Annotated in this window: 103 protein-coding genes and 1 pseudogene (1 of these 104 running past the window's edge); 63 read left to right on the forward strand and 41 right to left on the reverse strand. The window is 51.4% G+C overall.

Going from position 1 to position 115,343, the window contains the following annotated elements:
• Nucleotides 1–975: pseudogene (locus tag D9736_RS13530) on the reverse strand (autotransporter outer membrane beta-barrel domain-containing protein); the annotation flags it as partial.
• Between the two features lie 582 nt (nt 976–1,557).
• On the opposite strand from D9736_RS13530, the gene yahO reads away from it, so the two are divergent.
• The gene (gene yahO, locus D9736_RS13535) at nt 1,558–1,833 is read left to right on the forward strand and encodes a DUF1471 family periplasmic protein YahO (protein WP_130206111.1); all 276 of its coding nucleotides are present in this window, start codon (nt 1,558–1,560) and stop codon (nt 1,831–1,833) included.
• Between the two features lie 110 nt (nt 1,834–1,943).
• On the opposite strand, the gene prpR is transcribed toward yahO, so the two are convergent.
• Nucleotides 1,944–3,530: a propionate catabolism operon regulatory protein PrpR gene (gene prpR, locus D9736_RS13540; protein WP_130219656.1), complete on the reverse strand. Its 1,587-nt coding sequence runs from the start codon at nt 3,528–3,530 to the stop codon at nt 1,944–1,946.
• A gap of 238 nt (nt 3,531–3,768) precedes the next feature.
• Here prpR and prpB point away from each other — a divergent pair, with 238 nt between their 5' ends.
• The 6 genes from prpB (at nt 3,769) to codA (ending at nt 12,261) form a co-directional block, all read left to right on the forward strand.
• The gene (prpB, locus tag D9736_RS13545) at nt 3,769–4,659 is read left to right on the forward strand and encodes a methylisocitrate lyase (protein ID WP_000052185.1); all 891 of its coding nucleotides are present in this window, start codon (nt 3,769–3,771) and stop codon (nt 4,657–4,659) included.
• 160 nt (nt 4,660–4,819) lie between these two features.
• On the forward strand, nt 4,820–5,989 hold the full coding sequence (prpC, locus tag D9736_RS13550) for a 2-methylcitrate synthase (protein ID WP_130258505.1): 1,170 nt from the start codon (nt 4,820–4,822) through the stop codon (nt 5,987–5,989).
• Between the two features lie 33 nt (nt 5,990–6,022).
• Nucleotides 6,023–7,474 carry a 2-methylcitrate dehydratase gene (prpD, locus tag D9736_RS13555; RefSeq protein WP_130258506.1) on the forward strand — a complete coding sequence of 484 codons (1,452 nt, stop codon included), beginning with the start codon at nt 6,023–6,025 and terminating at the stop codon, nt 7,472–7,474.
• A gap of 39 nt (nt 7,475–7,513) precedes the next feature.
• Entirely contained in the window at nt 7,514–9,400 is a 1,887-nt protein-coding gene (gene prpE, locus D9736_RS13560) for a propionate--CoA ligase (RefSeq protein ID WP_130258507.1), read from the forward strand.
• Nucleotides 9,401–9,728: 328 nt separating this feature from the next.
• Nucleotides 9,729–10,988, forward strand: a complete 1,260-nt coding sequence (gene codB / locus D9736_RS13565) for a cytosine permease (protein ID WP_000076233.1) — start codon at nt 9,729–9,731, stop codon at nt 10,986–10,988.
• A complete protein-coding gene (gene codA / locus D9736_RS13570) occupies nt 10,978–12,261 on the forward strand; it encodes a cytosine/isoguanine deaminase (protein WP_032224688.1) in 1,284 nt (427 codons plus the stop codon). Before codB ends, codA begins: the two co-directional genes overlap by 11 nt.
• Before the next feature lie 320 nt (nt 12,262–12,581).
• On the opposite strand, the gene cynR is transcribed toward codA, so the two are convergent.
• Nucleotides 12,582–13,481, reverse strand: a complete 900-nt coding sequence (gene cynR / locus D9736_RS13575; protein WP_130258508.1) for a transcriptional regulator CynR — start codon at nt 13,479–13,481, stop codon at nt 12,582–12,584.
• 109 nt (nt 13,482–13,590) lie between these two features.
• On the opposite strand from cynR, the gene cynT reads away from it, so the two are divergent.
• From cynT to cynX, 3 genes are read left to right on the forward strand one after another with little or no spacing between them, the layout of a single operon-like run.
• Nucleotides 13,591–14,250, forward strand: coding sequence for a carbonic anhydrase CynT (cynT, locus tag D9736_RS13580; RefSeq protein WP_130206123.1), 660 nt, complete (start codon nt 13,591–13,593; stop codon nt 14,248–14,250).
• 30 nt (nt 14,251–14,280) lie between these two features.
• Nucleotides 14,281–14,751, forward strand: coding sequence for a cyanase (cynS, locus tag D9736_RS13585; protein WP_000616241.1), 471 nt, complete (start codon nt 14,281–14,283; stop codon nt 14,749–14,751).
• Between the two features lie 5 nt (nt 14,752–14,756).
• The gene (gene cynX, locus D9736_RS13590; protein WP_130258509.1) at nt 14,757–15,938 is read left to right on the forward strand and encodes a cyanate transporter CynX; all 1,182 of its coding nucleotides are present in this window, start codon (nt 14,757–14,759) and stop codon (nt 15,936–15,938) included.
• Between the two features lie 102 nt (nt 15,939–16,040).
• On the opposite strand, the gene lacA is transcribed toward cynX, so the two are convergent.
• The 5 genes from lacA to D9736_RS13615 form a co-directional block, all read right to left on the reverse strand.
• Nucleotides 16,041–16,652 (reverse strand): galactoside O-acetyltransferase, encoded by a 612-nt coding sequence (gene lacA, locus D9736_RS13595; RefSeq protein ID WP_130258510.1) that lies wholly within the window; start codon nt 16,650–16,652, stop codon nt 16,041–16,043.
• Between the two features lie 65 nt (nt 16,653–16,717).
• Nucleotides 16,718–17,971 (reverse strand): lactose permease, encoded by a 1,254-nt coding sequence (gene lacY / locus D9736_RS13600; RefSeq protein WP_130258511.1) that lies wholly within the window; start codon nt 17,969–17,971, stop codon nt 16,718–16,720.
• Nucleotides 17,972–18,022: 51 nt separating this feature from the next.
• On the reverse strand, nt 18,023–21,097 hold the full coding sequence (gene lacZ / locus D9736_RS13605) for a beta-galactosidase (protein WP_130258512.1): 3,075 nt from the start codon (nt 21,095–21,097) through the stop codon (nt 18,023–18,025).
• A gap of 122 nt (nt 21,098–21,219) precedes the next feature.
• Nucleotides 21,220–22,302: a DNA-binding transcriptional repressor LacI gene (gene lacI / locus D9736_RS13610; RefSeq protein WP_130258513.1), complete on the reverse strand. Its 1,083-nt coding sequence runs from the start codon at nt 22,300–22,302 to the stop codon at nt 21,220–21,222.
• 76 nt (nt 22,303–22,378) lie between these two features.
• The gene (locus D9736_RS13615; protein ID WP_240779344.1) at nt 22,379–23,212 is read right to left on the reverse strand and encodes a DNA-binding transcriptional regulator; all 834 of its coding nucleotides are present in this window, start codon (nt 23,210–23,212) and stop codon (nt 22,379–22,381) included.
• A gap of 190 nt (nt 23,213–23,402) precedes the next feature.
• Between D9736_RS13615 and D9736_RS13620 the strand changes: the two genes are divergently transcribed.
• The 8 genes from D9736_RS13620 (at nt 23,403) to D9736_RS13655 (ending at nt 32,040) form a co-directional block, all read left to right on the forward strand.
• Complete coding sequence (locus tag D9736_RS13620) at nt 23,403–25,067, forward strand: bifunctional 3-(3-hydroxy-phenyl)propionate/3-hydroxycinnamic acid hydroxylase (protein ID WP_130258515.1); 1,665 nt, start codon at nt 23,403–23,405, stop codon at nt 25,065–25,067.
• A gap of 1 nt (nt 25,068) precedes the next feature.
• Nucleotides 25,069–26,013, forward strand: a complete 945-nt coding sequence (gene mhpB, locus D9736_RS13625) for a 2,3-dihydroxyphenylpropionate/2,3-dihydroxicinnamic acid 1,2-dioxygenase (protein ID WP_130215362.1) — start codon at nt 25,069–25,071, stop codon at nt 26,011–26,013.
• Nucleotides 26,014–26,030: 17 nt separating this feature from the next.
• Complete coding sequence (mhpC, locus tag D9736_RS13630; RefSeq protein WP_130215607.1) at nt 26,031–26,897, forward strand: 2-hydroxy-6-oxonona-2,4-dienedioate hydrolase; 867 nt, start codon at nt 26,031–26,033, stop codon at nt 26,895–26,897.
• 9 nt (nt 26,898–26,906) lie between these two features.
• Complete coding sequence (mhpD, locus tag D9736_RS13635; RefSeq protein WP_130258516.1) at nt 26,907–27,716, forward strand: 2-keto-4-pentenoate hydratase; 810 nt, start codon at nt 26,907–26,909, stop codon at nt 27,714–27,716.
• On the forward strand, nt 27,713–28,663 hold the full coding sequence (mhpF, locus tag D9736_RS13640; protein WP_000044308.1) for an acetaldehyde dehydrogenase: 951 nt from the start codon (nt 27,713–27,715) through the stop codon (nt 28,661–28,663). The genes mhpD and mhpF overlap by 4 nt, the downstream gene beginning before the upstream one ends.
• Nucleotides 28,660–29,673, forward strand: coding sequence for a 4-hydroxy-2-oxovalerate aldolase (gene mhpE / locus D9736_RS13645; protein ID WP_001013507.1), 1,014 nt, complete (start codon nt 28,660–28,662; stop codon nt 29,671–29,673). The genes mhpF and mhpE overlap by 4 nt, the downstream gene beginning before the upstream one ends.
• Nucleotides 29,674–30,187: 514 nt before the next feature.
• Nucleotides 30,188–31,399, forward strand: a complete 1,212-nt coding sequence (gene mhpT / locus D9736_RS13650; RefSeq protein ID WP_130258517.1) for a 3-(3-hydroxy-phenyl)propionate transporter MhpT — start codon at nt 30,188–30,190, stop codon at nt 31,397–31,399.
• Nucleotides 31,400–31,500: 101 nt separating this feature from the next.
• A complete protein-coding gene (locus tag D9736_RS13655) occupies nt 31,501–32,040 on the forward strand; it encodes a DUF2058 domain-containing protein (protein WP_130206149.1) in 540 nt (179 codons plus the stop codon).
• A 227-nt stretch (nt 32,041–32,267) separates the two neighbouring features.
• On the opposite strand, the gene fghA is transcribed toward D9736_RS13655, so the two are convergent.
• The 7 genes from fghA to D9736_RS13690 form a co-directional block, all read right to left on the reverse strand.
• The gene (fghA, locus tag D9736_RS13660) at nt 32,268–33,101 is read right to left on the reverse strand and encodes an S-formylglutathione hydrolase (protein WP_130258518.1); all 834 of its coding nucleotides are present in this window, start codon (nt 33,099–33,101) and stop codon (nt 32,268–32,270) included.
• Nucleotides 33,102–33,193: 92 nt separating this feature from the next.
• Nucleotides 33,194–34,303 carry an S-(hydroxymethyl)glutathione dehydrogenase gene (frmA, locus tag D9736_RS13665; RefSeq protein ID WP_130258519.1) on the reverse strand — a complete coding sequence of 370 codons (1,110 nt, stop codon included), beginning with the start codon at nt 34,301–34,303 and terminating at the stop codon, nt 33,194–33,196.
• Between the two features lie 34 nt (nt 34,304–34,337).
• Nucleotides 34,338–34,613: a formaldehyde-responsive transcriptional repressor FrmR gene (gene frmR, locus D9736_RS13670; protein ID WP_001141271.1), complete on the reverse strand. Its 276-nt coding sequence runs from the start codon at nt 34,611–34,613 to the stop codon at nt 34,338–34,340.
• A 188-nt stretch (nt 34,614–34,801) separates the two neighbouring features.
• Nucleotides 34,802–35,575 carry a YaiO family outer membrane beta-barrel protein gene (locus D9736_RS13675; protein WP_130258520.1) on the reverse strand — a complete coding sequence of 258 codons (774 nt, stop codon included), beginning with the start codon at nt 35,573–35,575 and terminating at the stop codon, nt 34,802–34,804.
• A gap of 1 nt (nt 35,576) precedes the next feature.
• Nucleotides 35,577–36,170, reverse strand: coding sequence for an acetyltransferase (locus D9736_RS13680; RefSeq protein ID WP_240731131.1), 594 nt, complete (start codon nt 36,168–36,170; stop codon nt 35,577–35,579).
• Nucleotides 36,136–37,332 carry a glycosyltransferase family 2 protein gene (locus D9736_RS13685; protein ID WP_130258521.1) on the reverse strand — a complete coding sequence of 399 codons (1,197 nt, stop codon included), beginning with the start codon at nt 37,330–37,332 and terminating at the stop codon, nt 36,136–36,138. Before D9736_RS13685 ends, D9736_RS13680 begins: the two co-directional genes overlap by 35 nt.
• A 9-nt stretch (nt 37,333–37,341) precedes the next feature.
• Entirely contained in the window at nt 37,342–38,013 is a 672-nt protein-coding gene (locus tag D9736_RS13690; RefSeq protein WP_130258522.1) for a PIG-L deacetylase family protein, read from the reverse strand.
• Nucleotides 38,014–38,635: 622 nt separating this feature from the next.
• Between D9736_RS13690 and tauA the strand changes: the two genes are divergently transcribed.
• From tauA to tauD, 4 genes are read left to right on the forward strand one after another with little or no spacing between them, the layout of a single operon-like run.
• Nucleotides 38,636–39,598, forward strand: coding sequence for a taurine ABC transporter substrate-binding protein (gene tauA / locus D9736_RS13695; protein ID WP_001018415.1), 963 nt, complete (start codon nt 38,636–38,638; stop codon nt 39,596–39,598).
• A gap of 12 nt (nt 39,599–39,610) precedes the next feature.
• Nucleotides 39,611–40,378 (forward strand): taurine ABC transporter ATP-binding subunit, encoded by a 768-nt coding sequence (tauB, locus tag D9736_RS13700; protein ID WP_130258523.1) that lies wholly within the window; start codon nt 39,611–39,613, stop codon nt 40,376–40,378.
• On the forward strand, nt 40,375–41,202 hold the full coding sequence (gene tauC, locus D9736_RS13705; RefSeq protein ID WP_130258524.1) for a taurine ABC transporter permease TauC: 828 nt from the start codon (nt 40,375–40,377) through the stop codon (nt 41,200–41,202). Before tauB ends, tauC begins: the two co-directional genes overlap by 4 nt.
• Nucleotides 41,199–42,050 carry a taurine dioxygenase gene (gene tauD / locus D9736_RS13710; RefSeq protein WP_130258525.1) on the forward strand — a complete coding sequence of 284 codons (852 nt, stop codon included), beginning with the start codon at nt 41,199–41,201 and terminating at the stop codon, nt 42,048–42,050. Before tauC ends, tauD begins: the two co-directional genes overlap by 4 nt.
• 40 nt (nt 42,051–42,090) lie before the next feature.
• Here the strand turns inward: tauD and hemB are convergent, their stop codons facing one another.
• Nucleotides 42,091–43,065, reverse strand: a complete 975-nt coding sequence (gene hemB, locus D9736_RS13715; protein ID WP_130206167.1) for a porphobilinogen synthase — start codon at nt 43,063–43,065, stop codon at nt 42,091–42,093.
• 525 nt (nt 43,066–43,590) lie between these two features.
• On the opposite strand from hemB, the gene ehaB reads away from it, so the two are divergent.
• Both ehaB and iprA read left to right on the forward strand, forming a co-directional pair.
• Nucleotides 43,591–46,539 (forward strand): autotransporter adhesin EhaB, encoded by a 2,949-nt coding sequence (ehaB, locus tag D9736_RS13720; RefSeq protein ID WP_130258526.1) that lies wholly within the window; start codon nt 43,591–43,593, stop codon nt 46,537–46,539.
• 87 nt (nt 46,540–46,626) lie between these two features.
• Nucleotides 46,627–47,250: a hydrogen peroxide resistance inhibitor IprA gene (gene iprA / locus D9736_RS13725; protein WP_130206171.1), complete on the forward strand. Its 624-nt coding sequence runs from the start codon at nt 46,627–46,629 to the stop codon at nt 47,248–47,250.
• Here the strand turns inward: iprA and ampH are convergent, their stop codons facing one another.
• Nucleotides 47,251–48,408, reverse strand: coding sequence for a D-alanyl-D-alanine-carboxypeptidase/endopeptidase AmpH (ampH, locus tag D9736_RS13730; protein WP_130258527.1), 1,158 nt, complete (start codon nt 48,406–48,408; stop codon nt 47,251–47,253).
• A 351-nt stretch (nt 48,409–48,759) separates the two neighbouring features.
• On the opposite strand from ampH, the gene sbmA reads away from it, so the two are divergent.
• Together sbmA and yaiW are read left to right on the forward strand one after the other, a co-directional pair.
• Nucleotides 48,760–49,980, forward strand: a complete 1,221-nt coding sequence (sbmA, locus tag D9736_RS13735; RefSeq protein ID WP_130215390.1) for a peptide antibiotic transporter SbmA — start codon at nt 48,760–48,762, stop codon at nt 49,978–49,980.
• Between the two features lie 12 nt (nt 49,981–49,992).
• Nucleotides 49,993–51,087: a surface-exposed outer membrane lipoprotein YaiW gene (gene yaiW / locus D9736_RS13740; RefSeq protein ID WP_130215392.1), complete on the forward strand. Its 1,095-nt coding sequence runs from the start codon at nt 49,993–49,995 to the stop codon at nt 51,085–51,087.
• Nucleotides 51,088–51,139: 52 nt separating this feature from the next.
• On the opposite strand, the gene D9736_RS13745 is transcribed toward yaiW, so the two are convergent.
• Nucleotides 51,140–51,448, reverse strand: a complete 309-nt coding sequence (locus D9736_RS13745; protein ID WP_064527077.1) for a YaiY family protein — start codon at nt 51,446–51,448, stop codon at nt 51,140–51,142.
• 260 nt (nt 51,449–51,708) lie between these two features.
• On the opposite strand from D9736_RS13745, the gene D9736_RS13750 reads away from it, so the two are divergent.
• The gene (locus D9736_RS13750) at nt 51,709–51,921 is read left to right on the forward strand and encodes a DUF2754 domain-containing protein (protein ID WP_130206179.1); all 213 of its coding nucleotides are present in this window, start codon (nt 51,709–51,711) and stop codon (nt 51,919–51,921) included.
• Nucleotides 51,922–52,135: 214 nt separating this feature from the next.
• Here D9736_RS13750 and ddlA read toward each other — a convergent pair whose 3' ends face one another.
• A complete protein-coding gene (gene ddlA, locus D9736_RS13755; RefSeq protein ID WP_130258528.1) occupies nt 52,136–53,230 on the reverse strand; it encodes a D-alanine--D-alanine ligase in 1,095 nt (364 codons plus the stop codon).
• A 462-nt stretch (nt 53,231–53,692) separates the two neighbouring features.
• On the opposite strand from ddlA, the gene iraP reads away from it, so the two are divergent.
• From iraP to adrA, 4 genes are all read left to right on the forward strand, one after another.
• Nucleotides 53,693–53,953 carry an anti-adapter protein IraP gene (gene iraP, locus D9736_RS13760; protein ID WP_064527081.1) on the forward strand — a complete coding sequence of 87 codons (261 nt, stop codon included), beginning with the start codon at nt 53,693–53,695 and terminating at the stop codon, nt 53,951–53,953.
• Between the two features lie 100 nt (nt 53,954–54,053).
• A complete protein-coding gene (gene phoA / locus D9736_RS13765) occupies nt 54,054–55,469 on the forward strand; it encodes an alkaline phosphatase (RefSeq protein WP_130215400.1) in 1,416 nt (471 codons plus the stop codon).
• 118 nt (nt 55,470–55,587) lie between these two features.
• Nucleotides 55,588–55,908 carry a phosphate starvation-inducible protein PsiF gene (gene psiF / locus D9736_RS13770; RefSeq protein WP_130206185.1) on the forward strand — a complete coding sequence of 107 codons (321 nt, stop codon included), beginning with the start codon at nt 55,588–55,590 and terminating at the stop codon, nt 55,906–55,908.
• A gap of 100 nt (nt 55,909–56,008) precedes the next feature.
• Nucleotides 56,009–57,124, forward strand: coding sequence for a diguanylate cyclase AdrA (gene adrA / locus D9736_RS13775; RefSeq protein ID WP_130258529.1), 1,116 nt, complete (start codon nt 56,009–56,011; stop codon nt 57,122–57,124).
• A 16-nt stretch (nt 57,125–57,140) separates the two neighbouring features.
• On the opposite strand, the gene proC is transcribed toward adrA, so the two are convergent.
• Nucleotides 57,141–57,950 (reverse strand): pyrroline-5-carboxylate reductase, encoded by an 810-nt coding sequence (proC, locus tag D9736_RS13780; protein ID WP_130258530.1) that lies wholly within the window; start codon nt 57,948–57,950, stop codon nt 57,141–57,143.
• Nucleotides 57,951–58,069: 119 nt separating this feature from the next.
• Here proC and D9736_RS13785 point away from each other — a divergent pair, with 119 nt between their 5' ends.
• The 6 genes from D9736_RS13785 to D9736_RS13810 all read left to right on the forward strand — a co-directional run bounded on the left by D9736_RS13785 (nt 58,070) and on the right by D9736_RS13810 (nt 63,187).
• Nucleotides 58,070–58,528 carry a YaiI/YqxD family protein gene (locus D9736_RS13785; protein ID WP_130215406.1) on the forward strand — a complete coding sequence of 153 codons (459 nt, stop codon included), beginning with the start codon at nt 58,070–58,072 and terminating at the stop codon, nt 58,526–58,528.
• A gap of 182 nt (nt 58,529–58,710) precedes the next feature.
• On the forward strand, nt 58,711–59,256 hold the full coding sequence (gene aroL, locus D9736_RS13790; protein WP_130223263.1) for a shikimate kinase AroL: 546 nt from the start codon (nt 58,711–58,713) through the stop codon (nt 59,254–59,256).
• Between the two features lie 28 nt (nt 59,257–59,284).
• Nucleotides 59,285–59,476: a protein YaiA gene (yaiA, locus tag D9736_RS13795; RefSeq protein WP_130206195.1), complete on the forward strand. Its 192-nt coding sequence runs from the start codon at nt 59,285–59,287 to the stop codon at nt 59,474–59,476.
• A gap of 253 nt (nt 59,477–59,729) precedes the next feature.
• The gene (locus D9736_RS13800; protein WP_130206197.1) at nt 59,730–60,407 is read left to right on the forward strand and encodes an AroM family protein; all 678 of its coding nucleotides are present in this window, start codon (nt 59,730–59,732) and stop codon (nt 60,405–60,407) included.
• A gap of 71 nt (nt 60,408–60,478) precedes the next feature.
• Entirely contained in the window at nt 60,479–60,763 is a 285-nt protein-coding gene (gene ppnP, locus D9736_RS13805) for a pyrimidine/purine nucleoside phosphorylase (RefSeq protein ID WP_064527100.1), read from the forward strand.
• A gap of 144 nt (nt 60,764–60,907) precedes the next feature.
• Nucleotides 60,908–63,187, forward strand: a complete 2,280-nt coding sequence (locus tag D9736_RS13810; protein WP_130258531.1) for a DUF2773 domain-containing protein — start codon at nt 60,908–60,910, stop codon at nt 63,185–63,187.
• A gap of 144 nt (nt 63,188–63,331) precedes the next feature.
• Here D9736_RS13810 and rdgC read toward each other — a convergent pair whose 3' ends face one another.
• The gene (gene rdgC / locus D9736_RS13820; protein ID WP_130206205.1) at nt 63,332–64,243 is read right to left on the reverse strand and encodes a recombination-associated protein RdgC; all 912 of its coding nucleotides are present in this window, start codon (nt 64,241–64,243) and stop codon (nt 63,332–63,334) included.
• A gap of 124 nt (nt 64,244–64,367) precedes the next feature.
• On the opposite strand from rdgC, the gene mak reads away from it, so the two are divergent.
• Nucleotides 64,368–65,276, forward strand: coding sequence for a fructokinase (gene mak, locus D9736_RS13825; RefSeq protein ID WP_130258532.1), 909 nt, complete (start codon nt 64,368–64,370; stop codon nt 65,274–65,276).
• A 429-nt stretch (nt 65,277–65,705) separates the two neighbouring features.
• On the opposite strand, the gene araJ is transcribed toward mak, so the two are convergent.
• From araJ to sbcD, 3 genes are all read right to left on the reverse strand, one after another.
• Complete coding sequence (araJ, locus tag D9736_RS13830; protein ID WP_130206209.1) at nt 65,706–66,890, reverse strand: MFS transporter AraJ; 1,185 nt, start codon at nt 66,888–66,890, stop codon at nt 65,706–65,708.
• 125 nt (nt 66,891–67,015) lie between these two features.
• Nucleotides 67,016–70,159: an exonuclease subunit SbcC gene (gene sbcC / locus D9736_RS13835; protein WP_130258533.1), complete on the reverse strand. Its 3,144-nt coding sequence runs from the start codon at nt 70,157–70,159 to the stop codon at nt 67,016–67,018.
• The gene (sbcD, locus tag D9736_RS13840) at nt 70,156–71,358 is read right to left on the reverse strand and encodes an exonuclease subunit SbcD (protein WP_130258534.1); all 1,203 of its coding nucleotides are present in this window, start codon (nt 71,356–71,358) and stop codon (nt 70,156–70,158) included. Before sbcD ends, sbcC begins: the two co-directional genes overlap by 4 nt.
• A 189-nt stretch (nt 71,359–71,547) precedes the next feature.
• Here sbcD and phoB point away from each other — a divergent pair, with 189 nt between their 5' ends.
• The 5 genes from phoB (at nt 71,548) to malZ (ending at nt 78,736) form a co-directional block, all read left to right on the forward strand.
• Nucleotides 71,548–72,237: a phosphate response regulator transcription factor PhoB gene (phoB, locus tag D9736_RS13845; RefSeq protein WP_000113933.1), complete on the forward strand. Its 690-nt coding sequence runs from the start codon at nt 71,548–71,550 to the stop codon at nt 72,235–72,237.
• A 57-nt stretch (nt 72,238–72,294) separates the two neighbouring features.
• Nucleotides 72,295–73,590 carry a phosphate regulon sensor histidine kinase PhoR gene (gene phoR / locus D9736_RS13850; RefSeq protein ID WP_130206215.1) on the forward strand — a complete coding sequence of 432 codons (1,296 nt, stop codon included), beginning with the start codon at nt 72,295–72,297 and terminating at the stop codon, nt 73,588–73,590.
• Between the two features lie 405 nt (nt 73,591–73,995).
• Complete coding sequence (gene brnQ / locus D9736_RS13855) at nt 73,996–75,315, forward strand: branched-chain amino acid transporter carrier protein BrnQ (protein ID WP_130206217.1); 1,320 nt, start codon at nt 73,996–73,998, stop codon at nt 75,313–75,315.
• Between the two features lie 75 nt (nt 75,316–75,390).
• Nucleotides 75,391–76,764 (forward strand): proline-specific permease ProY, encoded by a 1,374-nt coding sequence (gene proY / locus D9736_RS13860; protein WP_130223251.1) that lies wholly within the window; start codon nt 75,391–75,393, stop codon nt 76,762–76,764.
• A gap of 154 nt (nt 76,765–76,918) precedes the next feature.
• Nucleotides 76,919–78,736, forward strand: coding sequence for a maltodextrin glucosidase (malZ, locus tag D9736_RS13865; RefSeq protein WP_130258535.1), 1,818 nt, complete (start codon nt 76,919–76,921; stop codon nt 78,734–78,736).
• A 4-nt stretch (nt 78,737–78,740) separates the two neighbouring features.
• Here the strand turns inward: malZ and acpH are convergent, their stop codons facing one another.
• Nucleotides 78,741–79,322: an ACP phosphodiesterase gene (gene acpH, locus D9736_RS13870; RefSeq protein WP_130223247.1), complete on the reverse strand. Its 582-nt coding sequence runs from the start codon at nt 79,320–79,322 to the stop codon at nt 78,741–78,743.
• Between the two features lie 92 nt (nt 79,323–79,414).
• Here acpH and queA point away from each other — a divergent pair, with 92 nt between their 5' ends.
• The 6 genes from queA to yajD all read left to right on the forward strand — a co-directional run bounded on the left by queA (nt 79,415) and on the right by yajD (nt 85,355).
• Nucleotides 79,415–80,485 (forward strand): tRNA preQ1(34) S-adenosylmethionine ribosyltransferase-isomerase QueA, encoded by a 1,071-nt coding sequence (queA, locus tag D9736_RS13875; RefSeq protein ID WP_130223245.1) that lies wholly within the window; start codon nt 79,415–79,417, stop codon nt 80,483–80,485.
• A gap of 54 nt (nt 80,486–80,539) precedes the next feature.
• The gene (tgt, locus tag D9736_RS13880; protein ID WP_000667317.1) at nt 80,540–81,667 is read left to right on the forward strand and encodes a tRNA guanosine(34) transglycosylase Tgt; all 1,128 of its coding nucleotides are present in this window, start codon (nt 80,540–80,542) and stop codon (nt 81,665–81,667) included.
• A 22-nt stretch (nt 81,668–81,689) separates the two neighbouring features.
• Nucleotides 81,690–82,022, forward strand: coding sequence for a preprotein translocase subunit YajC (yajC, locus tag D9736_RS13885; RefSeq protein ID WP_000007629.1), 333 nt, complete (start codon nt 81,690–81,692; stop codon nt 82,020–82,022).
• Nucleotides 82,023–82,049: 27 nt separating this feature from the next.
• Nucleotides 82,050–83,897 carry a protein translocase subunit SecD gene (gene secD / locus D9736_RS13890; protein WP_130215424.1) on the forward strand — a complete coding sequence of 616 codons (1,848 nt, stop codon included), beginning with the start codon at nt 82,050–82,052 and terminating at the stop codon, nt 83,895–83,897.
• 10 nt (nt 83,898–83,907) lie between these two features.
• Nucleotides 83,908–84,879 (forward strand): protein translocase subunit SecF, encoded by a 972-nt coding sequence (gene secF, locus D9736_RS13895; protein WP_130206230.1) that lies wholly within the window; start codon nt 83,908–83,910, stop codon nt 84,877–84,879.
• A 128-nt stretch (nt 84,880–85,007) separates the two neighbouring features.
• Nucleotides 85,008–85,355 carry an HNH nuclease YajD gene (gene yajD / locus D9736_RS13900; RefSeq protein WP_000974823.1) on the forward strand — a complete coding sequence of 116 codons (348 nt, stop codon included), beginning with the start codon at nt 85,008–85,010 and terminating at the stop codon, nt 85,353–85,355.
• A 216-nt stretch (nt 85,356–85,571) separates the two neighbouring features.
• On the opposite strand, the gene tsx is transcribed toward yajD, so the two are convergent.
• Both tsx and D9736_RS13910 read right to left on the reverse strand, forming a co-directional pair.
• Nucleotides 85,572–86,456 carry a nucleoside-specific channel-forming protein Tsx gene (gene tsx / locus D9736_RS13905; RefSeq protein WP_116836751.1) on the reverse strand — a complete coding sequence of 295 codons (885 nt, stop codon included), beginning with the start codon at nt 86,454–86,456 and terminating at the stop codon, nt 85,572–85,574.
• 297 nt (nt 86,457–86,753) lie between these two features.
• The gene (locus D9736_RS13910) at nt 86,754–87,296 is read right to left on the reverse strand and encodes a DUF3251 domain-containing protein (protein ID WP_130223243.1); all 543 of its coding nucleotides are present in this window, start codon (nt 87,294–87,296) and stop codon (nt 86,754–86,756) included.
• A gap of 150 nt (nt 87,297–87,446) precedes the next feature.
• Between D9736_RS13910 and nrdR the strand changes: the two genes are divergently transcribed.
• From nrdR to pgpA, 6 genes are all read left to right on the forward strand, one after another.
• On the forward strand, nt 87,447–87,896 hold the full coding sequence (gene nrdR, locus D9736_RS13915) for a transcriptional regulator NrdR (RefSeq protein WP_064527125.1): 450 nt from the start codon (nt 87,447–87,449) through the stop codon (nt 87,894–87,896).
• A 3-nt stretch (nt 87,897–87,899) separates the two neighbouring features.
• On the forward strand, nt 87,900–89,003 hold the full coding sequence (gene ribD, locus D9736_RS13920; protein ID WP_130258536.1) for a bifunctional diaminohydroxyphosphoribosylaminopyrimidine deaminase/5-amino-6-(5-phosphoribosylamino)uracil reductase RibD: 1,104 nt from the start codon (nt 87,900–87,902) through the stop codon (nt 89,001–89,003).
• 88 nt (nt 89,004–89,091) lie between these two features.
• A complete protein-coding gene (ribE, locus tag D9736_RS13925) occupies nt 89,092–89,562 on the forward strand; it encodes a 6,7-dimethyl-8-ribityllumazine synthase (protein WP_001021161.1) in 471 nt (156 codons plus the stop codon).
• A gap of 19 nt (nt 89,563–89,581) precedes the next feature.
• Nucleotides 89,582–90,001: a transcription antitermination factor NusB gene (nusB, locus tag D9736_RS13930; protein WP_000801125.1), complete on the forward strand. Its 420-nt coding sequence runs from the start codon at nt 89,582–89,584 to the stop codon at nt 89,999–90,001.
• Between the two features lie 78 nt (nt 90,002–90,079).
• The gene (gene thiL / locus D9736_RS13935; protein ID WP_130215430.1) at nt 90,080–91,057 is read left to right on the forward strand and encodes a thiamine-phosphate kinase; all 978 of its coding nucleotides are present in this window, start codon (nt 90,080–90,082) and stop codon (nt 91,055–91,057) included.
• Complete coding sequence (pgpA, locus tag D9736_RS13940; protein ID WP_053883271.1) at nt 91,035–91,550, forward strand: phosphatidylglycerophosphatase A; 516 nt, start codon at nt 91,035–91,037, stop codon at nt 91,548–91,550. Before thiL ends, pgpA begins: the two co-directional genes overlap by 23 nt.
• Nucleotides 91,551–91,619: 69 nt before the next feature.
• On the opposite strand, the gene yajO is transcribed toward pgpA, so the two are convergent.
• Genes yajO through xseB form a run of 4 tightly spaced genes read right to left on the reverse strand, consistent with a single transcriptional unit; the run spans nt 91,620 to nt 95,677 of the window.
• The gene (gene yajO, locus D9736_RS13945; RefSeq protein WP_130258537.1) at nt 91,620–92,594 is read right to left on the reverse strand and encodes a 1-deoxyxylulose-5-phosphate synthase YajO; all 975 of its coding nucleotides are present in this window, start codon (nt 92,592–92,594) and stop codon (nt 91,620–91,622) included.
• Nucleotides 92,595–92,648: 54 nt separating this feature from the next.
• Complete coding sequence (gene dxs, locus D9736_RS13950; protein ID WP_000006815.1) at nt 92,649–94,511, reverse strand: 1-deoxy-D-xylulose-5-phosphate synthase; 1,863 nt, start codon at nt 94,509–94,511, stop codon at nt 92,649–92,651.
• A 24-nt stretch (nt 94,512–94,535) separates the two neighbouring features.
• Nucleotides 94,536–95,435, reverse strand: a complete 900-nt coding sequence (gene ispA, locus D9736_RS13955) for a (2E,6E)-farnesyl diphosphate synthase (RefSeq protein ID WP_130215435.1) — start codon at nt 95,433–95,435, stop codon at nt 94,536–94,538.
• Entirely contained in the window at nt 95,435–95,677 is a 243-nt protein-coding gene (xseB, locus tag D9736_RS13960) for an exodeoxyribonuclease VII small subunit (protein ID WP_001124935.1), read from the reverse strand. Before xseB ends, ispA begins: the two co-directional genes overlap by 1 nt.
• Nucleotides 95,678–95,882: 205 nt before the next feature.
• Between xseB and thiI the strand changes: the two genes are divergently transcribed.
• Entirely contained in the window at nt 95,883–97,331 is a 1,449-nt protein-coding gene (gene thiI, locus D9736_RS13965; RefSeq protein WP_000668682.1) for a tRNA uracil 4-sulfurtransferase ThiI, read from the forward strand.
• A gap of 53 nt (nt 97,332–97,384) precedes the next feature.
• On the opposite strand, the gene yajL is transcribed toward thiI, so the two are convergent.
• Together yajL and panE are read right to left on the reverse strand one after the other, a co-directional pair.
• A complete protein-coding gene (gene yajL, locus D9736_RS13970) occupies nt 97,385–97,975 on the reverse strand; it encodes a protein deglycase YajL (RefSeq protein WP_001276309.1) in 591 nt (196 codons plus the stop codon).
• On the reverse strand, nt 97,938–98,849 hold the full coding sequence (gene panE / locus D9736_RS13975) for a 2-dehydropantoate 2-reductase (protein ID WP_130206244.1): 912 nt from the start codon (nt 98,847–98,849) through the stop codon (nt 97,938–97,940). Before panE ends, yajL begins: the two co-directional genes overlap by 38 nt.
• 167 nt (nt 98,850–99,016) lie before the next feature.
• Here panE and yajQ point away from each other — a divergent pair, with 167 nt between their 5' ends.
• Nucleotides 99,017–99,508, forward strand: coding sequence for a nucleotide binding protein YajQ (gene yajQ / locus D9736_RS13980; RefSeq protein WP_001138904.1), 492 nt, complete (start codon nt 99,017–99,019; stop codon nt 99,506–99,508).
• A 127-nt stretch (nt 99,509–99,635) separates the two neighbouring features.
• On the opposite strand, the gene D9736_RS13985 is transcribed toward yajQ, so the two are convergent.
• Nucleotides 99,636–101,000 (reverse strand): MFS transporter, encoded by a 1,365-nt coding sequence (locus tag D9736_RS13985; protein WP_130258538.1) that lies wholly within the window; start codon nt 100,998–101,000, stop codon nt 99,636–99,638.
• A gap of 393 nt (nt 101,001–101,393) precedes the next feature.
• Here D9736_RS13985 and D9736_RS13990 point away from each other — a divergent pair, with 393 nt between their 5' ends.
• Nucleotides 101,394–102,893, forward strand: coding sequence for an SEL1-like repeat protein (locus D9736_RS13990; RefSeq protein ID WP_130258539.1), 1,500 nt, complete (start codon nt 101,394–101,396; stop codon nt 102,891–102,893).
• A gap of 10 nt (nt 102,894–102,903) precedes the next feature.
• On the forward strand, nt 102,904–103,842 hold the full coding sequence (locus tag D9736_RS13995) for a tetratricopeptide repeat protein (protein WP_130258540.1): 939 nt from the start codon (nt 102,904–102,906) through the stop codon (nt 103,840–103,842).
• A 25-nt stretch (nt 103,843–103,867) separates the two neighbouring features.
• On the opposite strand, the gene cyoE is transcribed toward D9736_RS13995, so the two are convergent.
• The 7 genes from cyoE to D9736_RS14030 all read right to left on the reverse strand — a co-directional run bounded on the left by cyoE (nt 103,868) and on the right by D9736_RS14030 (nt 111,221).
• Nucleotides 103,868–104,758: a heme o synthase gene (gene cyoE, locus D9736_RS14000; protein ID WP_130258541.1), complete on the reverse strand. Its 891-nt coding sequence runs from the start codon at nt 104,756–104,758 to the stop codon at nt 103,868–103,870.
• 11 nt (nt 104,759–104,769) lie between these two features.
• A complete protein-coding gene (locus tag D9736_RS14005) occupies nt 104,770–105,099 on the reverse strand; it encodes a cytochrome o ubiquinol oxidase subunit IV (protein ID WP_130206254.1) in 330 nt (109 codons plus the stop codon).
• Nucleotides 105,099–105,713: a cytochrome o ubiquinol oxidase subunit III gene (locus D9736_RS14010; RefSeq protein WP_000179819.1), complete on the reverse strand. Its 615-nt coding sequence runs from the start codon at nt 105,711–105,713 to the stop codon at nt 105,099–105,101. The genes D9736_RS14005 and D9736_RS14010 overlap by 1 nt, the downstream gene beginning before the upstream one ends.
• On the reverse strand, nt 105,703–107,694 hold the full coding sequence (cyoB, locus tag D9736_RS14015; RefSeq protein ID WP_130258542.1) for a cytochrome o ubiquinol oxidase subunit I: 1,992 nt from the start codon (nt 107,692–107,694) through the stop codon (nt 105,703–105,705). The genes D9736_RS14010 and cyoB overlap by 11 nt, the downstream gene beginning before the upstream one ends.
• 21 nt (nt 107,695–107,715) lie before the next feature.
• Nucleotides 107,716–108,663 (reverse strand): cytochrome o ubiquinol oxidase subunit II, encoded by a 948-nt coding sequence (cyoA, locus tag D9736_RS14020; protein WP_001239440.1) that lies wholly within the window; start codon nt 108,661–108,663, stop codon nt 107,716–107,718.
• Nucleotides 108,664–109,123: 460 nt separating this feature from the next.
• Nucleotides 109,124–110,599: a muropeptide MFS transporter AmpG gene (ampG, locus tag D9736_RS14025; RefSeq protein ID WP_130258543.1), complete on the reverse strand. Its 1,476-nt coding sequence runs from the start codon at nt 110,597–110,599 to the stop codon at nt 109,124–109,126.
• A gap of 43 nt (nt 110,600–110,642) precedes the next feature.
• Entirely contained in the window at nt 110,643–111,221 is a 579-nt protein-coding gene (locus tag D9736_RS14030) for a lipoprotein (protein WP_130206262.1), read from the reverse strand.
• 304 nt (nt 111,222–111,525) lie between these two features.
• Between D9736_RS14030 and bolA the strand changes: the two genes are divergently transcribed.
• The 4 genes from bolA to clpX all read left to right on the forward strand — a co-directional run.
• Nucleotides 111,526–111,843, forward strand: a complete 318-nt coding sequence (bolA, locus tag D9736_RS14035; RefSeq protein ID WP_130215453.1) for a transcriptional regulator BolA — start codon at nt 111,526–111,528, stop codon at nt 111,841–111,843.
• A gap of 343 nt (nt 111,844–112,186) precedes the next feature.
• Nucleotides 112,187–113,485, forward strand: a complete 1,299-nt coding sequence (gene tig, locus D9736_RS14040; protein WP_001198386.1) for a trigger factor — start codon at nt 112,187–112,189, stop codon at nt 113,483–113,485.
• 245 nt (nt 113,486–113,730) lie between these two features.
• Complete coding sequence (gene clpP, locus D9736_RS14045) at nt 113,731–114,354, forward strand: ATP-dependent Clp endopeptidase proteolytic subunit ClpP (RefSeq protein WP_000122253.1); 624 nt, start codon at nt 113,731–113,733, stop codon at nt 114,352–114,354.
• A 125-nt stretch (nt 114,355–114,479) separates the two neighbouring features.
• Nucleotides 114,480–115,343 carry the 5' portion of an ATP-dependent protease ATP-binding subunit ClpX gene (gene clpX, locus D9736_RS14050; RefSeq protein WP_000130305.1) on the forward strand. The gene runs 411 nt beyond the window's last position, so 864 of the gene's 1,275 nt are visible here — the first part of the coding sequence; its start codon is at nt 114,480–114,482; the stop codon falls past the right edge of the window.

The raw sequence follows: 115,343 nt of genomic DNA on the forward strand, positions 1-115,343 counted from the left end.
ACCTACCTGGTTAACCTGGCCTTTACCGTCTATGTATGAGGTCAGAACAAAATCAGCGTTGGTGTGATTAAAGTTTAATATTGAAGTGGTTGACGCATTTGTCCCCCCTAAATAAATTCGGGGAGTATTAATTGAACCAGCAGGTTGCGCAGACTCACCTTGCGCACCTCCAATATTTAATATTCCTGTTCCGTTAGAGGAGACACCAACCCAGATATATGAATTCGCATTGATTACACCATCGTTGCTGACAGTGAGAACTCCGGTAGTATCAGAAGTAGAAGATGTGTTATATCCGCCAATAAGTATATTTGGGGCATTCACTGTTGAATTTTTATCGGCAACCTGAACTTCTCCATAACTACTCTGGTTAGCTGACAGAGGAGAATGGGCGTCAACATACCCAATATTCAGTTGAGTCAGGGAAGTGAGTGTACCGCCGTTAGTAACAGATACTTTCCCTGTTCCCTGATCGCCAACAATAGCAATGTTAGAGGTGACTGATGAGCTTTCCCCATCAATAACCAACGTCCCCCTGGCGTCACCATAAAACTCACCAACTCTTATTGATTGCAGGCCACTTATCTTACTACCTTCTAACACGTATAACGTACCGGAGCCTTCGTTAGTGCCTAAAAAAATATTGGAGGTAGGGGTGTCGAACTGCCAGTTGGTATGGTTTGTTAAAGTGACGGAGCCTTCAGCATTATTACCAATGCTGGCTGCTGAAGTGGTAAGTGAAAGATTATCAATGAGTAATGAACCATTAGAGTCTTCACCTACTTTCAATGAGTTAAAATGCTCCCATCCGGGATCGTAGCCTTCTGACGCAATGAGTTTTATCTCTTCATTATTATTAATGATAACATTACTATCTGAATTTGTAGGTGGGGTGATAGCCAAGGATACTGGCGTAAATAATATGGTAGAAATGGCTATCGCCCGTGTCGATAAGCTTTTTTTTGCTGATTTCATATCACTCACTTTTATCCTTAAAAATTAAATGGCAAGATGCTTTTTATTGCACTGTTTTTCTTCCTGAAGCCTTGTAAGGCACAAACATGCAAGTTACTAAATAAGAATATCTGTAATATTAGATGTAATAAATTTATTAAAGTGTTAGTTGTTCATTGCATTGATTGGTTTTAGTGGTTTGTAAGTGGAGTTAATGCGGTTTTTTTTATGTCGTTTAGAAAAAATACATCTAATAATCCTAAACTGCATGTAAGTGAAATAAAGAAAAGGTATGGAAATCATATCAATATATAGTTGGTGGTTTGTTGTTCAGAAAAGTAATACGGCTCATGTGAATTTTATATTGGATTTTAGCGGAAGAAGGAATTTAAGATTTTTATGAAAATTAATTTAAGGAACACCTGCGATAATTGTAGTGAGCGTTATTAAACAACTGGGGGAATGTGGCTATCGTTGAGAAAAATACAAATATATTCTCTTTTCCTATAGATTTTTCCTAACCGCTGAACTACTTATTAATCAACCCTGATGATGACTGTTAGCTTCAGGGCATTGGCCAATCACACATTATGGAGTTCATCGATGAAAACTGGAACTAAGCTCTTAGTTGGTGCGTTAGCTTTTGTTGTCACAAATGTCTATGCCGCTGAATTGATGACCAAAGCGGAATTTGAAAAAGTTGAATCGCAATATGAAAAAATAGGTGATATTTCAACCAGTAATGAAATGTCGACCGCAGATGCAAAAGAAGATCTGATCAAAAAAGCGGATGAAAAAGGTGCGGATGTGTTGGTTCTGACCTCCGGTCAGACTGACAATAAGATCCACGGCACGGCAGATCTTTATAAGAAGAAGTAATTCTGAAGCTCATGTAAACAAGCCCGATGCGCACGTCTATCGGTGAACGCAATATATTGAAATTCATGTTTTTGTCGGCCGGATAAGGCGTTAACGCTGCATCCGGCATTTTAATTTTTTAGCCGCCGCCAGAACGTCGTCCGGCTGATGCCTAAATAATTCGCTGCTGCTGTTTTATCACCATTAAATTTGTCCAGTGCCTGTAGTGGTGTCAGCAAGGATGGGGCGGGAATTTTCGCCGACTCGCGCGCCAGTTCCGGCAGTAGCAGCTGCAAAAATTGCGGCGTTAAATCCGGAGTCGGTTCCACACTTAAAAACAGCGCCAGTCGCTCCATCATATTGCGCAGTTCTCGAATATTGCCCGGCCAGTCGTAGTGCACCAGCACGGTTTCGCTTGCCTGTAATCCCTGGCGTAATGCGGCAGAAAACGGGGCGGAGAGCGCCGCCAGAGACACTTTCAAAAAGCTTTCCGCCAGCGGCAGAATATCCGCCACCCGCTCGCGCAGTGGTGGCAATTGCAGACGCAAAATACTCAGCCGATAAAACAGATCACGGCGAAACTGCCCTTGCCGCATATCTTCTTCCAGATTGCAGTGAGTGGCGCTAATAACCCGTACATCCACCGGAACAGGCTGATGCCCGCCGACGCGGGTGACCTCTTTTTCTTCCAGCACTCGTAACAGGCGAGTCTGCAATGGCAGAGGCATTTCGCCTATCTCGTCAAGAAACAGCGTGCCGCCGTGGGCGATTTCAAACAGCCCGGCGCGTCCTCCGCGTCGCGAGCCGGTAAACGCCCCTTCCTCATAGCCAAACAGCTCCGCTTCCAGCAGCGATTCGGCAATCGCCCCACAGTTAACGGCAACAAACGGATGCGACTTTTTGCCCTGTCGCGCATCGTGGCGGGCAAAATATTCCCGATGAATCGCCTGGGCCGCCAGCTCTTTGCCCGTCCCCGTTTCCCCCTCAATCAACACCGCCGCACTGGAGCGGGCATAGAGCAAAATAGTCTGCCGTACCTGTTCCATCTGTGGTGATTGACCGAGCATATCGCCCAGCACGTAACGAGTTCGCAGGGCGTTGCGGGTGGCATCGTGAGTGTTATGGCGTAACGACATGCGCGTCATATCCAGCGCATCGCTGAACGCCTGGCGCACGGTGGCGGCGGAATAGATAAAAATTCCGGTCATTCCGGCTTCTTCTGCCAGATCGGTAATCAGCCCCGCGCCGACCACCGCTTCGGTGCCGTTAGCTTTTAGCTCGTTAATCTGCCCGCGCGCGTCTTCTTCCGTGATGTAGCTACGTTGATCGAGGCGCAAATTAAAGGTTTTTTGAAACGCCACCAGCGCCGGAATAGTTTCCTGATAAGTGACAACGCCGATAGAAGAGGTGAGCTTTCCGGCTTTTGCCAGTGCCTGTAACACATCGTAGCCGCTCGGTTTAATCAAAATAACTGGCACTGACAGGCGGCTTTTCAGGTACGCGCCGTTAGAGCCAGCAGCGATGATGGCGTCGCAGCGTTCGTTTGCCAGTTTCTTGCGGATGTAGGTCACCGCTTTTTCAAAGCCAAGCTGGATAGGGGTAATGTTCGCCAGGTGATCAAACTCGAGGCTGATATCGCGAAACAGCTCGAACAGGCGCGTTACAGATACCGTCCAGATAACTGGTTTGTCGTCATTCAGCCGTGGTGGATGTGCCATAGCGCACCGCAAAGTTAAGAAACCGAATATTGGGTTTAGTCTTGTTTCATAATTGTTGCAATGAAACGCGGTGAAACATTGCCTGAAACGTTAACTGAAACGCATATTTGCGGATTACTTCATGACTTTATATTTAAAAGATTGAAATTAAACATTTAATTTTATTAAGGCAATTGTGGCACACCCCTTGCTTTGTGTTTATCAACGAAAATAACAAGTTGATAACAAAGGATGGGATATGTCTCTACACTCTCCAGGTAAAGCGTTTCGTGCTGCACTAAGCAAAGAAACCCCGTTGCAAATTGTCGGCACCATCAACGCTAACCATGCGCTGCTGGCACAGCGTGCCGGATATCAGGCGATTTATCTCTCCGGTGGTGGCGTGGCGGCAGGTTCGCTGGGGCTGCCCGATCTCGGTATTTCTACCCTTGATGATGTGCTGACCGATATTCGTCGTATTACCGACGTTTGTTCGCTGCCGTTGCTGGTGGATGCAGACATCGGTTTTGGCTCTTCGGCTTTTAACGTCGCCCGCACCGTGAAATCGATGATTAAAGCCGGCGCGGCAGGATTGCATATTGAAGATCAGGTTGGTGCGAAACGCTGCGGCCATCGTCCGAACAAAGCGATCGTCTCGAAAGAGGAGATGGTGGATCGGATCCGCGCGGCGGTGGATGCGAAAACAGATCCTGATTTTGTGATCATGGCGCGCACTGATGCGCTGGCGGTAGAGGGGCTGGATGCGGCGATTGAGCGCGCGCAGGCCTACGTTGAAGCGGGTGCCGAGATGTTGTTCCCGGAGGCGATTACCGAACTCGCCATGTACCGCCAGTTTGCCGATGCGGTGCAGGTGCCGATCCTCGCCAACATTACCGAATTTGGTGCCACGCCGCTGTTTACCACCGACGAATTACGCAGCGCCCATGTTGCAATGGCGCTGTACCCACTTTCAGCGTTTCGCGCCATGAACCGCGCCGCTGAACATGTCTACAACGTCCTGCGTCAGGAAGGCACGCAGAAAAGCGTCATCGACACCATGCAGACCCGCAACGAGCTGTACGAAAGCATCAACTACTACCAGTACGAAGAGAAGCTCGACGACCTGTTTGCCCGTAACCAGGCGAAATAAAAAACGCCCGTTGATTGTATTCGACAGCCGATGCCTGATGCGCCGCTGACGCGACTTATCAGGCCTACGGGGTGAACTGAAGTGTAGGTCGGATAAGACGCATGGCGTCGCATCCGACAACAATCCCGACCCTACAAATGATAACAATGACGAGGACAACATGAGCGACACAACGATCCTGCAAAACAGTACCCATGTCATTAAACCGAAAAAATCTGTGGCACTTTCCGGCGTTCCGGCGGGCAATACGGCGCTCTGCACCGTGGGTAAAAGCGGCAACGACCTGCATTACCGCGGCTACGATATTCTTGATCTGGCGGAACATTGCGAATTTGAAGAAGTGGCTCATCTGCTGATCCACGGCAAACTGCCGACCCGTGACGAACTCGCCGCTTACAAAACGAAACTGAAAGCCCTGCGCGGTTTACCGGCTAATGTGCGTACCGTGCTGGAAGCCTTACCGGCGGCGTCGCACCCGATGGATGTTATGCGCACCGGGGTTTCCGCGCTCGGCTGCACGCTGCCGGAAAAAGAGGGGCACACTGTCTCTGGCGCGCGGGATATTGCCGACAAACTGTTGGCGTCACTTAGCTCGATTCTTCTCTACTGGTATCACTACAGCCACAACGGCGAACGCATCCAGCCGGAAACCGATGACGACTCCATCGGCGGTCACTTCCTGCATCTGCTGCACGGCGAAAAGCCGTCGCAAAGCTGGGAAAAGGCGATGCATATTTCGCTGGTGCTGTACGCCGAACACGAGTTTAACGCCTCCACCTTTACCAGTCGTGTGGTTGCGGGCACCGGCTCTGATATGTACTCAGCCATTATTGGCGCGATTGGTGCACTGCGCGGGCCGAAACACGGCGGGGCGAATGAAGTGTCGCTGGAGATCCAGCAACGCTACGAAACGCCGGACGAAGCCGAAGCCGATATCCGTAAGCGGGTGGAAAACAAAGAAGTGGTGATTGGTTTTGGGCATCCGGTTTATACCATCGCTGACCCGCGTCATCAGGTGATCAAACGCGTGGCGAAGCAGCTCTCGCAGGAAGGCGGTTCGCTGAAGATGTATAACATCGCCGATCGCCTGGAAACGGTGATGTGGGAGAGCAAAAAGATGTTCCCCAATCTCGACTGGTTCTCCGCTGTTTCCTACAACATGATGGGCGTTCCCACCGAGATGTTCACACCACTGTTTGTTATCGCCCGCGTCACCGGCTGGGTGGCGCACATTATCGAACAACGTCAGGACAACAAAATTATCCGTCCTTCCGCCAATTATGTTGGACCGGAAGACCGCCCGTTTGTCGCGCTGGATAAGCGCCAGTAAACCTCTACGCATAACAATAAGGAAACGTACCCAATGTCAGCTCAAATCAACAACATTCGCCCGGAATTTGATCGTGAAATCGTTGATATCGTCGATTACGTGATGAACTACGAAATCAGCTCCAAAGTAGCCTACGACACAGCACATTACTGCCTGCTCGACACGCTCGGCTGCGGTCTGGAAGCTCTCGAATACCCGGCCTGTAAAAAACTGCTGGGGCCAATTGTTCCGGGCACCGTCGTACCCAACGGCGTGCGCGTCCCCGGAACTCAGTTCCAGCTCGACCCCGTCCAGGCGGCATTTAACATCGGCGCGATGATCCGCTGGCTCGATTTCAACGATACCTGGCTTGCGGCGGAGTGGGGCCATCCTTCCGACAACCTCGGCGGCATTCTGGCAACGGCGGACTGGCTTTCGCGCAACGCGGTCGCCAGCGGCAAAGCGCCGTTGACCATGAAACAAGTGCTGACCGGAATGATCAAAGCCCATGAAATTCAGGGCTGCATCGCGCTGGAAAACTCCTTTAACCGCGTCGGTCTCGACCACGTTCTGTTAGTGAAAGTGGCTTCCACCGCCGTGGTTGCCGAAATGCTCGGCCTGACCCGCGAGGAAATTCTCAACGCCGTTTCGCTGGCGTGGGTAGATGGTCAGTCGCTGCGCACTTATCGCCATGCGCCGAACACCGGCACGCGTAAATCCTGGGCGGCGGGCGATGCCACTTCCCGCGCGGTACGTCTGGCACTGATGGCGAAAACGGGCGAAATGGGTTACCCGTCAGCCCTGACTGCGCCTGTGTGGGGCTTCTACGACGTCTCCTTTAAAGGTGAATCGTTCCGCTTCCAGCGCCCGTACGGTTCTTACGTCATGGAAAATGTGCTGTTCAAAATCTCCTTCCCGGCGGAGTTCCACTCCCAGACGGCCGTTGAAGCAGCGATGACGCTCTATGAACAGATGCAGGCAGCAGGCAAAACGGCGGCGGATATCGAAAAAGTGACCATTCGCACCCACGAAGCCTGTATTCGCATCATCGACAAAAAAGGGCCGCTCAATAACCCGGCAGACCGCGATCACTGCATTCAGTACATGGTGGCGATCCCACTGCTGTTCGGGCGCTTAACGGCGGCGGATTACGAAGACAAGGTTGCGCAAGATAAACGCATTGACGCCCTGCGCGAGAAGATCAATTGCTTTGAAGATCCGGCATTTACCGCTGACTACCACGACCCGGAAAAACGCGCCATCGCCAATGCCATTACCCTTGAGTTCACCGACGGCACACGATTTGAAGAAGTGGTGGTGGAGTACCCAATTGGTCATGCTCGCCGCCGTCAGGATGGCATTCCGAAGCTGGTCGATAAATTCAAAATCAATCTCGCGCGCCAGTTCCCGACTCGCCAACAGCAGCGCATTCTGGAGGTTTCTCTCGACAGAACTCGCCTGGAACAGATGCCGGTCAATGAGTATCTCGACCTGTACGTCATTTAAGCAAACAGCGGTAAGGCGTAAGTTCAACAGGAGAGCATTATGTCTTTTAGCGAATTTTATCAGCGTTCGATTAACGAACCGGAGCAGTTCTGGGCCGAGCAGGCCCGGCGTATTGACTGGCAGACGCCCTTTACGCAAACGCTCGATCACAGCAATCCGCCGTTTGCCCGTTGGTTTTGTGAAGGCCGAACCAACTTGTGCCACAACGCCATCGACCGCTGGCTGGAGAAACAGCCAGAGGCGCTGGCGCTGATTGCCGTCTCTTCGGAAACAGAAGAAGAGCGCACCTTTACCTTTCGCCAGCTGCATGACGAAGTGAACGCGGTGGCCTCAATGCTGCGCTCGCTGGGTGTGCAGCGTGGCGATCGGGTGCTGGTGTATATGCCGATGATTGCCGAAGCGCATATTACTCTGCTGGCCTGCGCGCGCATTGGCGCTATTCACTCGGTGGTGTTTGGTGGATTTGCCTCGCACAGCGTGGCGGCGCGAATTGATGATGCTAAACCGGTGCTGATTGTCTCGGCTGATGCCGGAGCGCGCGGTGGCAAAATCATTCCCTATAAAAAATTACTCGACGATGCGATAAGTCAGGCGCAGCATCAGCCGCGCCACGTTTTACTGGTGGATCGCGGGCTGGCGAAAATGGCGCGCGTCAGCGGGCGGGATGTCGATTTCGCGTCGTTGCGCCATCAACACATCGGCGCGCGGGTGCCAGTGGCGTGGCTGGAATCCAACGAAACCTCCTGCATTCTCTACACTTCCGGCACGACCGGCAAACCTAAAGGCGTGCAGCGTGACGTCGGCGGATATGCGGTGGCGCTGGCGACCTCGATGGACACCATTTTTGGCGGCAAAGCGGGCGGTGTGTTCTTTTGTGCTTCGGATATCGGCTGGGTGGTGGGGCATTCGTATATCGTCTACGCGCCGCTGCTGGCGGGGATGGCGACTATCGTTTACGAAGGATTGCCGACCTGGCCGGACTGCGGCGTGTGGTGGAAAATCGTCGAGAAATATCAGGTTAGCCGGATGTTCTCAGCGCCGACCGCCATTCGCGTGCTGAAAAAATTCCCTACCGCTGAAATTCGCAAACACGATCTCTCGTCGCTGGAAGTGCTCTATCTGGCTGGAGAACCGCTGGACGAGCCGACCGCCAGTTGGGTGAGCAATACGCTGGATGTGCCGGTCATCGACAACTACTGGCAGACCGAATCCGGCTGGCCGATTATGGCGATTGCTCGCGGTCTGGACGACAGGCCGACGCGTCTGGGAAGCCCCGGCGTGCCGATGTATGGCTATAACGTGCAGTTGCTCAATGAAGTCACCGGCGAACCGTGTGGCGTCAATGAGAAAGGGATGCTGGTGGTGGAAGGGCCATTGCCGCCGGGGTGTATTCAGACTATCTGGGGCGACGACGACCGCTTTGTGAAGACTTACTGGTCGCTGTTTTCCCGTCCGGTGTACGCCACCTTTGACTGGGGCATCCGCGATGCTGACGGTTATCACTTTATTCTCGGGCGCACTGACGATGTGATTAACGTTGCCGGACATCGGCTGGGTACGCGTGAGATTGAAGAGAGTATCTCCAGTCATCCGGGTGTTGCCGAAGTGGCGGTGGTTGGGGTGAAAGATGCGCTGAAAGGGCAGGTGGCGGTGGCGTTTGTCATTCCGAAAGAGAGCGACAGTCTGAAAGATCGCGAGGTGGCGCACTCGCAAGAGAAGGCGATTATGGCGCTGGTAGACAGCCAGATTGGCAACTTTGGCCGCCCGGCGCACGTCTGGTTTGTCTCGCAATTGCCGAAAACGCGATCCGGAAAAATGCTGCGCCGCACGATCCAGGCGATTTGTGAAGGACGCGATCCGGGGGATCTGACGACCATTGATGATCCGGCGTCGTTGGATCAGATCCGCCAGGCGATGGAAGAGTAAGGTATTGTCGGATAAGGCGCGTGGCGCATCCGACACCGTGCGCAGACGCCAGATGCGACGCAGGCGCGTCTTATCATGCCTACAGGCCTGAACCGTAGGTCGGATAAGGCGCTCGCGCCGCATCCGACACTGTGCACCGTTGCCTGATGCGACACAGGCGCGTCTTATCATGTCTACCCACTGTTTTTACACCGATAATTTTTCCCCCACCTTTTTGCACTCATTCATACTAAAAATACATTTCCCCACGAAAACGATTGCTTTTTATCTTCAGATGAATAGAATGCGGCGGATTTTTTGGGTTTCAAACAGCAAACGGAGGAATTTCGTGTCGCAAGATAACAACTTTAGCCAGGGGCCAGTCCCGCAGTCGGCGCGGAAAGGGGTATTGGCATTGACGTTCGTCATGCTGGGATTAACCTTCTTTTCCGCCAGTATGTGGACCGGCGGCACTCTCGGAACCGGTCTTAGCTATCATGATTTCTTCCTCGCAGTTCTCATCGGTAATCTTCTCCTCGGTATTTACACTTCATTTCTTGGTTACATTGGCGCAAAAACCGGCCTGACCACTCATCTTCTTGCTCGTTTCTCGTTTGGTGTTAAAGGCTCATGGCTGCCTTCACTGCTGCTGGGAGGCACCCAGGTTGGCTGGTTTGGCGTTGGCGTGGCGATGTTTGCCATTCCGGTGGGCAAGGCAACCGGGCTGGATATTAATTTGCTGATTGCCGTCTCCGGTTTACTGATGACCGTCACCGTCTTCTTTGGCATTTCGGCGCTGACGGTTCTTTCGGTGATTGCGGTTCCGGCTATCGCCTGCCTTGGCGGTTATTCCGTGTGGCTGGCCGTTAACGGCATGGGCGGCCTGGACGCCTTAAAAGCGGTCGTTCCCGCACAACCGTTAGATTTCAATGTCGCGCTGGCGCTGGTTGTGGGGTCATTTATCAGCGCGGGTACGCTCACCGCTGACTTTGTCCGGTTTGGTCGCAATGCCAAACTGGCGGTGCTGGTGGCGATGGTGGCCTTTTTCCTCGGCAATTCGTTGATGTTTATTTTCGGTGCAGCGGGCGCTGCGGCACTGGGGATGGCGGATATCTCTGATGTGATGATTGCTCAGGGCCTGCTGCTGCCTGCGATTGTGGTGCTGGGGCTGAATATCTGGACCACCAACGATAACGCGCTCTATGCGTCGGGTTTAGGTTTCGCCAACATTACCGGGATGTCGAGCAAAACGCTTTCGGTGATCAACGGTATTATCGGTACGGTCTGCGCATTATGGCTGTATAACAATTTTGTTGGCTGGCTGACCTTCCTTTCGGCAGCTATTCCTCCGGTAGGGGGCGTGATCATCGCCGACTATCTGATGAACCGTCGCCGCTATGAGCACTTTGCGACCACGCGTATGATGAGTGTCAATTGGGTGGCGATTCTGGCGGTCGCGCTGGGGATTGCCGCAGGCCACTGGTTACCGGGGATTGTTCCGGTCAACGCGGTATTAGGTGGCGCGCTGAGCTATCTGATCCTTAACCCGATTTTGAATCGCAAAACGACAGCAGCAATGACGCATGTGGAGGCTAACAGTGTCGAATAACGCTTTACAAACAATTATTAACGCCCGGTTACCCGGCAAAGAGGGGCTGTGGCAGATTCATCTTCACGACGGAAAAATCAGCGCTATTGATGCGCAATCCGGCGTGATGCCCGTAACTGAAAACAGCCTTGATGCCGAACAAGGTTTAGTTATACCGCCGTTTGTGGAGCCGCATATTCACCTGGACACCACGCAAACCGCCGGACAACCGAACTGGAATCAGTCCGGCACGCTGTTTGAAGGCATTGAACGCTGGGCCGAGCGCAAAGCGTTATTAACCCATGACGATGTGAAACAACGCGCCTGGCAAACGCTGAAATGGCAGATTGCCAACGGCATTCAGCATGTGCGTACCCATGTCGATGTTTCGGATGCAACGCTGACTGCGCTGAAAGCAATGCTGGAAGTGAAGCAGGAAGTCGCGCCGTGGATTGATCTACAAATCGTCGCCTTCCCGCAGGAAGGGATTTTGTCGTATCCCAACGGTGAAGCGTTACTGGAAGAGGCGTTACGCTTAGGGGCGGACGTAGTGGGGGCGATTCCGCATTTTGAATTTACCCGTGAATACGGCGTGGAGTCGCTGCATAAAACCTTCGCCCTGGCGCAAAAATACGACCGTCTCATCGACGTTCACTGTGATGAGATCGATGATGAACAGTCACGCTTTGTCGAAACCGTTGCTGCCCTGGCGCACCGTGAAGGCATGGGCGCGCGAGTCACCGCCAGCCACACCACGGCAATGCACTCCTATAATGGGGCGTATACCTCACGCCTGTTCCGCTTGCTGAAAATGTCCGGTATTAACTTTGTCGCCAACCCGCTGGTCAATATTCATCTGCAAGGACGTTTCGATACGTATCCAAAACGTCGCGGCATCACGCGCGTTAAAGAGATGCTGGAGTCTGGCATTAACGTCTGCTTTGGTCACGATGATGTCTTCGATCCGTGGTATCCGCTGGGAACGGCGAATATGCTGCAAGTGCTGCATATGGGGCTGCATGTTTGCCAGCTGATGGGCTATGGGCAGATTAACGATGGCCTGAATTTAATCACCCACCACAGCGCCAGGACGTTGAATTTGCAGGATTACGGCATTGCCGCCGGAAACAGCGCCAACCTGATTATCCTGCCGGCTGAAAATGGATTTGATGCGCTGCGCCGTCAGGTTCCGGTACGTTATTCGGTACGTGGCGGTAAAGTGATTGCCAGCACACAACCGGCACAAACAACGGTGTATCTGGAGCAGCCAGAAGCCATCGATTACAAACGTTGATCGGCTGGGTTACAGCGAGCGTAGTTTATGCCGGATGCGGCGTGAACGCCTTATCCGGCCTACGTAGAGCACTGAACTCGTAGGCCTGATAAGCGTAGCGCATCAGGCAATTCCAGCCGCTGATCTGTGTCAGCGGCTACCGCGATTCATTCCCGCCAACATCCGCGCATTCTTCCAATGCCATGTGCAAAAATGCCTTCGCGGCGGCTGTCTGCCAGCTGTAGTTTATGCCGGATGCGGCGTGAACGCCTTGCACTGAACTCGTAGGCCTGATAAGCGTAGCGCATCAGGCAATTCCAGCCGCTGACCTGTGTCAGTGGCTACCGTGATTCATTCCCGCCAACATCCGCACATTCTTCCAACGCCATGTGCAAAAATGCCTTCGCGGCGGCTGTCTGCCAGCTATTTTTCCGCCGCAACAAAACCGCCGTTCTCTCCAGTAGTGGCGGGGCAAGAGAAATCGCTTTAAGCCCATCATGTTGTGTGGCAATCGCTGCTGGTAACAATGTGGAAAGGGAAGCGCGGCGAATCAGCTCCAGAACCGCGCTAATTGAGTTCGCCTCTATCACCACCTGTGGATGCAGCCCCGCTTTCTCGCAGTAGTGGTCAATTTGCTCTCTGGTGGCAAATTCCGCGCTGAGCAGGACCAGTTTTTCATCATGCAAGCGACTCAATGCCACCTGTTCCTGGTCAGCCAGCGGATGATGTTTCGCCACCACCAACGCTAAACTTTCTGTCAGTAAAGGAATTGCCTCCAGCTCCGGCGAATGCACAGGCGCGAAGGCAATCCCAACGTCCAGCTCGTCGCGACAAAGCAGATCTTCGATTTTCTCCTGCGACATTTCCTGTAGCTGGAGCGTGATGCCGGGGTAGCGCGCATAGAAATCCGCCATTAAGGGGCCGATAAAGTAGCTTGTAAAGGTGGGGGTGACGGCGATACGCAGCGATCCTCGCGTCAGATCGGCAACATCATGAATCGCCCGTTTACCCGCTCCCAGTTCCTGTAACGCCCGGCTGGCGTACTGTCGCCAGACTTCTCCTGCATCAGTGAGACGAATCGTTCGCCCGCTACGGTCAAACAGCGGCACGCCCAAACTTTCCTCTAACTGGCGAATCTGCTGGGAAAGCGCAGGCTGGGAGACGTGCAACGCACTGGCGGCACGGGTGAAGCTGCCATGTTCAGCCACGGCAAGAAAGTAATTGATATGTCGAGAGAGCATTCGCCAACCTATAAGTAAATCCAATAGAACTTATCATAAATGAGTCTTTTACCTTATGACAATCGGCGAGTAGTCTGCCTCTCATTCCAGAGACAGACAGAGGTTAACGGTGAAAGAGATTATTGATGGATTCCTTAAATTCCAGCGCGAGGCATTTCCTGAGCGGGAAGCCTTGTTTAAACAGCTGGCGACACAGCAAAGCCCGCGCACACTTTTTATCTCATGCTCCGATAGCCGTCTGGTCCCTGAGCTGGTGACGCAACGTGAGCCTGGCGATCTGTTCGTTATTCGCAACGCGGGCAATATCGTCCCTTCCTACGGGCCGGAACCCGGTGGCGTTTCTGCTTCGGTGGAGTATGCCGTCGCTGCGCTTCGGGTATCTGACATTGTGATTTGTGGTCATTCCAACTGTGGGGCGATGACTGCCATTGCCAGCTGTCAGTGCATGGACCATATGCCTGCCGTCTCCCACTGGCTGCGTTATGCCGATTCAGCCCGCGTCGTTAATGAGGCGCGCCCGCATCCCGATTTACCGTCAAAAGCTGCGGCGATGGTACGTGAAAACGTCATTGCTCAGTTGGCTAATTTGCAAACTCATCCATCGGTGCGCCTGGCGCTCGAAGAGGGGCGGATCGCCCTGCACGGCTGGGTCTACGACATTGAAAGCGGCAGCATCGCAGCTTTTGACGGCGCAACCCGCCAGTTTGTGCCACTGGCAGCGAATCCTCGCGTTTGTGCCATACCGCTACGCCAACCGACCGCAGCGTAACCTTATTTTTAAACCATCAGGAGATCCACCATGATTCAGTCGCAAATTAACCGCAATATTCGTCTTGATCTTGCCGATGCCATTTTGCTCAGCAAAGCTAAAAAAGATCTCTCATTTGCCGAGATTGCCGACGGTACCGGTCTGGCAGAAGCCTTCGTAACCGCGGCTTTGCTGGGGCAGCAGGCGCTTCCTGCCGACGCCGCCCGCCTGGTCGGGGCGAAACTGGATCTCGACGAAGACGCCATTCTACTGTTGCAGATGATTCCACTGCGTGGCTGCATTGATGACCGTATTCCAACCGACCCAACGATGTATCGTTTCTATGAAATGTTGCAGGTGTACGGCACAACCCTGAAAGCGTTGGTTCATGAGAAGTTTGGCGATGGCATTATCAGCGCGATTAACTTCAAACTCGACGTTAAGAAAGTGGCGGACCCGGAAGGTGGCGAACGTGCGGTCATCACCTTAGATGGTAAATATCTGCCGACCAAACCGTTCTGACAGCCATGCGCGACCATCAAAAGACGTTCACGATGCTGCTGGTTCTGGTGCTGATTGGTCTTAATATGCGACCACTGCTCACCTCCGTCGGGCCACTGCTACCGCAATTGCGCCAGGCAAGCGGAATGAGCTTTAGCGTGGCTGCCCTGTTGACGGCTCTGCCGGTGGTCACCATGGGCGGGCTGGCGCTGGCCGGAAGCTGGCTTCATCAGCATGTCAGCGAACGTCGCAGCGTCGCCATCAGCCTGTTGCTGATTGCCGTCGGTGCATTGATGCGTGAGCTTTACCCCCAAAGTGCGCTGCTGCTTAGCAGCGCACTGCTTGGTGGGGTGGGGATCGGCATCATTCAGGCGGTGATGCCTTCGGTGATTAAACGGCGGTTTCAGCAGCGCACGCCACTGGTGATGGGGCTGTGGTCCGCGGCTCTGATGGGCGGCGGTGGACTTGGTGCCGCCGTGACGCCCTGGTTAATTCAACATAGCGAAACCTGGTATCAAACACTCGCCTGGTGGGCGCTGCCTGCCGTTGTTGCGCTCTTTGCCTGGTGGTGGCAAAGCACCCGCGAGGTCGCCTCTTCCCACAAGACAACAACCACTCCGGTTCGCGTGGTTTTCACTCCTCGCGCGTGGACGCTGGGTGTTTACTTCGGTCTGATTAACGGCGGTTACGCTAGCCTGATTGCCTGGTTACCCGCTTTCTATATTGAGATTGGTGCCAGCGCGCAGTACAGCGGTTCCTTGCTGGCATTGATGACGCTTGGGCAAGCCACAGGGGCATTGCTAATGCCTGCTATGGCTCGCCATCAGGACCGACGCAAACTGTTAATGCTGGCGCTGGTGTTACAACTGGTGGGTTTCTGCGGCTTTATCTGGCTGCCGCTGCAATTGCCGGTCTTGTGGGCGATGGTGTGTGGGTTAGGTCTGGGCGGCGCATTTCCGCTCTGTTTGCTGCTGGCGCTCGACCACTCTCCGCAACCGACTATTGCTGGCAAGTTAGTGGCGTTTATGCAGGGGATTGGTTTTGTCATTGCCGGGCTTGCCCCCTGGTTTTCTGGCGTGCTGCGTAGTATCAGTGGCAATTACCTAATGGACTGGGCGTTTCATGCGCTATGCGTCGTTGGGCTGATGATCATAACCCTGCGCTTTGCACCAGCACGTTTTCCGCAGCTGTGGGTCAAAGAGGCATGATGAGACGCTTGTTCCTGCGCTTTGTTCATGCCGGATGCGGCCTACGTAGATAACTGAATTTGTAGGCCTGATAAGCGAAGCGCATCAGGCAATTTTTATAATTTAAAGTGACGATTCAACTTTGTAATCTTTGTAATAATATTGCTTATCCCGGTCGTTTATTTCGCGAATAACCCGACAAGGAACGCCAGCAGCCACGACGTTTGGTGGAATGTCTTTTGTGACGACACTACCCGCGCCAATAACAGAATTATCCCCGATGGTGACGCCTGGATTAATGACCACATGACTCCCGATCCAGACATTATTGCCAATCGTTATCGGAAAAGAGTACATCTCTCCGTTTTTTCTCAATTTATGGTGTACAGGGTGTCCCGTAACGGAAAGAGTAACGTTGGGTGCAATCAGTACGTTATCACCGATTGTTACCGTGTAGTCATCGACAATGGTTAAATTGAAATTTGCGTAAAAATTGCGGCCTATATGGATGTTGGAACCGTAAGAGAAATAGACAGGTGGTTCTATCCAGGCATTTTCCCCTACTGTGGCAAACATTTCTTTAATCAGGCTTTCCCTTTTTTCAACTTCTGATGGATGCGAGTGATTAAACTCATACATTAACGTTTTCCCACGAAGTCTTTTTTCAGGTAAGCCTTCGCACATATCGGTAAATAGCTTGCCTGCTTTTATTCTTTCGGTCATTGGCATGTTCATTGCGATCATTCCGTCCTGATATGTTGGTCGGATAAGGCGCTCGCGCCCCATCCGACATTAATTGCTTAAGCGACTTCATTCACCTGGCGACGCAGTAGAGAAAGCGGGCCGGGGCCGCTAAGTGTGAACACGGAAATCAAGGTGAAGCCCAGCGCCACCAGACCCAGCACCAGATAAGCACCCTGGAAACCGATGCTTTCATACATATTGCCCGCCAGTACAGACATAAAAATCATCGCCAGCTGCTTAAAGAAGCAGAAACAGACCAGATAAATCGTCGCTGAAAAACGCACTTCAAACTGGCTGGTAATATATTTAAAGCAGCCCACCAGCAGGAACGGTACTTCAAACATATGCAGCGTTTTCAGAATAACCACTTCCAGCGCTGAGGTGGCGAACGATGAGCCAATAATGCGTACAGACATAATAGTGCCAGCCAGCAGCAGGGCGTTTTTCCCACCGATGCGATTAATAATCAGCGGCGCAAAGAACATAATCGAGGCGTTAAGTAATTCGCCCATTGTCGTTACGTAGCCAAATACCCGCGTACCCTGTTCACTGGAGGTAAAAAACGAAGTAAAGAAATTAGCAAACTGTTGGTCAAAAACATCGTAGGTACAGGAAACGCCAATAACATAGAGCGACAAAAACCACAGTTTGGGCTGTCTGAACAATTCCAGCGCCAGCTTAAGGCTAAAAGCCGAATGGTTGGCGCCTACGGCATTGGCAACCGTGGCGGAAGAAGGCGCATCCGTTTTGGCGAAAAAGAGTAAAACGGCGAGGATGAGTGCACAGCCAGAACCCAGCCAGAAAACAAACTGATTATTGATGGTGAACATGATGCCGACAATCGAGGCACACAGCGCCCAGCCAACACAGCCAAACATCCGCGCGCGACCAAATTCGAAATTACTGCGACGGCTGACTTTCTCGATAAATGCCTCTACTGCTGGCGCACCGGCGTTAAAACAAAAGCCAAGATAAATACCACCAACAATCGATCCTACTAAAATGTTGTATTGTAACAGTGGCCCGAAGATAAAAATAAAGAACGGCGCAAACATCACTAACATGCCGGTAATAATCCACAGCAGGTATTTACGCAGCCCGAGTTTGTCAGAAAGCAGACCAAACAGCGGTTGGAATAATAGCGAGAACAGAGAAATAGCGGCAAAAATAATACCCGTATCACTTTTGCTGATATGGTTGATGTCATGTAGCCAAATCGGGAAAAACGGGAAGTAGGCTCCCATGATAAAAAAGTAAAAGAAAAAGAATAAGCCGAACATCCAAAAGTTTGTGTTTTTTAAATAGAACATAATGGATTTCCTTACGCGAAATACGGGCAGGCATAGCCTGCCCGGTTATTATTATTTTTGGCACCAGATCAACTGGTAATGATAGCGACCTGCGCTCAGTTGAAATTCTGCCGACACTGACGGGCTCCAGGAGTCGTCGCCACCAATCCCCATATGGAAACCGTCGATATTCAGCCATGTGCCTTCTTCCGCGTGCAGCAGATGGCGATGGCTGGTTTCCATCAGTTGTTGTTGGCTGTAGCGGCTGATGTTGAACTGGAAGTCGCCGCGCCACTGGTGTGGGCCATAATTCAATTCGCGCGTCCCGCAGCGCAGACCGTTTTCGCTCGGGAAGACGTACGGGGTATACATGTCTGACAATGGCAGATCCCAGCGGTCAAAACAGGCCGCAGTAAGGCGGTCGGGATAGTTTTCTTGCGGCCCTAATCCGAGCCAGTTTACCCGCCCTGCGACCTGCGCCAGCTGGCAGGTCAGGCCAATCCGCGCCGGATGAGGTGTATCGCTCGCTACTTCAACATCCACACTGACGACCATCTCACCGTGTCCATCGATACGGTAGGTTTTCCGGCTGATAAATAAGGTTTTCCCCTGATGCTGCCAGGCGTGGACAGTGGTAATCAGCACCGCGTCGGCAAGTGTATCTGCCGTGCACTGCAACAACGCCGCTTCGGCCTGGTAATGGCCCGCCGCCTTCCAGCGTTCGACCCAGGCGTTAGGGTCAATGCGGGTCGCTTCACTTACGCCAATGTCGTTATCCAGCGGTGCACGGGTGAACTGATCGCGCAGCGGCGTCAGCAGTTGTTTTTCATCGCCAATCCACATCTGTGAAAGAAAGCCTGACTGGCGGTTAAATTGCCAACGCTTATTACCCAGCTCGATGCAAAAATCCGTTTCGCTGGTGGTCAGTTGCGGGATGGCGTGGGACGCGTAGGGGAGTGTCACGCTGAGGTTTTCCGCCAGTCGCCACTGTTGCCAGGCGCTGATGTGTCCGGCTTCTGACCATGCGGTCGCGTTCGGTTGTACTACGCGTACTGTGAGCCAGAGTTGCCCGGCGCTCTCCGGCTGCGGTAGTTCAGGCAGTTCAATCACCTGTTTACCTTGTGGAGCGACATCCAGAGGCACTTCACCGCTTGCCAGCGGCTTGCCATCCAGCGCCACCATCCAGTGCAGGAGCTCGTTATCGCTATGACGGAACAGGTATTCGCTGGTCACTTCGATGGTTCGCCCGGATAAACGGAACTGGAAAAACTGCTGCTGGTGTTTTGCTTCTGTCAGCGCCGGATGCGGCGTGCGGTCGGCAAAGACCAGACCGTTCATGCAGAACTGGCGATCGTTTGGCGTATCGCCAAAATCACCGCCGTAAGCCGACCACGGATTACCGTTTTCATCATATTTAATCAGCGACTGATCCACCCAGTCCCAGACGAAGCCGCCCTGTAAACGGGGGTACTGACGAAACGCCTGCCAGTATTTAGCGAAGCCGCCAAGACTGTTACCCATCGCGTGGGCGTATTCGCAAAGGATCAGTGGGCGCGTCTCTCCAGGCAGCGAAAGCCATTTTTTGATGGACCATTTCGGCACAGCCGGGAAGGGCTGGTCTTCATCCACGCGCGCGTACATCGGGCAAATAATATCGGTGGCCATGGTGTCGGCTCCGCCGCCTTCATACTGTACCGGGCGGGAAGGATCGACAGATTTTATCCAGCGATAGAGTGCGTCGTGATTAGCGCCGCGGCCTGATTCATTCCCCAGCGACCAGATGATCACACTCGGGTGATTACGATCGCGCTGCACCATTCGCGTTACGCGTTCGCTCATCGCGGGTAACCAGCGCGGATCATCAGTCAGACGATTCATTGGTACCATGCCGTGGGTTTCAATGTTGGCTTCATCCACCACATACAGGCCGTAGCGGTCGCACAGCGTGTACCACAGTGGATGGTTCGGATAATGCGAACAGCGCACGGCGTTAAAGTTGTTCTGCTTCATCAGCAGGATATCCTGCATCATCGTCTGCTCATCCATGACCTGACCATGCAGAGGATGATGCTCGTGACGGTTAACGCCGCGAATCAGCAACGGCTTGCCGTTCAGCAGCAGCAGGCCATTTTCAATCCGCACCTCGCGGAAACCGACATCGCAGGCTTCTGCTTCAATCAGCGTGCCGTCGGCGGTGTGCAGTTCAACCACCGCACGATAGAGATTCGGGATTTCGGCGCTCCACAGCGCCGGGTTTTCGACGTTCAGACGTAGGGTGACGCGATCGGCATAACCACCACGTTCATCGATAATTTCACCGCCGAAAGGCGCGGTGCCGCTGGCGACCTGCGTTTCACCCTGCCACAAAGAAACCGTCACCCGTAGCTCATCGCGCAACTCGCCGCACATCTGAACTTCAGCCTCCAGTACAGCGCGGCTGAAATCATCATTAAAGCGAGTGGCAACATGGAAATCGCTGATTTGTGTGGTCGGTTTATGCAGCAACGAGACGTCACGGAAAATGCCGCTCATCCGCCACATATCCTGATCTTCCAGATAACTGCCGTCGCTCCAGCGCAGCACCATAACGGCGAGGCGGTTTTCTCCGGCGTGTAAAAAGGCGCTCAGGTCAAATTCAGACGGCAAACGGCTGTCCTGGCCGTAACCGACCCAGCGACCGTTGCACCACAGATGAAACGCCGAGTTAACGCCATCAAAAATAATTCGCGTCTGGCCTTCCTGTAGCCAGCTTTCATCAACATTAAATGTGAGCGAGTAACAGCCTGTCGGATTCTCCGTGGGAACAAATGGCGGATTGACCACAATGGGATAGGTCACGTTGGTGTAGATGGGCGCGTCGTAACCGTGCATCTGCCAGTTTGAGGGGACGACGACAGTATCGGCGTCAGGAAGATCGCACTCCAGCCAGCTTTCCGGCACCGCTTCTGGTGCCGGAAACCAGACAAATTGCCACTCACCATTCAGGCTGCGCAACTGCGGGGAAGGGCGATCGGTGCGGGCTTCTTCGCTATTACGCCAGCTGGCGAAAGGGGGATGTGCCGCAAGGCGATTAAGTTGTGTAACGCCAGGGTTTTCCCAGTCACGACGTTGTAATACGACGGCCAGTGAATCCGTAATCATGGTCATAGCTGTATCCTGTGTGAAATTGTTATCCGCTCACAATTTCATACAACATACGAGCCTGACGCATAGAGTGTAAAGCCTGGGGAACCTAATGAGTGAGCTGACTCACATTAATTGCGTTGCGCTCACTGTCCGCTTTCCAGACGGGAAATTTGCCTTGCCAGCTGCATTAATGAATCGGCCAACGCGCGGGGAGAGGCGGTTTGCGTATTGGGTGGCAGGGTGGTTTTTCTTTTCACCAGTGAGACGGGCAGTAGCTGATTTCCCTTCACCGCCTGCCCCTGAGAAAGTTGCAGCAAGCGGTCTACGCTGGTTTTCCCCAGCAGACGAAAATCCTGTTTGATGGTGGTTAACGGCGGGATATAACATGAGCTGTCTTCGGTATCGTCGTATCCCACTACCGAGATATCCGCGCCGACGCGCAGCCCGAACTCGGTAATGGCGCGCATTGCGCCCAACGCCATCTGATCGTTGGCAACCAGCATCGCGGTGGGAATGATCCCCTCATTCAGCATCTGCATGGTTTGTTGAAAACCGGACATGGCGCTCCAGTCGCCTTCCCGTTCTGCTATCGGCTGAATTTGATGGTGTTTGAGATATTTGTGCCAGCCCGCCAGACGCAGACGCGCCGAGACAGAACTTAATGGGCCCGCTAATAGCGCGATTTGCTGGTGACCTAATGCGATCAAATGCTCCACGCCAAGCCGCGTACCGTCTTCATGGGAAAAAATAATACTGTTGATGGGGACCTGGTCGGAGACATCAAGGAATAACGCTGGCACGTTACCACAGGCGGCTTTCACAGCAATGGCATCCTGTTCATCTAGCGGATAGTTGATGATCAGACCGCTGACACGTTGCGCGAGAAGATTGTGTACCGCCGCTTTACAGGCATCGACGCCGCTTCGTTCTACCATCGACACCACCACGCTGGCACCCAGTTGGTCGGCGCGGGATTTAATCGCCGCGACAATTTGTGACGGTGCGTGCAGGGCCAGGCTGGAGGTGGCAACGCCAATCAGCAACGACTGTTTGCCCGCCAGTTGTTGTGCCACGCGGTTGGGAATGTAATTCAGCTCCGCCATTGCCGCTTCCACTTTTTCCCGCGTTTTCGCAGAAACGTGGCTGGCCTGATTCACCACGCGGGAAACGGTCTGATAAGAGACTCCGGCATACTCTGCGACATCGTATAGCGTTACTGGTTTCACATTCACCACCCTGAATTCACTTTCTTCCGAGTGCTATCATGCCATACCACGGAAGGTTTTTCGCCATTCGGCGGCGTTAACGCAAATGCACGCCGCTTCGTCTTCCGGCCACCAGAATAGCCTGCGATTCAACCCCTTCTTCAATCTGTTTTGCTACCCGTTGCAGCGCCGGAAGATGTTTTTCTGCCGCCTGTTCGATGGTCATCGCACTGGCCATATACACCAGATTCAGGCAGCCAATCACCCGTTGTTCACTGCGCAGCGGTACGGCAATGGAGGCGATCTTTTCTTCTTGATCCCAGCCGCGGTAGTTCTGCCCGTACCCCTCTTTGCGTGCGCGCGCCAGAATGGCTTCCAGCTTTAACGGTTCCCGTGCCAGTTGATAGTCATCACCGGGGCGGGCGGCTAACATTTCGATTAACGCCTGGCGTTCTTTTTCCGGGCAAAAGGCCAGCCAGGTCAGGCCCGAGGCGGTTTTCAGGAGCGGTAAACGCCGCCCGACCATTGCCCGGTGAAAGGATAAGCGACTGAAACGGTGGGTGGTTTCGCGTACCACCATTGCGTCAACATCCAGCGTGGACACATCTGTCGGCCATACCACTTCGCGCAACAGATCGCCCAGCAGCGGGGCCGCCAGTGCAGAAATCCACTGTTCGTCACGAAACCCTTCACTTAATTGCCGCACTTTGATGGTCAGACGAAAACTGTCATCGGAGGTACTGCGCCGGACATATCCCTCTTCCAGTAACGTCTCCAGCAGTCGCCGCACAGTGGTGCGATGCAGACCGCTGAGTTCCGCCAGCAGCCCGACGCTGGCACCGCCGTCAAGTTTATTTAACATATTTAATAACATTAGACCGCGGGTTAATCCGCGCACGGTTTTGTATTCCGTCTGCTCATTGTTCTGCATATTAATTGACATTTCTATAGTTAAAACAACGTTGTGCACCTGGTGCACATTCGGGCATGTTTTGATTGTAGCCGAAAACACCCTTCCTATACTGAGCGAACAATAAAAAACCATTTACATGTTTTTAACAAAATAAGTTGCGCTGTACTGTGCGCGCAACGGCATTTTGTCCGAGTCGTGAGGTACTGAAATGGCAATACAACACCCTGACATCCAGCCTGCTGTTAACCATAGCGTTCAGGTGGCGATCGCAGGTGCCGGTCCGGTCGGGCTGATGATGGCGAACTATCTCGGTCAGATGGGCATTGACGTGCTGGTGGTGGAGAAACTCGATAAGTTGATCGACTACCCGCGTGCGATTGGTATTGATGACGAGGCGCTGCGCACCATGCAGTCGGTTGGCCTGGTCGAGAATGTTCTGCCGCACACTACGCCGTGGCACGCGATGCGTTTTCTCACCCCAAAAGGCCGCTGTTTTGCTGATATTCAGCCAATGACCGATGAATTTGGCTGGCCGCGCCGTAACGCCTTTATTCAGCCGCAGGTCGATGCGGTGATGCTGGAAGGGTTGTCGCGTTTTCCGAATGTACGCTGCCTGTTTTCCCGCGAACTGGAGGCTTTCAGCCAGCAAGATGACGAAGTGACCTTGCACCTGAAAACGGCAAAAGGGCAGCGGGAAACGGTCAAAGCCCAATGGCTGGTGGCCTGTGATGGTGGGGCAAGTTTTGTCCGTCGCACCCTGAATGTGCCGTTTGAAGGTAAAACCGCGCCAAATCAGTGGATTGTGGTGGATATCGCCAACGATCCGTTAAGTACGCCGCACATCTATTTGTGTTGCGATCCGGTGCGCCCGTATGTTTCTGCCGCGCTACCTCATGCGGTACGTCGCTTTGAATTTATGGTGATGCCGGGAGAAACCGAAGAACAGCTGCGTGAGCCGCAAAATATGCGCAAGCTGTTAAGCAAAGTGCTGCCTAATCCGGACAATGTTGAATTGGTTCGCCAGCGTGTCTACACCCACAACGCGCGACTGGCGCAACGTTTTCGTATCGATCGCGTACTGCTGGCGGGCGATGCCGCGCACATCATGCCGGTGTGGCAGGGGCAGGGCTATAACAGCGGTATGCGCGACGCCTTTAACCTCGCCTGGAAACTGGCGTTGGTTATCCAGGGGAAAGCCCGTGATGCGCTGCTCGATACCTATCAACAAGAACGTCGCGATCACGCCAAAGCGATGATTGACCTGTCCGTGACGGCGGGCAACGTGCTGGCTCCGCCGAAACGCTGGCAGGGTACGTTACGTGATGGCGTTTCCTGGCTACTGAATTATCTGCCGCCAGTAAAACGCTACTTCCTCGAAATGCGCTTCAAGCCGATGCCGCAATATTACGGCGGTGCGCTGGTGCGTGAGGGCGAAGCGAAGCACTCTCCGGTCGGCAAGATGTTTATTCAGCCGAAAGTCACGCTGGAAAACGGCGACGTGACGCTGCTCGATAACGCGATCGGCGCGAACTTCGCGGTAATTGGCTGGGGATGCAATCCACTGTGGGGGATGAGCGACGAGCAAATCCAGCAGTGGCGCGCGTTGGGCACACGCTTCATTCAGGTGGTGCCGGAAGTGCAAATACATACCGCACAGGATAACCACGACGGCGTGCTACGCGTGGGCGATACGCAAGGTCGCCTGCGTAGCTGGTTCGCACAACACAATGCTTCGCTGGTGGTGATGCGCCCGGATCGCTTTGTTGCCGCCACCGCCATTCCGCAAACTCTGGGCAATACGCTGAATAAACTGGCGTCGGTGATGACGCTGACTCGCCCTGATGCCGACGTTTCTGTCGAAAAGGTAGCCTGATATGCACGCTTATCTTCACTGTCTTTCCCATTCGCCGCTGGTGGGGTATGTCGACCCGGCGCAAGAGGTACTCGATGAGGTCAATGGCGTGATTGCCAGCGCCCGCGAGCGTATTGCGGCTTTCTCCCCTGAACTGGTGGTGCTGTTTGCACCAGATCACTACAACGGTTTTTTCTATGACGTGATGCCGCCGTTCTGTTTAGGCGTTGGGGCGACGGCAATTGGTGATTTCGGCAGTGCAGCAGGAGAGCTGCCCGTGCCTGTGGAGCTGGCGGAGGCCTGTGCGCATGCCGTCATGAAGAGCGGGATCGATCTTGCCGTTTCTTACTGTATGCAGGTAGACCACGGGTTCGCCCAGCCGCTGGAGTTCCTGCTCGGCGGGCTGGATAAGGTGCCAGTTCTGCCTGTTTTCATCAACGGCGTCGCCACGCCTTTGCCTGGTTTCCAGCGTACCCGTTTGTTGGGTGAAGCCATTGGACGTTTCACCAGCACTCTCAATAAACGCGTGCTGTTCCTTGGGTCCGGTGGGCTTTCCCATCAGCCGCCGGTGCCAGAACTGGCGAAAGCCGATGCCCATATGCGCGACCGTTTGTTGGGGAGCGGGAAAGATTTACCCGCCAGTGAGCGTGAATTGCGTCAGCAACGGGTGATCAGCGCCGCTGAGAAGTTTGTTGAGGATCAGAGAACTCTGCATCCGCTCAACCCGATTTGGGATAACCAGTTCATGACTTTGCTGGAGCAGGGTCGCATACAGGAACTGGATGCCGTCAGTAACGAAGAGCTTTCCGCCATTGCCGGAAAGTCGACACATGAAATCAAAACCTGGGTCGCCGCTTTTGCCGCTATTTCTGCGTTTGGCAACTGGCGTAGCGAAGGGCGTTATTACCGCCCAATCCCGGAGTGGATTGCCGGATTTGGCTCGTTAAGCGCCAGAACAGAGAACTGAATATGCAGGAGAAGATGATGAGTTATCAGCCACAAACCGAAGCCGCCACCAGCCGTTTTCTGAATGTAGAAGAAGCGGGTAAAACGCTGCGCATCCATTTTAATGACTGCGGACAAGGCGACGAAACTGTTGTCCTGCTGCATGGTTCCGGCCCCGGTGCTACTGGCTGGGCGAACTTCAGCCGCAATATCGATCCGCTGGTAGAGGCGGGCTATCGGGTGATCCTGTTGGATTGTCCGGGCTGGGGTAAGAGCGATGCGATCGTTAATAGTGGTTCGCGATCGGATCTTAATGCACGAATCCTGAAAAGCGTGGTGGATCAACTGGATATCGCCAAAATCCACTTGCTGGGCAACTCGATGGGCGGCCACAGTTCTGTGGCGTTCACTCTTAACTGGCCGGAGCGCGTCGGCAAACTGGTGCTGATGGGCGGCGGTACGGGCGGCATGAGTTTGTTTACGCCGATGCCAACCGAAGGTATTAAGCGACTGAATCAGCTTTATTGCCAGCCTACTATCGAAAACCTGAAGCTGATGATGGATATCTTCGTTTTTGATACCAGCGATTTGACCGACGCCCTGTTTGAAGCGCGCCTGAATAATATGCTGTCGCGTCGCGATCACCTGGAAAACTTCGTTAAGAGCCTGGAAGCCAATCCGAAACAGTTCCCGGATTTTGGCCCACGTCTGGCGGAAATCAAAGCACAAACCCTGATTGTCTGGGGGCGCAACGACCGTTTTGTGCCGATGGATGCGGGTCTGCGTCTGCTGTCCGGCATTGCCGGTTCTGAACTGCATATCTTCCGCGACTGTGGTCACTGGGCGCAGTGGGAACATGCCGACGCTTTCAATCAACTGGTGCTGAATTTCCTCGCACGCCCTTAAGGAATGGTCATGACGAAGCATACTCTTGAGCAACTGGCGGCGGATTTACGCCGCGCCGCAGAGCAGGGCGAAGCGATTGCGCCGCTGCGCGATCTGATTGGTATTGAAAACGCGAAAGCTGCCTACGCCATTCAGCGCATCAATGTGCAACATGACGTCGCTCAGGGGCGGCGAGTGGTGGGGCGCAAAGTGGGACTGACGCATCCGAAAGTGCAACAACAGCTGGGCGTTGATCAACCGGATTTTGGGACGTTATTTGCCGACATGTGTTATGGCGATAATGAAACCATTCCTTTTTCCCGCGTCTTGCAACCCCGCATTGAAGCGGAGATCGCACTGGTTTTGAACCGCGATTTGCCTGCGACCGATACCACGTTTAACGAACTGTATAACGCCATTGAATGGGTACTTCCGGCGCTGGAAGTGGTGGGTAGCCGCATCCGCGACTGGTCGATTCAGTTTGTCGATACCGTGGCAGATAACGCCTCCTGCGGGGTGTATGTCATCGGCGGTCCGGCGCAACGTCTGGCGGGGTTAGATCTGAAAAACTGCGCCATGAAGATGACGCGTAATAACGAAGAGGTTTCCAGCGGGCGCGGCAGCGAATGCCTGGGGCATCCGCTTAATGCCGCTGTCTGGCTGGCACGCAAAATGGCCAGCCTGGGTCAACCGCTGCGCGCTGGAGATATCATTCTTACCGGGGCATTAGGTCCGATGGTGGCGGTAAATGCGGGCGATCGTTTTGAAGCCCATATTGAAGGTATAGGGTCAGTTGCTGCGACATTTTCAAGCGCAGCCCCAAAAGGAAGTCTGTCATGAGTAAGCGTAAAGTCGCCATTATCGGTTCTGGCAATATTGGCACCGATCTGATGATTAAAATTTTGCGTCACGGCCAGCATCTGGAGATGGCGGTGATGGTTGGCATTGATCCTCAGTCCGACGGTCTGGCGCGTGCCAGACGTATGGGCGTCGCCACCACCCATGAAGGGGTTATCGGGCTGATGAACATGCCTGAATTTGCTGATATCGATATTGTGTTTGATGCGACCAGCGCCGGTGCGCATGTGAAAAACGATGCCGCTTTGCGCGAAGCGAAACCGGATATTCGCTTAATCGACCTGACGCCTGCTGCCATCGGCCCTTACTGTGTGCCGGTGGTTAACCTTGATGCGAATGTCGAACAACTGAACGTCAACATGGTCACCTGCGGCGGCCAGGCCACCATTCCAATGGTGGCGGCAGTTTCACGTGTGGCGCGTGTTCATTACGCCGAAATTATCGCTTCTATCGCCAGTAAATCTGCCGGACCTGGCACGCGTGCCAATATCGATGAATTTACGGAAACCACGTCGCGCGCCATTGAAGTGGTGGGCGGCGCGGCAAAAGGGAAGGCGATTATCGTGCTTAACCCAGCAGAGCCACCGTTGATGATGCGTGACACGGTGTATGTATTGAGCGACGAAGCTTCACAAGATGATATCGAAGCCTCAATCAATGAAATGGCTGAGGCGGTGCAGGCTTACGTACCGGGATATCGCCTGAAACAGCGCGTGCAGTTTGAAGTTATCCCGCAGGATAAACCGGTTAATTTGCCGGGCGTGGGGCAGTTCTCCGGGCTGAAAACGGCGGTCTGGCTGGAAGTCGAAGGCGCAGCGCATTATCTGCCTGCCTATGCGGGCAACCTCGACATTATGACTTCCAGTGCGCTGGCGACAGCGGAAAAAATGGCCCAGTCACTGGCGCGCAAGGCAGGAGAAGCGGCATGAACGGTAAAAAACTTTATATTTCGGACGTCACGTTGCGTGACGGTATGCACGCCATTCGTCATCAGTATTCGCTGGAAAACGTTCGGCAGATTGCCAAAGCACTGGATGATGCTCGCGTGGATTCGATTGAAGTGGCCCATGGCGACGGTTTGCAGGGTTCCAGCTTTAACTATGGTTTCGGCGCACATAGCGACCTTGAATGGATTGAAGCGGCGGCGGATGTGGTGAAGCACGCCAAAATCGCGACGTTGTTGCTGCCAGGCATCGGCACTATTCACGATCTGAAAAATGCCTGGCAGGCTGGCGCGCGGGTGGTTCGTGTGGCTACGCACTGTACCGAAGCTGATGTTTCCGCCCAGCATATTCAGTATGCCCGCGAGCTCGGAATGGACACCGTTGGTTTTCTGATGATGAGCCATATGACCACGCCGGAAAATCTCGCGAAGCAGGCAAAGCTGATGGAAGGCTACGGTGCGACCTGTATTTATGTGGTGGATTCTGGCGGTGCGATGAACATGAGCGATATCCGTGACCGTTTCCGCGCCCTGAAAGCAGTGCTGAAACCAGAAACGCAAACCGGCATGCACGCTCACCATAACCTGAGTCTTGGCGTGGCGAACTCTATCGCGGCGGTGGAAGAGGGCTGTGACCGAATCGACGCCAGCCTCGCGGGAATGGGAGCGGGCGCAGGTAACGCGCCGCTGGAAGTGTTTATTGCCGCCGCGGATAAACTGGGCTGGCAGCATGGGACCGATCTCTATGCGTTAATGGATGCCGCTGACGACCTGGTGCGTCCGTTGCAGGATCGTCCGGTACGAGTTGATCGCGAAACGCTGGCGCTGGGATACGCTGGCGTTTACTCCAGCTTCCTGCGTCACTGCGAAACGGCGGCGGCGCGTTATGGCTTAAGCGCGGTGGATATTCTCGTTGAGCTGGGCAAACGCCGGATGGTTGGCGGCCAGGAGGATATGATCGTCGACGTGGCGCTTGATCTGCGCAACAACAAATAATGATGACTGCCGAGAACGTGCATTTTGTATGTCCATCCCAGGCATGATAAGACGCGCAAGCGTCGCATCAGGCATCTGCACACGACTGCCGGATGCGGCGTAAACGCCTTATCCGGCCTACGGATGGCGCGGGAATTTGTAGGCCTGATAAGACGCGTTAGCGTCGCATCAGGCATGGTGCACGACTGCCGGATGCGGCGTGAACGCCTTATCCGGCCTACGGATGGCGCGAGAATTTGTAGGCCTGATAAGACGCGTCAGCGTCGCATCAGGTATGGTGCACGACTGCCGGATGCGGCGCAAACGCCTTATCCGGCCTACGGATGGCGCGAGAATTTGTAGGCCTGATAAGACGCGTTAGCGTCGCATCAGGCATGGTGCACGACTGCCGGATGCGGCGTGAACGCCTTATCCGGCCTACATTTCGCCCGTAGGCAGTCATTAAATGGTTCTGATTACGCGGCTGGCAATGTATCAGCCGCGATTCACCTGCACTCACAACGAGGTTCATCTTATGTCGACTCGTACCCCTTCATCATCTTCATCCCGCCTGATGCTGACCATCGGGCTTTGTTTTTTGGTTGCCCTGATGGAAGGGCTGGATCTTCAGGCGGCTGGCATTGCGGCGGGTGGCATCGCACAGGCTTTCGCACTCGATAAAATGCAAATGGGCTGGATATTCAGCGCCGGAATACTCGGTTTGCTACCCGGCGCGCTGGTTGGCGGAATGCTGGCGGACCGTTATGGTCGTAAGCGTATTTTGATTAGCTCAGTTGCGCTGTTTGGTTTGTTCTCGCTGGCAACGGCTATTGCCTGGGATTTCCCATCACTGGTCTTTGCACGGCTGATGACCGGTGTCGGGCTGGGGGCGGCGTTGCCGAATCTGATCGCCCTGACGTCTGAAGCCGCGGGGCCACGTTTTCGTGGGACGGCAGTGAGCCTGATGTATTGCGGTGTCCCCATTGGCGCGGCGCTGGCGGCGACACTGGGTTTCGCGGGGGCAAACTTAGCATGGCAAACGGTGTTTTGGGTAGGTGGTGTGGTGCCGTTGATTCTGGTGCCGCTATTAATGCGCTGGCTGCCAGAGTCGGCGGTTTTCGCTGGCGAAAAACAGGCCGCGCCTCCACTGCGTGCGTTATTTGCGCCAGAAACGGCAACCGCGACGCTGCTGCTGTGGTTGTGTTATTTCTTCACTCTGCTGGTGGTCTACATGTTGATCAACTGGCTACCGCTGCTTTTGGTGGAGCAAGGATTCCAGCCATCGCAGGCGGCAGGGGTGATGTTTGCACTGCAAATGGGTGCGGCAAGCGGGACGTTAATGTTGGGTGCATTGATGGATAAGCTGCGTCCAGTAACCATGTCGCTACTGATTTATAGCGGCATGTTAGCTTCGCTGTTGGCGCTGGGAACGGTGTCGTCATTTAACGGTATGTTGCTGGCGGGATTTGTCGCGGGGTTGTTTGCGACAGGTGGGCAAAGCGTTTTGTATGCCCTGGCACCGTTGTTTTACAGCTCGCAGATCCGCGCAACAGGTGTGGGAACAGCCGTGGCGGTAGGGCGTCTGGGGGCCATGAGCGGCCCATTGCTGGCCGGGAAAATGCTGGCATTAGGCACTGGCACGGTTGGGGTAATGGCCGCTTCTGCGCCGGGTATTCTTGTTGCTGGGTTGGCGGTGTTTATTTTGATGAGTCGGAAATCAAGAATGCAGGCGTGCGCCGATGCCTGACGCGCCTTATTAAGCAGGGGCGAAAGGGACTTGCCCTCAATACACCTACGGCGTTTACAGGTATACTCGCTAAAAATTATTCAGCGGGTTTGGAAACAAAGATGGCAAAACTTACCTTACAAGAGCAGTTGCTCAAAGCAGGATTAGTCACCAGCAAAAAAGCGGCGAAGGTCGAGAGAACGGCGAAAAAATCGCGCGTTCAGGCGCGTGAAGCTCGGGCGGCGGTAGAAGAAAATAAAAAGGCACAGCTTGAGCGTGATAAACAGCTTAGCGAGCAACAAAAACAAGCGGCGTTGGCGAAAGAATATAAAGCCCAGGTGAAGCAGCTTATTGAAATGAACCGAATCACCATTGCCAATGGCGATATTGGTTTTAACTTTACCGATGGTAATCTGATTAAGAAGATTTTTGTTGATAAGCTCACACAGGCGCAGTTGATTAATGGTCGTCTGGCGATTGCCCGCTTGTTGGCCGATAACAATAGCGAAGGTGAATACGCCATTATTCCCGCCAGCGTTGCCGATAAAATTGCTCAGCGCGATGCCAGCAGTATTGTGTTGCATAGTGCACTCAGCGCCGAAGAGCAGAATGAAGATGATCCGTATGCCGACTTCAAAGTGCCTGATGATTTGATGTGGTAAACATAGATAAGCCGTGCGCAGATGCCTGATGCGACGCTTTGCGCGTCTTATCAGGCCTACGGTTTACGAGCGAAATGTGGGCCGGATAAGGCGTTTACGCCGCATCCGACAGTCGTGCGCAGATGCCTGATGCGACGCTTTTCGCGTCTTATCAGGCCTACGGTTTATGGGCGAAATGTAGGCCGGATAAGGCGTTCACGCCGCATCCGGCAGTCGTGCGCAAATGCTCAACGCATATTCAATTTATTGGCGTGGTAGGCAATATGCTCGCCAATAAAACTGGAGACAAAATAATAGCTGTGGTCGTAACCTTCGTGATAACGGATTAACGCCTTGATATTCATCTCCTGACAGACCTTTTCAAGATTTTGAGTCCGCAACTGTTCCGCGTAAAAATCATCACTCAACCCCTGATCAACCATGATTTCCGCAACGCGTTGACCTTGTGAAATAAGGCTCACCGGATCGTAATCCAACCAGGTTTCTTTATTTTCACCAAGATATGTGGCAAAGGCTTGCTGGCCCCACGGTACTTGCGAAGGGGAAACAATGGGCGAAAACGCCGAGACGCTGACATATTCATCTGGATTACGTAACGCCAGTACCAGCGCGCCCAGCCCGCCCATAGAATGACCTGAAATAGACTTTCTGGCCGTTGCCGGAAAATGTTGCATCACTAAATCCGGCAGCTCGCTGCGGATATAGTCATACATTTTGTAATGCTCTTTCCACGGCGCTTGCGTCGCGTTCAGGTAAAACCCAGCACCTTGCCCGAGATCGTAACGGTCGGCATCTGCGACATGACTGCCTCGCGGACTGGTGTCCGGCACAACAACAATAATGTTGTGTTCAGCCGCGTAACGCTGCATTCCCGATTTGGTAATGAAATTCTGCTCGTTGCAGGTCAGGCCCGAAAGCCAGTACAGCACCGGCAATTTTTCATTCGCGGCTTTTGGTGGGAGATAGACGCCGACATTCATTTCACATTTCAGTGATTGGGAATAATGCCGATACACATTTTGCCAGCCGCCAAAGCTGGCATGTTTTTCAATGAGTTCCATCAGTCATTATCTCACGGTTAATTCCCCGGACGGCTGCCCGGGGACGGTATTAAGAACCTCGTCTGAACTGGACGGGGTAAACCTGCGGGAAATTAGTAACGAATTACGGTTCGAATGGATTTGCCTTCATGCATCAGATCAAAGGCGTCATTAATTTCATCCAGGCTCATGGTATGCGTAACAAACGGTTCCAGGTCGATATCACCTTTCATCGCATCTTCAACCATACCCGGTAACTGGGAACGACCTTTCACGCCACCAAACGCGGAACCTTTCCATACGCGACCGGTGACCAACTGGAATGGGCGCGTTGAAATTTCCTGACCGGAACCTGCTACCCCGATGATCACCGACTGACCCCAGCCGCGGTGCGCACTTTCCAGCGCCGCACGCATCACATTGACGTTACCGATGCACTCGAAGGTATGGTCGATACCCCATTTGTTGATATCCAGCAGGACATCTTTAATCGGTTTGTCGTAGTCATTCGGGTTAATGCAGTCGGTGGCACCGAAGCGACGCGCCAGATCGAATTTCTTCGGGTTCGTATCAATAGCGATAATCCGTCCCGCTTTCGCCTGACGAGCGCCCTGAACCACTGCCAGACCAATCGCGCCAAGACCAAACACGGCAACAGAATCACCTGGCTGGACTTTAGCAGTATTATGCACCGCGCCAATGCCGGTGGTCACGCCACAGCCCAGCAGGCAGACGTGTTCATGGTTTGCTTCTGGATTAATTTTGGCCAGAGACACTTCCGCAACCACGGTGTATTCACTGAATGTGGAACAGCCCATGTAGTGATAAAGCGGCTGCCCGTTGTAAGAAAAACGGGTGGTGCCGTCTGGCATCAGGCCTTTGCCCTGGGTTTCGCGAACCGCGACACAGAGGTTGGTTTTGCCGGAACGACAGAACTCACACTCGCCGCACTCTGCGGTATAAAGTGGAATCACATGGTCGCCAGGTTTGACGCTGGTTACGCCTTCACCGACTTCAACCACAACGCCAGCCCCTTCGTGACCAAGAACGACCGGGAATACACCTTCCGGGTCATAGCCGGAGAGGGTAAATGCGTCGGTATGGCAAACGCCGGTATGGGTAACTTTGATCAGCACTTCACCTTTTTTCGGTGGTGCAACGTCAATTTCAACGATTTCCAGCGGTTTACCGGGAGCAAATGCAACGGCAGCACGTGATTTCATCTTTCGCTCTTCCTCAATATGGTAATAGATTCAGCTATTTAAGATAGGCTCGAACCAGTTCAATAGTGTCGTCAACGGATTGGCTGACTTCACGGCTGTAGCAGTCATTTCGGTCAAACGTTTCCCGGATATGGCTTTCAAGCACTTCTGCCATCAGCCCGTTAGCCGCGCCCCGAACGGCGGCTATCTGTTGGAGTATGGCACGGCATTCGGCATCACCCTCCAGCGACCGTTCCAGAGCATCAATCTGCCCCCGAATACGACGAACTCGAGTAAGGACCTTTTTCTTCTCTTCCGGAGTACTGGGCATTTCGCACCTCATCATCTGCACGCAATATACTATAGGGGGGTATGCTATATGCCAATGCATACCCCCCTATAGTATATAACACTGGAGAATAAAATTTATCCGGTGAATGTGGGCGGAAAACGAAAAGGAAAGTGTTTGGGCGCTAATCGGCAGGGAAGGCCGCCCTGGATAGCGGGCGGCAGAAGGAATCAAAATTTCCAGGTCAGATGGGCTGCGAGTTGCAAGCCGTCATAATCATCGGTTGGGGTGTCGTACCACACTTTACCTGCCGTCAGCCCCAAATTAAGTTGCTCTGTTAAAGGCTGAATACGCTGTAAACTGACGCTCTTCATACTGCCGTGTCGTGTCTCTGGCGACCAGTCATAAGTGTAAGCTCCGGTCCCGCGAGTTAGCCAAAGCTGGGTATAACCACCGCCGCGCGTATCGTTCAGGCGCAGGGAAATCATATTGCTGTAACTGCCGCCCGCATCGCTTGAGTCATAATGGGTATAGCGATAGCTGGTGATCACCGGGCCGGTATAAAGCGAAACGCCACCCTGCCAGGCATTAACGTCAACGTCATCGTAATATTTGGTGTAGCGATAACCGGTCGTAAACGCCGTTTTTGGCAGCAGGGCCAGGTTAATATCCTGACGAAAATCCTGGCGGGCAAAGACCGGCGTATTATCCGCAAATGCAATACCCGTTCGGGTCGTCAGCCAGTTATTCCATTTATACCAGACAGCACCCTGGCCGCGTGTGGCATTGAAACTTTCAGTCTCGTAATCTCGACGTCCCTGGGAAAGATTGAAAAGCAGTGTTGCGTTTTCAACCTTTGCGATCAGTTCGGCATACGCTAAATTACGGTTACCATGATCGCCAGAATAATCGGTAAAATCGTAGCCTGCGGTAATAGATGTTAACCCGGCATAAGCGGGCAATGCGCTAAAGACTGCTGCCGCTAATAACGTCCGTTTTATCATTTTAATCTCCTGTACGGATAAGTTCTTGCCGGAGTGAGTAATTTCCGGTAGGTAAATTACGTTCTACAATAACGCGTGGACCAAGCTGTGTATTCGGAGAAATAATTCGCCCCGGTAAAATAATAACCTGCACACCAAGTCGTGAACGCCGACCAATATAACAACCTAATTTATCGCATCCGGTAGCGATAGTACCTTCCGCGGTGCGAACCGATACTGGCTGTTCATCCAGACGATGATTACTGGTACGCACCAGCGCGCCTAAATATGCCCCGCTTGCTACCACCGAGTCGGCAATAAAACATTGCGGACCAATCGTTGCTTCCGCTTCAATAACCGCATTTTTTATTTCTGTGGCAAAACCAATTTTTACACCATTGCTGATTACCGTGTTGGGGCGAATAAAAGCATAATTGCCAATCAGGCAATTTGCGCCAATCACTACCGGTCCTTGAATCACTGCACCGTGGCAAATACGGGTATTGGTGCCAATAATAACTTCACCAGCACTCTCATCAATAATTACCTGGTCTGCAATCTGAATATTTTTCTCTTTAACATTAAGCTTCAGATAGCTTTTCAGTTCCTGCGACAGAAGAGTTGGAATAAGCGGTTGGCGCTTCCACCAGTGCGGTATAACGAGTGGGTTTGTCGCGCTGAGGTTCGCGTCCAGTAAAAAAGGCAATAAGTCCATAAATAATCCAGATGGCATAAGCTAATAATACATACACAACGGAAAAAGGCGCTAAAGGCACCAATAACCAGCAACGATGAAACCAGGCGCTAAAAGCACCAATAACACAAACTACGCCGACCCAGATAAGTGGAAACATTGCCAATATTACGCCATGTGGCCCGGTGGCGATGAATTCATTAAACCAGGTAGTGAGATAAATCCCAACGCCATAAAGCACAACCAGCAGCATGGGGAAAATACTGAATATGCCAAAGCGGCTAAATAAAAGTTTTTTATGTAGGCGCATACATACCGCGTAGCCCACAATCCAGCGCCGCCAGCGTCGCCATTCATCAAGCGGACTATTGCATTCCTGCGGATAAACGATGCAGCGATTCGCTTGACGAACACGGTAGCCATTAGCCACCAACGTCCAGGTAAGGTCGAGGTCTTCGACTTTGGTACGATCAGAGAAACCAAATTTACGCAGCACATCGGTGCGAAACATCCCGCAGGCTCCGCTGACAATAAACGGCGCACCACCCAATAGTTGCTGTAGCGTGCGCTTCATAACGATCATTGGCAACTTCACCGTCGCGCGGATGTGCGGCAGCAGGCCAGCGCCTTTTAACGCGGTGGAGGGAATGCCGCCTACGGCGTCAGCGCCGCGCTCAATTTCCGCCAACATATAGCCCATGCCGTTTTTATCGGGCGGGACGTAAGTATCGGCATCGCTTAAAAAAACCTGGTCGCAGGTGGCGTAGTTGAGGCCATTCATTAGCGCACCACCTTTACCGGTATTTTTTTGCGTGACGGCAACAAAGCGGTCGCCCCATTTACGTTTTACTTCTGCCATGACTGCTTCGGTATTATCAGTGGAGCCGTCGTTAACGCAAATTACCTGGCAAAAATAAGGGTTGTGTAGCAGATTTTCCAGCGACTGAGCCAGACAAGGGCCTTCGTTATAGGCAGGAATAATTGCGTCAATACAGCCTTTTTTTTGGCTGGGCTTACGCCTTAACGTACTCAGGAACCATAGTAATATTGCTACGGCCATACATATAAAGATCCAGGTTTTCATGCAATCTGCTCAAAGAATCATTTTATGAATAACAAAGCCTTCACCCAGGTCGCTATTGACCTGTTGTCCGCGAAATTGTGCGACAGCACGCAAACGTTCCGGGCGCATATAATCACGCAGACTCTGACTTTTATGTTTTTGTAACGCGTTTAGTTTTATAGAAAAATATTTCTCTTCCACGGATTCAAAAACCTGGGGCATAAATGAAAGCCAGGTACTTGGCGTTTCGTAGCCGAGAATTTGAGGAATTGCCCGACAGGCCACCATTGACGCCTGATAAACGGCCAGATGATCCTGATGGCGGTCGGCATCATGCATGGTATAGACACGAATGATTTCAACATCAGACGGAATTTGAGACTTAATGATATTTTCCAGGGCGGTAATCATATCATTGAGATGTAAATGAGCACGGGTATCAGCAAAATTAAGATGAATAGTCTGCTGGCATCCTAATATCTTTAGGGCTTCGCGTGACTCTGCGTGGCGATCGATTATTCCATCGGTACCAGAATTGCCGGTAGTCATAACTACGGCAGCAATATAAATTCCTTTTTGCGCAAGACGAGCGAGCGATGCGCCGCAGCCTAATTCTATATCGTCAGGGTGTGCGCCAATAGCAAGAATACCTTTCTTTTTATTTTTTGAAGAAAGGAGAGCAGAATTTAAAACCTTATCCACTTAATGACACTCCATTTTAATTATTATACTGCAAGCGCAGCGATACGCGCAGAGACGTAATCTCTGGCGCAAGCAGACGTTAAAATTTATACGTAATGAAAGTTGCTAATAACTTAGTGCCAGGATGCTATGAGGGGCTGAAAATCGACAGGGTAAAGTTTTTTTTACGTAGTTCATATGTTAGGTTTTTGTGTGTTTGCTATGTATAGTTATTTTCTTTTGCGCATTGTATTTAGATGTGAATTAGTTTGTCAATTAATTGCATTTAAAAAATATGTTCAATGAACGGATATTGTTTATATAAATGTTGTGAATGTAATATGCAGTGGGCGAAAAACAATACAGTAGTATATTTAATGCGAATATAATAACTTTATCATATATTTTGGTTTTAATAAAAATAAGAAGATAGTAAATCTCGTAATCTGACTTTTTATGCATCAATAAAATGCAGTGCAGCAATTTCCCCGAGTTGTGAGATGATGCCAATTGCATAATTAACCTTTCCTTTGCTGTTTTTTTGCTAAGAATAAAATCATCTGTACCATAACGACTAATTCTTTTATCAAATGTCTTTGTCCGCGAATACTGCTCCCATAACAAGACAGGGGAGCAGACAATCATGGCAATTTCATCGCGTAACACACTTCTTGCCGCACTGGCATTCATCGCTTTTCAGGCGCAGGCGGTGAACGTCACTGTGGCCTATCAAACCTCCGCCGAACCAGCGAAAGTCGCACAGGCTGATAACACCTTTGCCAAAGAGAGCGGGGCGACGGTGGACTGGCGTAAGTTTGACAGCGGGGCCAGCATCGTGCGGGCCTTGGCCTCGGGCGATGTGCAAATCGGTAATCTTGGTTCCAGCCCATTGGCGGTAGCTGCCAGCCAACAGGTGCCGATTGAAGTCTTCTTGCTGGCGTCAAAACTGGGCAACTCCGAGGCGTTGGTGGTAAAGAAAACCATCAGCAAACCGGAAGACTTGATTGGTAAACGTATCGCCGTGCCGTTTATCTCCACGACACACTACAGCCTGCTGGCGGCGCTGAAACACTGGGGCATTAAACCTGGGCAAGTGGAGATAGTGAACCTGCAGCCGCCCGCGATTATCGCCGCCTGGCAACGGGGAGATATCGATGGCGCTTATGTCTGGGCGCCTGCGGTTAACGCCCTGGAAAAAGACGGCAAGGTGCTGACCGATTCTGAACAGGTCGGGCAGTGGGGCGCGCCGACGCTGGACGTCTGGGTAGTGCGGAAAGATTTTGCCGAGAAACATCCTGAGGTCGTGAAAGCGTTCGCTAAAAGCGCCATCGATGCTCAGCAACCATACATTGCTAACCCAGACGCGTGGCTGAAACAGCCGGAAAACATCAGCAAACTGGCGCGCTTAAGCGGCGTGCCGGAAGGTGACGTACCGGGGCTGGTGAAGGGAAACACCTATCTGACGCCGCAGCAGCAAACGGCAGAACTGACCGGACCGGTGAACAAAGCGATCATCGACACTGCCCAGTTTTTGAAAGATCAGGGTAAAGTCCCCGCCGTGGCGAATGATTACAGCCAGTACGTTACCTCTCGCTTCGTGCAATAAAAGGAGGCGCAGATGCTGCAAATCTCTCATCTTGACGCCGATTATGGCGGCAAACCAGCACTGGAAGATATCAACCTGACGCTGGAAAGCCGCGAACTGCTGGTAGTGCTGGGACCGTCCGGCTGTGGCAAAACCACGTTGCTGAATTTAATTGCTGGTTTTGTGCCTTATCAGCACGGCAGCATTCAACTGGCGGGCAAACACATTCAGGGACCGGGAGCAGAACGCGGCGTGGTTTTTCAGAATGAAGGATTGCTACCGTGGCGCAATGTGCAGGATAACGTGGCGTTCGGTCTGCAACTGGCGGGGATGGAGAAAATGCAGCGTCTGGAAATTGCTCTCCAGATGCTGAAAAAAGTAGGTCTGGAAGGCGCAGAAAAACGCTTCATTTGGCAGCTTTCTGGAGGCCAGCGTCAGCGAGTGGGGATTGCCCGCGCGCTGGCGGCAAATCCCCAACTGTTATTACTCGACGAGCCGTTTGGCGCGCTGGACGCCTTTACCCGCGACCAGATGCAAACCTTGTTGCTGAAACTCTGGCAGGAGACGGGCAAGCAGGTACTGTTGATTACTCACGATATAGAGGAAGCGGTGTTTATGGCGACCGAGCTGGTTCTGCTTTCGCCAGGGCCAGGGCGTGTGCTGGAGCGTCTTCCGCTCGACTTCGCTCGCCGCTTTGTTGCGGGAGAATCGAGTCGCAGCATCAAGTCCGATCCACAGTTTATTGCCATGCGCGAATATGTTTTAAGCCGCGTATTTGAGCAACGGGAGGCGTTCTCATGAGTGTGCTCATTAACGAAAAACTGCATTCGAGTCGGTTGAAATGGCGCTGGCCGCTCTCGCGGCAAGTGACCTTAAGCATTGGTACGTTAGCGGTTTTACTCACCGTATGGTGGACGGTGGCGACGCTGCAACTGATTAGCCCGCTGTTTTTGCCGCCGCCGCAACAGGTACTGGAAAAACTGCTCACCATTGCCGGACCGCAAGGCTTTATGGACGCCACGCTGTGGCAGCATCTGGCTGCCAGCCTGACGCGCATTATGCTGGCGCTATTTGCAGCGGTGTTGATCGGTATTCCGGTCGGGATCGCGATGGGACTTAGCCCTACGGTACGCGGCATTCTGGATCCGGTAATCGAGCTTTATCGTCCGGTGCCGCCGCTGGCCTATTTGCCGCTGATGGTGATCTGGTTTGGTATTGGCGAGACGTCGAAGATCTTACTGATCTATTTAGCGATTTTTGCACCGGTGGCGATGTCGGCGCTGGCGGGGGTGAAAAGCGTGCAGCAGGTTCGCATTCGTGCCGCCCAGTCGCTGGGGGCCAGCCGTATACAGGTGCTGTGGTTTGTCATTTTGCCTGGCGCGCTGCCGGAAATCCTCACCGGATTACGCATTGGTCTGGGTGTGGGTTGGTCTACGTTGGTGGCGGCGGAGCTGATTGCCGCAACGCGAGGCTTAGGTTTTATGGTCCAGTCAGCAGGTGAATTCCTCGCGACTGACGTGGTGCTGGCGGGGATCGCGGTGATTGCGATTATCGCCTTTCTTTTAGAACTGGGTCTGCGTGCGTTACAACGCCGCCTGACGCCCTGGCATGGAGAAGTACAATGAGTGAACGTCTGAGCATTACCCCGCTGGGGCCGTATATTGGCGCACAAATTTCGGGTGCCGACCTGACGCGCCCGTTAAGCGATAATCAATTTGAACAGCTTTACCATGCGGTGCTGCGTCATCAGGTGGTTTTTCTGCGTGAACAGGCGATAACGCCACAGCAGCAACGTGCGCTGGCTCAGCGTTTTGGCGAACTGCATATTCACCCTGTTTATCCTCATGCCGAAGGGGTTGACGAGATCATCGTACTGGACACCCATAACGATAATCCGCCTGATAACGACAACTGGCACACCGATGTGACATTTATTGAGACGCCGCCAGCAGGGGCGATTCTCGCAGCGAAAGAGTTGCCATCGACCGGTGGCGATACGCTCTGGACCAGCGGTATTGCCGCCTATGAGGCGCTCTCTGTTCCCTTCCGCCAGCTTTTGAGCGGGCTGCGCGCGGAGCATGATTTCCGTAAATCGTTCCCGGAATACAAGTACCGCAAAACCGAAGAGGAACATCAACGTTGGCGCGAGGCGGCCGCGAAGAATCCGCCGTTGTTACATCCAGTGGTGCGTACTCATCCGGTGAGCGGCAAACAGGCGCTGTTTGTGAATGAAGGCTTTACTACGCGAATTGTCGATGTCAGCGAGAAAGAGAGCGAAGCCTTGTTAGGCTTTTTGTTTGCCCATATCACCAAACCGGAGTTTCAGGTGCGTTGGCGCTGGCAACCGAATGATATTGCGATTTGGGATAACCGCGTGACTCAGCACTATGCTAATGCCGATTATTTGCCACAGCGGCGGATTATGCATCGCGCGACGATTCTCGGGGATAAACCATTTTATCGGGCGGGGTGAAGGGGAAATGCCGGGTTGGGATAACCCGGCATAATGATCATTAACGCAGAATCTTCTTCTCAGCCAGATCCAGCGCAAAGTAGCTGAAAATCAGATCCGCACCCGCACGCTTAATCGAACCTAAGCTTTCGAGCACCACTTTCTCTTCATCTATAGCACCTGCCAGTGCGGCGAATTTAATCATCGCGTACTCACCGCTCACCTGATACGCGCCAATCGGCAATTCAGTACGTTCACGCAGCTCACGCACGATGTCGAGGTACGCACCAGCTGGTTTAACCATCAGGCAGTCTGCGCCCTGGGCTTCATCCAGCAGTGACTCACGAATCGCCTCACGACGGTTCATTGGGTTCATCTGATAGCTTTTGCGATCGCCTTTTAATGCGCTTCCGGCCGCTTCACGGAACGGACCATAAAAGGAGGAGGCGAACTTGGTCGAATACGACATGATCGCGGTGTCGGTAAAGCCCGCAGCGTCCAGCGCCTGGCGAATCGCCTGCACCTGACCGTCCATTGCAGCGGAAGGGGCGATGAAGTCAGCACCGGCAGCAGCTGCAACCACCGCTTGTTTGCCTAAATTCACCAGGGTTGCGTCGTTGTCGACACCGTGATCGCACAACACGCCGCAGTGTCCGTGAGAAGTGTATTCACAGAAACAGGTGTCTGACATGACGATCATTTCAGGCACGGTCTGCTTGCAGATGCGCGACATACGCGCCACCAGACCATCTTCCCGCCAGGCATCACTGCCGGTTTCATCAGTATGGTGAGAGATGCCGAAAGTCATCACCGAACGAATACCGGCGTTGGCGATGCGTTCGATTTCACGCGCCAGATGTTTCTCTGGAATGCGCATCACGCCGGGCATAGCTTCAACGGCTTTGTAGTCGTCAATTTCTTCTTCAACAAAGATCGGCAACACCAGGTCGTTAAGGCTAAGTGTTGTCTCTTCAAACATAGCGCGCAGCGCAGGAGATTTGCGCAGGCGACGAGGGCGTTGGATTAAGTCTGTCATGGTCTGCCTGATGTTTGTGGAATTAAGGTGCACAGTATACCTGATGCTGGGCGGGAGTGTTTTACGAAAGTTGTCGCGATGTTGATAAGAAGAGAACGAAAGAGAGGTCAGGACATCTTTGTAATAGAAATAGCAATGATTTTATATTCACTGCAAATATTTTTAATTTTTATTTATAATCTTCAATTATTGTTTTTGTTGATTTGGTTGAGCTGTCAAAAATTGAATGGCTTAAAGTTCATTGTTTATTGATAAATTATTTATCTGATTTGTTGGTTTGATATTTTTAGAAGCTATAATTCAAAATTAACGCTTTCATTAACGTGTTGAAAAACTGTGTTTTTGTCAGTTTTTTCTTTGCGTGTGTAGATGTTTTTTATATATGTCCACATTCGGACTTAGGGGAAAGAATAATTGAACCATTCGTCTGTAACGCAGCATAATCGTTAGCGCGAAACATAATATGTTTTCTATGCATTGATAATTGATGGATCAACTTATTACGTCCCTGAGGAGGGATGACAAATGCACTCCTGGAAAAAGAAACTTGTAGTATCACAATTAGCATTGGCTTGCACTCTGGCTATCACCTCTCAGGCTAATGCAGCGACCAACGATATTTCTGGTCAAACTTACAATACTTTTCATCACTACAACGACACCACTTATGCTGATGACGTTTACTATGATGGTTATGTAGGCTGGAACAACTATGCCGCTGATAGCTATTACAACGGCGATATCTACCCGGTCATTAATAACGCTACCGTTAACGGCGTAATTTCTACCTACTATCTGGACGACGGTATTTCTACTAATACCAACGCCAATAGTCTGACAATCAAAAACAGCACTATTCACGGTATGATTTATTCCGAGTGCATGACAACTGATTGTGCTGATCGTGCGGATGATTACTACCATGACCGTCTGGCGCTGACCGTTGATAACTCAACGATCGACGACAACTACGAACACTATACATATAACGGCACCTACAATAATGCCGCTGATACTCATGTTGTAAACGTATTTAACATTGGTACGGCTATCACTCTGGATCAGGAAGTTGATCTGTCCATCTCTAATAACTCTCACGTAGCAGGTATTACGCTGACTCAGGGTTATGAGTGGGAAGATATCGACGACAACACTGTCAGCACTGGTGTAAACAGCAGCGAAGTATTTAATAATACCATCACTGTTAAAGATTCTACCGTGACCTCTGGTTCATGGACTGATGAAGGTACTACTGGTTGGTTTGGTAATACCGGTAATGCCAGTGATTACAATGGTAATGGCTGGAATGCTGATGATATCGCATTAGCCGTTATTGCACATCCTGATGCTGATAACGCTATGCAGACCACTGCAACATTCGATAATTCCACACTGATGGGTGATGTATTCTTCTCAAGTAACTTTGATGAGAACTTCTTCCCACATGGTCGTGATAGCTATCGTGATGCTGACGGTGATGTAGATACTAACGGTTGGGATGGTACCGATCGCTTGGATCTGACCCTGAACAATGGTAGCAAGTGGGTTGGTGCGGCAATGTCTGCACATCAGGTTGGTGTTGATATTGATGGCGATGGTGTAAATGAATCTTATACCTATGATATCAATACCGAAGCCACTGCCACTCTGATCGACATCGCAGCTAACAGCCTGTGGCCTTTATCAACAGTGGGCGTGGAAAACAGCGACTCTTCATACAGCGAATTTGATCACATCATCGGTAACGAAGTTTACCAGAGCGGTCTGTTCAATGTGACCTTGAACACCGGTTCACAGTGGGATACCACCAAAACTTCTCTGATCGACACTCTGAGCATCAACAGTGGTTCAACTGTTAATGTTGCTGATTCAATGCTGATTTCTGACTCTATCTCTCTGACAGGTCTTTCTGCGCTGAACATCAACGAAGATGGTCACGTTGCAACTGATTCACTGACTATCGACAACAGTACCGTAACCATCTCTGATGAAGTTTCTGCTGGTTGGGCTGTAGGTGATGCAGCTCTGTATGCGAACAACATCAAAGTGACTAACGACGGTATTCTGGATGTAGGTAACACAGCAGCGAATGCTCTTCAGGTTGATACTCTGAACCTGACCAGCACCACTGATACCAGTGGTAACATTCACGCTGGTGTATTCAACATCGAAAGCAACCGCTTCGTACTTGATGCAGACCTGACCAACGACCGTACCAACGACACTACCAAGTCAAACTACGGTTATGGCTTAATCGCAATGAACTCTGATGGTCACCTGACTATTAACGGTAACGGCGATAACGATAACACTGCTTCTATCGAAGCTGGTCAGAACGAAGTTGATAACAATGGTGACCATGTTGCAGCTGCAACCGGTAACTACAAAGTTCGTATCGACAACGCTACTGGTGCTGGTTCTATCGCTGACTACAACGGCAACGAGCTGATCTACGTTAACGACAAAAACAGCGACGCTACCTTCTCTGCTGCTAACAAAGCTGACCTGGGTGCATACACCTACGAAGCTCGTCAGGAAGGTAACACCGTTGTTCTGCATCAGACCGAGTTGACTGACTACGCTAACATGGCGCTGAGCATCCCATCTGCAAACACCAATATCTGGAACCTGGAACAAGACACCGTTGGTACTCGTTTGACCAACTCTCGTCATGGTCTGGCTGATAACGGCGGCGCATGGGTAAGCTACTTCGGTGGTAACTTCAACGGCAACAACGGTACCATTGACTACGATCAGGATGTTAACGGCATCATGGTCGGTGTTGATACCAAAATTGATGGTAACAACGCTAAGTGGATCGTCGGTGCAGCTGCAGGCTTCGGTAAAGGCGACATGAATGACCGTTCTGGTCAGGTGGATCAAGACAGCCAGTCTGCCTACATCTACTCTTCTGCTCGCTTCGCGAACAACATCTTTGTTGATGGTAGCTTGAGCTACTCTCACTTCAACAACGATCTGTCTGCAACCATGAGCAACGGTACTTACGTTGACGGTAGCACCAACTCTGACGCATGGGGCTTCGGTTTGAAAGCCGGTTACGACTTCAAACTGGGTGATGCTGGTTACGTAACTCCTTACGGCAGCATTTCTGGTCTGTTCCAGTCTGGTGATGACTACCAGCTGAGCAATGACATGAAAGTTGACGGTCAGTCTTACGACAGCATGCGTTATGAACTGGGTGTAGATGCAGGTTATACCTTCACTTACAGCGAAGACCAGGCTCTGACTCCGTACTTCAAACTGGCTTACGTCTACGACGACTCTAACAACGATAACGATGTGAACGGCGATTCCATCGATAACGGTACTGAAGGGTCTGCGGTACGTGTTGGTCTGGGTACTCAGTTCAGCTTCACCAAGAACTTCAGCGCCTATACCGATGCTAGCTACCTCGGTGGTGGTGACGTAGATCAAGATTGGTCCGCGAACGTGGGTGTTAAATATACCTGGTAATATTCTTCACTCTGAAGAAATACTGGTAATTTAATCTAAATAATGCCCGTCAAGGATTTGACGGGCATTACTGCAAAGGACGCGCAAATGTTATCTGTAGTTAAACCTCTTCAGGAATTTGGTAAGCTCGATAAATGTTTGTCCAGATACGGCACGCGCTTCGAGTTTAATAATGAAAAACAAGTCATATTCTCCAGTGATGTAAACAGCGAAGACACATTCGTTATTTTAGAAGGTGTTATCTCTCTCCGTAGAGAAGAAAACGTACTTATCGGTATTACGCAGGCCCCCTATATTATGGGACTGACTGATGGTTTAATGAAAAACGATATACCATACAAATTAATATCAGAAGGAAACTGTACGGGATATCATCTACCAGCCAAACAAACCATTACTCTTATTGAACAAAATCAACTCTGGCGCGACGCTTTTTACTGGTTAGCCTGGCAAAATAAAATTCTGGAATTACGCGACGTTCAGCTCATTGGGCATAATTCCTACGAGCAAATCCGTGCGACGTTATTATCAATGATTGATTGGAATGATGAATTACGATCGCGTATTGGTGTAATGAATTATATCCATCAACGTACACGCATATCACGTTCCGTTGTGGCAGAAGTTCTTGCGGCTTTACGCAAGGGCGGTTATATCGAAATGAATAAAGGCAAACTGGTCGCAATCAACCGTTTGCCTTCAGAGTATTAATCAGGAAGCGGGAATGACCATCGGTTTATTCCCGCTAAGTTCGGTCACCAAATCATTGATGCCATCGCTCATATTTTTAAACCGTGTTAATGGTGAGCGGGTCACGACCACAAACGCACCGATATTTTTTTGCGGGATCATCGCCATATAGGTAATGAAGCCACCGCCACCACCGGTCTTCTGAATAATACCCGGACGTCCATCTTTCGGTGCCATATACACCCAGCCTAAACCGAGTGCATCCGCTCTGCCTGGCACATCCATGCCAATCACTTTCGTAAACTGTGCACGCTGATAAATCAGCGTCTGCATGCGATCCGCCTGGTGACTGCGCTGATAAAAATCAGAAGACAAATATTGCTGCATCCAGCGCATCATATCGCCAGGTGTGGAATAAACGCCGCCGCTGCCAATGGCCGCCAGCGTATTGTTACACGGACTGGCACCGCGCTCGGCAACCATCAAACGGCGGCACTGGTCCGGTGATGGTGTGTAGGTGGTGTCTTTCATCCCCAGCGGACGGGTAATCTGCTCTTCAAACAATTGGGTATAAGGCTTACCGGACGCATTCGCCAGCGCATCCGCCAGCAGGTCGAACGCAAGGTTGGAGTACGCGGCCTGGCTGCCTGGCGCGGCTTTTAGCTTCGCCGTAGAAAGATATTTCCAGCGTTGCTCTCGCGTCGGCCAGACAAACACCGGGCGATTTGCCGCACCGCCGGGCTGTTCACGGGGCAGGGCGCTGGTGTGGGTTGCCAGATTCACCAACGTGATGGGGGCTCCGTTGTAAGTTGGCACGCGTGCGCCTGGCGGGGCATATTTACTCAGTGGATCGTTTAACTTCACTGTCCCCTGGTCCAGCAATTTCACCAGCATCTCACTGGTCATCAACTTGGTGAGCGAAGCAATACGTACTACCGAATCCAACTGCGGGCGAACGTTATTACCAGGGCGAGTTTCACCATAACTGCGAAAGACACGCTGATTACCGTCGATAACGACCAGCGCCATCCCGGTGGCACCGCTGCCGTAAAAAATATGATCGGCATAGCGATCAACAATATCAGAGGCGAATTCAGGTTCGGCGATAGGTTGCGCCGCGTGGACAGAGGTCAATGACGCCGCACACAGCACGGCAGAAAAAAGCAGACTACGTTTCAACGGTGGTGTCCATAAATTAAATGAAGGTAACTGAGCGTATTTATACTACTCGTTGATGGATTGCAAAGCGCAAATTAGTGCAATAATAGTGTTAAAAACGTAACGGCGCGTAAACACGTTCTTTTTCCTGCTCACCAATGTCTGCATTTGTGATCCTGTACGTGTTAATGCGCTTATGTAAACAATCCTTTGTTTGTGAAATCCGTCGAAACAATTCTTCCGGTCAGGAAGACGAACTAAGCGCTCCGCGGTTGGTCACAATGGGCGGTTTCATTTGGCTGACTCTTTGAAGCGGCCATGCGGTTAATACACAGCAGTTGCTAAAACGATAAGAAGCTAGCAGGAGAGCATATGTTTAAGTCTTTTTTCCCAAAACCGGGAGCCTTTTTTCTCTCGGCCTTTGTTTGGGCATTGATTGCCGTCATCTTCTGGCAAGCGGGAGGCGGTGACTGGGTTGCCCACATCACCGGGGCTTCCGGGCAGATACCGATTAGCGCTGCCCGTTTCTGGTCGTTAGACTTCCTGGTTTTTTACGCTTATTACATTGTTTGCGTAGGACTTTTTGCGCTGTTCTGGTTTATCTACAGCCCACATCGTTGGCAATACTGGTCAATACTCGGCACTGCGCTAATTATCTTCGTGACCTGGTTTCTGGTGGAAGTTGGGGTTGCAGTCAACGCCTGGTATGCACCGTTTTATGACCTGATTCAAACCGCGCTCAGTTCGCCGCATAAAGTGACCATCGAACAGTTTTATCGCGAGGTGGGCGTCTTTCTGGGGATAGCACTGATCGCGGTGGTTATCAGTGTGTTGAACAATTTCTTTGTCAGCCACTACGTGTTTCGCTGGCGTACGGCGATGAACGAATACTACATGGCGAACTGGCAGCAACTGCGCCATATCGAAGGGGCCGCGCAGCGTGTGCAGGAAGACACCATGCGTTTTGCTTCAACGCTTGAGAATATGGGCGTCAGCTTTATTAATGCCATCATGACGCTGATCGCCTTCTTGCCGGTGTTGGTGACGCTCTCCGCACACGTGCCAGAGTTGCCGATTGTGGGGCACATTCCGTATGGTTTGGTGATTGCCGCGATTATCTGGTCGCTGATGGGGACCGGATTACTGGCGGTTGTGGGGATCAAACTTCCGGGACTTGAGTTTAAAAACCAGCGAGTAGAGGCAGCTTACCGTAAAGAGCTGGTCTATGGTGAAGACGACGCCACGCGTGCGACACCGCCAACGGTGCGCGAGTTGTTCAGCGCGGTACGGAAGAACTATTTCCGCCTCTATTTTCACTATATGTATTTCAACATCGCCCGCATTCTCTACCTGCAGGTCGATAACGTTTTCGGTTTGTTCTTGCTGTTTCCGTCGATTGTTGCCGGTACGATTACGCTCGGCCTGATGACCCAAATAACCAACGTTTTTGGTCAGGTTCGCGGCGCTTTCCAGTATCTGATTAACTCATGGACCACGCTGGTCGAGTTGATGTCGATCTACAAACGTCTGCGCAGCTTTGAACATGAACTGGATAATGACAAAATTCAGGAAGTAACCCATACATTGAGTTAAAAAGGAGAGGTAATGTCGCGAGTCAATCATCTGTCTTCGCTTTCATTGTTGGCGGTTCTGGTTTTAGCGGGGTGTAGCAGTCAGGCGCCACAGCCGTTGAAAAAGGGCGAAAAAGCGATAGATGTGGCGAGCGTGGTGCGGCAGAAGTTACCCGCCAGCGTAAAAGACCGCGATGCCTGGGCGAAAGATCTTGCCACCACTTTTGAAAGCCAGGGGCTGGCACCGACACTGGAAAATGTCTGCTCGGTGCTGGCGGTGGCGCAGCAGGAGTCAAATTATCAGGCAGATCCGGTCGTTCCTGGATTAAGTAAAATCGCCTGGCAAGAGATTGATCGCCGCGCCGAACGAATGCACATTCCTGCTTTTCTGGTTCATACCGCGCTAAAAATCAAATCGCCAAATGGTAAAAGCTACAGCGAACGGTTAGATTCCGTGCGCACGGAAAAGCAGCTGAGTGCAATTTTTGACGATCTGATCAGCATGGTGCCGATGGGGCAGACGCTGTTTGGTTCGCTTAACCCGGTGCGCACCGGTGGGCCGATGCAGGTTAGCATTGCTTTTGCCGAACAGCATACCAGGGGGTATCCGTGGAAAATGGACGGTACGGTACGTCAGGAGGTCTTCAGTCGTCGCGGCGGATTATGGTTCGGGACTTACCATTTACTCAATTATCCTGCCAGCTATAGCGCGCCGATTTTCCGTTTCGCCGATTTTAATGCCGGTTGGTACGCCAGTCGTAATGCCGCGTTTCAGAATGCGGTCAGCAAAGCCAGCGGCGTGAAGCTGGCGCTGGATGGTGATTTGATTCGTTATGACAGTAAAGAGCCGGGTAAAACAGAACTGGCGACGCGTAAGCTGGCGGGCAAACTGGGAATGAGCGACAGCGAAATTCGTCGTCAGCTCGAGAAAGGGGATAGTTTCTCTTTTGAAGAGACGGCGTTGTATAAGAAGGTTTATCAACTCGCCGAAGCGAAAACGGGTAAATCGCTACCGCGTGAAATGTTGCCCGGTATTCAACTGGAAAGCCCGAAAATCACCCGTAACCTTACTACCGCATGGTTTGCGAAGCGCGTCGATGAAAGACGAGCGCGTTGTATGAAGCCGTGACCAATAGGTAATCGTAGGCCAGATGTTTACGTCGCATCTGGCAAAATAAATCTTACTGGCGGCGATGTCGCCAGTGCAGCCACACCGCAACCACCGCAAAGATGAAGCAGCCAACCAAAAACGGGATCAGCCCGAAAATGGTGCCGACTCCCAGACCAATTTCCACCCGTGGGCGGCCTGTCTCCTGGACCTGCATTAAACGCTCATAGACACCTGGCGCATGCACCAACAAATTCAGCAATTGCGCCCCAGCCCAAAAGCAAAACAGCACAAACAATGCATAGGCAATGTTGCCAGGCGTTGAAGAGGCATCGCGATATTTTCCGCTAAACAGCGATTTTGACAGGGTGAAATCAGCCATAAAAACCTCCGGAAGTCATCTGCTTCTCTTCTGGTGTGATACCAGCGGCTTATGGCAAGTCTGACAGGTCATTGGGATTGTCAATATCAGAATCATGGTAAATTGATGTTGGGAATATTCCCGAAGCGAGAATATTCGTCATGAGTCACAAAATTGCAACCTTAAGTTAAATTTTTTTAACGGTTCTGGAAATGCTGTCTACACAACAGACGGATGTTGCAGAATATGCAAGGATGTTGTTTTTCGTTAACGGAGCTGCCATGAATCTGCCTGTAAAAATCCGCCGCGACTGGCATTACTATGCGTTCGCCATTGGCCTTATATTCATTCTTAATGGCGTGGTGGGGTTGCTGGGGTTTGAAGCTAAAGGTTGGCAGACCTATGCCGTCGGTCTGGTGACGTGGGTGATGAGTTTCTGGCTGGCGGGGCTGATTATTCGTCGTCGCGATGACGATACTGAAAACGCCCAATAACAGAAGATTGGGCGTTCTGGAGTGCAGGCAAAGTGCTCGTTGTTTATGCCGGATGCGGCGTAAACGCCTTGTCCTGTCTACAAAATCGTGCAAAATCAGTATATTGCAATTATCTGGTAGGCCTGGTAAGCCTGGTAAGCGAAGCGCATCAGGCAATCTTACGTTTGCCATCAGCCTGAAATGCCCAACAAAATAGTTATTGGGCATCCAAAAATTACATGGTGGTTTTCAATGCGTTATCCGCTGCGTGACGCTCCAGCGCCAGCTCAATCAAACGCGTGATCAGGTCGGTGTAGCCCAGACCACTGGCTTGCCACAGCTTCGGATACATACTGATGTTGGTAAAGCCTGGCAGCGTGTTGATCTCGTTGATCACCACCTCGTTTTCCGGCGTTAAAAAGACGTCTACACGCGCCATGCCAGCACATCCCAACGCCTGGTAAGCCTGAACGGCAATCGCCCGAATCTTATCGTTGATTTCCGGCGCAATGTCCGCAGGAACCACCACTTTCGCGCCATCTTCGTCAATGTACTTGGTGTCGTAGGCGTAGAAATCGCTGGTCAGTACGATCTCGCCACAGGTACTGGCTTGCGGATTGTCATTACCCAGAACCGCACATTCGATCTCACGACCTTTGATCCCTTGCTCAACGATCACCTTGTGATCGAATTCGAACGCCAGATCGACAGCAAGGGCATACTGCTCTTCGCTGGTCACTTTGCTAACGCCAACAGAGGAACCCTGATTAGCTGGTTTTACAAACAGCGGCAACCCAAGTTTAGACTTCACTTCGGCGAAGCTGATTTTGTGGCGATTGGTGCGCGTCAGGGTAATAAATGGCGCGATGTTCAATCCAGCGTCACGCAGCAGACGTTTGGTGACGTCTTTATCCATGCATGCAGCAGAAGCCAGAACATCGGAACCGACAAACGGTAGATTGGCGACCCGCAGCATTCCCTGCAAGGAACCATCTTCACCCAACGTACCGTGGACAATTGGCAAAATGACATCCACCGTCGGCAACGGCTGGCCGTTCTGCGCATCAATAAGTTGCTGTTCATGTTTACCCGGCACCTGCGCGAGACTGGTGGCCGAAGGGCGCAGCGCAATATGGGCAGGATCGTCTGCGTTCAGCAAATAATTGCTGGCATCGCTGACGTGCCATTGCCCTTGTTTATCAATGCCCAGCAGCACAACGTCAAAGCGACTTTTATCAATGGCATCGACAATGTTTTTTGCCGATTGCAGAGACACTTCATGTTCTGCTGACTTTCCACCAAAAACGATTCCTACCCGCAGTTTTTCCATCTTAAAAACCTATCCCGTAGAACACAAAGAGCATACATTACCACGACAAAACGGGGGATTCGCGGCCTTCTGACAGTTTGTTGCAATCTTCTGCTGATAAACCGTGCAGCTTGCGGGGTAAGATTCATCGCTGACTAAATTATGTGCGTAAGATCACAAAAATGATGAACGGGAAACTAATTTATTCCTGGTGTGAATTGCTGCCCGGATGGTTATTATACGTAATAATAAGTTAACCAAGAGGATATATTCCATAACTTTTTATTATAAAAAACATTAATAATTGTATACCTATATTTTATGTGTGGAATTATTTAAAAATAGAGAAACGTTTCGCTGATAAATGTGAAAAAAATATTTGCTAAAATTATTTCCTCTGTCATAAAAATACTACATCAAGACTCTATGCAGTTGTGAAACATAATGTTAACTTCTCCATACTTTGGATAAGGAAATACAGATATGAAAAATCTCATTGCTGAGTTGTTATTTAAGCTTGCCCAAAAGGAAGAGGAGTCGAAAGAATTGTGCGCGCAGGTCGAAGCACTAGAGATTATCGTTACTGCGATGCTTCGCAATATGGCGCAAAATGACCAACAGCGGTTGATTGATCAGGTTGAAGGGGCGCTATACTCGGTAAAGCCCGATGCCAGCATTCCTGATGACGATACGGAGCTGCTGCGCGATTACGTAAAGAAGTTATTGAGGCATCCTCGTCAGTAAAAAGTTAAGCCCTCCAACCGTTGTCATAATGCTGTCATGCCAGAGACTTATAGTCGCTTTGTTTTTATTTTTTAATGTATTTGTACATGGAGAAAATAAAGTGAAACAAAGCACTATTGCACTGGCTCTCTTGCCGTTACTGTTTACCCCTGTTACTAAAGCCCGGACCCCAGAGATGCCAATTCTGGAAAACCGGGCGGCACAGGGGGATATTACCGCGCCTGGCGGCGCTCGCCGATTAACGAGCGATCAGACCGCTGCCTTACGCGATTCTCTTAGCGATAAACCCGCGAAAAATATTATTTTATTGATTGGTGATGGGATGGGGGATTCGGAAATCACTGCCGCACGCAATTATGCTGAAGGCGCGGGCGGTTTTTTTAAAGGGATCGATGCCTTGCCGCTTACCGGACAATACACCCATTATGCGCTGGATAAAAAAACCGGAAAACCAGACTACGTGACCGACTCCGCAGCGTCAGCAACGGCCTGGTCAACTGGCGTCAAAACGTATAACGGCGCGCTGGGTGTCGATATTCATGAAAAAGATCATCCAACGATTCTGGAATTGGCAAAAGCCGCAGGGCTGGCGACCGGCAACGTTTCAACGGCTGAAATACAGGATGCCACTCCCGCCGCGCTAGTGGCGCATGTGACCTCGCGCAAATGCTATGGCCCGAGCGTTACCAGCGAAAAATGCCCGAGCAACGCGCTGGAAAAAGGTGGAAAAGGATCGATTACTGAACAACTGCTTAACGCCCGTGCCGATGTTACGCTTGGCGGCGGCGCAAAAACCTTTGCTGAAACGGCAACCGCCGGTGAATGGCAGGGAAAAACGCTGCGTGAACAGGCACAGGCGCGTGGTTATCAGTTAGTCAGCGATACCGCATCGCTGAATGCGGTGACGGAAGCGAACCAGCAAAAACCCCTGCTTGGACTGTTTGCTGACGGCAATATGCCAGTGCGCTGGCAAGGACCGAAAGCAACGTACCACGGTAATATCGATAAGCCCGCAGTCACCTGTACCCCGAATCCGCAACGCAATGACAGTGTGCCTACGCTGGCGCAGATGACCGATAAAGCCATTGAACTACTGAGCAAAAATGAGAAAGGATTCTTCCTGCAAGTTGAAGGTGCGTCGATCGATAAACAGGATCACGCCGCGAATCCTTGTGGCCAAATTGGCGAGACGGTCGATCTCGATGAAGCCGTACAGCGGGCGCTGGAATTTGCCAAAAAGGATGGCAACACACTGGTGGTGGTCACCGCTGACCACGCCCACGCCAGCCAGATTGTCGCGCCAGATACCAAAGCACCGGGTCTGACTCAGGCGTTAAACACCAAAGATGGCGCAGTGATGGTGATGAGTTACGGGAATTCCGAAGAGGATTCACAAGAGCATACCGGTAGCCAGTTGCGTATTGCTGCATATGGTCCGCAGGCTGCGAATGTGGTTGGTTTGACCGATCAGACCGATCTCTTCTACACCATGAAAGCTGCACTGGGGCTGAAATAACACCGAACCCGGCGGCTAATTTTGGCTGTCGGGTGGTTTTTTTGCTGTTAGCAACCAGACTTAAAAGCAGATCAAGGGCGCAAACGCTCCTGGTTAAAATGTGAAGAGGGATGGTGCTATGAAAATAACATTACTGGTTACCCTGCTATTCGGCCTGGTTTTTTTAACCACTGTCGGCGCTGCCGAGAGAACGTTAACCCCACAACAACAGCGTATGACCTCCTGTAATCAACAGGCGACAGCGCAGGCGTTGAAAGGGGATGCCCGTAAGACATACATGAGTGATTGCCTGAAGAACAGCAAATCTGCGCCCGGTGAAAAGAGTTTGACACCGCAGCAGCAGAAGATGCGCGAATGTAATAGTCAGGCGACGCAGCAATCTCTGAAAGGTGATGATCGTAATAAGTTTATGAGTACCTGCCTCAAGAAAGCCGCGTAATACCTATAGTGCTAACGGGTGAGTTAAGAAAATGGCTCACCCGAAATATCATACTCCCGCCTTTCGCCCCATCTCTATAATTTGGGAAAATTGTTTCTGAATGTTCCCAAAAATAATGAATGATGAAAATTTTTTCAAAAAAGCGGCGGCACACGGGGAGATACCACCATTAGCTCCTCAAAACGAACATCAGCGATCCGGGCTGCGCTTCGCCCGTCGCGTCAGACTACCGCGGGCGGTGGGACTGGCTGGGATGTTCTTACCAATCGCCTCGACGTTGGTTTCGCACCCGCTGTCAGGCTGGTGGTGGCTGGTGTTGGTTGGCTGGGCATTTGTCTGGCCACATTTAGCCTGGCAGTTGGCGAGCAGGGCCGTTGATCCGCTTGGCCGGGAAATATACAACTTAAAAACTGATGCAGTGTTAGCCGGTATGTGGGTAGGCGTGATGGGCGTAAACGTGCTGCCTTCGATCGCAATGCTGATGATTATGTGCCTGAATTTGATGGGGGCAGGCGGCCCCCGTCTGTTTGTCGCCGGTTTGGTGTTGATGGTCGTTTCCTGCCTTGTCACACTCGAACTCACGGGGATCACGGTGTCGCTCAAGAGTGCGCCGCTGGAATGGTGGCTCTCCCTTCCCATTATCGTCATTTATCCTCTGCTGTTTGGCTGGGTCAGCTACCAGACAGCGACCAAACTGGCTGAACATAAACGACGATTGCAGGTCATGAGTACCCGCGACGGCATGACGGGCGTTTACAACCGGCGTCACTGGGAAATCATGCTACGTAATGAGTTTGATAACTGTCGCCGACACAATCGCGATGCGACGCTATTGATTATTGATATCGACCATTTTAAGAGTATCAACGATACATGGGGTCACGATGTGGGTGATGAAGCCATCGTTGCCCTTACCCGACAGTTACAAATTACCCTGCGTGGCAGCGATGTGATTGGTCGTTTTGGTGGTGATGAATTTGCGGTAATTATGTCAGGTACGCCAGCCGAAAACGCCATTACCGCCATGTTACGTGTGCATGAAGGATTAAATGCATTACGCCTGCCAAATACGCCGCAGGTGATATTACGGATAAGTGTCGGTATCGCGCCGCTGAAACCGCAAATGAGTCACTACCGTGAGTGGCTGAAATCGGCCGATATGGCGCTCTATAAAGCAAAGAAAGCCGGACGTAACCGCACCGAAGTGGCGGCCTGACGTCCGGCGAGAGTCATCAGGACTTGCTGAGTTTTTCTGATTTTTCCATACACTTCGTCATCGCTTCGATCACCGCGGCACGGAATCCTTTCTCTTCCAGAACGCGTACCGCTTCAATGGTTGTGCCTCCTGGTGAGCAGACCATATCTTTCAAGGCGCCCGGATGTTCGCCGGTTTCCAGCACCATTTTCGCGGAGCCCATTACCGCCTGGGCGGCAAACTTATAAGCTTGCGCGCGTGGCATCCCGCCCAGCACGGCGGCGTCGGCCATCGCTTCGATAAACATAAAGACATAGGCTGGCGAAGAACCGCTCACGCCAACCACTGGGTGGATCATCGGCTCAGCAATGACTTCCGCCTCGCCAAAGCAGCGGAAAATATTCAGCACATCGGCAGTATCTTCGGGAGTGACCAACGCGTTTGGCGTTACGGATGTCATCCCGGCATTGACCAACGCGGGGGTGTTCGGCATGGCGCGAATAATTTTCCGGTCGTGACCCAGCGCCCGGGCAAGTTGTTCGAGCGTAACGCCTGCGGCGATAGAAACCACCAGAGAGTCTTTATTCAGGCTGGAAGTGATTTCGCTAAGGACTTTAATCATGATGCCCGGTTTGACGGCAGCAAAGACGATATCGGTGATTTGCGCCACTTCCTGTGCCGATTCTGCAGCGTTGATACCAAACTGTTCATGTAAGGCGGCAACTTTATCCGGGGAGGGGGTATACACCCAGATTTGCCCTGGAAGGACCTGACCGCTGGCAATCAGACCGCCGAGAATGGCTTTTCCCATATTGCCGCAGCCAATAAAACCGATTTTCTTTTCCATTGCACACTCCTGCCGTGAATTCATTATTTTGAAAAGCGCCTGGTCAGAAGCATAAACAGAACTATGCCGGAAGGCAAAAGCGCGACACAATAGAAGATTACCCAACAGAGGATAGCCTTATGACAATATGGGTGGATGCCGATGCGTGTCCCAATGTAATTAAAGAGATTCTGTATCGCGCGGCAGAACGTATGCAGATGCCGCTGGTGTTGGTGGCAAATCAGAGTTTACGCGTGCCGCCATCGCGGTTTATTCGCACGCTGCGCGTCGCGGCAGGTTTTGACGTGGCCGATAATGAAATTGTACGTCAGTGTGAGGCGGGCGATTTGGTAATAACCGCAGATATTCCTTTGGCTGCTGAAGCCATCGAGAAAGGCGCGGCAGCACTTAATCCGCGTGGCGAACGGTACACACCTGCGACTATTCGTGAACGTCTGACGATGCGCGATTTTATGGATACCCTTAGAGCCAGCGGGATCCAGACCGGAGGACCAGATAGCCTTTCGCAACGTGACCGCCAGGCATTTGCGGCTGAACTTGAAAAATGGTGGCTGGAAGTTCAACGTAACTGTTCGTAAATGTAATATATTATTTACACTTCTTTCTCGCTCATTTCTTGTTATAGTAAGGAATGTATTGAAGTTCACTCCTTAAGTGGAATTATTTCTTTACAATCGAAATTGTACTAGTTTGATGGTATGATCGTTATTCTTACGAAACCGGCTTTCGCCGCATTGCGACCTTTTGGGGAAAACCCACGATGACACAACCTCTTTTTCTGATCGGGCCTCGGGGCTGTGGTAAAACAACGGTCGGAATGGCCCTTGCCGATTCGCTCAACTGTCGGTTTGTTGATACCGACCAATGGTTGCAATCACAACTCAATATGACGGTAGCAGAGATCGTCGAAAGGGAAGAGTGGGCAGGATTTCGCGCCAGGGAGAGCGCAGCTCTGGAAGCAGTAACTGCACCATCCACCGTTATCGCGACGGGCGGCGGTATTATTCTGACGGAATTTAATCGCCACTACATGCGTAATAACGGGATTGTGGTTTACTTGTGCGCGCCGGTGTCAGTGCTGGTAAATCGTCTGCAAGCAGCGCCAGAAGAGGATTTACGGCCAACACTCACAGGAAAACCGTTAAGTGAAGAAGTTCAGGAAGTGCTGGAAGAACGCGATGCATTATATCGTGAAGTTGCGCATATTATCGTCGATGCTAACAACGAACCCAGTCAGGTGATCTCTGAAATTCGAACCGCTTTGGCACAAACGGCAAACTGTCATTGTCCTGGCACCTATACTTAATGTTCATCCCGTGAAATAAGGAAGAACAATGCCAACGAAACCGCCTTATCCCCGAGAAGCCAGAATTGTTACGGTAGAAAAAGGCCAGCAAGGACAGACTGTGACCTGGTATCAGCTGCGAGCCGATCATCCCAAACCAGACTCTTTGATCAGCGAACATCCTACGGCCCAGGAGGCGATGGATGCTAAAAAACGCTATGAGGATCCTGATAAAGAGTGACCGCATCAGACTGCTCGGAATGGACTCTGAGTGCTATTACAACGGACCTGCATCACACTTTTCACAATTCATGTTTTTCAAATAATTAGAATATTAAACAATAACAATCCATTACTGGAACTATTGGGAATCTTTACATTATGCCGTGCGCGTCTGCTGCTACGCTTTTTTGCATTTGTAGCATCGGCAAGCGCCCGCTGTGGTGCTTAGTATTTGCCCGGTAATTAACGACGAAAAAGAAAGGTGGAAGACAATGAGCGCGTCGTTGGCGATTCTGACCATCGGCATTGTACCAATGCATGAAGTTTTGCCGCTTCTGACGGAGTACATTGACGAAAACAATATTTCCCATCATAGCCTGCTGGGGAAATTAAGCCGCGAAGAGGTGATGGCGGAGTATGCGCCAGAAGCAGGCGAAGAAACTATTCTTACATTATTAAATGACAACCAGCTGGCCCACGTTTCACGCCGTAAAGTGGAGCGTGATCTACAAAGCGTGATTGAGGTACTCGATAATCAGGATTATGACGTTATTTTGCTAATGAGTACGGCCAACATTAGCAATATGACAGCGCGAAATACGATCTTCCTCGAGCCTTTGCGCATTCTCCCACCGCTGGTTTCCTCCATTGTTGAAGGTCACCAGGTCGGTGTTATTGTACCAGTAGAAGAGCTTTTGGCCGTTCAGGCGCAAAAATGGCAAATTTTGCAGAGAACACCACTATTTTCGCTGGGAAATCCCATTCACGATTCTGAACAGAAAATCGTTGATGCCGGGAAAGAATTGCTGGCGAATGGGGCGGATGTCATCATGCTGGATTGTTTAGGATTTAATCAGCGTCATCGCGATTTACTGCAAAAAAAGCTCGATGTACCTGTTTTGCTCTCTAACGTATTGATTGCAAGGCTGGCGGCGGAATTGCTGGTGTAATTTTACGTGACAGTTAGCACCTTTGGCCCCTATAGTGAAGAAGATGTTAAACCACCTGACAGGGCCAGTTTATGCTTCAAAGTAACGAATACTTTTCCGGAAAAGTGAAATCGATCGGCTTTACCAGCAGCGATACTGGCCGCGCCAGCGTCGGTGTGATGGTTGAAGGTGAATACACGTTCAGTACTGCGGAACCCGAAGAGATGACGGTGGTCAGCGGGGCGCTGAATGTTTTGCTGCCTGGCGCTACCGACTGGCGCGTGTATGAAGCTGGTGAAGTATTTAATGTTCCCGGCCACAGCGAGTTCCATCTGCAAGTTGCCGAACCGACCTCCTATCTGTGCCGCTATCTGTAATATCGCGCCTTCCCGTCTGAATGGGAGGGCATTTTTCTGAAATATTCCTTATTTCACGAATAATAAAATCTCCGTTGCTGCTAATTTTTCTATTTTCGATATATTCATAATCTATCAAGGTTGATATTAATATCAGTGAAGATTATGAATAAAATAAAAATATTGATCATCTGTATGGTTGTATTTATTGCCACCGAAAATGTTTACGCTGCTGAGTGGATCACTAGCGATGATCTTATTAAGTCAGATTTCCATATCATGACTGCAGAAGAACGTAATGGAGTGAAAGAGGAAACCGGTGATAGTATGGAAGCCTCTTATATGCTTAAAAATAACATTCGTTGGTATTATCATAATGGAGATTTATCAATACCCAGCAATTTTAGTAATAAGCATACCCTGGTAATCAAGGGGAATTTAACCATTAATGGTGATTATGATGATTATTCGGCAGGTGATGGTCAACTCATTGTGTTGGGCAATGTGATTGTCGATAACTTTATTAATCATGATTTCGCATACGTCAAAGGTGAGATGCAAGCGAAAGGTTTAGTCTATGCTGATTATAATGATCATAACTTTGAAGTAATGAAAGGTATTACGGCTCGCGGAATTATTGTTTCAGACAAGGCGACGCAATTTGAGGTTAATAACGCTGAGTTTTATATCAACGAAGATACCAGCAATGAAAATTATGACTGGGATGCGAATATTCGAAAAGCGTATTCGCTGTTTGAGCCCGATCTCTATGGGATTACTGAAATTGAAACCGACAATGTTTTAAATGCCTATCCTGATTATGACAGCGTAGCGGCCAGTATTGTCCAGGGATTGCCGTTGTTTCGCGATAAACCTGTATCGGGGTTAAGTGAAAAATTGCAGTGGATTGAACAGGGCAAGGTCGAAAAATTTGCGGCTGGCAACGTTAAGCATGAAGATCCGCTGGTGGCGCGTTTTCTGACTCGCATGGAGAGTCTACCAACCGATGTTATGCTGCAATTGCTACAGCATCCTGATGACCAGACACGAGAATATATGGCGCAGCGTTGGCCCGCCAGGCAAATGCATTTACTCACCGCACCTTTTATTAAAGACCAGGCAGTGGCGAAAGGACTGATTAAAAACAGCGATATTTCACCAGAAGTGAATGAAAAATTAATGTCGACTCCTGTCGAGAGCGTCCAACTTGAGCAGGCCAGACAGGATAATCTTTCTCCGGAAATCATTGCCCTATTAAGTCAGAGTCCGTTTCCGATTGTGCGTAAGACGTTAGTCAGCCAGTACGATTACGCGTGGCTGGCGCCAGCATCCGTGGTGGATGAACTGATAAATAGCGATGATGATGAACTACGCGAACGAATTGCTGGTGCCGATTTGACTACACGACAAGCCGTGGCGCTGAGTAACGATCAATCACTTAAGGTCCGTGAAGCCGTAGCTCATGCCCTTGCGGAACTCAAAGTTACGCGGCTTTCTGCAAACATGAGTATTCCCGATATTGAACGTATTGCAGATCAAATGTATCTCGATAATAAAGACCATAAAAATATCGTGATGGCATTATTTATTGCTTTACCTGAAGCGCGCCAACTGTCGCTGGCAAAAGAAGATATACAACATTTACGTGAAGGTGCGCGTTATCTGACGTCAACTGAAGTGATTAACTATCTTCTGACACATCATGATAACCCCGCTGTCTGGAATGAATTAGCACACGATAAACTGCTGCCGTTGGAATATAAGAAAAAATTGTGGCAGCGCACATTGCAATTAATAATGAGCAAACGGCAAGAGGATCAGGAGCAGGCGTATGATATACAACTGGAACTGATTGATAATGGCATGGTAGATGAAGCAATGCTCAATGACGCCATCGATTTGCTGCCTGATTTACCGGCTGAATATCGTTACCGGATGCGCAATCAGTTATTTGATAAAAATGATTTACCATCAGAGATTATTGCCCGTCTTGATAAGCAATATCGCTTTAATTCTGACTGGGCGCTGTCTGTTACAGACATGACAAATAGTAATCGTAGGCAGTGTGATAGAGGATTACGTCGCTGGAATGATGATGATAGCGTTATTTTAATCGAGCTGGATAAGCTGACAGATAAGCCTGATGACGAGTTTTGGCTGGCATTACTGCAAAGTCGGCATGAACAATTACGTAAAACGGCGTTGATTAATGCGCATACGCCGACTTCCGCATTCACAGCATTGGTTACACCGCAGGATCGTCAGGGAGCGATTGCCAATCCGCAACTGTCTGCTGAGGTGAAAACGGCGTGGTTAAAAGAGGATCCGTCATTACTGTTATTTGCCGATCATCCGGATCCACAACAATTACGTGAATTAGTTAAAACCGGATCAACACGGCAAATTCGTAGTGAAGCGCGCAATAAGCTTGAGGAATTAAAATGAGGTTACGGCGTAAAACACACAATATTGCAGCGTTAAAAATCATTACCCGACGTAGCGAATGATTAGATTAATGCCTGGCATGGCTTCGTACGCCGGATAAGACGCACCCAGGCGTCGCATCCGGCATTGAGGGCAAATCAGCAATTAACGTTGTGCTTCGCCACCTAATCCTTCAATCAGGTTTTGAATTAACGCTGCCAGTTCACCAGTCATCAGGATGAAATCGGCGTCAAAGCGCTGGGCAAAATCTTCGCGGTCGATGTCTTCGTTTTGATCGCGCAGTTCGTCGCAGAACTTCAGGCGCTTGAGCGAACCATCGTCGCACATCACAAACTGAACGCGCTGCTGCCAGTCGAGCGCCAGTTTAGTCACCACTTTTCCGGCTTCAATGTGATTGGTGATCTCTTCGCTGGTCAGATCTTGTTTCTTCGCGCGGATCACGCCGCCATCTTCCAGCAGCGATTTCAGCTCGGCTTCATCAAGCAGCTGGAAGCCCTGTGCCGCGCTACCGGAGCGTACCCATTCGGTCAGCGTCAGTTCAATCGGGTTTTCCATGCTCAATGGCACAACCGGTAACGACCCCAGGCTTTTACGCAGCAGTGCCAGCGTATCTTCCGCTTTTTTGGCGCTGGCGCAGTCCACCATAATCAAACCGTTCACCGTGTCGATCCACATCATGGTTTGGCTAAAACGGCTGAAAGCACGCGGCAGCAGAGAGTGCAGCACTTCGTCTTTCAGCGAATCTTTTTCGGTTTTCTTCAGCTTACGCGCTTGTTCAGCTTCCAGTTTGGCGATTTTCGCTTCCAGCGCCTGTTTAATGACCGGAGACGGGAGAATTTTTTCTTCTTTGCGCGCGCAGATAACAATTTGACCATTGGCAACGTGCGTTAACGCATCGCTGTGCGATCCCATCGGAGGAACCCAGCCCATTTTCGCCATATCCTGGCTGCCGCATGGGGTAAATGCCATCGAGGCTAGCTGTTTTTCCATCTCTTCTGCACGCAGCGAAATCTCGCGGCTAAGACGGTAAACCATTAAATTTTTGAACCACAGCATGATAATTTCCACGGCCTTGTCGTTAAATTTAGCGGGCATGATAACGAATTGTCGGCGGCCTTGCATTGCCAATCCGGTTGTCCGTCTCTACGCTTTTGATATTGAAAAAAATAAGGAGAGTACCGTGCGTATAGGTATCGATTTAGGCGGCACCAAAACTGAAGTGATTGCACTGGGCGATGCAGGGGAGCAGTTGTACCGTCATCGTCTGCCCACGCCGCGTGATGATTACCGCCAGACCATAGAAACGATCGCCACGTTGGTAGAGATGGCGGAGCAGGCGACAGGACAGCGTGGAACAGTGGGGATGGGGATCCCAGGCTCGATTTCGCCTTACACCGGAGTGGTGAAAAATGCCAATTCAACCTGGCTTAACGGTCAGCCATTCGATAAAGACTTAAGCGCGCGGTTGCAGCGGGAAGTGCGGCTGGCAAATGACGCCAACTGTCTGGCGGTTTCGGAAGCGGTAGATGGCGCAGCAGCGGGAGCGCAGACGGTATTTGCTGTGATTATCGGCACGGGATGCGGCGCGGGCGTGGCGTTCAATGGTCGGGCGCATATCGGCGGCAATGGCACGGCAGGCGAGTGGGGACACAATCCGCTACCGTGGATGGACGAAGACGAACTGCGTTATCGCGAGGAAGTCCCTTGTTATTGCGGTAAACAAGGTTGTATTGAAACCTTTATTTCGGGCACGGGATTCGCGACGGATTATCGTCGTTTGAGCGGACATGCGCTGAAAGGCAGTGAAATTATCCGCCTGGTTGAAGAAAACGATCCGGTTGCTGGGTTGGCATTACGTCGTTATGAGCTACGACTGGCGAAGTCGCTGGCGCATGTGGTGAATATTCTCGACCCGGATGTGATTGTCCTGGGCGGAGGGATGAGCAATGTTGACCGTTTATATCAAACAGTTCCACCGCTGATTAAACAATTTGTCTTCGGTGGCGAATGTGAAACGCCCGTGCGTAAGGCGAAGCATGGTGATTCGAGCGGCGTACGCGGCGCCGCATGGTTATGGCCACAAGAGTAAAAAACCCAGGCAACTGGTGCATCATGCCTGATGCGACGCTTGCAGCGTCTTATCAGGCCTACAAAATAAGCAGCCGTAGGCCGGATAAGGCGCTCGCGCCGCATCCGGCACCGTGTTCAGATGCCTGATGCGACGCTTGCAGTGTCTTATCAGGCCTACAAAATAAGCAGCCGTAGGCCGGATAAGGCGTTCACGCCGCATCCGGCACCGTGCTCAGATGCCTGATGCGACGCTTGTCGCGTCTTATCAGGCCTACAAAATGAGCAGCCGTAGGCCGGATAAGGCGTTCACGCCGCATCCGGCACCGTGCTCAGATGCCTGATGCGACGCTTGCAGCGTCTTATCAGGCCTACAAAATGATCAGCCCGTAGGCCGGATAAGGCGTTCACGCCGCATCCGGCAACAAGTAACGTGCACCGTGACTGCAACCTATCCCAGTGGTTTCGCCAGCACCGGACTCTCCGCTACTTGCTGGCGCTTATAGCGACCATACAGCAGCAATGAGGACATCGCAGCAAACGAGAGCAGGGCAGCAGGCAACGCCACGTAATTATACGCCAGCCCCAGCGTCAGCATCATCCCGCCGCAATAAGCACCCACGGCGCTACCGAGGTTAAACGCTATTTGCCCTCCCGCGGCACCTAATAACTCCCCACCTTTGGCATTTTGCAGTAACAATATTTGCAGCGGTGCTGAAAGGGCAAATAATCCCGCGCAACAAATAAAAGCAAAAATAAGCGACGTTGTTTTCATACCGCCGAAGAAAAAGAGCATCAGCAGTGCCAGTACAATGATAAAGTCAGTCACTGCCGCAATGCGTAGCGGCGAGTAACGTCCGGAAATCCGGCCACTTAGCATATTCCCCAGCACCATCCCCAGTCCGACCAGCATCATAATGAAGGTCATCGCCGTTTCCGAAAAACCGGAAATAAACATCATGTAAGGTTTAACGTAACTAAACCAGGCAAACACACCTGCGTTGCCAAACATCGTGGCGGCGAAAATTAACCACGGGGCCGGGCTGCGCAAAAAGTGAAATTGTTCGCGCAGCTTTCCTTTCGCCTCGTCGCGAATATCCGGCACCCAAAAATAGACCGATGCCATCACCGCAATATTAAAAACAGCGATCAACAAAAAGGTGTAGCGCCAGCTAAATTCCTGACTTAAATACGTCCCCAGCGGAATGCCCAGCAAATTGGCGACTGTCATCCCGGAAACCATCCCCGCCACGGCGGCGGTGACTTTGCCGGGTTGGATAATTTTCGATAACACGATCGCGCCGACGCCAAAAAATGCGCCATGCGGAAAGCCGGATACCAGCCGACCAATGGCGAGCATCAGGTAAGACGAAGAGAGCGTGAACATGGCGTTGCCAATGACGCACAACGCCACCAGAAACAACAAGATATGTTTGAGTGAGTAGCGACTGGAAAAAAGCGCGATTATCGGCGCACCGACTACCACCCCCAGCGCATAATACGAAATCATATGCCCGGCGGCAGGAATCGAAATTCCTACGTTATGCGCCAGCTCCGTGAGCACCCCCATAATGCCAAATTCGGCCATCCCCAAACCAAACGTACCCAGAGCCAAAGATAAAATAACTTTTTTCATACCACCATCACAACCAACAGAGCAGCTACGAATCACCGTAGCCAATAAAGTGATAGCTTGCAGGATAACGACCAGTCGGGCCAAGAGATAATTCGCCCCTCTGTATTCATTATCCTGCTGAATAGTTATTTCACCGCAAACGCGCTTTCCAGTTTACTGTAGCCCAGTCCGTTGATCTTCTTCACTTTAATCTGCACCGGAATACGCTCTTTCATCGCTTCAACGTGGCTAATCACCCCGATGGTTTTACCACTGGCGTTCAGGGCATCCAGTGCGTCAAGGGCGGTATCCAGCGTTTCGCTATCCAGCGTGCCGAAACCTTCATCGAGGAACAGCGAGTCAATACGCGTTTTATGGCTGACCAGATCCGAAAGCGCCAGCGCCAGTGCCAGGCTCACGAGGAAACTTTCGCCGCCGGAAAGCGTACGGGTATCGCGTACCGCATCTGCCTGCCAGGTATCAACAACCTCGACCTCCAGCGCCTCGCTGGCTTTACGCTGTAACAGGTAGCGACCGTGCAGCCGGGTAAGTTGCTGGTTAGCCAGATGGACCAGATTGTCCAGCGTCAGCCCCTGAGCGAATTTACGGAATTTATCGCCCTCTTTGGAGCCAATCAGCGAATTAAGATATCCCCAGTCCTCAACCTGCTGCGTCGTCTGTGCAATTTGCTGCATTAAGGTTTGTTGTTGCTGACGGTTGTCTGCATCCTGCTTCAGCTGCTGGCGAATTTCCCCCTGGCGAGTGGTGTTTTCACGCAACTTTTGGTGAGTTTGCGCTAACTCTTGCTGAATCTGTTCCACCGTCACCGTGAGATCCAGCCCGCCAGGTCGGTGTTGCTGATGCTGTGCCAGCGTTTCAGCTGTCTGAGTGGCCAGCGCTTGCGCCTGACGACGCTGGTTTTCCAGATTCTGTTTCAGCTGTTCCAGCTGAGTTAGCGTCTGCTCATCCATTAACGCCGCAAGAAATGCCTGCTGATCGTCAAAAATGCTGTCCTGTAGCGCGGTGTCAAACTGCGCCTGGGCTTTTTGCAGACTTTGCGCTGCCAGAACCTCCTGTTGCTGCAACGTTTGCTGCTGGCTTTGCAACGCGAGGCATTGTTCGTGAACTTGCCGCCAGTTTTCCAGCGCCACAGTTTCTTCGCTGTGCGGGAGTTCATCACTTTGCGGCAACGTTTCCAGAATCGGCGTCAGCTGCTGAATACGGTTTTGCAGCGCAGTTAATTCGTTCTGGCGTTGCTGCCAGCTCTGCGCTTCTTGCTGACGTGTCGCCAACCAGCTCTCTTCTTCCTCTTCCTGTGGCAATGTCAGTGCATAACCCGCCAATGCTGTTAAGTGTTGCTGCTGGCGTTGTTCAATTTGCTGTTGATACTGGATAATTTGCTGATTATGCGCGGCAATCTGCCCTTGTAATTCATGCCGTTGGCTGAGTAACCGCAGCTGGCGTTCGTGCTCATCTTGTGCATCCAGCCACGGTTGAATATCGTCCTGCGGCTGCAAGGTGATATTGAGGCTGGCCGTGACGGCTTGCCATTGTTGAGTAAGTGCTTGCTCATCTTGTCGGAGGCTTTGCGCTTCGTTTTCATCGCGCTGAAGCTGCTTCGTTAATGCATCCAGTTGCCCACGTAGCGCCGCACCTTCTTCACCGAGCTTTTTAACTTCGTTTTCCAGCGCCAGTAATCGAGACTGATTAACGCCAGGCTCCAGCGCCTGATACGCCTCGACCGCCGGGTGGCTGGTGGAACCACAAAGTGGGCAGGGCTGACCCGCCTGTAACTGTGCACGTTGAGCTTCCAGCGTTTTGATGCGCGCTTCCTGCTCGCAAATGGTTTTCACATCGGCAAGTTGTTGCGTTTTTTCTTTATAACGCTGGCGCATTTCGTTAAGTGCGGCGTTACGTTGCGTCTTTTCCAGAGTGACATTCTGGATAGCGACCTGTAACTGAGCCAGACGTTTTTGTTGGGGAACAATCTGCCCATGCAGCGCAACCAGCCGCTGACGCAGTGGGCGTTGCTCAGCATGTTGCGCCTGGGCGCTAGCAACTTCATCGGCGGTTAACGTCAACGTGATCGCCGCAAGCGCATTAAGTTTTTGCTCAGCATGGGTTAACTGTTGCTGCCATTGCCGCAGATGCTCGCGATCGCTGGTTTGTTGGGAGAACTGCGCACGCCAACCCGCCAGTTCGTTGTTCCACTGACGGAAGCGGTCGTGTTCCTGTAACCAGGCATTCAGGCTTTGTTGCTGCTGCTGTAATTCTGCTGACTGTTTCGCCGCGTGGTGGAGAATGCTCGCGCGAAGCGCCATTGTGCTCTGTAAGCGAGTATTTACTTCTTCAATCTGCTGGCGAGTATGCGTTAGCGCTGCGCTGTGTTCTGCGATGCGTTCCCAGTGCGGACGAAGATTTCGTGCCGGTTGTGCCAGGCTGAGCGCCGCCAGTTGCGGTTGCGCTTTTTCTTCTTCGGCTAACGCTTGTTGCAATGCCTGCTGACGGCGACTGGCTTCCTGCTGCAATTCGTCCAGACGCGTTAACCAGTTTAGCGATTGTTGTTCTTGCTGCTGCGCAGTGAGTAACCGTTTCTCTTCGTCAGTGAGTACCTGCAAACTTTCTGTAAGCGATTGCAGCTGTTCTGGCGCTAATAACGCGACGCCGCTGGCCTGCGCTTGCAGTTTCTCCAGCTCAGTACGGGCCGATTTATGCTGTTCAAAAACCATCGCGGAGATTTGCCCGTAGATTTCGGTGCCGGTTAACTCCTCGAGCAATTCCGCGCGTTCTTTCGGTTTCGCATTGAGGAAGGCAGCAAATTGCCCCTGCGAAAGCAGCATCGAACGGGTGAAGCGCCCGTAATCCAGTCCGGTTAACGTCGCCGTCAGTTCCAGCTTATCTTTCACTTTGTCGGCGAGAATTTTGCCGTCTGCGCAGCGCGCCAGCTCTACGCGTGGCACTTGCAAATTACCGTCCGGCTGGTTACGCGCCCGATTCTGGCTCCAGAACGCGCGATACGCTTCACCTTTCACTTCAAATTCCACTTCCGCCAGACATTCGGCGGTATCGCGGGTCATGAGATCATTTTGTGATTGCGAAACGTTAGAGAGGCGCGGGGTTTCGTGATACAGCGCCAGACAAATGGCGTCCAGCAGGGTGGTTTTCCCCGCACCGGTTGGGCCGGTAATGGCAAACAGCCCGTTGCTGGCGAACGGCTCGCGGGTGAAATCAATCTTCCATTCGCCTTTTAATGAGTTCAGGTTTTTCAGGCGCAGGCTGAGAATTTTCATGCTTCGTGTTCTCCGGCGAGGGTCTGCAACGTCGTGGCGAAAAGATTCTGTAGACGTTGCTGCTGCGATTCATCCAGTTCTTCCAGTGCCAGACGGCGATTGAACACCTCTTCGACGCTGAGTTCGCTGAGGGTTTCACGCTGTTGGCTGGCTAACACACGCTCGCGCTGTTCACGACTCCGGCGTACCAGCAATACTTCGACAGGTAATGATTCGGTTAATGTCTGGATTTTGCGCTGAATATCATGCAGATACTCATCGGTAGTGATTTCGATATCCAGCCAGACAGGTGGCTCTTGTGATACATCGCGCCACTGTTCCAGCTGTTCGGTAATCGACGCCAGATCGCCTTTCAGCACCGCCATGGGTTGCGTTACCGGTACGTTCAGATTTTCCACGCTCTCTAATTTGCCGTTTGAAAATGTCACCAGATGGACATATTTACTCTTACCGCATTCATCAAAACTCAGTGGAATGGGGGAGCCGCAATAGCGAACATGTTCCATGCCGCCAATAATCTGCGCGCGGTGAATATGCCCGAGCGCGATGTAGTCGGCTGGCGGAAAGTTTTGTGCCGGAAACGCGTCCAGCGTGCCAATATAGATGTCACGCACGGCGTCACTTTTACTGGCGCCCACGGTCGTTAAATGTCCCGTGGCGATGATGGGCAGAGGCTGATCGCCGCGCAGTTTGCAGGCATCGGCATAGTGTTGTTGATAATAATCAGTAATAGCCGCCAGCAAATGCTGCTGTTTTTCAATACCGTTTAGCCCCGCCTGGCTGGTAATAATGTCACGCGGGCGTAAAAAAGGAATGGGGCACAGCACTGCGCCTGGCGTCCCGTCGCGATGAGGCAAGATTTGCGGCGCATGTCCGGCGCTGGCGACCACGGTAGTATTGAGGAACGCCATGATATCGCGCGATTCATTCAGCGTGGCGACCGAATCATGGTTTCCCGCCAGTACCACCAGATGACAGCCCGTTTGTTGTAAATTGACAACAAAACGGTTGTATAAAGTACGGGCGTAACTGGGCGGCGAACCGGTATCGAAAACATCACCGGCAACAATAATCGCATCCACCTGATGGGTTTGTGCTGTCTCCAGCAGCCAGTCAAGAAAAGCCTGATGCTCAGCTTCGCGGCTTTTACTGTAGAAGTTCTGGCCGAGATGCCAGTCTGAAGTGTGAAGGATGCGCATAACGATTCTCTGGCGAAAAAGCATGGGCGCGATTATACCCAAACAGGTGCGCTATTTGCTTTTTTCTGCACCACAGAAATCAATAACCTGAAGATATGTGCGACGAGCTTTTCATAAATCTGTCATAAATCTGACGCATAATGACGTCGCATTAATGATCGCAATCTATTTATTACAACAGGGCAAATCATGGCGAGACGTATTCTGGTCGTAGAAGATGAAGCTCCAATTCGCGAAATGGTCTGCTTCGTGCTCGAGCAAAATGGCTTCCAGCCGGTCGAAGCGGAAGATTATGACAGTGCTGTGAACCAACTGAATGAACCCTGGCCGGATTTAATTCTCCTCGACTGGATGTTACCCGGCGGCTCCGGTATCCAGTTCATCAAACATCTCAAGCGTGAGTCGATGACCCGTGATATTCCGGTTGTGATGTTGACCGCCAGAGGGGAAGAAGAAGATCGCGTGCGCGGCCTTGAAACCGGTGCGGATGACTATATCACCAAGCCGTTTTCGCCGAAGGAGCTGGTGGCGCGAATCAAAGCGGTAATGCGCCGTATATCGCCGATGGCGGTGGAAGAGGTGATTGAGATGCAGGGGCTAAGTCTCGACCCGACATCTCACCGGGTGATGGCGGGCGAAGAACCGCTGGAGATGGGGCCAACTGAATTTAAACTGCTGCACTTTTTTATGACGCATCCCGAGCGCGTGTACAGTCGCGAGCAACTGTTAAATCACGTCTGGGGAACCAACGTATATGTGGAAGACCGCACGGTCGATGTCCACATTCGCCGCCTGCGTAAAGCACTGGAGCCCGGCGGGCATGACCGCATGGTGCAGACCGTGCGCGGTACAGGATATCGTTTTTCAACCCGCTTTTAACGCCTTGCTCATCGGACGCAGAGCAGGGCTTATGATTTCTTAACTGGAGTATCTTACGTGCTGGAACGGCTGTCGTGGAAAAGGCTGGTGCTGGAGCTGCTACTTTGCTGCCTCCCGGCTTTCATCCTGGGTGCATTTTTTGGTTACCTGCCCTGGTTTTTGCTGGCATCGGTAACAGGACTGCTTATCTGGCATTTCTGGAATTTATTGCGCCTTTCATGGTGGCTGTGGGTGGATCGCAGTATGACCCCGCCACCGGGGCGTGGTAGCTGGGAACCGCTGCTGTACGGTTTACACCAGATGCAACTGCGTAATAAAAAACGCCGCCGCGAGCTGGGTAATCTTATCAAACGCTTTCGTAGCGGCGCGGAGTCGCTGCCTGACGCGGTGGTGCTGACCACGGAAGAGGGCGGTATTTTCTGGTGTAACGGTCTGGCGCAACAAATTCTAGGTCTGCGCTGGCCAGAAGATAACGGGCAGAACATCCTTAACCTGCTGCGTTATCCGGAGTTTACGCAATATCTGAAAACGCGTGATTTTTCTCGCCCGCTCAATCTGGTGCTCAACACCGGGCGGCATCTGGAAATTCGCGTCATGCCTTATACCCATAAACAGCTGCTGATGGTGGCGCGAGATGTCACGCAAATGCATCAACTGGAAGGGGCGCGGCGCAACTTTTTCGCCAACGTAAGCCATGAGTTACGCACGCCATTGACCGTGTTACAGGGTTACCTGGAGATGATGGATGAGCAGCCGCTGGAAGGCGCGGTACGCGAAAAAGCGTTGCACACCATGCGTGAGCAGACTCAGCGGATGGAAGGGCTGGTGAAGCAGTTGCTGACTTTGTCGAAAATTGAAGCCGCGCCGACGCAGTTGCTGAATGAGAAGGTTGATGTGCCGATGATGCTGCGCGTCGTTGAGCGTGAAGCTCAGACGCTGAGCCAGCAAAAACAGACATTTACCTTTGAGATTGATAACGGCCTCAAAGTGTCTGGTAGCGAAGACCAGTTACGCAGTGCGATTTCGAATCTGGTCTATAACGCAGTGAATCATACACCGGAAGGTACGCATATCACCGTACGCTGGCAGCGAGTGCCGCACGGTGCTGAATTTAGCGTTGAAGATAATGGACCGGGCATCGCACCGGAGCATATTCCACGCCTGACCGAGCGTTTTTATCGCGTTGATAAAGCGCGTTCCCGACAAACTGGCGGTAGCGGGTTGGGGTTAGCGATCGTGAAGCATGCGGTAAATCATCATGAAAGCCGGCTCAATATTGAAAGTACGGTGGGTAAAGGCACGCGTTTCAGTTTTGTTCTGCCGGAACGTTTAATTGCCAAAAATAGCGATTAATCCGCCTTTGTCATTTTTTGTTGCCATAAGCCAGCCGATGCTGGCTTTTTTTCTTTGCAGTCAAAAAACGGGCGCTGAATTTTACCATGTCTGGTGATTTTTTGTTCGCATGATAAGCCATATCTTTTTCACGGAAATAGTGTTTTATACTGGTTGGTGATTTCTTATCGCTATATACCTCTGGTTTTTAGATCCCTCCTTGCTTTAAAACGTTATAAGCGTTTAAATTGCGCTTCAGGTGCTGTCATACTGACTGCATTCACGCGGTAAATCGAAAAACTATTCTTCGCCGCGCCTGGTTGGGAGTATTTCCCGCTAAAATTGTTTAAATATACCGCTGTATCATCCCCAGGGATTGGCACAAAATTTAACGTTACAACACCACATCCACAGGCAGTATGATTTATGACCCATCAGTTAAGATCGCGCGATATCATCGCTCTGGGCTTTATGACATTTGCGTTGTTCGTTGGCGCAGGTAACATTATTTTCCCTCCTATGGTCGGCTTGCAGGCAGGCGAACACGTCTGGACTGCGGCATTCGGCTTCCTTATTACTGCCGTTGGTCTGCCGGTATTAACGGTAGTGGCGCTGGCGAAAGTTGGCGGCGGCGTCGATAGTCTGAGTACACCAATCGGTAAAGTTGCAGGGGTGCTGCTGGCAACGGTTTGCTACCTGGCGGTAGGACCGCTGTTTGCAACACCGCGTACGGCAACTGTCTCCTTTGAAGTGGGCATTGCGCCGCTAACGGGTGACTCCGCACTGCCGCTGTTTATCTACAGCCTGGTCTATTTCGCTATCGTTATTCTGGTTTCGCTCTATCCGGGCAAGCTGCTGGATACCGTGGGCAACTTCCTTGCACCGCTGAAAATTATCGCGCTGGTCATCCTGTCTGTTGCGGCGATTGTCTGGCCTGCGGGTTCTATCAGCACGGCAACTGAGGCTTATCAAAACGCTGCGTTTTCTAACGGCTTCGTCAATGGCTATCTGACTATGGATACGCTGGGCGCGATGGTGTTTGGTATCGTTATTGTTAACGCGGCGCGTTCTCGCGGCGTTACCGAAGCGCGTCTGCTGACCCGTTATACCGTCTGGGCTGGCCTGATGGCAGGCGTTGGTTTGACTCTGCTGTACCTGGCGCTGTTCCGTCTGGGTTCAGACAGCGCGTCGTTGGTTGATCAATCCGCAAATGGTGCCGCTATTCTGCATGCTTACGTTCAGCACACCTTTGGCGGCGGCGGTAGCTTCCTGCTGGCGGCGTTAATCTTCATCGCTTGTCTGGTCACGGCGGTTGGTCTGACCTGCGCTTGTGCGGAATTCTTCGCCCAATACATCCCGCTCTCATACCGTACGCTGGTGTTTATCCTCGGCGGCTTCTCGATGGTGGTGTCTAATCTGGGCTTGAGCCAGCTGATTCAGATCTCTGTACCGGTGCTGACTGCCATTTATCCGCCTTGTATCGCACTGGTTGTATTAAGTTTTACACGCTCATGGTGGCATAATTCGTCCCGCGTGATTGCTCCGCCGATGTTTATCAGCCTGCTTTTTGGTATTCTCGACGGGATCAAAGCATCTGCATTCAGCGATATTTTACCGTCCTGGGCGCAGCGTTTACCGCTGGCCGAACAAGGTCTGGCGTGGTTAATGCCAACGGTGGTGATGGTGGTTCTGGCCATTATCTGGGATCGCGCAGCAGGTCGTCAGGTGACCTCCAGCGCTCACTAAATCACTGTAAATTTGTTTTAACCACGGGGCTGCGATGCCCCGTGGTTTTTTATTGTGTTGATGGGTTAGGAATTGATGGAAAGTAAGAACAAGCTAAAGCGTGGGCTAAGTACCCGACACATACGCTTTATGGCACTGGGTTCAGCAATTGGCACCGGGTTGTTTTACGGTTCGGCGGACGCCATCAAAATGGCCGGACCGAGCGTGTTGTTGGCCTATATTATCGGTGGTGTCGCGGCGTATATCATTATGCGTGCGCTGGGAGAAATGTCGGTACATAACCCGGCCGCCAGCTCTTTCTCGCGTTATGCGCAGGAAAACCTTGGCCCGCTGGCAGGTTATATCACCGGCTGGACCTACTGCTTTGAAATCCTTATTGTCGCCATCGCCGATGTAACTGCTTTCGGTATCTATATGGGCGTCTGGTTCCCGACGGTGCCGCACTGGATATGGGTGTTGAGCGTGGTGCTGATTATCTGCGCCATTAACCTGATGAGCGTGAAAGTCTTTGGTGAGCTGGAATTCTGGTTCTCGTTCTTTAAAGTCGCCACCATTATCATCATGATCGTTGCTGGTTTCGGTATCATCATTTGGGGGATTGGCAACGGCGGGCAACCGACCGGTATCCATAACCTGTGGAGCAACGGCGGCTTCTTCAGTAACGGCTGGCTTGGCATGGTGATGTCGTTGCAAATGGTGATGTTTGCCTACGGTGGTATTGAAATTATTGGTATTACCGCCGGTGAAGCGAAAGAGCCGGAGAAGTCTATTCCGCGCGCGATTAATTCAGTGCCGATGCGTATTCTGGTGTTCTATGTTGGTACGCTGTTCGTCATTATGTCTATCTATCCGTGGAATCAGGTAGGTACTGCAGGTAGCCCGTTCGTGCTGACGTTCCAGCATTTGGGGATTACCTTTGCCGCCAGCATTCTTAACTTCGTTGTGCTGACTGCTTCGCTGTCGGCAATTAACAGCGATGTGTTTGGTGTAGGCCGTATGCTGCACGGCATGGCAGAGCAGGGCAGTGCGCCGAAAATTTTCAGCAAAACGTCGCGTCGCGGTATTCCGTGGGTCACGGTGCTGGTCATGACTACCGCGCTGCTGTTTGCTGTGTATCTGAACTACATCATGCCGGAAAACGTCTTCCTGGTGATTGCCTCGCTGGCGACCTTCGCTACCGTGTGGGTGTGGATTATGATCCTGCTGTCGCAGATTGCCTTCCGTCGCCGCCTGCCGCCAGAAGAAGTTAAAGCGCTGAAATTTAAAGTTCCTGGCGGAGTGGCAACGACCATCACGGGGCTGGTTTTCCTGGTCTTTATCATCGGACTGATCGGTTATCACCCTGAAACGCGTATCTCTCTGTACGTTGGTTTTGCGTGGATTGTGGTGCTGTTGATTGGCTGGATGTTTAAACGCCGCCACGATCGCCAGTTGGCAGAAAACCACTAATTCCTGCCTTTTGTCGCCGGATCAGGAGCAAAACCTGATCCGGCTATTCCGAAAATTATCCGCCCCCGTCCTCCTCCCCCAAATATCCTTCAGATGATGATTGATCCTGCATTAGGCTATGGCAAGGTGAACACATTTTAATCGCAGGGGAATTATGATGTTGAATGCATGGCACCTGCCGGTGTCCCCATTTGTTAAACAAAGCAAAGATCAACTGCTCATTACACTGTGGCTGACGGGCGAAGAGCCGCCACAGCGCATTATGTTGCGCATGGAAAACGATAACGAAGAAACATCAATACCGATGCATAAACAGCGCAGCCAGCCGCAGCCTGGAGTGACGGCGTGGCGGGGAGCGCTCTCTCTCGTCACCGGGCAACCACGGCGGCGCTACAGTTTCAAATTGCTGTGGCACGATCGCCAGCGTTGGTTTACGCCGCAAGGTTTCAGCCCAATACCACCAGCACGGCTGGAACAGTTTGCCGTCGATGTGCCGGATATCGGACCACAATGGGCGGCGGATCAGATTTTTTATCAGATCTTCCCGGATCGTTTTGCCCGGAGTCTGCCTCGTAATGCCGATCAGGATCATGTCTATTATCATCACGCCGCCGGGCGGGAAATCATATTGCGTGACTGGGATGAACCGGTCACGGCACAGGCGGGCGGATCAACGTTCTATGGCGGCGATCTGGACGGGATAAGCGAAAAACTGCCGTACCTGAAAAAACTCGGCGTGACGGCGCTGTATCTTAATCCGGTGTTTAAAGCACCCAGCGTGCATAAATACGATACCGAAGATTATCGCCACGTCGATCCGCAGTGTGGCGGCGACGGGGCGTTGCTGCGTTTGAGACACAACACGCAGCAGCAAGGAATGCGCCTGATGCTGGACGGCGTGTTTAACCACAGTGGCGATTCTCATGCCTGGTTTGACAGGCACAATCGCGGGACGGGCGGCGCTTGCCATAACCCCGAATCGCCCTGGCGCGACTGGTACTCGTTTCGCGATGACGGAACGGCGCTCGATTGGCTGGGCTATGCCAGCCTGCCAAAACTGGATTATCAGTCGGAAAGTCTGGTGAATGAAATTTATCGCGGTGAAGACAGCATTGTCCGTCACTGGCTGAAAGCGCCGTGGAATATGGACGGCTGGCGGCTGGATGTGGTGCATATGCTGGGGGAAGCGGGCGGGGCGCGCAATAATTTGCAGCATGTCGCCGGCATCACTGAGGCGGCGAAAGAAACCCAGCCAGAAGCGTACATTGTCGGTGAATATTTTGGCGATGCGCGGCAATGGTTACAGGCCGATGTGGAAGATGCATCGATGAACTATCGCGGCTTTACTTTTCCGCTGTGGGGCTTTCTCGCTAATACCGATGTCTCTTACGATCCGCAGCAGATTAACGCTCAAATCTGTATGACCTGGATGGACAATTACCGTGCCGGGCTTTCTCATCAACAGCAACTGCGTATGTTTAACCAGCTCGATAGTCACGATACCGCGCGATTTAAAACGTTACTCGGACGGGATGTTGCGCGTCTGCCACTGGCGGTCGTCTGGCTGTTCACCTGGCCTGGTGTGCCGTGTATTTATTACGGCGATGAAGTGGGGCTGGACGGCAATAACGATCCATTTTGTCGTAAACCGTTTCCCTGGGACCCGGAAAAACAAGATACGGAGCTATTCGCGCTATACCTGCGAATGATTGCGCTGCGTAAGAAGAGCCTGGCATTGCGTCGTGGCGGCTGTCAGGTGTTGTATGCGGAAGATAACGTGGTGGTGTTTGTGCGTGTGCTCAATCAGCAGCGTGTGCTAGTGGCAATCAACCGTGGTGAAGCGTGTGAAGTGGTGCTACCCGCATCGCCGTTGCTTAATGTCGCGCAATGGCAATGCAAAGAAGGGAACGGACAACGGGTAGATGGGATCCTGGCGTTGCCCGCGATATCAGCCACGGTGTGGATGAATTAATACCTTACAACGCTTTGCGTGACGCCTGCTCCATCATCCGCGGATAAAATTGCCAGAAGCGGGTTTCAAGGGCGTCGTAATGGGTGTCTAAATCGTACCAGGAGTCACGCAGAGCATCCAGACGTGGGCGACGGCTTGCCATGCCGTTTAACACGCTCTGGATGAAATCCATATCGCGATAGCGCACCAGCCATTGCTCTGACCACAAGTAGTTATTCAGATTGATAAAGCGCGGCGGTGAGTCCGGCAAAATCGTCATCACTTGTTCGCGGGCATAACAGACAAATTCCTGTAGCGGAAAGTCCGGCGACAGCTGCGACCAGTGGCGGGACAGAAAGTGATCCCACATCACATCCAGCGTAATAGGCGCAACGCGGCGAGTTTCGTTGCGAAACCACTCCCGCGCTTCGCGGACTTCCGGCAGATTGTCGGTTAACACATCGATACGCCGATGCATATGAATACCTGCAACCACGTCGGGCGGAAAACTTTCGTCAGGATTTCCGCGAACAAAATCAGCCAGTAAGTTGCCGGAAAGCGAACTTTCAGCGAGATGGGCTAAATGCAGGTGAGCTAAAAAATTCATCGATTATATTCTATCCAAAGGGGGGTAAAGGTTGCAGGGAGAGCGCCCCGGCACTAGACTACCCGCCTCTTATTTTAGTCTGAGTCAGTGTCATGCGCGTTACCGATTTCTCCTTTGAATTGCCCGAATCCCTGATTGCCCACTATCCCATGCCTGAACGCAGTAGCTGTCGTTTACTGTCGCTGGACGGGCCGACGGGCGCGCTGACGCACGGTACTTTCACCGATTTACTCGATAAGCTCAACCCCGGCGATCTTCTGGTTTTTAACAATACCCGCGTGATCCCGGCGCGTCTGTTTGGGCGAAAAGCTAGCGGCGGTAAAATTGAAGTGCTGGTTGAGCGGATGCTCGACGACAAACGCATTCTCGCGCATATTCGCGCCTCGAAAGCGCCAAAACCGGGCGCGGAGCTACTGCTGGGCGATGACGAAAGCATCAAAGCAACAATGACCGCTCGTCATGGCGCGCTGTTTGAAGTCGAATTTAACGATGAGCGCTCGGTGCTGGATATTCTCAACAGCATCGGCCATATGCCACTGCCGCCGTACATCGACCGTCCGGACGAAGATGCAGACCGCGAACTTTATCAAACGGTTTATAGCGAAAAACCAGGCGCGGTAGCAGCACCGACCGCCGGACTGCACTTTGACGAACCGCTGCTGGAAAAATTGCGCGCCAAGGGCGTGGAGATGGCATTCGTGACTCTGCATGTGGGGGCGGGTACCTTCCAGCCGGTACGCGTCGATACCATTGAAGACCACATCATGCACTCGGAATATGCAGAAGTGCCGCAGGATGTGGTTGACGCAGTGCTGGCTGCGAAAGCGCGTGGAAATCGGGTGATTGCGGTTGGCACCACCTCTGTTCGCTCGCTTGAGAGCGCGGCCCAGGCGGCGAAAAACAATCTGATTGAACCGTTTTTCGATGATACACAAATCTTTATCTATCCCGGCTTCCAGTACAAAGTGGTCGATGCGCTGGTGACTAACTTCCATCTGCCGGAGTCAACGCTGATTATGCTGGTTTCCGCATTTGCCGGTTATCAACACACCATGAACGCCTATAAAGCGGCAGTAGAAGAGAAATATCGCTTTTTTAGTTACGGTGATGCGATGTTTATCACGTACAATCCGCAGGCAATTAATGAGCGCGTCGGGGAGTAATTCCGCGGCGCTGGTTTAAACGTTGGACTGTTTTTCTGACGTAGTGGAGAAAAAATGAAATTTGAACTGGACACCACCGACGGTCGCGCACGCCGTGGCCGCCTGGTCTTCGATCGTGGCGTAGTGGAAACGCCTTGTTTTATGCCTGTTGGCACCTACGGCACCGTAAAAGGGATGACGCCGGAAGAAGTTGAAGCCACTGGCGCGCAAATTATTCTGGGTAACACTTTCCACCTGTGGCTACGCCCGGGTCAGGAAATCATGAAACTGCATGGCGATCTGCACGATTTTATGCAGTGGAAAGGCCCGATCCTTACCGACTCCGGCGGCTTCCAGGTCTTCAGTCTCGGCGATATCCGTAAAATCACCGAACAGGGCGTGCACTTCCGTAACCCCATTAACGGCGACCCGATTTTCCTCGATCCCGAAAAATCGATGGAGATTCAATACGATCTTGGCTCAGACATCGTCATGATTTTTGACGAGTGTACGCCGTATCCTGCTGACTGGGATTACGCGAAGCGCTCTATGGAGATGTCGCTGCGTTGGGCGAAGCGTAGCCGCGAGCGTTTTGACAGCCTCGGCAACAAAAATGCGCTCTTTGGTATCATTCAGGGCAGCGTTTACGAAGATTTACGTGATATCTCTGTTAAAGGTCTGGTAGATATCGGTTTTGATGGCTACGCTGTCGGCGGTCTGGCAGTGGGTGAGCCTAAAGCAGATATGCACCGTATCCTGGAGCATGTGTGCCCGCAAATTCCGGCAGACAAACCACGTTACCTGATGGGCGTTGGTAAACCGGAAGACCTGGTTGAAGGCGTGCGCCGCGGTATCGATATGTTTGACTGCGTAATGCCAACACGTAATGCGCGTAACGGTCATCTGTTCGTGACCGATGGCGTGGTGAAAATCCGCAATGCGAAGTATAAGAGCGACACTGGCCCGCTCGATCCTGAGTGTGATTGCTACACCTGTCGCAATTATTCACGTGCCTACTTGCATCATCTCGACCGTTGCAACGAAATATTAGGCGCGCGACTCAACACCATTCATAACCTTCGTTACTACCAGCGTTTGATGGCGGGTTTACGCAAGGCTATTGAAGAGGGTAAATTAGAGAGCTTCGTAGCTGATTTTTACCAGCGTCAGGGGCGAGAAGTACCACCTTTGAACGTTGATTAATATTAATAATGAGGGAAATTTAATGAGCTTTTTTATTTCTGATGCGGTAGCGGCAACGGGTGCTCCGGCACAAGGTAGCCCGATGTCTTTGATTTTGATGCTGGTGGTATTCGGTCTGATTTTCTATTTCATGATCCTGCGCCCACAGCAGAAGCGCACCAAAGAACACAAAAAGCTGATGGACTCCATCGCGAAAGGTGATGAAGTGCTGACGAACGGTGGCCTGGTCGGTCGCGTAACCAAAGTAGCAGAAAACGGCTACATTGCTATCGCGCTGAATGACACCACTGAAGTAGTTATTAAACGTGACTTCGTAGCCGCCGTTCTGCCGAAAGGCACCATGAAGGCGCTGTAATTAAAATTTTTCCCTAAGGGAATTGCCGTGTTAAACCGTTATCCTTTGTGGAAGTACGTCATGCTGATCGTGGTGATTGTCATCGGTCTGCTGTATGCGCTTCCCAACCTGTTTGGTGAGGATCCGGCTGTTCAGATCACTGGCGCGCGCGGAGTCGCCGCCAGTGAGCAAACGCTGATCCAGGTCCAGAAAACGTTACAAGAAGAAAAAATAACTGCTAAGTCTGTGGCACTGGAAGAGGGCGCTATTCTTGCGCGCTTCGACTCCACTGACACCCAGCTACGCGCTCGTGAAGCATTAATGGGCATTCTGGGTGACAAATATGTCGTGGCGCTTAACCTTGCCCCGGCTACGCCGCGCTGGCTGGCAGCTATTCACGCTGAGCCGATGAAGCTCGGCCTTGACTTGCGTGGCGGCGTTCACTTCCTGATGGAAGTGGATATGGACACTGCGCTTGGCAAACTTCAGGAACAAAATATCGATAGCCTGCGCAGCGATCTGCGTGAAAAAGGCATCCCGTATACCACTGTTCGTAAAGAAAATAATTACGGTCTGAGCATCACTTTCCGCGATGGCAACGCCCGTGATGAAGCCATTGCATATCTGAGCAAGCGTCATCCCGATCTGGTCATTAGCAGCCAGGGTAGCAACCAGCTGCGTGCGGTCATGAGCGATGCGCGTCTCAGTGAAGCGCGTGAATATGCGGTGCAGCAGAACATTAACATCCTGCGTAACCGTGTAAACCAGCTTGGTGTGGCGGAGCCTGTAGTACAACGTCAGGGCGCAGACCGCATTGTCGTTGAGCTGCCAGGTATTCAGGATACCGCTCGCGCGAAAGAGATTCTTGGCGCGACCGCGACGCTGGAGTTCCGTCTGGTAAACACCAACGTTGACCAGGCCGCTGCTGCATCTGGCCGCGTACCGGGCGACTCTGAAGTGAAACAGACCCGCGAAGGTCAGCCGGTTGTGCTGTACAAACGCGTAATTCTGACCGGTGACCATATCACCGACTCCACTTCCAGCCAGGACGAATACAACCAGCCGCAGGTTAACATCTCGCTCGATAGCGCTGGTGGCAACATCATGTCTAACTTCACTAAGGACAACATCGGCAAACCGATGGCGACCCTGTTTGTGGAGTACAAAGACAGCGGTAAGAAAGATGCAAACGGTCGTGCGGTTCTGGTGAAACAGGAAGAGGTGATTAACATCGCGAATATCCAGTCTCGTCTGGGTAACAGCTTCCGTATCACTGGTATCAACAACCCGAACGAAGCGCGTCAGCTGTCGCTGCTGCTGCGTGCCGGTGCGTTGATCGCGCCGATTCAGATTGTTGAAGAACGTACCATTGGCCCGACTCTGGGTATGCAGAACATTGAACAGGGGCTGGAAGCGTGTCTGGCTGGCCTGCTGGTTTCTATTCTGTTCATGATCCTCTTCTATAAGAAGTTTGGTCTGATTGCGACCAGTGCTCTGATTGCGAACTTGATCTTGATTGTCGGCATTATGTCGCTGTTGCCAGGCGCAACGCTGAGTATGCCGGGTATTGCGGGTATCGTCTTAACCCTTGCGGTAGCGGTCGATGCTAACGTACTGATCAACGAACGTATTAAAGAAGAGTTAAGCAACGGGCGTACTGTTCAGCAGGCAATTGATGAAGGTTATCGTGGCGCGTTCAGTTCCATCTTCGATGCGAACATCACCACGCTGATTAAAGTCATCATCCTGTACGCGGTGGGTACCGGGGCAATTAAAGGGTTCGCGATTACTACCGGTATCGGTGTGGCGACGTCGATGTTTACCGCGATTGTCGGTACGCGTGCCATCGTAAACCTGCTATATGGCGGCAAGCGCGTCAAGAAGCTGTCAATCTGAGGAGTGCGATGTGGCACAGGAATATACTGTTGAACAACTAAATCACGGCCGTAAAGTCTACGACTTTATGCGCTGGGACTACTGGGCTTTCGGCATCTCTGGTCTACTTTTAATCGCCGCGATCGTCATTATGGGCGTGCGCGGCTTTAACTGGGGGCTGGATTTCACCGGTGGTACGGTTATTGAAATTACGCTCGAAAAACCGGCTGAAATTGATGTAATGCGTGATGCATTGCAGAAAGCGGGCTTTGAAGAGCCGATGCTGCAAAACTTCGGTAGCAGCCACGACATCATGGTCCGCATGCCGCCAGCTGAAGGCGAAACCGGTGGTCAGGTGCTGGGCAGCAAAGTTCTGAAGGTGATTAACGAAGCTACCAATCAGAACGCGGCGGTGAAGCGTATTGAGTTCGTCGGTCCGAGCGTAGGGGCAGACCTTGCGCAAACCGGCGCGATGGCGCTGATGGCGGCGCTGCTGTCTATCCTTGTATACGTTGGTTTCCGCTTTGAGTGGCGACTGGCTGCAGGGGTAGTAATCGCGCTGGCGCACGACGTTATCATTACGCTGGGTATTTTGTCGTTATTCCATATCGAGATTGACCTGACCATTGTGGCATCGTTGATGTCGGTTATCGGTTACTCGCTTAACGACAGTATCGTGGTATCGGACCGTATTCGTGAAAACTTCCGCAAGATCCGTCGCGGTACGCCTTACGAAATCTTTAACGTGTCCTTGACCCAGACGCTGCACCGTACCTTGATCACATCCGGTACCACCTTGATGGTTATCCTGATGCTGTATCTCTTCGGTGGCCCGGTGCTGGAAGGCTTCTCGCTGACCATGCTGATCGGTGTGACTATCGGTACTGCATCTTCCATCTATGTAGCATCGGCGCTGGCCCTGAAACTGGGTATGAAGCGCGAACACATGCTGCAGCAGAAAGTGGAAAAAGAAGGGGCGGACCAGCCGTCAATTCTGCCTTAATCAAGTTCCCGTTGATGTTGAAAATCCCGGTCAAAAGATCGGGATTTTTTTTGATGTATGGAGATTGCGAAAATCCCCGCATCTTGGGAAACTGCGCGTAACCCTACATTTCATCCAGGTAACTTTTCATGGCTATCATCCCAAAAAACTATGCGCGGTTAGAAAGCGGCTATCGCGAAAAAGCATTAAAACTCTATCCGTGGGTCTGCGGTCGTTGTTCCCGCGAGTTTGTTTATTCCAACCTGCGTGAACTTACCGTTCACCACATTGATCACGACCATACCAATAACCCGGAAGATGGCAGTAACTGGGAATTACTTTGTCTCTATTGCCACGATCATGAGCATTCGAAATATACCGAAGCGGATCAGTATGGTACGACCGTTATCGCAGGGGAAGATGCGCAGAAAGATGTCGGTGAGGCGAAATACAACCCGTTTGCTGATTTAAAAGCGATGATGAACAAGAAGAAGTGATAAAAAATGCCGGATACAAAATCCGCTATTTGAGCTTTGTGACAAACGAAAAATTGCCTGATGCGCTACGCTTATCAGGCCTACGTAATCTCAGCAATGTATTGAATTTGCGTGCTTTTGTAGACCAGATAAGGCGTTTACGCCGCATCCGGCATGAACAACGCGCACGTTGTCGACAATCTGAAATGCCGGGAATAAATCCCGGCATTTTCATAATCAGAAGTTGTAACCTACCACCAGGTAACCACCCCAGCCGGTAGAGCGAACGTTGAAGTTGCCGTTGCCGAAGTTCAGTTCTGCATCGTCGTTCCACTGACCACCGTCATGCCAGTAACGTGCAACGACAGAGTAGTGCCAGTGATCGTAGTTCAGCGCCAGAATATGACTGGAAGCGATGGAGTTATTGCTGCGTGTCTTAATACCGTTGATTGCGTTACCGCTGTCATCACCCAAATCGGAACCCCAGTCGAAGTTGGTGAAACCGATGTAGCTCAGCTGACCGCCCCACAGATCGGTAATCGGCACAAAGTATTTAATTTTGAAACGGTAACCGTCCCACTCGTTTTCGTTCGCTGCGCCGTAGTTCTGCCACTGGTATTTCGCATACACGTTCATGGACAGGCTCATCGGCAGGCCAGTGTCGATGTCAGTACCCAGACCCATATACCAGGTGCTCTGGCGACCATCTTTGTTACGGCCCATGTCGTAAATGTAGTTGTTCGCGAAGTACCACTCTTTGAACGGACCGAAGCTAAGGTCAGTATTGGTCAGCTTATCGATGGAGAAACGCGGTTCGATTTCCATAAACAGCGGAGAACCGTGGTTCCAGATACCTTTGGCATCGGAGTTACCGCCGAAGAATACCGGCGCATCCGCGTAACCATAGAAATCGAACCAGTCTTTTTTAGCGAATGCTTCATACTCCAGGTAAGTATCGTTACGGATCTGCGGTCCGAAACGAGTGTGATAGCTACCAACTACGTTAACGCTCTGGTGCCACCAGTCGGAAAGGTACTGCGGTTTATCGTTTTCAGCTGCGTTGACAGTAAAAGACGAAGAGAGCGCCAGTACCGCACCGGCTGCCAGTAATGTTTTTTTCATATGTATGCCACTGTTTGAAAATCCCTTACGGGAGTGAAAAAGGCGCAAATTGCGTTTCTAAATATTTCCTATACAGAGGAGCCTATTATAAAAATCATTGCTCACAAAAATATGTTTCGTTTCACAGTTCTATCATTTACGTAATCGATTGCGTTCACGTTTACACATATTCGGGCGGGGATTGTACTGACTTTCACCCTTGTTGCAAACTTTTACTATCAATCTGGGTGATGTAAGCGGAGTAACAAAATGACGGGGGAGGATGTTGCGGGACGCACAAAACGCCCCGCGATACGTTTACTGCACAACAGGTTGAATGTCGTGTATACGTACAAAACCTAACTGATCCACAGAAATACCCTTTAACTGTAACGGAATATCAACATCGCTCGGAGCGAGGACGCTGGCAGGTGCGTTAATCAATTGATTCTGCACATTGACTTCCTGAAAGTTGTCAGTTGTTCCCTGAATTTGTCCATATTCAACGGTTCCGCTGAAAGCGGGTAAAGGATCATTGGACTCGCCCTGAATCCGTAACGTCAGAGTGGTGCCATCTGCATTTGGCGTAATATTCACCAGCGACATACGTAAATTGCCAATTTGGCTTTCCAGCCGTGCCGGTGTATTTGCACCTGGTAACAGGTAAACCCCACTACTGGATTTTGCGTTCAGCGTATTTTGCTGGGTGATTTTGACAGTTTCTTTGTTGAGCTGAGTCATCTCTTTATTCAACGTGCTGACGCTGTGTTTCATCTGTCGCACTTCGCTTTGCTGCATACAGGCGCTCAGGCTGAACAGGCTTCCCAGCAGGAGTAGTCGAAAACATACTTTAATGTTCATAGGTAGTCCCTTTCTCGTCACAATTATCCTAATGGTAGAGGCTTAAAGCCGTGAAAGCATCGATCCTTTATCTCAAAAGCGTTGCGCCTTTGTTGTATCGCCAGTTCAGGGTAAAATAGATTTCTATTAACCACCTGGTCAGGACGCCGTATGCATTGCCCATTCTGTTTCGCCGTGGACACTAAGGTAATTGACTCTCGTCTCGTGAGCGAGGGTTCTTCCGTACGCCGCCGTCGGCAGTGTCTGGTGTGTAATGAACGTTTCACTACTTTTGAAGTGGCGGAACTGGTTATGCCGCGTGTCGTGAAAAGCAACGACGTGCGCGAACCGTTTAATGAAGAAAAATTGCGTAGCGGAATGCTGCGGGCGCTGGAAAAACGTCCGGTGAGTTCCGATGACGTCGAAATGGCGATCAACCATATTAAATCGCAACTCCGCGCCACCGGTGAGCGCGAAGTGCCGAGCAAAATGATTGGCAATCTGGTGATGGAGCAATTGAAAAAGCTCGACAAAGTCGCCTATATCCGTTTTGCCTCTGTCTATCGCAGTTTCGAAGATATCAAAGAATTTGGCGAAGAGATTGCGCGCCTGGAGGATTAAACCGTGCAGGACGAGTTATACATGGCGCGGGCGCTAAAGCTGGCGCAACGAGGGCGCTTCACCACTCACCCTAACCCGAATGTCGGTTGCGTCATTGTGAAAGATGGCGAAATTGTCGGTGAAGGTTACCATCACCGCGCGGGCGAACCGCATGCCGAGGTACACGCGTTGCGCATGGCAGGTGAAAAAGCCAAAGGCGCAACGGCGTATGTGACACTCGAACCTTGTAGTCATCATGGTCGTACGCCGCCGTGTTGTGACGCATTAATTGCTGCTGGCGTGGCGCGCGTGGTGGCTGCGATGCAGGACCCTAATCCGCAGGTCGCTGGGCGTGGACTTTACCGTTTGCAACAAGCTGGCATTGACGTCAGCCACGGCCTGATGATGAGCGAAGCCGAGCAATTGAATAAAGGCTTCCTCAAGCGCATGCGCACCGGCTTTCCTTATATACAGTTGAAACTCGGCGCGTCGCTAGATGGTCGCACTGCGATGGCCAGCGGTGAAAGCCAGTGGATCACTTCACCTCAGGCTCGACGCGATGTTCAGCGTCTGCGCGCGCAAAGTCATGCTATTTTAACCAGCAGCGCCACGGTGCTGGCGGACGATCCAGCCTTAACGGTGCGTTGGTCTGAACTGGATGAACAAACTCAGGCGCTCTATCCGCAACAAAATCTCCGTCAGCCGGTACGTATTGTGATTGATAGCCAAAATCGCGTGACGCCGGAACACCGCATTGTGCAGCAGCCGGGGGAAACCTGGTTCGCGCGTACGCAGGAAGATTCTCGTGAATGGCCGGAAACGGTGCGTACCTTGCTGATTCCAGAGCATAAAGGTCATCTGGATCTGGTTGTACTGATGATGCAACTGGGTAAACAGCAGATTAACAGCATCTGGGTGGAAGCGGGGCCAACGCTCGCTGGCGCATTGCTACAGGCGGGTTTAGTCGATGAGCTGATTGTCTATATCGCACCTAAACTATTAGGCAGCGACGCCCGCGGATTATGTACGCTGCCGGGGCTTGAGAAATTAGCCGACGCGCCCCAATTTAAATTCAAAGAGATACGTCATGTAGGCCCGGATGTTTGCCTGCATTTAGTGGGTGCATGATCTCCCGGCTCGAAAGGGAAGCAGCGCACGAAATATTATGCTAAAATCCGCCCCCCTGCGGGGCCATACTCGAACCCGAAGGAAGAAAATGAACATTATTGAAGCTAACGTTGCTACCCCGGACGCTCGCGTCGCCATCACCATTGCGCGTTTCAACAACTTTATCAATGACAGCCTGCTGGAAGGTGCAATTGACGCACTGAAACGTATCGGTCAGGTAAAAGATGAAAACATTACCGTTGTTTGGGTGCCTGGTGCCTATGAGCTGCCGCTGGCGGCGGGTGCACTGGCTAAAACCGGTAAATACGACGCGGTGATTGCGCTGGGTACCGTTATTCGTGGTGGCACTGCCCACTTTGAATATGTCGCTGGTGGTGCAAGCAACGGCCTGGCGCATGTTGCCCAGGACAGCGAAATTCCGGTTGCTTTTGGGGTTCTGACCACTGAAAGCATTGAACAAGCGATCGAACGTGCTGGCACCAAAGCTGGTAACAAAGGTGCAGAAGCTGCACTGACCGCGCTTGAAATGATTAATGTATTGAAAGCCATCAAGGCCTGAAATTAGTAAGGGGAAATCCGTGAAACCTGCTGCTCGTCGCCGCGCTCGTGAGTGTGCCGTCCAGGCGCTCTACTCCTGGCAGTTGTCCCAGAACGACATCGCTGATGTTGAATACCAGTTCCTGGCTGAACAGGATGTAAAAGACGTTGACGTCCTGTACTTCCGTGAGCTGCTGGCCGGGGTGGCGACTAACACCGCATACCTCGACGGACTGATGAAGCCATATCTGTCTCGCCTGCTGGAAGAGCTGGGCCAGGTAGAAAAAGCGGTACTGCGCATTGCGCTGTACGAGCTGTCTAAACGTAGCGATGTGCCGTACAAAGTGGCCATTAACGAAGCGATCGAACTGGCGAAATCGTTCGGCGCAGAAGACAGCCATAAGTTCGTCAATGGCGTACTGGATAAAGCAGCACCTGTGATTCGCCCTAACAAAAAGTGATATCCAGGCCGGCAGAGTAACGGAAAAACAGTTCCGCACTCGCCGGCCTTTTCTTTTTTACCTGCTGAGGCATAACGTATGGCATGTGGCGAGTTCTCCCTGATTGCCCGTTATTTTGACCGTGTAAGAAGCTCTCGTCTTGATGTCGAACTTGGCATTGGCGACGATTGCGCACTTCTCAATATCCCCGAGAAACAGACTCTGGCGATCAGCACTGATACGCTGGTGGCGGGCAACCATTTCCTCCCTGATATCGATCCTGCGGATCTGGCATATAAAGCACTGGTGGTAAACCTAAGCGATCTGGCAGCGATGGGCGCCGATCCGGCCTGGCTGACGCTGGCATTAACCTTACCGGACGTAGACGAATCGTGGCTTGAGTCCTTCAGCGACAGTTTGTTTGAGCTCCTCAATTATTACGATATGCAACTCATTGGCGGCGATACCACGCGTGGGCCATTATCAATGACGTTGGGTATCCACGGCTTTGTTCCGATGGGACGAGCCTTAACGCGCTCTGGGGCGAAACCGGGTGACTGGATTTATGTGACCGGTACGCCGGGCGATAGCGCCGCCGGGCTGGCGATTTTGCAAAACCGTTTGCAGGTTGCCGATGCTAAAGATGCGGACTACTTGATTAAACGTCACCTCCGTCCGTCGCCGCGTATTTTACAGGGGCAGGCATTGCGCGATCTGGCAAATTCAGCCATCGATCTCTCTGACGGTTTGATTTCCGATCTCGGGCATATCGTGAAAGCCAGCGACTGCGGCGCACGCATTGACCTGGCATTGCTGCCGTTTTCTGACGCACTTTCTCGCCACGTTGAACCGGAACAGGCGCTGCGCTGGGCGCTCTCTGGTGGCGAAGATTACGAGTTGTGTTTCACTGTGCCGGAACTGAACCGTGGCGCGCTGGATGTCGCTTTGGGACATCTTGGCGTACCGTTTACCTGTATCGGGCAAATGACCGCCGATATCGAAGGGCTCTGTTTTGTTCGTGACGGCGAACCTGTCACGTTAGACTGGAAAGGATATGACCATTTTGCCACGCCATAAAGATGTCGCGAAAAGTCGCCTGAAGATGAGTAATCCGTGGCATTTGCTTGCTGTCGGATTCGGAAGTGGATTAAGCCCGATTGTTCCTGGCACGATGGGATCGCTGGCGGCGATTCCGTTCTGGTATCTGATGACCTTTTTACCCTGGCAGCTTTATTCGCTGGTAGTCATGTTGGGGATCTGTATCGGCGTCTATCTTTGCCATCAGACCGCGAAAGATATGGGCGTGCACGATCACGGTAGTATCGTCTGGGACGAATTTATCGGCATGTGGATCACGCTCATGGCGCTGCCGACCAATGACTGGCAGTGGGTCGCCGCCGGGTTTGTGATTTTCCGTATTCTGGATATGTGGAAACCGTGGCCGATCCGCTGGTTTGATCGCAATGTGCATGGCGGCATGGGGATCATGATCGACGATATTGTCGCCGGGGTGATTTCCGCAGGCATCCTGTATTTTATCGGTCATCACTGGCCGATTGGTATCCTATAGTCGGCCGGATAAGGCGTTCACGCCGCATCCGGCGGTTGTGCGCCGTCGCGTCTTATCAGGCCTGGATTCCTATTTAAATCCTACTACCGGATGCGGTTTATACGGCGTTTCCAGTTCAGCAATCTGTTCCGGCTTCAACGTGATATCCACCGCGTTCAGCAGCTCATCAAGCTGTTCTTCCCGCGATGTACCGATAATCGGTGCGGCAATGCCCGGTTTACTCAACAACCAGGACAGCGCAACTTGTGCTCGTGTTGCACCGAGTTCTTCACTGACGCCCGTTAAGCGTTCTGCAATTTGCGCGTCATTTTCATCGCTTTCTTTGTAGAGATTTTTCCCCACCTCATCAGACACCAGGCGTGCGGTAGTTTCTCCCCACGGACGTGTCAGACGGCCCCGCGCCAGTGGGCTCCACGGAATGACCGCCACCCCCTCCTGATAACACAGTGGCAGCATCTCGCGCTCTTCTTCACGATAAATCAGATTGTAGTGATCCTGCATACTGACAAACTGCGCCCAGCCGTGCTGTTTTTGTAGCTCCAGTGCCTGAGCAAACTGCGAAGCGTGCATGGATGACGCGCCGATATAACGCGCTTTCCCGGCTTTTACCACGTCGTTCAGGGCTTCCAGCGTCTCTTCGATAGGCGTGTTGTAATCCCAGCGATGAATTTGCAGGATATCGACATAATCCATGCCGAGACGTCGCAGGCTGTCGTCGATAGAGCGCAATATTTGCGCACGGGATAATCCTTCCGGTAAATCACCAACGCGATGGAACACTTTGGTCGCAACGACAACGTCTTCACGACGGGCGAAATCCCGCAGTGCGCGACCGACAATCTCTTCGCTGCAGCCATCGGAATAGCTATTGGCGGTATCAAAGAAATTTATGCCGCCTTCCAGCGCGCGTTTGATGATGGGACGGCTGCTCTCTTCCGGCAGTGTCCATGCGTGATTACCGCGATCTGGCTCGCCAAAGGTCATACAGCCGAGGCAAAGTCGGGAAACGCGAAGGTCGGTTTTTCCTAAGGTGTTGTATTGCATGCTGCCACTCCTGCCATGAATAATTTCTTAAGCATAGCAGGAGTGGAGTAGGGATTATGCCAGCCAGGCCTTGATTTTGGCTTCCATACCGGCGGCATCGAGGCCGAGTTCGGCGCGCATTTCTTCCTGCGTTCCTTGCGGAATAAAGAAGTCCGGCAGACCAATGTTCAGCACGGGTACTGGTTTACGATGGGCCATCAGCACTTCGTTCACGCCGCTGCCTGCGCCGCCCATAATGGCGTTTTCTTCTACGGTGACCAGCGCTTCATGGCTGGCGGCCATTTCCAAAATTAACGCTTCATCAAGCGGCTTCACAAAACGCATATCGACCAGCGTAGCGTTCAGCGATTCGGCGACTTTCGCCGCTTCTGGCATCAGCGTACCAAAGTTAAGGATCGCCAGTTTCTCGCCACGACGCTTCACAATGCCTTTGCCAATTGGCAGTTTTTCCAGTGGCGTCAGCTCCACGCCGACCGCGTTGCCGCGCGGGTAGCGCACCGCTGACGGGCCATCGTTATAGTGATAGCCGGTATAGAGCATCTGGCGACATTCGTTTTCATCGCTCGGGGTCATGATGACCATTTCTGGTATGCAGCGCAGGTAAGAGAGATCAAAAGCGCCCTGGTGAGTTTGACCGTCAGCACCAACAATGCCCGCGCGGTCAATGGCGAACAGGACCGGTAGCTTTTGAATTGCCACGTCATGCAGCACCTGATCATAGGCGCGTTGCAGGAAGGTGGAGTAGATCGCGACAATGGGTTTGTATCCACCAATCGCCAGACCGGCGGCAAAGGTCACTGCGTGTTGCTCGGCAATCGCCACGTCGAAGTAGCGATCCGGGAATTTACGTGAAAACTCGACCATGCCGGAACCTTCACGCATCGCCGGAGTAATCGCCATCAGCTTGTTGTCTTTCGCTGCCGTTTCGCACAGCCAGTCGCCAAATATTTTTGAATAGCTCGGCAGGCCGCCGCTACTTTTCGGCAGACAACCGCTGGAGGGATCAAATTTAGGCACGGCGTGGAAGGTGATTGGGTCTTTCTCTGCCGGTTCATAACCACGACCTTTTTTGGTCATGATATGCAGGAACTGCGGGCCTTTCAGGTCGCGCATGTTCTTAAGTGTGGTGATAAGCCCCAGCACATCGTGACCGTCAACCGGGCCGATGTAGTTAAAGCCCAGCTCTTCAAACAATGTGCCAGGCACTACCATGCCTTTAATATGTTCTTCGGTACGTTTGAGCAGCTCTTTAATGGGCGGCACGCCAGAGAAAACTTTTTTCCCGCCTTCGCGCAGCGAAGAGTAAAGCTTACCGGAAAGCAGCTGCGCCAGATGGTTGTTGAGCGCGCCAACATTTTCGGAAATCGACATTTCATTGTCGTTGAGAACCACCAGCATATCGGGACGGATATCGCCCGCGTGGTTCATCGCTTCAAACGCCATGCCTGCGGTAATCGCGCCATCGCCAATCACACAGACGGTGCGGCGATTTTTGCCTTCTTTCTCGGCAGCAACCGCAATACCAATTCCGGCACTGATGGAGGTTGATGAATGCCCGACGCTTAATACGTCATATTCGCTTTCGCCACGCCACGGGAACGGGTGCAGGCCACCTTTCTGACGGATAGTGCCGATTTTGTCGCGGCGTCCGGTCAAAATTTTATGCGGATAAGCCTGATGCCCCACATCCCAGATTAACTGATCAAACGGAGTGTTATAGACGTAGTGCAGCGCCACGGTCAGTTCGACCGTGCCCAGCCCGGAGGCGAAGTGCCCGCTGGAACGGCTCACGCTGTCGAGTAAATAGCGGCGCAGTTCGTCGCAGAGTTTCGGTAAACTCTCTTTCGGCAACAGTCGTAACTCCTGGGTGGAGTCGACCAGTGCCAGGGTCGGGTATTTGGCAATATCAAAACTCATCAGGGGCCTATTAATACTTATTGTTTATTTATTACGCTGGATGATGTAGTCCGCTAGCGCTTCCAGTGCCGAGGTATCGAGTGACTGTTCAGCCAGTTGTTTCAGCGACTGACGGGCATCGTCGATTAGATCCCGGGCTTTCTTCCGGGCTTGCTCAAGACCCAGAAGTGCAGGGTAGGTACTTTTACCAAGTTGCTGGTCGGCACCCTGGCGTTTTCCCAACGTTGCAGTATCTCCCACCACATCCAGGATGTCATCCTGAACCTGGAAGGCAAGGCCGATGCTCTCTGCGTACTTGTCGAGTACTGGCAGAGCACGACGCCCTTTATCTCCGGCGCTTAATGCACCAAGGCGAACGGCGGCGCGAATCAATGCGCCGGTTTTATGACGATGAATACGCTCGAGTGCGTCCAGAGGTACGTGTTTGCCTTCCGCATCTAAATCTAATGCCTGACCACCGCACATTCCGGCAATACCGCTGGCGCTTGCCAGTTCTGAAATCATCGAAATTCTGTCGCGGTCCGACACTTCCGGCATATCGGCATCGCTTAAAATCGAGAACGCCAGCGTTTGTAAAGCGTCGCCAGCGAGAATCGCGTTTGCTTCGCCAAACTTCACGTGACAGGTCGGCAAGCCGCGACGCAGATCGTCATCATCCATTGCCGGTAAATCATCATGAATTAATGAGTAAGCGTGGATACACTCTACGGCGGCGGCGGGTGCGTCCAGAGTATTCAGACTTACGCCGAGCATTTGACCGGTGGCATAAACCAGGAAAGGTCGCAGGCGCTTACCACCTAATAATGCGCCATACTGCATGGTTTCTACCACGGGAGTGTTCTGAAAGGGCAGTGGGGCGATAAAACGGCTCAGCGCCTGGTTGGCCTGCTTAACGTAGGCTTCGAGTTGCTGCGGAAAGTCCATTACTCATTGTCCGGTGTAAAAGGGGTTAGAGAGGCGTCTTCGTTGTCAGACAGCAGAATTTGTACGCGCTGTTCGGCTTGTTGTAATTTGGCCTGCCCCTGACGTGCCAGCTGCACGCCGCGTTCGAACTCGTTCAGCGCCTCTTCCAGCGGCAGGTCGCCACTTTCCAGACGGGTTACAATCTGTTCCAGCTCGCTCAGCGCCTTTTCAAAGCTGGCGGGCGCCTCATTTTTCTTCGGCATAATGAATGTCTGACTCTCAATATTTTTCGCCCCGTCATGGTAACGGACTCAGGGCAAATAGCAAATAACGCGCAATGGTAAGGTGATGTGCGCAGCAAAGCGATGTTAGTGGTATACTTCCGCGCCTGGATGCAGCCGCAGGTGTGGGCTGCTGTATTTTTCCCTATACAAGTCGCTTAAGACTTGCCAACGAACCATTGCCGCCATGAAGTTTATCATTAAATTGTTCCCGGAAATCACCATCAAAAGCCAATCTGTGCGCTTGCGCTTTATAAAAATCCTTACCGGGAACATTCGTAACGTTTTAAAGCACTATGATGAGACGCTCGCTGTCGTCCGCCACTGGGATAACATCGAAGTTCGCGCGAAAGATGAAAACCAGCGTCTGGCCATTCGCGACGCCCTGACCCGTATTCCGGGTATCCACCATATTCTCGAAGTTGAAGACGTGCCGTTTACTGACATGCACGATATTTTTGAGAAAGCGTTGGTTCAGTATCGCGATCAGTTGGAAGGCAAAACCTTCTGCGTGCGCGTGAAGCGCCGCGGTAAGCATGATTTTAGCTCGATTGATGTGGAACGTTACGTCGGCGGCGGTTTAAATCAGCATATTGAATCCGCGCGCGTGAAGCTGACGAATCCGGAAGTGACTGTCCATCTGGAAGTGGAAGACGATCGTCTGCTGCTGATCAAAGGTCGCTACGAAGGTATTGGTGGTTTCCCGATCGGCACCCAGGAAGATGTACTGTCGCTCATTTCCGGCGGTTTCGACTCCGGTGTATCCAGCTATATGTTGATGCGTCGCGGCTGCCGCGTGCATTACTGCTTCTTTAACCTCGGCGGCGCGGCGCATGAAATCGGCGTTCGCCAGGTGGCGCATTATCTGTGGAACCGCTTTGGCAGCTCCCACCGCGTGCGATTTGTCGCTATTAATTTCGAACCGGTCGTCGGGGAAATTCTCGAGAAAATCGACGACGGTCAGATGGGCGTTATCCTCAAACGTATGATGGTGCGTGCCGCATCTAAAGTGGCTGAACGTTACGGCGTACAGGCGCTGGTCACCGGCGAAGCACTGGGTCAGGTGTCCAGCCAGACGCTGACCAACCTGCGCCTGATTGATAACGTCTCCGATACGCTGATCCTGCGTCCGCTGATCTCTTACGACAAAGAGCACATCATCAACCTGGCTCGCCAGATTGGCACCGAAGACTTTGCCCGCACGATGCCGGAATATTGTGGCGTGATCTCCAAAAGCCCGACGGTGAAAGCGGTTAAATCGAAGATTGAAGCGGAAGAAGAGAAGTTCGACTTCAGCATCCTCGATAAAGTGGTTGAGGAAGCGAATAACGTTGATATCCGCGAAATCGCCCAGCAGACCGAGCAGGAAGTGGTGGAAGTGGAAACCGTCAATGGCTTCGGTCCGAACGACGTGATCCTCGATATCCGTTCTATCGATGAACAGGAAGATAAGCCACTGAAAGTCGAAGGGATTGATGTGGTTTCTCTGCCGTTCTATAAACTGAGCACCAAATTTGGCGATCTCGACCAGAACAAAACCTGGCTGTTGTGGTGTGAGCGCGGGGTGATGAGCCGCCTGCAGGCGCTCTATCTGCGCGAGCAGGGCTTTAACAATGTGAAGGTATATCGCCCATAATTTGTGGTTGTGATGTCGCATCTGGTCAGATGCGACGTTTACCGCATCCGACTCTACTCGTAATAATTATAAATCCCTGCCGCCATCACCAGTTGTGATGCCACTTCATGGGCTTTTTCACGCCCAACCAGCAGGTCGATAATTTTCAGACCAAAGTCGATAGCTGTACCCGGCCCCTGGCTGGTCAGCAATTTTACCCGTGCATCCCAGACGACGCGCTTGTCCTGCCATTGTTCGGCGGGAATTTTGTCTTTCAGCGTCGGGAAGCCGGTCATATTGCCAATAGGGAAGATATCGTGCGGCACCAGCACGGTGGCTGGCGCGGCGCAAATCGCCGCGACGATACGCCCGGAACGGTGGAACTGTTTAACAGTTTCAACCAGCAGGGTGCTGTCGCGAAAACACTCCGCGCCTTTAATGCCACCAGGCAGCACGATCACGTCATATTCGCCATCGGCAACTTCGACCAGCGGCGCATCCGCCAGCAGCTTCACGCCGCGCGAGCAGGTAATTGCCAGGTTGCCATCGCTGGCGACGCTGGCAGTGGTGACTTTGATCCCGCCGCGAACCAGCAGATCTATAGTGGTGACGGCTTCAGTCTCTTCACTACCAGGGGCGAGGCAAACCAGTGCCGATGCGCTCATATTCACTCTCCTTTCTTTTTACCATTTCAAACAGGCGGGTGTTTTCCGGTACGGCAATCCCATGCGCGCGGGCGCGACGTAAGAGAAAACCATTGATATAGTCGATTTCAGTGTGGCGCAGCGCGTGGATATCCTGCAACATCGACGAGATATTTTCCGCTGTGGCATCAATCACCTGCATCACGTAATCACGCAAATCTTCTGCTGAAGTATGATGCCCTTCGCGTTCAATCACTGCCGCGACTTCTTCGCATATCTGCATAATTTCTTGCGGATGATGACGTAATTCACCGTTCGGGCAATTCCAGATGGCGGTTAGTGGATTAATCACACAGTTGACTGCCAGCTTGCGCCACAGTTCGGCGCGAATATTGTTATGCCAGGCAACGTCAGGTAATACGGTTTGCAAAATATCCGCCAGATAACTGTAATCGCCGTCCTGTTGCCGTGCCGGACCAATATGCGTGATACCGTTTGCCACATGAATAATGACATTTCCGTCGCGGCGCGCCGCATGGGTGGTGGTGCCCATCAGTAACGGCTGCTCAATGCTTTGCAACTCTTCGATGGTACCCATGCCGTTGTGAATTAACAGTATTGGCGTGGTTACAGGCAGTGTGGACGCGAGGCTTTTGACGGCATCGGAAACCTGCCATGCTTTCAGCGTCACCAGTAACAGATCGCTGGTGGCCAGAAAATCGGGATCGTTAGCGGTCAGCGATTCGTTAAATATCGAACCGTCAGTCTCAACTAGATTCACGCTACAATAAGGTTGCGGTACGCGCAGCCAGCCCTGAACTTCGTGACCCTGTTTGCAAAGTGCTGTAAGCCATAATTGCCCTAAGGCACCGCATCCCAATACGGTAATTTTCATTGTTCCTCCTCACCCGCAACCACTCCGGGTGTTCAATAAGGCTATCCCTTAATTGTGCATGCTGTTGCGTCTATGCACAATTAAGGGATACGTCCTGGTGCAGGACTGTTGGTTATTTAACTTTGCAGGTATTATGCTTCGCATCAAAAATGAAGGGAGAGGAAAAGATGCCATCTTTCGATATTGTCTCTGAAGTTGATCTTCAGGAAGCACGTAACGCGGTTGATAACGCGAGCCGCGAAGTGGAGTCCCGTTTTGACTTCCGTAACGTTGAAGCCTCATTTGAGCTGAACGACGCCAGCAAAACCATCAAAGTGTTGAGCGAGTCCGATTTCCAGGTCAATCAGTTGCTGGATATTCTGCGTGCCAAGCTGCTGAAGCGCGGCATTGAAGGCAGTTCGCTGGATGTACCGGAAAATATCGTTCATAGCGGTAAAACCTGGTTTGTGGAAGCAAAACTGAAGCAGGGTATTGAGAGCGCGACCCAGAAGAAAATCGTCAAGATGATCAAAGACAGCAAACTGAAAGTGCAGGCGCAAATTCAGGGCGATGAGATCCGCGTAACGGGTAAATCTCGTGATGATTTGCAGGCTGTCATGGCGATGGTACGCGGTGGCGATCTCGGTCAGCCGTTCCAGTTCAAAAACTTCCGCGATTAATCGCGACAATGTGCGTTTTGTTCATGCCGAATGCGGCATGAACGCCTAATTCGGCCTACAAAGGCTTGTAACTCAGGAACTTTGTAGGCCTGGTAAGCGTAGCGCAGCAGGCAATTCGCCTCCTTTTTTATGCCTGACGAATTGCCTGTTCAACCTCAAAGCGATTCGTCACTTTGCTATCGATTTTCACGTAAGCTGAATGTTCTTCTTCTGCAATTAACACTTCTTTGACGCCTTCAGTTTCCAGCAAACGCACTTTTAACGCCTCGTTTGCGGCAATGTCCGCCGGGATTTCAATGCGCAAGCTGCTGACATACGGTGGTTCTTTCATGGTACTGGCGACTGCCAGCCACAATGCTGCCAGCATTGCGCCAGCGAGAAATACGCCCTGACCGTCAAACATGCCGTCAATCCAGCCGCCCAGCGAACCACCAATCGCCACGCCAAGAAACTGGCTGGTGGAGTAAACGCCCATCGCCGTACCTTTGTAACCAGCTGGAGACTCTTTACTGATAAGCGAAGGCAGAAGGGCTTCCATCAAATTAAACGCCACAAAGAAAAGCTGCACGCCGACCACCAGTTGCCAGAACAGCGTTTGTGCGTTCCACAACACGATTTCCGCAACCACGATCAGCCCGACGCAGAAGACAAAGACTTGTTTCATTTTACGCTTAACTTCAGCGTAGATAATGAAAGGTACGACAGAGCCAAAGGCGATTAACATCGTTGCCAGATAGACCTTCCAGTGTTCAGCCGCCGGGAAACCCGCATCAGCCAGTTGCCCAGGCAGGGCAACAAACGTCGACATCAGCAGCATGTGCAGACACATAATGCCGAAGTTGAGTTTCAGCAGCCGTGGTTCCGCCAGCACTTTGCTGAAACTGCCTTTCACCATCCCGGACTCACGATTAAGTACGTGCGTGCTGCTGTTGGGTACAACCCAAATGGTCAACGCAATGCCGATCGTTGCCAGAATAGCGATCATCCAGAACAGCGCGTGCAGCCCAAGTTTGTGAGTAATGATCGGGCCAAGCACCATCGCAATGGCGAAGGTAATGCCGAAGCTCACGCCAATAAACGCCATCGCTTTGGTGCGGTTTTGTTCGCGAGTGAGATCGGAAAGCAACGCCATAACGGCTGCGGCTATGGCGCCGGAGCCTTGTAGCGCCCGGCCCAGAATAATTCCCCAGATGGAGTCAGAGAGCGCAGCAATAACGCTACCGGCAGCAAACACTGCCAGTCCGCCGACAATTAATGGTTTGCGACCAATACGGTCGGAAAGCAGGCCAAACGGAATCTGAAAAACGGCCTGGGTCAGACCATAAATACCAATGGCAATACCGATTAATGCTTCGCTGGCACCTTGCAGTGCCATACCGTACGTAGTCAGAACCGGCAGTACCATAAACATGCCCAGCATGCGCAATGAAAATACGGTCCCTAAACCCCAGGTCGCGCGCCGCTCACCTGGCGTCATTTTATAATCGTTCATTACCACCTCTTAAAAAATTGCCCACATAGTGTAGTGCGGAGCGCATGTTAGGTAAACAGAGTGTTAATGAGTAAATATTACATAAGAGAGTGATTTTTACGTCAGGTATGAGCTTCTCTCATATTCTTGCCATTAATATATCATGCATTAAATATAACAAATGAAAAGCTCAAATGATTTTATCCTGCAACTAATGACATTATTTTCGGATTTATTGATGGGCGTGTAACTTTTTATCAAAGGATGGTGTTATTTTATCGCAATAAATAGAAACGTTGGAGGCACTGGTTATGCTGTTTCAACTTAAATGTTTACTTATTACCTGGGCCGTTATGGCAGCGTATTTATTCATGAGGTGGATGTTTGGTGGTTGAATATATCAAGGAGGAATGTATGTGGTCTGGTAAAGTTATTTTATTATCATTGGGTTTATCTCTGGCTTCTTTTTGTTATGCTTCAACAGATATTGATCAACTGTATGAACGTATTGTCAATAAAGATCAGACGGCGTTAAAAGAACTGCAAAAATTAGCTGATACCAATAACACGCAGGCGCTAGTGCTACTGGGATTTGTTTATGAACACGGAGTGACAGTATCTGTTGACATTCCAAAGGCGATTCAGTGGTATGAGAAAGCCTGTAACCAGGGGGGCGAATACGGTTGTTATAATGCACGTTATTTCTTTCAATATGGTAAAGGCATAACCCTGGATGTGACACGAGCACAGATGTATGCCAGTAAGTCGAAAACTGACGATCTTAATATTCCGCCTGATTTGATGAATAAAATAATTAATCAGGCCTATGAATTGAAATCCGGGGCCGAGACAGACAAAACGAAACGGGCGAGTTTAATTGAATTTGTCAGTCGTTATGTCGGTCAGGCACCCGAGAATGATTTGCTTTTTTGGGGGCGAATTGGTTTCAGTAAACCGGAAATTCTGCGTCTGGCAACTCTATGGGCGCAGGAAGGCGACCCCGAAATGGATTATATTGTCGGAAATCTTTATCTCGATGATTTTTCACCTTCTGATGATAGACGTTCTTTAGACACCATAAAGAAAGCACTGCAATGGTTTCGCACTGCGGCAGAAAAAGGTTATCCGATGGCGCAGTATACCATGGGCGATGCCTACGAAAATGGCAGTGCTGGTTTAAAAATTGATGCTGTCGAAGCCAAAAAATGGTACGAATTAGCTGCAAATAAGAATGACGAAAAAGCATTAGTGGCCCTGGGGAATATTTACTATTCTGGGTTGACCGGTGAGGTTGATTATTCTAAAGCGAGCGTGCTTTTTGACAAGGTTGAACAGCAAGGGGCAAAAAAAGCCGCGTTGTGGTTAAGTTGGATGTATTACAACGGATTAGGTGAAACGCTTGATTGTAATAAGGCATGGGATTATTACGAAAAAGGTGCGGGGAAATATTCAATGAAATTTAATAAGGATGAATATTTAACCCGTTGTAATCAAGATCAGAAAACCCGAGAAACACAGGGTGATATTTTACCTTATCTCACGTTAAAACATTACGGGACCTATGGCTTTAACGCAAATGAAAAACCAAAAATATGCGATGTCAGTATTGAAATTAATGCAGATAAAATTAGTGGTATAACTAATTTGCAGTTGACGCTTGAGCTAAAGGGGAGTGAGGGAATGAGTAAAGAATATACCCTTTCTGTCCCTCCTTTTAGTTTGAATACGCTCGGTGTGGATATGTATAATAATTCCAGTCATATAAGAAAAAGCTATATAGACATCCCAATGTATAATCGTAATTTATGCGATTTTCATGATTTGACTTATTCTGTTAAAGCTGCGACGGCGATACTGAATGGAAAACAACGTGATTTATTAAAAGAAGAGCATATTCAGGTGCAAGATAAATAAGGGATATTTTATGTTTCCTAAAAGAATATTATTTTCTTTAATGCTGATAGTTTCACCAGGCGTGGTGGCAAGTGAGAAAGCGCATGAATTGTATGACAGCATATACGATGGTAAACCTGCGCCCGATGTTATAAGTACACTGCATAAAATGGCTGAATCGGGGGATGTCGACGCGCAGAGCCTGTTAGGCTGGGAATATTATCAGCCCCGCTATGATACGAAACCCAACGTGCAGGAAGCGATTAAATGGTTCGAGTTAGCCGCCAGGCAAGGTCATGGAGATGCTTTGCTGGCACTGGGAGATATTTACTATTCCGGTACACTTATACGGGTGGATTACGCCAAAGCGTATGCGTTATTTAATCAGGCCGCGCAGCACGGTATAAATTTAGCATGGTCCAGATTGGGTATGATGTACGCCAATGGTCAGTATGTTGAGGTAGATTGTAAGAAAGCGAAGGAATATCTTGATAAGGGTGTCCACATTTATGGTGGCCCGCAGAACTTTCTTGCCGCCTGTCGAAAAGACATGATTGACAGAAAAACGGTCGATGATATGTTGCCAGCCATCACAATTACCCATTCTGGAATGCGGGATAATTTTTTAGATGAGAGCTTTTCCTGTATGGACAGCCTCTTTGCCGAAACCAATAAATTAGGCGAAGTGGCCAATCTTCGTGTTACGTACAACATCAAGAGTCCGTCTGGTAAAGAAATTATCCAAACGGTTGGTTTCGAGCCTTTCGGCTTAAACCGGCTGAATATTAACTTTACTGATTACATAATTGGTTCGTTTAGCAGCAATTCATTGCTCCTTCTTTATAGATCCGATTTTGAGTCGAAAATGTGTTCACAGGTGAAGACTCGCATTATTGCCGCAACGGCAACGATAAAGGGTAAAGAAGTGGATCTGCTAAAAGTGGGGGCAATAAAAAACCCGCCAGAGTAAGCGGGTTTTTTGATGACGATAAGATTTACCAAACAGACGCCAGCAGCGTATGCGAGTCCGGCACCATAAAATCAACGGACATCATCACCGAGAGGGCAGTGATGGCGATGATAGAGAAGCCAAACAGCTTACGCGCCCAGACTCTGTCATCAGCAACTTTATAACCGCGCAGGGCCATGCCTAACCACCAGACGCTCACCGCTGCGGCGACCACCAGATATTTATACCCAGCGTAACCGCCAAGAGAGAGCATCAGCGTGGCAACGGCAAAGGCGATGATATACAGCGTGATGTGATTCTTCGCCACCGAAATGCCTTTTACCACCGGCAGTACCGGAATGTTTGCCGCCTGATAATCCTTAAAGCGGAAAATGGCGATGGCATAGGAGTGAGGCATCTGCCATAGGCTGAAGATAGCCAGCAGGATCGCTGCGCCGCTATCGAACTCGGCGGTTACCGCACAGTAGCCAATCACCGGCGGCGCAGCGCCGGAGAGCGAACCAATCAACGTGCCGTAGACTGAGTGGCGTTTCATGTACAGGCTATAAACGCCGACATAAACCACGAAGCCCATCACCCCCAGCCAGCAGGCCAGCGGATTCGCGCCAAACCACAGCAGCATAAAGCCAGCAATACCCAGCAAGGTGGCGTACACCAGCGAGACAGCAGGAGAGATCAGGCCTTTAACCAGCACCCGATTCTTCGTCCTTTCCATCTTTCTGTCGATATCCCTGTCGATGTAGTTGTTAAACACACAACCCGACGCCACAACCAGTGACACCCCAACCAGCGTGTAGATAAACAGGGGATAATCAATGCTGCCCTTTGAGGCCAACAGGAATCCCCCAATCACCGAGATCAGGTTGCCAAAGATGATGCCTGGTTTCGTTACTTGCAGGTATTGCTTAAACATCATAACCGCCGCTCTTAGTGCATCATCATGTTGTAGTTGAGGTTCCACATAATCCAGATGGAGCCTACAACCAGGATAGCGATGATTAGCACGGTGAAGACAAACGCCGTCATGTTCCAGCCTTCATCTGATTTGGTATTCATGTGCAGGAAGCACACCAGATGCACCAGAACCTGTACCACTGCCATTGCCAGGATTGTTCCCAGAATTACGGCCGGAGAGGCAGCCCCTGTCATTACCATCCAGAACGGAATCACCGTCAGGATTACCGACAGGATAAAGCCTGTCATGTAGGTTTTTACGCTGCCATGGGATGCGCCGCTATGTTCGTTAGAATGACTCATTACATCGCCCCCATCAGATAAACAACAGTGAACACACAGATCCAAACCACATCCAGGAAGTGCCAGAACAAGCTCAGGCACATGATGCGGGTACGGTTAGTGCTGGTCAGGCCGCGACGGGCGATTTGCACCATCAGCACCGCCATCCAGATAAGACCGGAAGTGACGTGCAGACCGTGCGTGCCGACCAGCGCAAAGAACGCTGACAGGAAGCCGCTGCGATCCGGGCCCATGCCGTTAACAATCAGGTGATGGAATTCATAGATTTCCATCCCGATAAATCCGGCACCAAACAACCAGGTCAACGCCAGCCAGGAGATAACCTGGCTTTTGTTGTTTTTGTACATGGCGATAGCCGCCATGCCGTAGGTGATGGAGCTGAACAACAGCAAGAAAGTTTCAACCAGAACGAACGGCAGTTCGAAAATGTCCTTACCTGTCGGGCCGCCTGCGGTTCCGTTCACCAGAACGGCATAGGTAGCAAACAAGATAGAGAACAGAATGCAGTCGCTCATCAGGTAGATCCAAAATCCGAAGATTTTGGTTCCGCCTGCATCGTGGTGCCCGTGTTCGTGCGCGTGGGCAGTCGCGTGCGTCAAAGTATCAGTTGCCATTTTTCAGCCCTGCCTTAGTAATCTCATCGAAATGCTGGTTTTCCAGTTTTTCGATTTCTGCCACCGGCACGTAGTAATCCACGTCCTCGTCGAAGCTTTTCACGATCCAGGTGATGATCATGCCTGCGAAGCCAACAATCGCCAGCCACCAGATATGCCAGATCATGGCGAAACCGAAGATGGTGGAGAAAGCTGCAATGACGATACCTGCACCGCTGTTTTTCGGCATATGAATTTCTTCATAGTGGTCAGGCTTTTTATACGCTTCGCCTTTCTCTTTCATTTCCCAGAATGCATCACGCTCGTGAACGTGCGGCACAACGGCAAAGTTATAGAACGGAGGCGGGGAAGAGGTTGCCCACTCCAGCGTACGACCACCCCACGGGTCGCCAGTCAGGTCACGGTTCTGGTCGCGGTCGCGAATAGAAACGTACATCTGAATAACGAGGCAGAGAATACCCAGCGCAATCAGTACTGCACCGCTGGCTGCAATCATCAGCATGGTGTGGAACTGCGGGTCAATCTGCTGGCTCAAGCGACGAGTCATGCCCATGAAGCCCAGCGCATACAGCGGCATAAAGGCAACGAAGAAGCCGATGATCCAGAACCAGAACGCGCGTTTACCCCAGGTTTCGTTCAGTTTGAAACCGAACGCTTTAGGCCACCAGTAGGTCATCCCTGCGAAGCAGCCGAAGACCACGCCGCCGATGATAACGTTATGGAAGTGCGCAATCAGGAACAGGCTGTTATGCAGAACGAAGTCCGCGCCCGGTACTGCCAGCAGCACACCAGTCATACCGCCCACCGAGAAGGTGACGATAAAGCCGATGGTCCACAGCATCGCAGAATGGAACACGATGCGGCCCTGATACATGGTGAACAGCCAGTTGAAGATCTTCACCCCGGTCGGGATGGCGATAATCATGGTGGTGATACCAAAGAAGGCGTTTACGTTCGCGCCCGCACCCATCGTAAAGAAGTGGTGCAGCCAGACGATGAACGACAGCACGGTGATACAGACGGTTGCCCATACCAGCGAGGTATAACCAAACAGGCGTTTACGCGAGAAGGTTGCCGCAATTTCGGAGAACACACCGAAAACAGGCAGGATCAGGATGTAAACTTCCGGGTGGCCCCAAGCCCAAATCAGGTTGATGTACATCATCATGTTGCCACCCATATCGTTGGTAAAGAAATGGGTGCCCAGATAGCGATCCAGGGTCAACAACGCGACGGTAACCGTCAGAATTGGGAAGGAAGCAATAATCAGAATGTTTGCGCACAGTGATGCCCAGGTAAATACCGGCATCTTAAACATGGTCATGCCCGGTGCACGCATCTTCAGAATGGTAACGAAGAAGTTGATACCGGTTAGCGTCGTACCTATACCGGATAGCTGGAGACTCCATATCCAGTAATCGACACCGACTCCCGGACTGTACTCTATTCCCGATAGCGGTGGATAGGCCAGCCAGCCGGTCTGCGCAAATTCGCCCACGCCGAGAGAAACGTTAACCAGAATCACACCAACAACGGTAAACCAGAAGCTTAAGTTGTTGAGGAACGGGAACGCAACGTCACGCGCGCCGATCTGCAGCGGAACCACCAGGTTCATCAGACCGATAACGAAAGGCATCGCCACGAAGAAGATCATAATCACGCCGTGCGCGGTGAAGATCTGATCGTAGTGGTGAGGTGGCAGGAAGCCCGCTTCACCCGCCGAGGCAAGGGCCTGCTGGCTACGCATCATAATGGCGTCAGCAAAACCACGCAGCAACATCACAATCGCTACGATGATATACATGATACCGAGGCGTTTATGGTCGACGGAGGTCAGCCACTCTTTCCACAGGTAGGTCCACTTACCGAAGTAAGTGATCAGGCCAACGAGCGCCAGACCTCCCAAAATAATGCCAGCGATCGTAACCATGACGATAGGTTCATGGTACGGGACTGCATCAAGTGATAATTTTCCGAACATCTTTATTCTTCCTCAACCCCTTTAATGGGCGGATTCCGCGTGGCTCATGTCCATGCCTTCCATACCTTCGTGTGCGCTGTGCTCACCTTCTGGCTGGGTCATGTCCATGCTCTTACCGTGAGCCATAAACTTATTAATCACATCGGCAAACAAGTCTGGTTTCACGTTGGAGAAATATTCCACCTGGTTGTATTCGCTAGGCGCGGCCAGTTTTTCGAACGCTGCCATGTCAGACATGCTGTTCGGCGACTGTTTCGCTTTTGCGACCCACTGGTCGAATTCGGCGCGATCCGGCGTTGCGATAGCTTTGAACTTCATGCCTGAGAAGCCCGGACCGCTGTAGCTGGCGGAGATACCGTCATAAGTACCGGGTTCGTTGGCGATCAGATGCAGGCGAGTCTGCATACCGGCCATGGCATAAATCTGGCTACCCAGACGCGGAATGAAGAAGGAGTTCATCACGGAGTTGGAGGTCACTTTGAAGTACACCGGAGTGTTCGCCGGGAAAGCGATTTCATTCACGGTAGCAATTCCCTGTTCCGGGTAGATGAAGAACCATTTCCAGTCCATGGAAACCACTTCGATGGTAATGGGCTTCTCGTCATGCGCCAGCGGCTTGCTAGGCTCAAGAGCGTGAGTAGTTTTCCAGGTCAGTACCGCAAGGAAGATGATGATTAAGATAGGTACCGTCCAGACCACAGCTTCCACTTTATTGGAGTGTGACCAGTTCGGGCTGTACTTAGCATCTTTATTGCTCGCACGGTACTTCCAGGCGAAACCAACAGCCATCAAGATTGCGGGAATAACGACAATCAACATCAGGCCAAATGCCGTCAGTATCAGTGAACGTTGCTCCAGACCAATCTGTCCTTTGGGATCTAACAGCGCAGAATTACAACCACTGAGCAATACAGTGCCTGCAAATAATGACAACCATCCCAAACTTTTATTGTATTTCCTGAGTCTCATTTAACGACCTCAATTCCACGGGATCTGGTGGCGTTTAAAGTGTGTGGGCATTTTACGGGAAGGTTACATTACTGTAAACATGATTAAATTCCTGTTACTTGGATTTGGCTGCCAGGTCACATATGTTGCAAAACATATCAAGCTGGTTTTAAGAAGCTGTTGCAAAAGGGCGTTATAACGAAAGGGGCGCGCGGAAGGGGGGTGGCAGGGCAATTGGTATAACCAATCTCAAAATAAAACAATTATTTAACAAATAATTATCATTGAAGTGACAATTCAGGTGATGGGAAATAAAGTGTCATTAGCTGAATCGTGTAAGAAAAATAGAATCTATAAATGGCGTCAATAATTTTAGAAATCTAAGCCGCACAAAAGAACAAATATTATTAAGCGATGCTGATGTTTATTTAGCCGTAATAATTACGCCGGGTGATTACTACAGCTAAATAATATTCACAGATTACGTCAGATGTGTTTTTCGTAGCGCCAGATAATCCAGCAAACCACCAAGCACGACTCCGCCCAGGGCGATTAAAACGCCGACTTCCAGCAGAGCAGGCAGGAAAGAGAAGTGGGTCAAATCCAGCGCGTCCATCGTCAATAGCAGTAACCACACGGCTAACAGACTGACGCCCGTTGCCAGCGTCGACATGGCAAAGGCATAACCTGCCGGATACCCGGTACGAGAGATAAAGTCGTTATTGACCCATGTGTACTCCAGCGTGCGGCGGCAAACCAGCAGCAAAATAAGTCCAGGTACGGCGGCGGCAACAGAGAACAGATAGAACGTCGGCCAGCCGTGAGCTTCAACAAACCAACCTGCTACTGGTCCTACATAAACCCGTCCTACAGCAGAAAGCGCCGAGAGCAGGGCGAACTGGGTAGCGGAAAATGACTTATTACACAGGGTCATTAATAGCGCCACAAATGCTGATGTTCCCATCCCGCCACACAGGTTTTCGAAAAAGACAGCCGCGCCCATGCTGTAGAGATGCTTATCAGTCACGGAAAGTAGCCAGTAACCGGCGTTGGACGCACCTTGTAAAAGGCCGAAAATCATGAGCGCACGGAACAATGACAGGCGCTGCATTAAAATTCCGCCGAACAATGCGCCGACGATGGTCGCCAGTAGACCGAGCGTTTTGTTAACTACACCCACTTCGCCGGCATCAAATCCGACACCGCGAATCAAAAACGTGGTTGTCAGGCTCATGGCGAAAGCATCGCCCAGTTTGTACAGTACGATTAAAAGCAGAATCAGCCATGCGTTATTGCGGCCAAAGAAATCACGCAATGGTGCTACAACGGCCCGTTCCAGCGTTTTGGGTACAGGAATGGTGTCGGTTGGTTCTGGTGCAAGCAGTGTCGCGATAATACAGGGGATCAGCAGCGCCGCCATCAACCAGTACATGCCTTGCCAGCCCAACCATTTATCCGCCAGCCATAAAGCCAGGCCGCCGGATACCAGCATCCCCAGGCGATACCCCAGCACGCTGATTGCTGCACCTGCGCCGCGTTCTTCCGCTGGAAGCACATCCGTTTTCCAGGCATCAAAGACGATATCCTGGGAGGCGGAGCAAAAAGCGATCACCACCGCCAGAGCTGCCATCCAGCGTAATTGGGTGCCAGGTTCGAGAAAACCCATCGCCGCAATGGACAGTAACAATAGAGTTTGTGTAGCGAGCAGCCAACCGCGCCGACGTCCGAGGAACGGTGGGGTGTAGCGGTCCATCAGCGGGGACCAGAGAAATTTAAATACATAAGCCTGGCCTACCAGAGAGAAGAAACCGATGGTTTTAAGATCGATATTCTCAACGGTCATCCACGCCTGTAACGTGCCGGATGTCAGGGCAAGCGGTAGCCCGGATGCAAAACCCAGGATCAGCAAAATGGCTGAACGCGGCTGTTGGAAAATACGTAAATATTGACTGGACATGGGCGTCTACAGGCCCGGCTTGCACCGGGCCAGAGGGCAGAAATTAACGCGCGTTCTGCTTGATGAATTCGTGAATGCTGGTGTCCTGAGACATGTCAGCAATGGTGTCGGTCAGCACACTGTTAACCGCATCGGCGATATTTTTGTTGGAAGCCTGAAAAGCGCCTTCAACGTTGTAGCTGGCACGATAGTTTTTGGTCATCTTGTTGCCATTCTGCGCGGTGGCGATGATGGCGATATCTGCTTTAGTGGCGATGTTGTAACGCACGTTACCCTGGGACACGTCAGCATACAGTTGGCTAACGATGATTTGCAGATTAACCGGACCATTTGGGCCGACCATGTAACCACGCGCGGTCATTTGTTTTTCCAGCACTTCTTGCAGCAGGAAACGCAAATCGCGAGAGGCGGTCAGGGTGACAATCTGATTATCGCGGGTCACTTTCGCCAGCGCCTGATCGGTACGTTGATCGGCACCATTAATGCTAACGGTGACGCCCATCAGGCTTGGATCCTGCTGCGGCAGCGTCATCGTTGGGGAAACGTCAATCGTCGTTGGTGGTGTTGCGCATCCTGCAAGCATAAACAGAGCAACTAATGGGAAGAGGATTTTTTTGAACATGTTCTGGCTCTCAGAGACTGGTAAGCGTGTTTGGTAAAAATTCTCGCCATCATAACATTGCCAACGACGAGGGGAAGTGGGTAAGGCATGTAAATTCATCGTGTTGACGAAATAATCACCGTGAGTAAAAGAATCACTCGTGCGCAGCCTGTGAATTAATCTTTAAATCAGTAAACTTCATACGGTTGACTGAAAAACTGGGACGAAAGCTAAATATTTGTTGCTAAGCTGTAATGGTAACGGTAAAAGCGGCTAGTATTTAAAGGGATGGGTGACATCTCAGCGTTGTCGGAGGAGATATTTCATGATGATACGTGAGCGGATAGAAGAAAAATTAAGGGCGTCGTTCCAACCCGTATTCCTCGAAGTTGTGGATGAAAGCTATCGTCACAATGTCCCAGCCGGCTCTGAAAGCCATTTTAAAGTTGTGCTGGTCAGCGATCGTTTTACGGGTGAACGTTTTCTGAATCGTCATCGAATGATTTACAGTACTTTAGCGGAGGAACTCTCTACTACCGTTCATGCGCTGGCTCTGCATACTTACACTATTAAGGAATGGGAAGGGTTGCAGGATACCATTTTTGCCTCTCCTCCCTGTCGTGGAGCAGGAAGCATCGCGTAAAAACGCATTTGCAACCGTCAGCGCTTTTCCAGTATGTTGCTAAAGATTTTATGAAAAACGGCCTGCGGGCCGTTTTGTTTTGTCTGGATTTTGTGCTTTTTGCCCAGCATTCAGACGAAAATTCCCCGGGGATTGTGAAAAAATACGCGGTAGCGCGCAATAACCGTTCTCGACTCATAAAAGTGATGCCGCTATAATGCCGCGTCCTATTTGAATGCTTTCGGGATGATTCTGGTAACAGGGAATGTGATTGATTATAAGAACATCCCGGTACCGCGAAGCCAACAACCTGTGCTTGCGGGGTAAGAGTTGACCGAGCACTGTGATTTTTTGAGGTAACAAGATGCAAGTTTCAGTTGAAACCACTCAAGGCCTTGGCCGCCGTGTAACGATTACTATCGCTGCTGACAGCATCGAAACCGCTGTTAAAAGCGAGCTGGTCAACGTTGCGAAAAAAGTACGTATTGACGGCTTCCGTAAAGGCAAAGTGCCAATGAATATCGTTGCTCAGCGTTATGGCGCGTCTGTACGCCAGGACGTTCTGGGCGACCTGATGAGCCGTAACTTCATTGACGCCATCATTAAAGAAAAAATCAATCCGGCTGGCGCACCGACCTATGTTCCGGGCGAATACAAGCTGGGTGAAGACTTCACCTACTCTGTAGAGTTTGAAGTGTATCCGGAAGTTGAACTGCAGGGTCTGGAAGCGATCGAAGTTGAAAAACCGATCGTGGAAGTGACCGACGCTGACGTTGACGGCATGCTGGATACTCTGCGTAAACAGCAGGCGACCTGGAAAGAAAAAGACGGCGCTGTTGAAGCAGAAGACCGCGTAACCATCGACTTCACCGGTTCAGTTGACGGCGAAGAGTTCGAAGGCGGTAAAGCGTCTGATTTCGTACTGGCGATGGGTCAGGGTCGCATGATCCCGGGCTTTGAAGACGGTATCAAAGGCCACAAAGCTGGCGAAGAGTTCACCATCGACGTGACCTTCCCGGAAGAATACCACGCAGAAAACCTGAAGGGTAAAGCAGCGAAATTCGCTATCAACCTGAAGAAAGTTGAAGAGCGTGAACTGCCGGAACTGACTGCAGAATTCATCAAACGTTTCGGCGTTGAAGATGGTTCCGTAGAAGGTCTGCGCGCTGAAGTGCGTAAAAACATGGAGCGCGAGCTGAAGAGCGCCATCCGTAACCGCGTTAAGTCTCAGGCGATCGAAGGTCTGGTAAAAGCTAACGACATCGACGTACCGGCTGCGCTGATCGACAGCGAAATCGATGTTCTGCGTCGTCAGGCTGCACAGCGTTTCGGTGGCAACGAGAAACAAGCGCTGGAACTGCCGCGTGAACTGTTCGAAGAACAGGCTAAACGCCGCGTAGTTGTTGGCCTGCTGCTGGGCGAAGTTATCCGCACCAACGAGCTGAAAGCTGACGAAGAGCGCGTGAAAGGCTTGATCGAAGAGATGGCTTCTGCGTACGAAGATCCGAAAGAAGTTATCGAGTTCTACAGCAAAAACAAAGAACTGATGGACAACATGCGCAATGTTGCTCTGGAAGAACAGGCTGTAGAAGCTGTACTGGCGAAAGCGAAAGTGACTGAAAAAGAAACCACTTTCAACGAGCTGATGAACCAGCAGGCGTAATTTACGCAGCATAACGCGCTAAATTCGCACAAAGGCCCGTCACCGCCAGGTGGTGGGCTTTTTTTTGTCATGAATTTTGCATGGAACCGTGCGAAAACGCTCTTTCGGTGTTAGCGTAACAACAAAAGATTGTTATGCTTGAAATATGGTGATGCCGTACCCATAACACAGGGACTAGCTGATAATCCGTCCATAAGGTTACAATCGGTACAGCAGGTTTTTTCAATTTTATCCAGGAGACGGAAATGTCATACAGCGGCGAACGAGATAACTTTGCACCCCATATGGCGCTGGTGCCGATGGTCATTGAACAGACCTCACGCGGTGAGCGCTCTTTTGATATCTATTCTCGTCTACTTAAGGAACGCGTCATTTTTCTGACTGGCCAGGTTGAAGACCACATGGCTAACCTGATTGTGGCGCAGATGCTGTTCCTGGAAGCGGAAAACCCAGAAAAAGATATCTATCTGTACATTAACTCCCCAGGCGGAGTGATCACTGCCGGGATGTCTATCTATGACACCATGCAGTTTATCAAGCCTGATGTCAGCACCATCTGTATGGGCCAGGCGGCCTCGATGGGCGCATTCCTGCTGACCGCAGGGGCAAAAGGTAAACGTTTCTGCCTGCCGAACTCGCGCGTGATGATTCACCAGCCGCTGGGCGGCTACCAGGGCCAGGCGACCGATATCGAAATTCATGCCCGTGAGATTCTAAAAGTTAAAGGGCGCATGAATGAACTTATGGCGCTCCATACGGGTCAATCATTAGAACAGATTGAACGAGATACCGAGCGCGATCGCTTTCTTTCCGCCCCTGAAGCGGTGGAATACGGTCTGGTCGATTCGATTCTGACCCATCGTAATTGATGCCAGAGGCGCAACTGTGCCGCTATACTTATCCAGGGCGGCACAACGCTATAAGCGACTTGCGCCTGAGAATGGCATTTGCGTCGTCGTGTGCGGCACAAAGAACAAAGAAGAGGTTTTGACCCATGACAGATAAACGCAAAGATGGCTCAGGCAAACTGTTGTACTGCTCTTTTTGCGGCAAAAGCCAGCATGAAGTGCGCAAGCTGATTGCCGGACCATCCGTGTATATCTGCGACGAATGTGTTGATTTATGTAACGACATCATTCGCGAAGAGATTAAAGAAGTTGCACCGCATCGTGAACGCAGTGCGCTACCGACGCCGCATGAAATTCGCAACCATCTGGACGATTACGTAATCGGTCAGGAACAGGCGAAAAAAGTGCTGGCGGTCGCGGTATACAACCACTACAAACGTCTGCGCAATGGCGATACCAGCAATGGCGTCGAGTTGGGCAAAAGTAACATTCTACTGATCGGTCCGACCGGTTCCGGTAAAACGCTGCTGGCTGAAACGCTGGCACGCCTGCTGGATGTTCCGTTCACTATGGCCGATGCGACTACACTGACCGAAGCCGGTTATGTGGGCGAAGACGTTGAAAACATCATTCAGAAGCTGTTGCAGAAGTGCGACTACGACGTACAGAAAGCGCAGCGCGGTATTGTCTACATCGATGAAATTGACAAGATTTCACGTAAGTCTGACAACCCGTCTATTACCCGTGACGTTTCCGGTGAAGGCGTACAGCAGGCACTGTTGAAACTGATCGAAGGTACAGTTGCAGCTGTTCCACCACAGGGCGGGCGTAAGCATCCGCAGCAGGAGTTCTTGCAGGTAGATACCTCTAAGATCCTGTTTATCTGTGGTGGTGCGTTTGCTGGTCTGGATAAAGTGATTTCCCATCGTGTAGAAACCGGCTCCGGCATTGGTTTTGGCGCGACGGTAAAAGCGAAGTCCGACAAAGCAAGTGAAGGCGAACTGCTGGCG

Source organism: Escherichia sp. E10V10 (assembly GCF_004211985.1).
GTDB lineage: Bacteria > Pseudomonadota > Gammaproteobacteria > Enterobacterales > Enterobacteriaceae > Escherichia.

What these genes read in the sequence shown, in the direction of transcription:
- yahO (WP_130206111.1), top strand. Translation starts at nt 1,558, where the DNA reads ATGAAAACTGGAACTAAGCTCTTAGTTGGTGCGTTAGCTTTTGTTGTC.
- prpR (WP_130219656.1), bottom strand. Translation starts at nt 3,530, where the DNA reads ATGGCACATCCACCACGGCTGAATGACGACAAACCAGTTATCTGGACG.
- prpB (WP_000052185.1), top strand. Translation starts at nt 3,769, where the DNA reads ATGTCTCTACACTCTCCAGGTAAAGCGTTTCGTGCTGCACTAAGCAAA.
- prpC (WP_130258505.1), top strand. Translation starts at nt 4,820, where the DNA reads ATGAGCGACACAACGATCCTGCAAAACAGTACCCATGTCATTAAACCG.
- prpD (WP_130258506.1), top strand. Translation starts at nt 6,023, where the DNA reads ATGTCAGCTCAAATCAACAACATTCGCCCGGAATTTGATCGTGAAATC.
- prpE (WP_130258507.1), top strand. Translation starts at nt 7,514, where the DNA reads ATGTCTTTTAGCGAATTTTATCAGCGTTCGATTAACGAACCGGAGCAG.
- cynR (WP_130258508.1), bottom strand. Translation starts at nt 13,481, where the DNA reads ATGCTCTCTCGACATATCAATTACTTTCTTGCCGTGGCTGAACATGGC.
- cynS (WP_000616241.1), top strand. Translation starts at nt 14,281, where the DNA reads ATGATTCAGTCGCAAATTAACCGCAATATTCGTCTTGATCTTGCCGAT.
- cynX (WP_130258509.1), top strand. Translation starts at nt 14,757, where the DNA reads ATGCGCGACCATCAAAAGACGTTCACGATGCTGCTGGTTCTGGTGCTG.
- lacA (WP_130258510.1), bottom strand. Translation starts at nt 16,652, where the DNA reads ATGAACATGCCAATGACCGAAAGAATAAAAGCAGGCAAGCTATTTACC.
- lacY (WP_130258511.1), bottom strand. Translation starts at nt 17,971, where the DNA reads ATGTTCTATTTAAAAAACACAAACTTTTGGATGTTCGGCTTATTCTTT.
- lacZ (WP_130258512.1), bottom strand. Translation starts at nt 21,097, where the DNA reads ATGACCATGATTACGGATTCACTGGCCGTCGTATTACAACGTCGTGAC.
- D9736_RS13615 (WP_240779344.1), bottom strand. Translation starts at nt 23,212, where the DNA reads ATGCAGAACAATGAGCAGACGGAATACAAAACCGTGCGCGGATTAACC.
- D9736_RS13620 (WP_130258515.1), top strand. Translation starts at nt 23,403, where the DNA reads ATGGCAATACAACACCCTGACATCCAGCCTGCTGTTAACCATAGCGTT.
- mhpB (WP_130215362.1), top strand. Translation starts at nt 25,069, where the DNA reads ATGCACGCTTATCTTCACTGTCTTTCCCATTCGCCGCTGGTGGGGTAT.
- mhpC (WP_130215607.1), top strand. Translation starts at nt 26,031, where the DNA reads ATGAGTTATCAGCCACAAACCGAAGCCGCCACCAGCCGTTTTCTGAAT.
- mhpD (WP_130258516.1), top strand. Translation starts at nt 26,907, where the DNA reads ATGACGAAGCATACTCTTGAGCAACTGGCGGCGGATTTACGCCGCGCC.
- mhpF (WP_000044308.1), top strand. Translation starts at nt 27,713, where the DNA reads ATGAGTAAGCGTAAAGTCGCCATTATCGGTTCTGGCAATATTGGCACC.
- mhpE (WP_001013507.1), top strand. Translation starts at nt 28,660, where the DNA reads ATGAACGGTAAAAAACTTTATATTTCGGACGTCACGTTGCGTGACGGT.
- mhpT (WP_130258517.1), top strand. Translation starts at nt 30,188, where the DNA reads ATGTCGACTCGTACCCCTTCATCATCTTCATCCCGCCTGATGCTGACC.
- D9736_RS13655 (WP_130206149.1), top strand. Translation starts at nt 31,501, where the DNA reads ATGGCAAAACTTACCTTACAAGAGCAGTTGCTCAAAGCAGGATTAGTC.
- fghA (WP_130258518.1), bottom strand. Translation starts at nt 33,101, where the DNA reads ATGGAACTCATTGAAAAACATGCCAGCTTTGGCGGCTGGCAAAATGTG.
- frmA (WP_130258519.1), bottom strand. Translation starts at nt 34,303, where the DNA reads ATGAAATCACGTGCTGCCGTTGCATTTGCTCCCGGTAAACCGCTGGAA.
- frmR (WP_001141271.1), bottom strand. Translation starts at nt 34,613, where the DNA reads ATGCCCAGTACTCCGGAAGAGAAGAAAAAGGTCCTTACTCGAGTTCGT.
- D9736_RS13675 (WP_130258520.1), bottom strand. Translation starts at nt 35,575, where the DNA reads ATGATAAAACGGACGTTATTAGCGGCAGCAGTCTTTAGCGCATTGCCC.
- D9736_RS13685 (WP_130258521.1), bottom strand. Translation starts at nt 37,332, where the DNA reads ATGAAAACCTGGATCTTTATATGTATGGCCGTAGCAATATTACTATGG.
- tauA (WP_001018415.1), top strand. Translation starts at nt 38,636, where the DNA reads ATGGCAATTTCATCGCGTAACACACTTCTTGCCGCACTGGCATTCATC.
- tauB (WP_130258523.1), top strand. Translation starts at nt 39,611, where the DNA reads ATGCTGCAAATCTCTCATCTTGACGCCGATTATGGCGGCAAACCAGCA.
- tauC (WP_130258524.1), top strand. Translation starts at nt 40,375, where the DNA reads ATGAGTGTGCTCATTAACGAAAAACTGCATTCGAGTCGGTTGAAATGG.
- tauD (WP_130258525.1), top strand. Translation starts at nt 41,199, where the DNA reads ATGAGTGAACGTCTGAGCATTACCCCGCTGGGGCCGTATATTGGCGCA.
- hemB (WP_130206167.1), bottom strand. Translation starts at nt 43,065, where the DNA reads ATGACAGACTTAATCCAACGCCCTCGTCGCCTGCGCAAATCTCCTGCG.
- ehaB (WP_130258526.1), top strand. Translation starts at nt 43,591, where the DNA reads ATGCACTCCTGGAAAAAGAAACTTGTAGTATCACAATTAGCATTGGCT.
- iprA (WP_130206171.1), top strand. Translation starts at nt 46,627, where the DNA reads ATGTTATCTGTAGTTAAACCTCTTCAGGAATTTGGTAAGCTCGATAAA.
- sbmA (WP_130215390.1), top strand. Translation starts at nt 48,760, where the DNA reads ATGTTTAAGTCTTTTTTCCCAAAACCGGGAGCCTTTTTTCTCTCGGCC.
- yaiW (WP_130215392.1), top strand. Translation starts at nt 49,993, where the DNA reads ATGTCGCGAGTCAATCATCTGTCTTCGCTTTCATTGTTGGCGGTTCTG.
- D9736_RS13745 (WP_064527077.1), bottom strand. Translation starts at nt 51,448, where the DNA reads ATGGCTGATTTCACCCTGTCAAAATCGCTGTTTAGCGGAAAATATCGC.
- D9736_RS13750 (WP_130206179.1), top strand. Translation starts at nt 51,709, where the DNA reads ATGAATCTGCCTGTAAAAATCCGCCGCGACTGGCATTACTATGCGTTC.
- ddlA (WP_130258528.1), bottom strand. Translation starts at nt 53,230, where the DNA reads ATGGAAAAACTGCGGGTAGGAATCGTTTTTGGTGGAAAGTCAGCAGAA.
- iraP (WP_064527081.1), top strand. Translation starts at nt 53,693, where the DNA reads ATGAAAAATCTCATTGCTGAGTTGTTATTTAAGCTTGCCCAAAAGGAA.
- psiF (WP_130206185.1), top strand. Translation starts at nt 55,588, where the DNA reads ATGAAAATAACATTACTGGTTACCCTGCTATTCGGCCTGGTTTTTTTA.
- adrA (WP_130258529.1), top strand. Translation starts at nt 56,009, where the DNA reads ATGTTCCCAAAAATAATGAATGATGAAAATTTTTTCAAAAAAGCGGCG.
- proC (WP_130258530.1), bottom strand. Translation starts at nt 57,950, where the DNA reads ATGGAAAAGAAAATCGGTTTTATTGGCTGCGGCAATATGGGAAAAGCC.
- D9736_RS13785 (WP_130215406.1), top strand. Translation starts at nt 58,070, where the DNA reads ATGACAATATGGGTGGATGCCGATGCGTGTCCCAATGTAATTAAAGAG.
- aroL (WP_130223263.1), top strand. Translation starts at nt 58,711, where the DNA reads ATGACACAACCTCTTTTTCTGATCGGGCCTCGGGGCTGTGGTAAAACA.
- yaiA (WP_130206195.1), top strand. Translation starts at nt 59,285, where the DNA reads ATGCCAACGAAACCGCCTTATCCCCGAGAAGCCAGAATTGTTACGGTA.
- D9736_RS13800 (WP_130206197.1), top strand. Translation starts at nt 59,730, where the DNA reads ATGAGCGCGTCGTTGGCGATTCTGACCATCGGCATTGTACCAATGCAT.
- ppnP (WP_064527100.1), top strand. Translation starts at nt 60,479, where the DNA reads ATGCTTCAAAGTAACGAATACTTTTCCGGAAAAGTGAAATCGATCGGC.
- D9736_RS13810 (WP_130258531.1), top strand. Translation starts at nt 60,908, where the DNA reads ATGAATAAAATAAAAATATTGATCATCTGTATGGTTGTATTTATTGCC.
- rdgC (WP_130206205.1), bottom strand. Translation starts at nt 64,243, where the DNA reads ATGCTGTGGTTCAAAAATTTAATGGTTTACCGTCTTAGCCGCGAGATT.
- araJ (WP_130206209.1), bottom strand. Translation starts at nt 66,890, where the DNA reads ATGAAAAAAGTTATTTTATCTTTGGCTCTGGGTACGTTTGGTTTGGGG.
- sbcC (WP_130258533.1), bottom strand. Translation starts at nt 70,159, where the DNA reads ATGAAAATTCTCAGCCTGCGCCTGAAAAACCTGAACTCATTAAAAGGC.
- sbcD (WP_130258534.1), bottom strand. Translation starts at nt 71,358, where the DNA reads ATGCGCATCCTTCACACTTCAGACTGGCATCTCGGCCAGAACTTCTAC.
- phoB (WP_000113933.1), top strand. Translation starts at nt 71,548, where the DNA reads ATGGCGAGACGTATTCTGGTCGTAGAAGATGAAGCTCCAATTCGCGAA.
- brnQ (WP_130206217.1), top strand. Translation starts at nt 73,996, where the DNA reads ATGACCCATCAGTTAAGATCGCGCGATATCATCGCTCTGGGCTTTATG.
- proY (WP_130223251.1), top strand. Translation starts at nt 75,391, where the DNA reads ATGGAAAGTAAGAACAAGCTAAAGCGTGGGCTAAGTACCCGACACATA.
- malZ (WP_130258535.1), top strand. Translation starts at nt 76,919, where the DNA reads ATGATGTTGAATGCATGGCACCTGCCGGTGTCCCCATTTGTTAAACAA.
- acpH (WP_130223247.1), bottom strand. Translation starts at nt 79,322, where the DNA reads ATGAATTTTTTAGCTCACCTGCATTTAGCCCATCTCGCTGAAAGTTCG.
- queA (WP_130223245.1), top strand. Translation starts at nt 79,415, where the DNA reads ATGCGCGTTACCGATTTCTCCTTTGAATTGCCCGAATCCCTGATTGCC.
- tgt (WP_000667317.1), top strand. Translation starts at nt 80,540, where the DNA reads ATGAAATTTGAACTGGACACCACCGACGGTCGCGCACGCCGTGGCCGC.
- yajC (WP_000007629.1), top strand. Translation starts at nt 81,690, where the DNA reads ATGAGCTTTTTTATTTCTGATGCGGTAGCGGCAACGGGTGCTCCGGCA.
- yajD (WP_000974823.1), top strand. Translation starts at nt 85,008, where the DNA reads ATGGCTATCATCCCAAAAAACTATGCGCGGTTAGAAAGCGGCTATCGC.
- tsx (WP_116836751.1), bottom strand. Translation starts at nt 86,456, where the DNA reads ATGAAAAAAACATTACTGGCAGCCGGTGCGGTACTGGCGCTCTCTTCG.
- D9736_RS13910 (WP_130223243.1), bottom strand. Translation starts at nt 87,296, where the DNA reads ATGAACATTAAAGTATGTTTTCGACTACTCCTGCTGGGAAGCCTGTTC.
- nrdR (WP_064527125.1), top strand. Translation starts at nt 87,447, where the DNA reads ATGCATTGCCCATTCTGTTTCGCCGTGGACACTAAGGTAATTGACTCT.
- ribE (WP_001021161.1), top strand. Translation starts at nt 89,092, where the DNA reads ATGAACATTATTGAAGCTAACGTTGCTACCCCGGACGCTCGCGTCGCC.
- thiL (WP_130215430.1), top strand. Translation starts at nt 90,080, where the DNA reads ATGGCATGTGGCGAGTTCTCCCTGATTGCCCGTTATTTTGACCGTGTA.
- pgpA (WP_053883271.1), top strand. Translation starts at nt 91,035, where the DNA reads ATGACCATTTTGCCACGCCATAAAGATGTCGCGAAAAGTCGCCTGAAG.
- yajO (WP_130258537.1), bottom strand. Translation starts at nt 92,594, where the DNA reads ATGCAATACAACACCTTAGGAAAAACCGACCTTCGCGTTTCCCGACTT.
- dxs (WP_000006815.1), bottom strand. Translation starts at nt 94,511, where the DNA reads ATGAGTTTTGATATTGCCAAATACCCGACCCTGGCACTGGTCGACTCC.
- ispA (WP_130215435.1), bottom strand. Translation starts at nt 95,435, where the DNA reads ATGGACTTTCCGCAGCAACTCGAAGCCTACGTTAAGCAGGCCAACCAG.
- xseB (WP_001124935.1), bottom strand. Translation starts at nt 95,677, where the DNA reads ATGCCGAAGAAAAATGAGGCGCCCGCCAGCTTTGAAAAGGCGCTGAGC.
- thiI (WP_000668682.1), top strand. Translation starts at nt 95,883, where the DNA reads ATGAAGTTTATCATTAAATTGTTCCCGGAAATCACCATCAAAAGCCAA.
- yajL (WP_001276309.1), bottom strand. Translation starts at nt 97,975, where the DNA reads ATGAGCGCATCGGCACTGGTTTGCCTCGCCCCTGGTAGTGAAGAGACT.
- panE (WP_130206244.1), bottom strand. Translation starts at nt 98,849, where the DNA reads ATGAAAATTACCGTATTGGGATGCGGTGCCTTAGGGCAATTATGGCTT.
- yajQ (WP_001138904.1), top strand. Translation starts at nt 99,017, where the DNA reads ATGCCATCTTTCGATATTGTCTCTGAAGTTGATCTTCAGGAAGCACGT.
- D9736_RS13985 (WP_130258538.1), bottom strand. Translation starts at nt 101,000, where the DNA reads ATGAACGATTATAAAATGACGCCAGGTGAGCGGCGCGCGACCTGGGGT.
- D9736_RS13990 (WP_130258539.1), top strand. Translation starts at nt 101,394, where the DNA reads ATGTGGTCTGGTAAAGTTATTTTATTATCATTGGGTTTATCTCTGGCT.
- D9736_RS13995 (WP_130258540.1), top strand. Translation starts at nt 102,904, where the DNA reads ATGTTTCCTAAAAGAATATTATTTTCTTTAATGCTGATAGTTTCACCA.
- cyoE (WP_130258541.1), bottom strand. Translation starts at nt 104,758, where the DNA reads ATGATGTTTAAGCAATACCTGCAAGTAACGAAACCAGGCATCATCTTT.
- D9736_RS14005 (WP_130206254.1), bottom strand. Translation starts at nt 105,099, where the DNA reads ATGAGTCATTCTAACGAACATAGCGGCGCATCCCATGGCAGCGTAAAA.
- D9736_RS14010 (WP_000179819.1), bottom strand. Translation starts at nt 105,713, where the DNA reads ATGGCAACTGATACTTTGACGCACGCGACTGCCCACGCGCACGAACAC.
- cyoB (WP_130258542.1), bottom strand. Translation starts at nt 107,694, where the DNA reads ATGTTCGGAAAATTATCACTTGATGCAGTCCCGTACCATGAACCTATC.
- cyoA (WP_001239440.1), bottom strand. Translation starts at nt 108,663, where the DNA reads ATGAGACTCAGGAAATACAATAAAAGTTTGGGATGGTTGTCATTATTT.
- ampG (WP_130258543.1), bottom strand. Translation starts at nt 110,599, where the DNA reads ATGTCCAGTCAATATTTACGTATTTTCCAACAGCCGCGTTCAGCCATT.
- D9736_RS14030 (WP_130206262.1), bottom strand. Translation starts at nt 111,221, where the DNA reads ATGTTCAAAAAAATCCTCTTCCCATTAGTTGCTCTGTTTATGCTTGCA.
- bolA (WP_130215453.1), top strand. Translation starts at nt 111,526, where the DNA reads ATGATGATACGTGAGCGGATAGAAGAAAAATTAAGGGCGTCGTTCCAA.
- tig (WP_001198386.1), top strand. Translation starts at nt 112,187, where the DNA reads ATGCAAGTTTCAGTTGAAACCACTCAAGGCCTTGGCCGCCGTGTAACG.
- clpP (WP_000122253.1), top strand. Translation starts at nt 113,731, where the DNA reads ATGTCATACAGCGGCGAACGAGATAACTTTGCACCCCATATGGCGCTG.